Raw genomic sequence first — 110,704 nt, forward strand, 5'->3', positions numbered from 1 at the left:
CGGCCCCCCCCCTCCCCACATCCCGGGGGGGGCGCCCGGGGCCCGGGGCCCCCCGCCCGCGCGGGGGGGGGGCGGGGGGGGGGGGGGGGGGGGGGGGGGGCGGGGGCGCCCGGGCCCCCCCCCCCGACGCGCCTTTCCGGCCACCCGGGCGTAACCTGAGCTTCCGCCACGTGTCGATCAGGAGGGGTGGCCGCATGACCGCCGTCTGGGAGAACCTGACCGTCGACGCCCGGGACCCGTCCCGGCTCGCCCGCTGGTGGGCCGAGGCGCTCGGCTACCAGGTGATCACCGACAAGCCGGACGAGGTGGAGATCCGCCGCACCCCCGACACGCGCCCCGGCCTGGTCTTCGTCCCGGTCTCCGGCCCGAAGCAGGGGAAGAACCGGCTGCACGTCGACCTGCGCCCGACCGACCTGGAGGCCGAGGTGGAACGACTGGTCGACATGGGCGCGCGGCACGTCGACGTCGGGCAGGGAGAGGCGGGGTGGACGGTGCTGGCCGATCCCGAGGGCAACGAGTTCTGCGTTCTCCGGGAGCGCGAGGAGTGAGCCGGTCTTGCGAGCCCCGCAGTCGCGACCTCCGGCTGCTGCCACCGCGTTGACCGACGACGCGGCGCGGCTGGTCGCCGAGGCGCCGAAGGACACCGGGTACGGGCGGTCGCCGTTCGAGCGCGACCGGGCCCGGGTGCTGCACTGCGCGGCGTTCCGCCGGCTCGCCGCGAAGACCCAGGTGCACGCCGCCGGCACCGACGACTTCCTGCGTACCCGGCTGACCCACTCGCTGGAGGTGGCGCAGATCGCCCGCGAGATGGGCGCCCGGCTCGGCTGCGACCCGGACGTGGTGGACACCGCCGGGCTGGCCCACGACCTGGGTCACCCGCCGTTCGGGCACAACGGCGAGTACGCGCTGGACGAGCTGGCCGCCGCGGCCGGCGGCTTCGAGGGCAACGCGCAGACGCTGCGGGTGCTCACCCGGCTGGAGGCGAAGGTGCTCACCCCGGACGGGCGGTCCGCCGGGCTGAACCTGACCCGGGCCGCGCTCGACGCGGTCGGCAAGTACCCGTGGCCGCGCCGCCCCGGCGAGCGCAAGTTCGGCGTGTACGCCGACGACCGGCCGGTCTTCGACTGGCTGCGCGCCGGCGCCCCGCCCGGCGACCGGCGCTGCCTGGAGGCCCAGGTGATGGACTGGGCCGACGACGTGGCCTACTCGGTGCACGACGTCGAGGACGGCATCCACGGCGGGTACGTCGACCTGCGCCCGCTGCTGGCCGACGAGGGCGAGCGGCGGGCGCTCTGCGCCGACGTGGCGGCCGCCTATTCCGGGGAGGCCCCCGAGGACCTGGGCGAGGTGCTGGCCGACCTGCTCGCCGATCCGGTGCTCGCCCCGCTCGCCGCGTACGACGGCAGCCATCGGGCGCTCGCCGCGCTGAAGGCCACCACCAGCGTGCTCACCGGCCGGTTCGTGTCGAGCGTGGTGGCCGCCACCGAGGCACGCCACGGCCCCGGCCCGCACCGCCGCTACGCCGCCGACCTGGTGGTGCCGCGCCGGATCAAAGCGCAGTGCGCGCTGCTCAAGGGCATCGCGTTGCGTTACGTGATGCGCCGGCCCGGTGCCAGTGGCCGCTACGACCGGCAGCGGGAACTCCTCACCGAGCTGGTCGCCGCGCTGCTCGACCGGGCGCCGGACGCGCTCGACGAGGTCTTCGCCCCGCTCTGGCGGGACGCCCCGGACGACGCCGCGCGGCTGCGCGTGGTGATCGACCAGGTCGCCTCGCTCACCGACCCGGCCGCGCTGGCCTGGCACGCCCGGCTGGTGTCGTCGAGCTGACCGCCCGGCCGACCCGGCCGGGAAGTGAGGGTAGCCTAAGCGGCATGACGGATCGCCCGAAGACGCTCACCGCCGCCACGGTCGTCCGGACCTCGCGGCCCACCCCGCACCTGATCCGGCTCGTGCTGGGCGGCGACGAGCTGACCGGCCTGCCGGTGGGCGCGTACACCGACCACTACGTGAAGTTCGTCTTCCCGCCGGCCGGGGTGACCTACCCGCACCCGACCGACCTGGCCACCATCAAGCGCGAGTTCCCGGCGCCGCAGTGGCCGCGGCTGCGCGCGTACACGGTGCGGGCGTTCGACCCGGTGGCCGGCGAGCTGACGGTGGACGTGGTCCACCACGGCGAGGAGGGGCTGGCCGGCCCGTGGGCGGCCGCCCTGCGCCCCGGCGACCGGGTGCTGTTCACCCGGCCCGGCGGCGCGTACGCGCCGGACCCGACCGCCGACTGGCACCTGCTGGCCGGCGACGAGAGCGCGCTGCCGGCGATCGCTGTCGCGTTGGAACGGCTGCCGGCCGGCGCCCCGGCCCGGGTGTACGTCGAGGTCGAGGGGCCGGCCGACGAGCTGCCGCTGCCCAGCGCCGGGGCGGTCGAGCTGCGCTGGCTGCACCGGGCCGGCCGACCGGCCGGGGAGGCGTTGGTCGAGGCGGTCCGGGCGCTGGCGTTCCCGCCCGGTCGGGTGCACGCGTTCGTGCACGGCGAGGCCGGCGCGGTCAAGGAACTGCGCCGGCTGCTGCGGGTCGAGCGCGGTGTGCCCCGGGCCGACCTGTCCATCTCCGGCTACTGGCGACGCGGCCTGGACGACGAGGGCTGGCGCTCCACCAAGCCGGCCTGGAACGCCGAGGTCGAGGCCGAGGAGGCCGCCGTCCCGGCCTGACCCGGCTCCTGAGGCGTTCCGCCCCGCCGTGGCGGCCGGGCCGCCCAGGATGGGGGCATGGCGGAACAGGTGGGCGAGCGGCCCGCGACGGAGCCGGCCGACCGGGTGGTGCTCGGGCTCGGCGTGGCCGGCGTGCTGGCGGTGGTGGCCTGGGGCGTGTTCGCCCGCGGTTCCCTGGCGTCGTTCGGCGCGACCGGGCTGAACTGGACGATCGACACGTTCGGCTGGTTCTTCGTGGTCGCGGCCGACGCGTTCCTGGTGCTGGCGGTGGTGGTCGCCGCGTCCCGGTTCGGCCGGATCCGGCTGGGCGCCGACGACGACGAGCCGGAGTTCAACGGGCTGGCCTGGATCGCCATGATGTTCAGCGCCGGCATGGGCATCGGCCTGGTCTTCTTCGCCGTCGCCGAGCCGATCCAGCACTACGCGGCGCCGCCGCCGGCCTCCGGCGTCGAGCCGCAGACCGGTGCCGCCGCCGCCACGGCCATGCAGTACACGCTGTTCCACTGGACGCTGCACCCGTGGGGCATCTACGCGATCGCGGCGCTGGCGCTGGCGTACTCGACGTTCCGCAAGGGGCGGGGAAACCGGATCTCGTCGGCGTTCGTGCCGCTGCTCGGGGCCCGGGCGTACGGCCCGGCCGGGCGCGCGATCGACCTGCTGGCGGTCTTCGCCACCGTGTTCGGCTCGGCGACCAGCCTGGGGCTCGGCGCGCTCCAGGTGGCGGCCGGCCTGGACCTGGTCAGCGGCGTGCGGGACAGCCGGACGGTCGAGTTGGTCATCATCGGCGCGCTCACCCTGGCGTTCGTGCTGTCGGCCTTCTCCGGCCTGCACCGGGGCGTCAAGTGGCTGTCCACCACCAACGTGCTGATCGCCGTCGCGTTGATGCTGTTCGTGTTCGTGGTCGGCCCGACCGTCTACACGCTGGAGGTGCTGCCGGCCGCGGTCGGCGACTACCTGAGCGGCCTGGTGCGGATGTCGACCCGTACCGGCGCGTTCTCCGACCCGGCCTGGCTGGGCTCCTGGACGATCTTCTACTGGGCGTGGTGGATCTCCTGGGCGCCGTTCGTGGGCACGTTCATCGCCCGCATCTCGCGCGGGCGGACGGTCCGGCAGTTCCTGATCGGGGTGCTGCTGGTGCCCAGCGGCGCGAGCGCGGTCTGGTTCGCGGTGATGGGCGGGACCGCGTTGCGGACCCAGGCCACCGGCACCCGGGACCTGGTGGCCGACGTGGGCGCCGGTTCGGAGCAGGCGCTGTTCGGCCTGCTGGATGCGCTGCCGCTGGCCACGGTGACCAGCGTGCTCGCCATGGTGCTGATCGCGCTCTACTTCGTCACCAGCGCCGACTCGGCGTCGCTGGTGCTCGGCTCGCTGAGTTCACGAGGCGCGCTGCGCCCGCACCGGGGCGTGGTGGTGCTGTGGGGCGTGCTCATCGGCGCGGTCGCGGCGGCGCTGCTGCTGGTCGGTGGCCTGGACGCGTTGCAGCAGGCCACCATCCTGGTCGCGTTGCCGTTCGTGGTGGTGATGCTGGGCCTGGCGGTGTCGCTGGTCCGGGAGATGTCCGCCGACCCGGTGCTGCGCGCCGGGGCCCGCCCGCGCCGGTCCGGCCTGGCCGCCGCCGTGCGCGCGGCCCGGTCGTACGAGGAGGAGGACCCGCCGCCGGTGACCCGCTGGCTCCACCGACCCCGCGAGTGAGTGCGTCTACCTCGATTTGTAGCAGGAGTGCTACATTCCGAGGCATGACTGCGGTCGAACTTCCGGGGGCGGTCGCGGCCCCCCGGCCTCCCGACGAGGATCTGGTCCTCGACGTCCGCGACCTGCGCATGCGCTACGGCGCCGTCGACGTGCTGCACGGCGTCGACCTCACCGCCCGGCGCGGTGAGGTGGTCGCGCTGCTCGGGCCCAACGGCGCCGGCAAGACCACCACCATCGAGATCCTGGAGGGCTTCCGGCTGCCCTCCGCCGGCACGGTCCGGGTGCTCGGCGTCGACCCGGCCCGCGGCGACGAGCGCTGGCGCGCCCGGCTCGGCGTGGTGCTCCAGTCCTGGCGCGACCACGGCAAGTGGCGGGTCCGGGAGCTGCTCGCCCACCTCGGCGACTTCTACGCGCCATACGCGACCGACCGCTTCCCGCGCCCCTGGCCGGTCGACGACCTGCTGGCCACCGTGGGGCTGACCGCGCACGCCGGCACCCGGGTGGCCCGGCTCTCCGGCGGGCAGCGCCGCCGGCTCGACGTGGCGGTCGGCATCGTGGGCCGGCCGGAGCTGCTCTTCCTGGACGAGCCGACGGTCGGCTTCGACCCGGCGGCCCGCCGCGAGTTCCACGAGCTGGTGCACCGCCTCACCGACACCGACGACACCACCATCGTGCTGACCACGCACGACCTGGCCGAGGCGGAGAAGCTGGCCGACCGCATCCTGATCCTGGCCGGCGGCCGGATCGTCGCCGAAGGCTCGCCGGACCAGTTGGCCCGCCGCGTCGCCTCCGACGTCGAGGTCCGCTGGACCCGCGACGGCGAGCGCTACGTGCACGCCACCGCCGACGCCACCGGCTTCCTGCGTGACCTGCTCCGCGAGCACGGCGACCGGGTGCAGGAGCTGGAGGTGCGCCGGGCCAGCCTGGAGGACGCGTACCTGGCGCTGGTGCACGAGGAGGAGACCGGCATCCGCACCGGGCGGGCCGAACGGGTGTGGCAGCAGGAGGCGACGCGATGAGCCCGACCACCACCGCCCTGCGGGCCGGGCTGCGACGCGGCCTGATCGAGCTGCGCGCCACGTTCACCAACGGCCAGGACCTGTGGAACTACTTCTTCCCCACGGCGGTGCTGCTGGTCGCCATGTTCTTCATGCGCGGCTCGACGGTGCCCGGCACCGACTTCTCGCTGGGCGCCCGGACGCTGCCCAGCGCGCTCGGCATGGGCCTGCTCTTCGGCGGCCTGCTCGGGCTGGCCCAGCAGCTCATCGTCGACCGGGAGGACGGCACGCTGCTGCGGGCCAAGGCGATCCCCAACGGCATGCTCGGCTACCTGGTCGGCAAGCTGGTGCTGATCTCGGCGATCTCGCTGATCGGGGTGACCATCCAGCTCGTCCCCGGCCTGTTCTTCCTGGACGGGCTGCGACTCGGCGACCCGGGCGCCTGGCTCACGCTGGCCTGGGTGGTGCCGCTCGGGCTGGTGGCGACGCTGCCGCTGGGCGCGGTGATCGGCTCGGTGATCGAGAACCCGCGCAACATGGGCCTGGTGGTCCTGCCGATCTTCGGCCTGATCGCGCTCTCCGGCATCTTCTACCCGATCAACGGCCTGCCCGGCTGGCTCCAGGGCGTCGCCCAGGTCTTCCCGCTCTACTGGCTAGGCTTGGGCATGCGCTCGGCGCTGCTCCCGGCCGACCTGGCGGCGGTCGAGCTGGGCGGCTCCTGGCGGCACCTGGAGACGCTGGGCGTGCTCGGCGCCTGGGCGGTGCTCGGGCTGGTGCTGGCCCCGGTGGTGCTGCGCCGGATGGCCCGCCGGGAGTCCGGCTCCCGGGTCGCGGCCCGGCGGGAGCGGGCCATGCAGCGGGTCGGATGAGAGGGCGTCGATGAGCGAGACCGTGCACAACCGGATCGCGGTGCTGCGCGCCGAGCGGGGCGTCTCCCGCCGGCAGCTCGCCGACGCGCTCGGGGTGCACTACCAGACCGTCGGCTACCTGGAACGCGGCGAGTTCCGGCCCAGCCTGCACCTGGCGCTGCGCATCGCGGCCTACTTCGAGGTGCCGGTCGAGGTGGTCTTCTCCATCGAGCCGTTCCCGCGCATCGGCGACCCCGCGGCGGCCCGCTCGGCCTGAGCCGGCGAGGGCGGGCGTGGTCCGCCACACGCCCGTCCCCCCGGCCGCCGGATCGTCGGTCCGGCAGGGCAGGATGTACGCCGAGGGGGTGGCGGTCATGGCGGGGCGGATCCGGGACGAGGACATCGCGTTGGTCCGCGAGCGCACCGCCATCGCGGACGTGATCTCCGAGGTGGTGACGCTCAAGTCGGCCGGAGGCGGCAACCTCAAGGGGCTCTGCCCGTTCCACGACGAGAAGAGCCCCTCGTTCAACGTGTCGCCCGCCCGCAACGTGTTCTACTGCTTCGGCTGCGGGGTCGGCGGCGACGCGATCAAGTTCCTGATGGACGCCGAGCACCTCGGTTTCGTCGAGTCGGTCGAGAGCCTCGCCGCCCGCGCCGGCATCCAGCTGCGCTACGTCGAGGACGACCGCTCGACGCCGCGCGCCCGGCCGCAGCAGGGGCAGCGGCAGCGCCTGGTGGCCGCGCACGCCGCCGCCGTCGAGTTCTACCGGGCCCAGCTCACCACCGCCGGCGCCCGCCCGGCCCGGGAGTTCCTGGCCCGCCGGGGCTTCGACCGGGCCGCCGCCGAGCGCTACGGCTGCGGCTTCGCCCCCGACGGGTGGGACCTGCTCACCAAGCACCTGCGCCAGCAGGGTTTCAGCCACGACGAGCTGGTCACCGGCGGCCTGTCCCGGCCGGCCCGGTCGGGCTCGCTGATCGACCGGTTCCGCCGCCGCCTGATGTGGCCGATCCGGGACATCACCGGCGACGTGATCGGATTCGGCGCCCGCAAGCTGTTCGACGACGACGACGGCCCGAAATACCTCAACACCCCCGAGACGCCGATCTACAAGAAGTCGCACGTCCTCTACGGCATCGACCAGGCCAAGCGGGAGATCGCCAAGCAGGGCAAGGTGGTGGTGGTCGAGGGCTACACCGACGTGATGGCCTGCCACCTCGCCGACGTCCCGACCGCGGTGGCGACCTGCGGCACCGCGTTCGGCGGCGACCACATCTCGGTGCTGCGCCGGGTGCTCTTCGACAGCGACGAGCGGGCCGGGGAGATCATCTTCACGTTCGACGGCGACGCCGCCGGCCAGAAGGCCGCGCTGCGCGCGTTCGAGGACGACCAGCGCTTCGTCGGGCGTACGTTCATCGCGGTCAGCCCCGACAACATGGACCCGTGCGACCTGCGGCTGGCCAAGGGCGACCTGGCCGTCCGCGACCTGGTGGCCCGCCGCGAGCCGCTCGTCGACTTCGCGCTCCGGCACGTCATCAACCGGTTCGACCTCGACACCGTCGACGGCCGGGTCGAGGCGATGCGCCGCGCCGCGCCGCTGGTCGCGCAGATCAAGGACCGGGAGAAGCGCCCGGAGTACGTCCGCAAGCTCGCCGGCGACCTCGGCATGGAGATCGAGCCGGTGCAGCGCGCCGTGCTGGCCGCCGGCAACGGGCAGCCGGCCAACGGTCGGCCCGCGCCGACGCGCCCCGGCCCCGCCACGCCCGCCGTGGACAGTCCCCGCTCCATGGTGGAGCGGGAGGCGCTGAAGCTGGCGTTGCAGGAGCCGGTGCTGGCCGGTCCGATGTTCGACGCCGTCGAGGCCGCCGACTACCAACACCCGGTGCACGCCGCGGTGCGGCTCGCCGTCGCCGCGGCCGGCGGGGCGGCCGGCGCCACCGGCGGCGCGGTCTGGATCGAGCGGGTCCGTGACGCCTGCGGCGACCTGGCCGCCCAGGCCCTGGTGGGAGAGTTGGCGGTGGAGCCGTTGCGCATCGACGGCGAACCCGACCCGAGGTACGTCTCGGTCACCATGGCCCGGTTGCAGTGGAGTTCGGTCACCGGCCGGATCCGGGATCTCAAGTCGAAGATCCAGCGGATCAACCCGGTGAGCAACAAGGACGAATACTTCGCCCTGTTCGGGGAGTTGCTCTCGCTGGAACAACACGCGCGGGCGCTGCGCGAGCAGGCCGCCGGGGGACTGTGATGGGACTCTTCCGCCGCCGCCCGAAGCTGCCACCGGCCGATCGCCCGCCGCTGGCCGCCGACGAGCGGGTGCTCGCCTGGGCCGCCGCCGGCAACGGCGAGGGCGACGGCGTGGTGGTCGCCAGCAACCGTGGGCTCTGGCTGCCCGGCCGCGGCGAGCGCCTCGGGTGGCACGACGTCCTCAAGGCGGTCTGGTCCGGCCGGGAACTCGCCGTCACACCGGCCGAGCCGGTCGCCGAGCGGGACGGCTACCTGGTGGTCGCCGACGCCCCGGCCGAGACCTATCTGCTGCTCGACCCGGGCGAGCTGCCGCACCAGGTGCGGACCCGGGTCACCGGCTCGGTGGCGTACACCGCGCACCACCCGGTGCCCGGCGGCGGTGGGCGGATCGCGGCCCGGCGGGTGCCCGGGGTCGATGGTCTGACCTGGACGGTCCGCTACGACCCGGGCACGCCGGCCGACGACGAGGCGGTGGCCGCCGAGACCGGCCGCCTGGTGGCCGAGGCCCGCGCCGCCACCACACCCGCGGACGTCTGACCGAGACCGGCGCGGGGTGGGCCCCCTCAGCGGCGTTGAGCGACATCCTGCCGATAGGTGGTTGGGCGGCCCTTGCCGCCGTCTTGGTGTACGAGGCCACGATTGCGCAGACCCCGGAGCGCCTTGCGAATGTTGGGGCCGGTCAGGTTGAGCGTGGCTTCGAGTTGAGCGACAGTCATCGGTCCGGGTGCGAGCGCGTCGTAGATTCGCAGCTCGGTGGCGTTGAGGGTCTTGCCCATCGGGGTGGCTGCGGGGCTGCGTAGCAGCACGGTGAACCTGATGTTGGTGTCGATGTACTGCGCCGGTGGCAGGGAATGACCCGACAGCTCGTGCGCGATGGTAGGGATGCCACTGGCGAGGGCCTCGATGACGCGGCCACCGGTGGCGGCTGAGCGGACGTGTTGGCAGACGGACACGAGAAGACCGTTGCGGGCAGAGGTGACGGCGTCGTGGCCGAGCCGGTCGACGGTGATGCCGTACAGACCACCAGGGTTGGTGATGACGAGACGGTCGCGGCGCAGCCGCACCTCAATGGCGAAGGCTTGCGACCAGTGGTCGAGGTCGCGGTGGATGAGGGCATTTGCGATAATCTCCCGGAATGCGACCAGGGGGTACGCGGGGCGATCGGCGACGCTGCCATCGGGGTTGGCGACGATGACCGTGTCGAACGCGCGTCGGGCCCAGTCCAACGCGGTGTCGAGCATACGGGGAATGGGGCCGGTGATCGTGATCTGGTTACGCGCTCGCGCTGCGGGCGGATCATGAGGCAAGGGCTCTGCGGCTGCCTGAATGACGTAACGGGGAAAAAATTGCTGTGGATGGACGCCGAGGGCTAGCAATCCGGCCGTAGTGGGTTGTCCCCCATGCACGATGACGCCGGCTCGACGGAGCAACTCGTCGTCGCTGGTGAAGCGTCCCAGCCCGGTGGCATCCCGCTCGCGTACCGTTGCGAGGTACGAGGCGACCAGTTCCGGGTCGAGGTCGTCGAAGGTGGCACCGTCGACGGGGCGTCGGTCGAACAGCGGCGGTCGCCGGGCGGCAAGGAACCCCTGCGTTTCCAGGTCGGACAGCGGAAAGTCGCCGTCGTAGCTGCGAAGGTAGGCGGTGCCGGTAGCAGTGACCCGGCATGGCTTCGCCGATGGGTCGCATTCGTGAACCCGAGCCACGACCACCGGTTGCCCGTCGACGGTGCCGTCATCGATGGAGAGCCGCACGGGTGGGGTGTACGCCCGGGCCTTCGTAGCGAGCCCTTGCTTGAGGACTTGCGGATCGGCCAGCGTGACCGGGCGAAAGCCGGTGCGTTCGTCTAGGCCCAGGATGATCGTTCCCCCGCCGGGGAGATTCGCCAGGGCGCTCAGCGAGGCGGTCAGCGAGGCGGGTAACCCCCCTGCGGCGGCCTTGACCTCGACGTTGGTCGTATCCCCGCCCGACGCGCGGAGCGTCCGTATCAGCTCGTCCAAGCCATCGATCATGGCGTGGAATGTAACCGGAGGTGAGTTACATTTCAAGCTCATGGGTTACATTTCTGCGTCGCGGCGGCCGGTTGCGCGTCGAGAACGATCATGCTCCAGTGCCTCCAGCGACAGCCCTGTCGAGCGGGGCGTCATCGCGTCACCTCTCGGCTGACCGGAGAGTCTTGTGCACCTGCGGCCTCGCAATTCAGTCGTGTGGTTCGATGCCGGCTGTTAGCGTCGCGGGATGTTCGCCACCGACCGGGTCCGGTTGCGCCCGCCCACGCCTGACGACGCGCCGAGCTTGTTCCGGCTGCGCAGTGATCCGGAGCAGCACCTGCTCACCGACGACGAGCCGTTCCTGCCGCACCACGTCGGGCAGGAACGAGCCCGGCTGGAGAAGCAGGTCACCGATCCGCCCGACGGACGCACCTGGGTGTCCTTCCTGGCCGAGACCGTGGCCGACGGCACGTTCCTCGGTGGATGCACGCTGTGGGGGATCAACACGTTCGAGCGGTACGCCCATCTCGGCATCTCGCTGGTGCCCGAGGCGCGTGGCCAGGGCTACGGGACCGAGGTGGTCCGGCTGCTTTGCCGGTACGGCTTTCGCAGCCGGAACCTCCGCCGGCTGGAGCTCGAGACGTTGGCCGGCAACACGGCCATGCGGCGGACCGCCGAGACGTGCGGCTTCGTCCACGAGGGCACCCAGCGGGAGCGCGCCTACGACGGCGACGGCTTCGCGGACCTGGCGATCTACGGCCTGCTCCGGCGCGACTGGACGCCGTAGCCCAGCGACGTCGACGGCCTCACCGGCATGCCCGAACGCGCTACCGCACCGTCGCACGACCTGTTTAGCTGGCTCGATCCGTCAGAGCCCTGAGCCCGCTCGCCGGAGCGGCAGCGGCGGGCCGCCTCACCGGAACTCGCTGCGGTAGGTCGAGGCCAGCTCGGCGGCACGGCGGCGACGCTCGGCGAGTTCGTCCGGGGAGAGCTGTGGCGGCGGTACGTCCCGGCCCGCGACGACGTCGCCGATGCGGGCGAAGTACTCGTCCTGCCCGGCCGGGGTGCACATGCACAGCATGTGGGCCGGTGCACCGGAGACGTTCCGGAAGTGGTGCGGCGCGTTGGCCGGGATGTTCACCGTGGACCCGGCCCGGACGACGTGTTTCCCACCGCGGAAGGTGAACTCGATCTCGCCGTCGAGGATGGTGAACATCTCCTCGAAGTCGTGCCGGTGCGGCGGTGGGCCGCCACCGTCAGGGACGCGCATGTCGATCAGGCAGTACGCGCCGTTGGTCTGCTCGCCCGTGATCAACATTCCGTAGGTGTTGCCCACCAGGGAGATGTAGGTCGTGTCGGGATCGTCGGGGTTCGCCACGGTCAGCGAGCGAGCGGGGTCGTCGTCGGGAATCATCATGATCATCTCCTGGGTGTGCGACTGGTCCGGGTGGATCGTCCGAGCGGCCCGGGACTGTTACGGCCGCGGTTCCTGCGCCTCGGCTACCTGCACACATCGGCGCAGGGCAGCCGCCATGTACCGGCGCCACAGGGGGGCGAAGGGACCGGCGAGGAAGGGGCGCCGACCCGGGAGCGGCTTGAACTCGTAGGTCCAACGGATGAGGGTGCCGTTCCCGTCGGGGTTGAAGTTGAATTCGCCCCGCACTCCGGCTGCAAGGCGCGAGAGGACGTTCGTGAACCCGGTCAGCTGGTACGCGAAGATCGAACCCTCGGTGTACTCGGTCAACTGCTCGTTGGCCTGTGACCCGTCCTCGAACTGCGGGTTACGGGTGGGGCCGACGTGATCCCAGGCCTCCGTCTGGTTGGCCACGCCCCGAACGCCCGGGAACGGCCCGACCCGGTGAAAGACGCTCGGCAGGTCGATCGGCGCGATCACCCGGAACGCGGTGGCGGGCGCCACCCGGGTGCGCTGCTGGACCGTGATCGAGACCGTGCGATCGGTCGGGCCGATGAGCAGCGGTACGGGTGGAGTGCCTGACGGGTTCGTGCGGCTGTCGGTCATCGGTTTCCCATCCTCGGGTGATGGTCGGTCGGCCTGGACGGGTATCAAGCGGTGGGCGCGAGGACGACGGTCTTGCCGGGCAGTTCACCCGCGCCGGCCCGGGCGTGGAGCGCGGGCAGGTCGGCCAGCGCCACCCGCTCGGCGACGTCGACCCGCAGCTCGCCGGTGCCGATCCGGGCGGCCAGGTCGGCGAGTTGGTCGGCGTCGCTGCGGACGAACAGGTCGATGCCACGCACGCCGCGCCCCTCGTCGGCGGGGGCCGGCATCCAGACGGTGGTGTTGACCAAGGCGCCGCCGTCGCGGATCAGCGTGACCAGCGCGGCGAGCTGTTCCGGGGCGACGGGTGCGAGGTTGAGGACGAGGTCGACCGGCTCGGTCACCGCAGCGGTCACGTCGATGCTGGTGTGGTCGATCACCTCGTCGGCACCGTTGGCCTGGACACGCTCGGCGCTGCGCGGGCTGGCCGTGGCGATCACGTGGGCGCCGACCTCCTTGGCGAGCTGGACCGCGTATCCGCCGACCGCTCCGCCGGCGCCGTTGATCAGCACCCGCTGACCGGCGGTCAGCTTGCCGTGGTCGAACAGCGCCTGCCACGCGGTGAGGCCCACCAGCGGGAACGCCGCCGCGTCAGCCAACGGGATGTTTCGGGGCGCACCGGTCAGGATCTCCGCCGGCGCGATCACGTACTCCGCCGCCGCCCCGGTGCCCGTCATCGGCAGGAAGCCGACGACCTGGTCGCCCACCGCGACGTCGGTCACGCCGGCACCGAGCGCGTCGACCGTGCCGGCGACGTCGAGGCCGGGGGTGTGCGGCAGCTCGACCGGGATCGGGCCCTGCATGAAGCCGGCGCGGATGTTGCCGTCGACACCGTTGAACGACGTCGCCGCGACGCGGATCCGGACCTGACCGGCACCGGGGGCGGGCTGCTCCACGTCCTCGTAGCGCAGGACCTCGGGACCGCCGAACTCGTGGAAACGCACTGCCTTCATCGCTGAACCTGCCTTCGTGGGCCGATGTGCCTCCGCGGTTGCCGGAGACGTCACCCAACTTCGCAGGATCCGGCGCGGTTAGCCTGGGCCGGGTTGGCCCACCCTGATGACGGCCGGTTCCCCGGCGACCGCGACGATCTCGGCCAGACGCGCCGCGTCGGCCGAGCCCGGCGCCGCGGTGAGCATCAGAGCCGACAGATCGTCGCCCGGGACGGAGAGCAGGCTGCCGACGAGCGTGACCGCGCCGACGTCCGGATGGATGAAGGCGGCGCTGCTCTCGTACGCCGCCACCGGTCGCGGCGCGCGCCACAGCGTGTCGAAGAGGCGGCTTCGGCTGCGCATCTCGTCCACCAGCGCGGCGAGCCGCGCATCGGCGGGGTAGCGCAACAGTGCGCTCCCGAGCTGGGCGGCGAGGATCGCCTCATGGTCGGTCGCGTCGTCCGCGGACTGCTTGAAGTCGTTGAACGGAGCGCAGAACGTGCGCCAGGCGATGTTCCACTCCCACGGGTCTCCGGTGAGATCCCAGTGCCCCAGGGCCAGGAACGCGCTGTTCACGGCCACCAGGTTCATCGCCGCGTCGGAGACGAACATCGGAGTGTCGGTGAACCGTTCCAGCAGCCGCGTCGCGCCCGGACCGACCTCGTTCGGCACCCGCCCGTCCGCGGCGGCGTACCCGGCCAGCGCGCAGAGCCGCTCGTAGTCCGCCCGCCCGGTCCGCAACGCACGGGCGATGGCGTTGACCACCCCGGCCGACGGATGGCTGCGGCCCTGCTCCAACCGGCGTACGTAGTCCGCCGACATGCCCGCGAGATCGCCAAGTTCCTCCCGCCGCAACCCCTGCGTCCGCCGCCGGCCGACCGGCAGCCCGACGGCCTCGGGTGCCGTGTTCTCCCGCAACTGGCGCACGGCGGCACCGAACTCGTGACGTTCCACGGCCCAATTGTGCCCGGTCAGCGTGGCGACGCCGGCACGGATGCCGGCCGCTCAGCGGTCTTCGGCGGCCGTCCCCTGCCAGGGATCGACGACCTCGATGCCGGTGTCGGCGAAGTCCTTGGTGTTCCGGGTGGCCAGTGCGGCGACCTGAGTGCGGCAGATGGCCGCGATCTGGGCGTCGAAGCCGTCGATGGGCCGGCCGAGCCTGTCCCGGCCGGCCACCACGTCGGCGTAGGCGCCGGCTGCTGCGAGATCGAAGGGCAGCACCTGGCGAGGGAACGCGGCGACGCCGGAGCCACGCCAGCACCACCGGCGCGGGCTCAGCCCGCATGAGTTCGGAGACGACGTTGGTGTCGAGAACGATCATCACTCGGGCAGGCTCGCCGCGCGGGGTCGAGTGGAACGGGCAGGTAGGTCCAGCTCGACGCCACCGAGCCCGGTGAACCGGGCGGTGAGCGCGCTGAACAGGTCGGTTCCCGGTGCGTCCTCGGCAACGGCCGCGGTGAGGATGTCCCGGATCTCGGCTTCCATGGACTTGCCGTGTTGCGCGGCGCGGATTCGCAGCTTTTCGCGGACCGCATCATCAAGATCTCTGATGCTGAGGGCTGCCACCATTTTCCTCCTATCGGAGCCGATGAGAGCAATGCTGGCACTTCGGGGCGCGCGGTTGAGCGGCTGTTCGTGAATAGAAAAGGTCGGCGACGACCAGGGCGAGCTGCTCGACCGGCTGTCGAGGTGATTCGGGGCCGCCGGCTGATCGGCCGCGGGTCCCGTCGGCCCGGCCGCGCATTCGGTTGCCGACGCAGGCCGGCGCGGAGTCGCCGTTCAGACCTCCGTTGTCAGGACGTTTGGCAGGTCGCCGAAGCGTGCTTTGGCGTCCCGGCTCAGGACGATCCGTCCGGTTTCGGCCGCGTGGGCGGCAATGATCAGGTCGTGGGCGCCGCGCGGTGTCCCGGCGCGGCGTACGTGCGCGACGAGTCGGGCGTGGTGGGCGGCGGTCGCCTCGGTGAAGTCGAGGACGTCGACCGCGCTGACGATCGCCGCCAGCGCTCGCGCCCGGTCCGCCGGGCGGGCGACCGTGTCGGCCAGTTCGATGCCGACCCGGTATTCGACGACGGTGACGGCGGCGATCGCCAGCTCGTCCTCATCGAGGGAGGCGCGGTCGAGCGTGCCGCGTTCGTAGGCGATGAGGACGTTGGTGTCGAGGATCAGGCGCGCACCGGCACCTGCATCTCGGTCACCCACCGGTCGAGGTCGTCCGGTGGGCAGTCCAGGTAGACCTCGCGAGCGAAGCCCGGCTCGACCGCCCGGTGGCCGTTGTCGTCGATCCAGGTGGCGATCTTCTGCCCGGTGCGGAACGCCTCCGACATCGGGCCGTGGTGCAGCGCGGTCGCCGCGTACGCGATGGGGGGAAGCGTGACCACCTCGAAGCCGGCGGCGGCGGACACCTCGGCCGATCCGACCGGGAAGGCCGCGTGCACCCGGATCGTCTCGTCGCCCGGCTCGGCCGGCGCCGGCTCGTACCAGGCGATCGGCGCACCGGTGATGTCCACCCGGTGCCGCTCCAGCAGCTCCATCAGCCGGGGATAGAGCGGGCTGAGGTTCTCGGTGATCGACGTCGGGTGGTCGTAGCCGGCGGCGGTGCCGGACAGTTGCGCCACCCGGATCGCCGGGATGCTCTTCAGGACGACGTCTCCGGTGTCCATGTGTCCCTCGCTCTCGATCATGCGGAGTCGCGCGTCGACCTGGGCCAGGCGGGCGGTGTCCTGCCGCATGCGCGTGGCCAGCTCGGCCCGGCGCAGGCGCAGCATGCCGCGCAGCTCGGCGGCATCCACCTTCTCGTCGAGCAGCGTCTGCACCTGCTGGAGGCTGAAGCCCAGGTCCTTCAGGGCGGTCACCCGGTTGAGCAGGCGTAGTTGCGCGGCGGTGTAGAAGCGGTAGCCGCTGTGCGGGTCGACGTGGGCGGGACGCAACAGGCCGATGGCGTCGTAGTGGCGCAGCATGCGCACCGACACCCGGCCCAGGCCGGCGAACTCTCCGATACTGAACATGGTCCACCCAGCTTCGGCCCTGACACGGTGTGAGGGTCAAGCGCTCACTCGTAGTGGTAGCGGCACTGCGCGATCTGTACGGTGTCATCCGTGATCCGGTAGACCAGGCGATGCTCCTGATCGATACGCCGTGACCAGAACCCCGCCCAGTTACCCCGAAGCTGTTCCGGCTTGCCGATGCCCTGGTGGCCATTGCGCCGGATGTCCTCGATCAGCGTGTTCACCCGCTTGAGCATCTGGCGATCCCGTTGCCAGGTTAGGTAGTCCTCCCAGCCACGGCCGGCGAACTCGACCTTCACGCCGCCGACGCTCCGTCCGAACCGGCGTCGGGGTCGATCAGGTCGTGGGTCTCCCCGCCCCCGCTGCGCAGTTCCTCGACAGCTTCGTTGAGCCGACGCGCGTTGGCGGGGCTGGCCATCAGGTACGCCGTCTCCTTCAACGACTCGTATTCGCGCAAGGAGATGATGACGGCGGCCTCATGGCCGGAGCGGGTGACCACGATTTCCTCGGCATCGTCGACGACATGGTCGAGCATCTTGGCCAGGTTCTGTCGGACTTCCGAGTAGGGCACGGTACGCATGACGCCTCCCAGGCTAACGTACAATAAATTGTACAACTAGCGCTCATGCGCTGCGATAGAACCGCCGCGCGCCGGGATGCAGCGGGATCGGTTCGGCCAGCGACGCGACTCACCGGGCGCGGGCCCACATGATGAAGCGTTCGGCCAGGCCCTGCGGGGTGGCGCCGTCCCGCCCGGCGGTCAGGTCGGCGGTGGCCTCGCACAGCAGCGTGCCGAGATGGATCAGCAGCGCGACCCGGTCCTCGCGGTACTCACCGAGCAGCGCCAGCCGGGCCGGGGAGCAGGGCCACGCCGCGCCGCAGATCCGGCAGCGCCAGGACGGGCGTGCCGCGACGTGCGGACGGTACCGGGGCATGGGCGTACCTCCGTCGCAGTGGGAGGGGGCGTCGACGGACCTCGTCGTGCGCCGACGCCCCCGGCGTGGTTCCGCCCGCCGTCCGATCCCGTGAGCGGTCCCGCTGCGTGACAGTCTGGTGACGTTCCGACTACGGTGGGGCGTCCGGCACGGCGACGACCAGCGCGTCAGACGGCCGGCTCCCGGGTGTGTCGAGGATGTACGGAGGCTGTCCGTGGAACTGTCGTCCATGCTGGAGCACTTCGCGGAGGAGCTGCGGCTGGCCCGCGCGGCCAACGGCATGTCGCAGGCGGCGTTGGCCGAGGCGCTCACCTACTCCGGTGCGCTGGTGGCCAAGGTGGAGACCTGTGAGCGCCGCCCGAGCCTGGACTTCGCCCGCCGCTGCGACACGGTGTTCGGCACCGACGGGCGCTTCGAGCGCATCCAGCGGCGCATCGGCCGGGAGGCCGTGGTGCCGTGGTTCCGCGACTGGCCCGGCATCGAGGCGGAGGCCACCGCGCTGCGCTGGTTCGAGCCGATCTGCGTGCCGGGCCTGCTCCAGACCGAGGGCTACGCCCGCGCGCTGCTCGCCGGCGGCCGGCTGTTCGCGCCGGACGAGGTGGAGCAGCAGGTGACGACGCGGCTGGACCGGCAGGCGTTGCTGACCCGCGACCGGCCGCCGCTGCTCACGTTCGTCGTCGACGAGCACGTGCTGCGCCGGAGCGTCGGCGGGCCCGAGGTGATGCGCGAGCAGGCTCGCCACCTGGTGAAGGTCGGCTCGGGGCTGCCCCGGGTGCGGATCCACGTTGTGCCGCTCACCGTCGGTGCCTACGCTGGCGTCAGCGGCCCGTTCGTGATCGCCACCCCACCGCACGGCGAGGACGTCGTCTTCCAGGAGGGGCAGCTCCACGGCCAGGTGATCGACCGCGCCGACCACGTGCGGCGGATGGTCGAGGTGTGGGAGTCGGTCCGCGGTGAGGCGCTGTCGCACCAGCAGTCAGTCGATTTCATGACGGAGGTGGCGGAGACATGGACCTGAGCAGTGCCCGGTGGCGCAAGAGCAGCCGCAGCAATGCCGCAGGCGGAGCCTGCGTGGAGGTGGCGGACGCCCGGCCCGGCGGGGTCGCGGTGCGCGACTCCAAGGACCCGGCCGGCCCGGTGCTGGCCTTCGCGCCCGACGCCTGGCGCGCGTTCGTCGACCGGCTCGCCGCCCGCTGACCGACGCCGGGGCGGCGGTGTCGAGGTGACCCGCCCGCTGACCGACGCCGGGCGGCGGTGTCGAGGTGTCCCGCCACCGCCGCCCGTCGGCTCGGTCCCTGATCATGCGGCACCGGCCGGTCCCGGGTTTCCTGGGAAGTGGCTGGTTACCCGACCCGACCTCGGGGCAAGTCGTGCAGGACGGCACGACGACGAGGGAGGTGCGATGGCCAGCGACGAGTCTTCCGCCCGTGAGGGGCGCGAGCACACCGGGCCGGTGGGGCCGGACGACGGTCCGGACAGCCCGACCGACCTGCCGGGTCCGGGCTGGGTGGCGACGCTCAAGCGGACCGTCCGGGAGTTCTCGGACGACAACTTGACCGACTGGGCCGCCGCGCTCACCTACTACGGCGTGCTCTCCATCTTCCCGGGCGTGCTGGTGCTGATCTCCGTGCTCGGCCTGCTCGGCGAGCGGGCCACCAACGGGGTCCGGGACACGGTCGGCCAAGCGGTGCCGGAGCCGAACATCCGACAGATCATCGAGAGCGCGATCGACCAGGCCGGCCAGTCCGGCGGGCTGGCGAGCATCGCGGCGGTGATCGGTCTGGTCGCCGCGTTCTGGTCGGCCTCCGGTTACGTCGCCGCCTTCATGCGCGCCTCGAACAGCATCTACGACGTGCCGGAGGGCCGGCCGATCTGGAAGACGCTGCCGATCCGGCTCGGCGTGACCGCGGTGATCGGCGTGCTGCTGCTGGTCAGCGCCGTGATCGTGGTGTTCACCGGTGGGCTGGCCGAGCAGGCCGGCAACGCGATCGGGCTCGGCTCCACCACGGTCACGGTGTGGAACATCGCCAAGTGGCCGGTGCTGTTGCTCCTGGTCAGCCTGATGTTCGCGATCCTCTACTGGGCCTCGCCGAACGCCCGGCACGGCGGCTTCCGCTGGGTCAGCCCCGGCGGGATCCTCGCCGTGGTGCTCTGGCTGGTGGTGTCCGGCCTGTTCGCGCTCTACGTGAGCAACTTTGGCTCGTACAACAAGACGTACGGCGCGGTGGCCGGCGTGATCATCTTCCTGGTCTGGCTCTGGCTGAGCAACGTGGCCATCCTGCTCGGCGCGGAGTTCGACGCCGAGTTGGAGCGCAGCCGCGCCATCGCCGCCGGGCTGCCCGAGGACGAGGAGCCCTACGTCGAGCTGCGCGACGATCGCAAGCTGCGGAAGAAGCGGAACGCGCCCGCGCCGCGCTGACCTCGCACGTCGCCGCCCTGCCCGGAGAACCGGGCGGGGCGGCGCGTTTTCATGATCCGAAAGGAGCTTTTGTTCATACGGACAGAAGTTTTCGCTGAATGAGCCGAAGCTATGGACACGTGACCCGGAAGGCTCCTACTGTGTCGGACACGACACCTCGGCATTGCGTCGATGTGCACGACTCCGATGCGGAGGTGACTGCCGGTGCGGACGGTCGATCCCCTGCACGTACGGCTCCTGCGGCTGCTCCGGGACCAGGGCGCGATCTCCCGCGCCGAGCTCGGTGACCGCCTCCAGATGCCCCGCCCCCGGCTGCTCGCCGAGCTGGAACGGCTGGTCTCCCTCGGCTACGTGGCCGAGGCCGGGTTGGCCGCCTCCCGCGGCGGGCGCCGCTCCACCCTGGTCGAGCTGAGCCCGCGCCTGCGCTTCGCCGCGGTCGACCTGGGCGCCAGCTCGATCGACGTCGAGGTGGTCAACGGCCGGCTGGAGCCGGTGACCGCGTACACCGAACCGGCCGACATCCGCTCCGGCCCCAAGGTGACCCTGCAACGGGTCAACGACCTGCTGCACAAGGCCAAGGCGGACGGCGCGTACGAGCGGCTCGACGCGATCGGCATCGGCGTGCCCGGCCCGGTGAGCTTCCGCGACGGGGTGCCGGTCTCCCCGCCGATCATGCCGGGCTGGGACCGCTTCCCGGTCCGCGAGCTGCTGACCCGAGAGCACGGCTGCCCGGCCGTGGTCGACAACGACGTCAACATCATGGCGATCGGCGAACGGCACGGCGGCGTCGCCCACTCGGTCGACGACTTCCTCTTCATCAAGATCGGCACCGGCATCGGCTGCGGCATCTACCTGCACGGCGAGGTCTACCGGGGCACCGACGGCTGCGCCGGCGACATCGGCCACATCCAGGTCGACCCGAACGGCCCGATGTGTTCCTGCGGCAACCTCGGCTGCCTGGAGGCGGTGTTCAGCGGCGCGGCGCTGGCCCGGGAGGCGACCGCCGCGGCCCGCGCCGAGGTCTCGCCGGCCCTGGTCGAGCGGCTCGCCGCCCGGGGCGCGGTGACCGCGCTCGACGTGGCGCAGGGCGCGGTCGAGGGCGACGTCACCTGCATCCAGCTCATCCGCGACGGCGGCCGGCGGGTCGGCAGCGTGCTGGCCGGGCTGGTCAGCTTCACCAACCCGTCGATGATCGTCATCGGTGGCGGGCTCGCGCAACTCGGCCACATCCTGCTCGCCGAGATCCGCAGCGTGGTCTACCGCCGCTCACTGCCGCTGGCCACCGGCAACCTGCCGGTCGTCCTCTCCGAGCTGGGCCCGCGCGCCGGCGTCGCCGGCGCGGCCGTGCTGGCCAGCGACCTCGCGTTCGGGGAAGCCGCATGAAGGGGGTGGAGATGACCGGGAAGGAGCCACTCGTCGAGGCGCCCGCCGACGCCGTCGCGGGCGAGGTGGTGCTGCGCCTCACCGACGTGGTCAAGACGTTCCCCGGGGTACGCGCGCTGGACGGCGTGCGGCTGGAGGTGCGCGCCGGTGAGGTGCACTGCCTGCTCGGGCAGAACGGCGCCGGCAAGTCCACCCTGATCAAGGTGCTCGCCGGCGTGCACCGGCCGGATTCCGGCGCTGTGGTGTGGCGCGGCGAGCCGGCCGCGTTCGCCAACCCGCAGGCCGCGATGCGCGCCGGCATCGCCACCATCTACCAGGAACTCGACCTGGTCGACGACCTGTCGGTGGCGGAGAACGCGTTCCTCGGCCACGAGCCGCGCCGGCTCGGCTTCGTCCGGCGCGGGCAGATGGCCCGGCGTACCCGGCAGATCCTGGCCCGGCTCGGCCACCCGGAGATCCCGCCCGGGCGGCTGGTCCGGCACCTGCCGGCGGCCGGCAAGCAGATCGTCAGCATGGCCCGGGCGCTGTCCCACGAGGCGCGCCTGATCATCATGGACGAGCCGAGCGCGGTGCTGGCCCACGACGAGGTGGGCAACCTGTTCCGGATCATCCGGGAACTCACCGCGCAGGGCATCGCGGTCATCTACATCTCGCACCGGATGGAGGAGATCCGCGAGATCGGCGACCGGGTCACCGTACTCAAGGACGGCCGGACCACGGCGGCGAGCCTGCCGGCGCGCGACACCCCGACCCGCGACCTGGTCGCCCGGATGACCGGGCGGACCATCGAGTACGTCTTCCCGCCGCGCCCGGCCGACGACGGCGCCGGCGCGGAGCTGCTGCGGGTGGACGGGCTGACCCGGCACGGCGAGTTCGCCGACGTGTCGCTCGGCGTGCGGGCCGGGGAGATCGTCGGGATCGCCGGGCTGGTCGGCTCCGGCCGCTCCGAGCTGCTGGAGACCATCTTCGGGGCCCGCCGGGCGCACGCCGGGACGGTCCGGCTGGCCGGGAAGGCGTTGCGCCCGGGCAGCGTGGGCGCGGCGGTCCGGGCCGGCATGGGCATGGCGCCCGAGGAGCGCAAGAGTCAGGCGTTGCTGCTCGGCGAACCGATCTACCGCAACGTCACGCTGGCCACCTTCGGCCGGTACGCCCGCCTGGGCTTCACCGACACCGGGCGGGAACGGGCCGAGGCGGACCGGATCGCCGCCGCGCTGGAGCTGCGCCCCCGGGACGTACGCCGGCCGGTGCGCACGCTCTCCGGCGGCAACCAGCAGAAGGTGGTGGTCGGCCGGTGGCTGCTCGGGGACACCCGGCTGCTGCTGCTCGACGAGCCGACCCGGGGCGTGGACGTGGGCGCCCGCGCCGAGCTGTACCAGGTGATCCGGGACCTGGCCGCCCGGGGCGTCGGGGTGCTGCTGGTCTCCAGCGAGGTGCCCGAGGTGCTGGGCCTGGCCGACCGGGTGCTGGTGATGCGGGAGGGCCGGGTGGTCCGCGAGGCCCCGGCCGGCGAACTCGACGAGAACACCGTGCTCGACCTCGTGATGGCGGGGTCCCTCATGGAAGGCACCCCGGCATGAGCGATACCCACACCACGCTCCCCGCGCAGTCGCCGCCGGTGGACCGGGCGGAGACCGCCAAGGTCGACGCGCCGGCCCGGCTCTCCTGGTGGCGCGGCGACGGCGGGGAGGGCGCCAAGCGCAACCTCGGCCTGCTGGCCACGCTGGTGGTGCTGGTGGTCATCGGCATCCTGACCCGCCCCGACCTCTACGGCGACCCGAACTGGGTGTGGGGCAACACGCTCACCATCCTCAAGCTCGCCTCGGTGGTCGGCGTGGTCACCGTCGGCATGACCTTCGTGATCATCGGCGGCGGCATCGACCTGTCGGTCGGTGCGATCGTGGCGCTGGCCGGCGTCTGGTGCACCACTGTCGCCACCCAGAGCTACGGCGCCGGCGGCATGATCTTCAGCGCGCTGACCGTCGGGCTGGCCGTCGGCGTGGTCAACGGGCTGCTCATCTCGTACGGGCGGCTGGTGCCGTTCATCGCCACGCTGGCCATGCTGGTCGCCGCCCGAGGGCTGGCGGCGGAGATCTCCGACAAGCAGACCCAGGTCTCCACCAGCTCGTTCATCAACGGCATCGCCACCACGAACGTGCTCGGCATCCCGCTGCTGGTCTACCTCCTGATCGCGGTGGTGGCGGCCGGCTGGGTGCTGCTCAACCGGACCACGTTCGGCCGTCGCACCGTGGCGGTCGGCGGCAACCCGGAGGCGGCCCGGCTCGCCGGCATCAACGTGCGCCGGCACACCGTGCTGCTCTACGCGCTCTCCGGCCTCTGCTGCGGCATCGCCGCGGTGATGCTGACCGCGCAGGCCACCTCCGCCCAGGCGGCCATGGCCAACCTCTACGAGCTGGACGCGATCGCCGCCGCGATCATCGGCGGCACGCTGCTCAGCGGCGGGCGGGGCACCATCATCGGCTCCCTGCTCGGGGTGATCATCTTCTCCACGATCACCAACCTGTTCGCCATCAACAACCTCTCCGCCGAGGCCCAGAACATGGTCAAGGGCGGCATCATCGTCGCCGCCGTTCTGGTCCAGCAGGTGCAGTTCCGCAGCCTGACCCAGTTCCTCGCCCGCAACCGGGCCACCACCACCTGACCCCACCGCACCGCCCGGCCGCCGTCGAGCAGACGGTGGCCCGACCCACCGCACCCGAAACCACCCCACCACCTCATCAGGGAGCCGTCATGACAAGGGACCTGTCACGCCGCCGGTTGCTCTTCGGCGGGGCCGCCGTCTCCGCCGGGGTGCTGCTCGCCGGCTGCACGAGCAACGAGCAGTCCCCGACCGAGGCGCAGACCAAGGCCGCCGCGACCGGCGCCGCCGCCGAGCCGGGCAAGAAGGTGACCATCGGCTTCTCCGCCCCGGCCGCCGACCACGGCTGGATCGCCGCCATCACCAACAACGCCAAGGCGCAGGCCGGGGCGTACGCCGACGTGGAGCTGAAGTCGGTGGAGGCCGGCGCGGACGCGGCGGCCCAGCGGGCGGCGCTGTCCACGCTGATCTCGCAGAAGCCGGACGTGATCGTGCTGCTGCCGCACGACGGCAAGGAACTCAACGCGTTCGGCCTGGAGGCGATGAAGGCCGGCATCCCGGTGGTCAACCTGGACCGGGCGTTCCCCGACGCGCGGGCCTACCGGCTCCAGATCAAGGGCGACAACTACGGCATGGGGGTGGCCGCCGCCACCTACATCGCCGAGCAGCTCAAGGCGAAGGGCGTGAGCAACCCGGTGATCGGGGAGATCCCCGGCATCGATTCGCTGGAGCTGACCCAGGAACGCTCCAAGGGCTTCGCTGACACGCTCGCCTCGTACGGGCTGAAGGTGGCCAACCGCCGCCCGGCCGGGTTCACCGTGGACTCCGGCCAGCAGGCCGCCACCGGCCTGTTCCAGGCGCTGCCGAAGATCGACGCGCTCTGGAACCACGACGACGACCAGGGCATCGGTGTGCTCGCCGCCGTCACTCAGGCCAACCGCAAGGAGTTCTTCATGGTCGGCGGCGCCGGCTCGAAGAAGGCCATGGAGGACATCGCCGCCGACAACACGGTGCTGAAGGCCACCGTCACGTACAGCCCGTCGATGGCCTCCTCGGCCATCTCCCTGGCCCGGCTCATCGGGCAGGGCAAGGGCATGTCCGACCTGGTGGAACTCCAGGTACCGAAGGAGATCGTGCTCTCCTCCGAGACGATCACCAAGGAGAACTCGGGCGACTACCTGAAGCTCGGGTTCTGACACACACGGGGGGAGACCCAGCTTGTCCAGTCACGACAGCATCCTGCGGGTCGGCATGGTCGGCTACGCGTTCATGGGCGCCGCGCACTCGCAGGCGTGGCGCACCGTGAACCGGGTGTTCGACCTGCCGGCGCGGGTGCGGATGGCGCTCGTCTGCGGCCGGGACGAACCGAAGGTGGCCGAGGCCGCCGACCGGCTCGGCTGGGACGGGTACACCACCGACTGGCGGCGACTCGTCGAGTCCGACGAGATCGACGTGGTGGACATCTGCACGCCCGGGGACAGCCACCGCGAGATCGCCCTCGCCGCGTTGGCCGCGGGCAAGCACGTGCTGTGCGAGAAGCCGCTGGCCAACACCGTCGCCGAGGCCCGGGAGATGACCGCCGCCGCAGCCCGCGCCCGGGAGTCCGGGGTACGCGCCATGTGCGGCTTCAACTACCGGCGGGTGCCCGCGGTCGCGCTGATGCGGCAACTCGTCGCGGACGGGCGGCTCGGCGAGATCCGGCACGTCCGGGCGGTCTACCTCCAGGACTGGATCGTCGACCCGCAGTTCCCCCTGGTGTGGCGGTTGCAGAAGGACCGGGCCGGCTCCGGCGCGCTGGGCGACATCGGCGCGCACATCATCGACCTGACCCAGTTCGTCACCGGGCAGCTCGTCACCGGGGTCAGCGCGCTCACCGAGACGTTCGTCAGGCAGCGGCCGTTGCCGGCCGGGTCGAGCGGCCTGGCCGCGCAGGCCGACGGCAACGGCCGGGGCACCGGCGAGGTCACCGTGGACGACGCGGCGGTCTTCGTGGCCCGGCTCGACGGCGGCGCGCTCGCCACGTACGAGGCCACCCGGTTCGCCACCGGCCGCAAGAACGCGCTGCGGGTCGAGATCAACGGCTCGCGCGGCAGCGTGGTGTTCGACCTGGAACGCCTCAACGAACTGGAGTTCCTGGACGCCACCCGACCCGCCGCCGAGCAGGGCTTCAGCCGGATCCTGGTGACCGAGCCGGAACACCCGTACCTGGCGGCGTGGTGGCCGCCCGGCCACCTCATCGGCTACGAGCACTCCTTCACGCACCAGATGCGCGACTTCGTCGAGGCGGTCGCCACCGGCGCCGACCCGACCCCGTCGTTCGCCGACGCGTTGCAGGTGCAGCTCGTGCTGGACGCGGTGACCCGGTCCGCCGCCGACGCCGCCTGGGTCGAGGTGGCGAAGGAGGGGGCCCCGCTTAACGCATTCGGTAGAGGAAGGGGCCCCGCTTAACACCCCGCGCGGCGTGTGAGCGCCGCCGACACCCTTCCGGCGCCGGCCGGCGAGGGCCCGCCGCGGTTGCGCCCCGTGGCGGGAACGAGGCCGGCGTCGGGGAGCGTGCCGCCGCCGGAACCCTCCGGCCGGCACGACCAGCACGGCCCTCCGGTGTGGCCGGACCGGGATTCCCCGGCCGCACCGGAGGGCCGACTTTTGTCGTTCACAGTCAAAAGTTTACGACGATAGATCGAAAGCTATGGACACGCTGATCGAAAGGTCTTACTGTCGTGGCCAGCACAACGCTTCCCCCTTCGGCATCCGGCGCGACGCGCGCCCGGTCCTGGCTGCGCGCGTCAGGAAGGACAGCACGGCATGTCCAGCCACCCCCATCACCACCCCCACGCCCGACGACGACTCGCCGCCGGCGCGGCGCTGCTGCTCGCGATCACCGCCGGCACGGTCACAGTGGCCACGACGCCCGTCCCGGCGTCCGCCCACCCCATCCCGGCGAGCGACTTCCAGCAGGTCGAACTCGCCCGCGGCGTCGCCGAGACCGGCGAACCGATGTCCCTCGCGGTGCTGCCCGACCGGTCGGTCCTGCACACCGCCCGCAACGGCACGCTGCGCCGCACCGACGCGGCCGGCGTCACCACCGTCATCGGCACGCTGCCGGTCTACACCCACGACGAGGAAGGGTTGCAGGGCGTCGGCGTCGACCCCGGCTTTCCCACCAACCGGCACATCTACCTCTACTACGCGCCCCCGCTGTCCACCCCGGCCGGGGACGCGCCGGCCACCGGCACCGACTTCTCCGCCTGGCAGGGCGTCAACCGGCTGTCCCGGTTCACGCTCAACGCCGACTTCACGCTCAACCAGGCCAGCAAGGTCGACGTCCTCGACGTGCCGGCCGACCGGGGACTCTGCTGTCACGTCGGGGGCGACATCGACTTCGACGCGGCCGGCAACCTCTACCTCTCCACCGGCGACGACACGAACCCGTTCGACTCCGCCGGCTACGCCCCGATCGACGAGCGGACCAACCGCAACCCCGGGTACGACGCGCAGCGCAGCGCCGGCAACACCAACGACCTGCGCGGCAAGATCCTCCGCATCAAGGTCAACGCCAACGGCACGTACGCGATCCCGAGCGGCAACCTCTTCGCGCCCGGCACCGCGAGGACCCGCCCGGAGATCTACGCCATGGGCTTCCGCAACCCGTTCCGGATGAGCGTCGACAAGGCCACCGGCATCGTCTACGTCGGCGACTACGGGCCGGACGCCGGCACCACCTCGGCGCGCGGCCCGTCCGGGCAGGTCGAGTTCGACCGGGTCACCGGGCCGGGCAACTACGGCTGGCCGTACTGCACCGGCACCAACACGGCGGCCGAGACGTACGCCGAGTGGGACTTCGCCACCGGCACCGCCGGCGCGAAGTTCGCCTGCGCGAGCGGCCCGACCAACAACTCGTTCCGCAACACCGGCCTGGCCACGCTGCCGGCGGCCAAGCCGGCCTGGATCCGCTACGCCGGCGACGCCGGCAGCCCGCCCGAGTTCGGCGGCGGCTCCGAGTCGCCGATGGGCGGCCCGGTCTACCGGTACGACGCGGCCAACCCGTCCACCACCAAGTTCCCGCAGTCCTTCGACGGGCAGTTCTTCGCCACCGAGTTCGGCCGGGGCTGGATCAAGCCGATCCACGTCGACGCCGACGGCTCACCCGGCGCCATCGACGCGTTCCCGTGGACCGGCAAGCAGGTGATGGACTCCGCGTTCGGCCCGGACGGCGCCTACTACGTGCTCGACTACGGCACCGGCTACTTCAACGGGGACGCCAACTCGGCGCTCTACCGCTTCGACTACCTGGGCGGCGGCAACCGCGCCCCGGTGGCCCGCGCCACCGCCGACAAGACCTCCGGCACCGCCCCGTTGACCGTGGCGTTCTCCTCGGCCGGCTCGTCCGACCCGGAGAGCGGCGCGCTGACGTACGCCTGGGCGTTCGGTGACGGTGGCACCTCCACCGCGGCCAACCCGTCGCACACCTACACCGCGAACGGCCGCTACACCGCCACGCTGACCGTGCGGGACCCGCAGGGCGCCACCGGCACCGCCAGCGTCACCATCACCGTGGGCAACACCGCGCCGACGGTGGTCATCGAGACGCCCGGCAACGGCAAACTGTTCGCCTTCGGCGACACCGTGCCGTTCCGGATCACCGTCACCGACCCCGAGGACGGCACGATCGACTGCACCAAGGTCAGGATGACCTACGTGCTCGGCCACGACCAGCACGGCCACCAGATCACCTCGGCGACCGGCTGCACCGGCACCATCGCGATCCCGGTCGACGGCGAGCACGACGACGCGGCGAACATCTTCGCCATCTTCGACGCCGAGTACACCGACGCCGGCGGCCTCACCACGCACACCCAGCACACGCTCCAGCCCCGGCACCGGCAGGCCGAGCACTTCAAGACCTCGTCCGGGATCAACACGTTCGACAAGGGCACCGCCGAGGGCGGCAAGACCGTCGGCGACATCAACAACGGCGACTGGATCGCGTTCCAGCCGTACCTGCTCGCCGACGCGACCGGGTTCACCGCCCGGGTCTCCTCGGCCGGCGCGGGCGGCACGCTCCAGGTGCGGGCCGGCTCCGCCACCGGCACCGTGCTCGGCTCGGCCACCGTCCCGGTCACCGGCGCCTGGGACTCGTTCACCACGGTCACCGGCACGATCACCAACCCGCCGGCCGGCACCACCACGCTCTACCTCACGTTCGCCGGCGGCACCGGCGCGCTCTACGACCTGGACGCGTTCACGTTCACCACGTCGAGCGTGCGCACCGGCCCGGTGAAGGGCCTGGCCGGCAAGTGCCTGGACGTGCGCAACGCGGCCACCGCCGACGGCACGCAGATCCAGCTCTACACCTGCAACGGCACCGCGGCGCAGTCCTGGACCGTCACCCCGAACTCGACGGTCAAGGCGTACGGCAAGTGCCTGGACGTCTCCGGCGGCGCCAGCGCGGACGGCACGAAGATCCAGCTCTACACGTGCAACGGCAGCGGCGCGCAGAACTGGGCGGCGCAGGCCGACGGCACCGTCCGCAACCCGCAGTCCGGCAAGTGCCTGGACGTGTCCGGCAACAACTCGGCCGACAGCACGCCGGTGCACCTGTGGACCTGCACGGGCGCGGCCAACCAGAAGTGGACGCTGCCGTGAGGCGGGAAGGGAGAACGCCGATGAGACTCCTCCGAATCGCGCTGGTGGCGGTGACCGCCGTGGCCGCCACCAGCGCCGCCACCCCGGCGAGCGCCGCCGACGCCCCGTACGACGTGCTGGTCTTCTCCAAGACGGCCGGCTTCCGGCACGACTCCATCGCGGTCGGCACGCAGGCCGTCCGGGACCTGGGCGCGGCGAACAACTTCACCGTCACCGCCACCGAGGACGCCGCCCAGTTCACCACCGCCAACCTGGCCCGCTTCGAGGCGGTGATCTTCCTCAACACCACCGGCGACGTGCTGAACGCGACCCAGCAGTCGGCGTTCGAGGCGTACATCGGCGGTGGCGGCGGGTACGTCGGCGTGCACTCCGCCGCGGACACCGAGTACGACTGGCCGTTCTACGGCAACCTGGTCGGCGCCTGGTTCGCGTCCCACCCGGCGATCCAGCCGGCCACCGTCAAGGTGGAGGACCGGGCGCACGCCGCCACCGCGCACCTGCCGCAGCGGTGGAACCGCACCGACGAGTGGTACGACTACCGCACCAACGCGCGCTCCACCGCGCACGTGCTGGCCAGCCTCGACGAGTCCACGTACTCCGGGGGCGCGATGGGCGGCGACCACCCGCACGCCTGGTGCAAGACGTACAGCGGCGGCCGGTCGTTCTACACCGGCGGCGGGCACACCCAGGCGTCGTACGCCGACGCGGCGTTCCGGGCGCACCTGCTCGGCGGCATCCGCTACGCCGCCGGCCGCACGACTGCCGACTGCCGGCCGGAGACCGGCTACACCGCCCTCTACGACGGCGGCACCACCGGCTGGTCGCAGGCCGGGCCGGGCAGCTTCACCAACGCCGACGCCACGCTCACCTCGGTCGGCGGCATGGGCCTCTACTGGTACAGCGCGAAGCAGTTCACCAACTACTCGCTCAAGCTGAACTGGCGGCTGGCCGGCGACGACAACTCCGGGGTGTTCGTCGGCTTCCCGCCGTCGAGCGACCCGAACTCGGCGGTGAACAACGGCTACGAGGTGCAGATCGACCCCACCGACGCGGCGGACAAGACCACCGGCGCGATCTACGGCTTCAAGTCCGCCGACCTGGCCGCCCGGGACGCGGCGCTGAACCCGGCGGGGGAGTGGAACACCTACGAGATCCTGGTCGAGGGCGAACGGCTCCAGGTCTTCCTCAACGGCGTGCGCGTCAACGACTTCACCAACACCGACCCGGTCCGCTCGCTCGCCGGGCACGTCGGCATCCAGAACCACGGCACCGGCGACGACGCGTCGTTCCGCAACATCCGGATCAAGGAGCTGGGCGGCACCCCGCCGCCGGGCGGCACCACCACCGTCCAGGCCGAGGCGTTCAGCGCGGCCAGCGGCGTCAGCGCGTTCGCCAAGGCCGGCGCCAACGGCGGGCAGACCCTGGGGTACGTCGACCCGGGCGACTGGGCCGCGTACCAGAACCTGGACCTGACCGGGGTGACGTCGCTGCGGGCCCGGGTGGTCTCCGGCGGCCCGGGCGGCGCCATCCAGGTGCGCACCGGCTCGCCGACCGGCCCGGTGCTCGGCCAGGTGGCGGTGCCGAACACCGGCGGCTGGACCACTTTCGCCGACGTCAGCACCACGCTGAGCGGGGTGCCGTCGGGGACGCAGACGGTCCACCTGACGTTCACCGGCAGCGGTTCCGGGCTGTTCGACGTCGACGACTTCACGCTGGTGCGGGGCGGCGGCACCGGCGGCACCGGCCCGGTGCGGGGCCTGGCCGGCAAGTGTCTGGACGTGCGCAACGCGGCCACCGCCGACGGTACGCAGATCCAGCTCTACACCTGCAACTCCTCGACGGCACAGTCCTGGACGGTGACCCCGAACGGGCCGGTGAAGGCCCTGGGGAAGTGTCTGGACGTCTCCGGCGGCGCCAGCGCGGACGGCACGAAGATCCAGCTCTACACGTGCAACGGCAGCGGCGCGCAGAACTGGGCGGCGCGGGCCGACGGCACCCTGCGCAACCCGCAGTCGGGCAAGTGCCTGGACGTGTCCGGCAACAACTCGGCCGACGGCACGCCGGTGCACCTGTGGACCTGCACCGGGGCCGCCAACCAGCGCTGGACCCTGCCGTGAGGTAGGCCATAGAGTGGGGACGGCGACCGCGAGGTGGCCGGTGACCCGTCGGGAGGCGCAACCCGCCGGGCGCAGACGCTCTACGCGTCCACCGGTGCCGGGCCGTCGCCGTCCCCGGTCGCCCTCGCCCCGGCCCGCACCCGGAATCCCCCATCACGACAGGGGAGAACGACAATGGCGCGACCCATCACGCTCTTCACCGGCCAGTGGGCCGACCTTCCGTTCGACGAGGTCTGCCGGCTCGCCGCCGAGTGGGGCTACGACGGGCTGGAGATCGCCTGCTGGGGTGACCACTTCGAGGTCGACAAGGCGCTCGCCGACGACTCGTACGTCGAGCGGAAGCGGGAGACGCTGGCCAAGCACCACCTTCAGGTGTTCACCATCTCCAACCACTTGGTCGGGCAGGCGGTCTGCGACCACCCGATCGACGAGCGGCACCAGGACATCCTGCCGGGGCGGATCTGGGGCGACGGCGAGCCGGAAGGGGTGCGCCGCCGCGCCGCCGAGGAGATGAAGGACACCGCGCGGGCGGCGGCGAAGCTCGGCGTACGGACCGTGGTCGGCTTCACCGGCTCGTCCATCTGGCACACGCTGGCGATGTTCCCGCCGGTGCCGCCCGCCATGATCGAGCGCGGCTACCAGGACTTCGCCGACCGGTGGAACCCGATCCTGGACGTCTTCGACGCCGAGGGCGTGCGCTTCGCGCACGAGGTGCACCCCAGCGAGATCGCGTACGACTACTGGACCACGAAGCGGACGCTGGAGGCGATCGGCCACCGGCCGGCGTTCGGGCTCAACTGGGATCCGTCGCACTTCGTCTGGCAGGAGCTGGACCCGGTCAACTTCATCTTCGACTTCGCCGACCGGATCTACCACGTGGACTGCAAGGACGCGAAGGTGCGCACCGGGGACGGCCGGCGTGGCCGGCTCGCCTCCCACCTGCCCTGGGCCGACCTGCGGCGCGGCTGGGACTTCGTCTCCACCGGCCATGGCGACGTGCCGTGGGAGGACTGCTTCCGCGCGTTGAACGCGATCGGCTACGACGGCCCGATCTCGATCGAGTGGGAGGACGCCGGCATGGATCGCCTGGTCGGCGCACCCGAGGCGCTCCAGTTCGTCCGCCGCCTGGCCTTCGACGCCCCCACCGCCGCCTTCGACGCCGCCTTCAGCACCACCCGCTGACCCCCTTCCCGCCCTGCCCATTTGCGCGATCTTGCAGTTGCGGCCCTCCGATAAGGGGTCAACCCCGGCATATTGTGGGCCGAAACTGCAAGATCGCGCGGGGTGGGGGCGGGTCAGCGAGGGGTGAAGGTCTGGTCGCTGATCAGGCGGGCGGCGCCGATCAGGGCGGCGCGGTCGTCGAGGTCGGACAGGACGATCGGCATGCTGCCGGTGGCCAGCGGCGTGGAACGCCGGTAGACCACGCCCCGGATCTCGGCCAGCAGGACCGGCCCGATGCCGGGCGCCGCACCGCCGATGATCACGATGGCCGGGTTGACGAAGCTGACCAGTCCGACCAGCACCTGCCCGAGCCGGCGGGCGGCGTCCCGGACCAGTGTCTGCGCCGCCGGATCGCCAGCGGTCGCCACCGCGGCCACGTCGGCCATCGTCAGCGCGCCGGCCGCCGCAAGCCGCTCCGCCAGCGCCGCCGAGCGCCCGGCCCGCGCGGCCGTCACCGCGTCCCGCGCCAGGGCGGCATCCCCGCAGTACGCCTCGACGCAGCCGGTGTTGCCGCATCCGCAGAGCGGTCCGTCCTCGGCCAGTTGGAGGTGCCCGATGTCGCCGGCGCCGCTGGCCGCGCCCCGGTAGAGCGAGCCGTCGAGCACCAGCCCGCAGCCGACGGCGTCGCCGAGCTTGACGTAGAGGAAGTCGTCGAACGGGCGGCCGGTGCCGGCGTGCGACTCGCCGAGCGCCATCGCGTTCGCGTCGTTGTCCACGTGCACCGGGCAGCCCAACTCGGCGGCGAGCGTGTCACGTACCGGGAACCGGTGCCAGCCGGGCAGCGCGGGCGGGGAGACGGGCGTGCCGTCGCGGACCGCTACCGGCGCGGGCAGCGCCACCCCGACGCCGGTCAGCCGGGCCAGCCCGGCCTCGGCCCGCAGCTTGCCGAGCAGTTCGGCGGTCCGGCCGACCACCGCCTCGGGGCCGTGCCGCACGTCGACGGGCTCGTCGATCCGGGTGATCGGGTTCAGCTCACCGTCGGTGAGCGCGACTCGCAGCCGGCCGTCGCCGACGAGCACCGCGCCGAAGCGCACCTGCGCGCCGATCCGCAGCAGCGACGAGCGGCGACCACCCCGGGACGCGGCCGGCCCCGCGGTCTCCACCAGGCCCTGCGCGGCCAACCGGTCCGCCTCGGCGGCGAACCGCGCCCGGGGCAGCCCGAGGACGTCGACCAGTTCGACCCGGGACCGGGGGCCGTCGTCGCGCAGCAGTCGCAGCAACCGCGCCTGATCCGCGGTCTCCGGTCCGACCATCGTCATGCGATCGTCCACCTCCCCTTGCGGAGAATGTGCCACACCGGCGTCACGGCGACGTGACGTGAGGGGAGGGGCGGACACACAGGAGCGGGCCGGTCACCCGAGGGTGAGTCGGCCCGCTGTCCGTGCGTATCAGAGGGTGCTGCTCGTGCCGTTCGGCTTGGTGCTCGTGCCGGTCGTGGTCGAACCGGTCACGCCGGTCGAGCCCGTACCGCTGGTGCCGGCCTTGCTGCCCACCGCGGCCGGCGTGCCGGCGAACGGCTTGTCGGCCTCGCTCAGCCCCGGCGTGCTGCCGTTGCCGGTCGAGATCTTCTCGCCGAGCTTGGTCTGGCCGAGCTTGTCCTTGCCCTCGGAGTAGAGCCGGGTCGCCTGAGCCTGCGCGACGCCGGCCGCCTCCTGGACGGTCGGGTGGTCGAGCACCTTGCGCCCGCGCACCACCAGCTCCTCGTACTTCTCCCGGCCGGCACGGGCGCCCAGGACGAATCCCGCTGCCAGCCCGCCAAGAAACATGATCTTTCCGCGCATGGCGGCTCCTTCCGTCCCTGAACTCTGTTGACGCCTAACTACCCATCCTGCTCGCCGCTCATGCCTCCCTGTGCCGAGATGACGATTTATCCCGATTCTGCGCCGCCGGCAAACCCCCTGGCGCGCCACCCCCCGATGTCCTGTATTCTTTTCCCGTCGCACGGCGCGGGGAGATCCGAGCCGAGCGGTGCACGGTCCCCTGTAGCTCAATTGGCAGAGCAGCCGGCTGTTAACCGGCAGGTTATTGGTTCGAGTCCAATCGGGGGAGCTTCGCTCCACCTCACGCCCGTCGGCCACGCCGACGGGCGTTTCTCGTCGCCGATCCCCGTGCGCCCGCCCGGTTTCCGCCCGCGAACGCCGCTTCGGACGGCAGGATGGTCGGGGTCGACTTAGACTCCCGCTGCGTCGATTGTTGCGTCGATCCGAGGGTGGTGGAGATGGCCGCAGGACGCAGCCGCTGGACCGCGACGCTGATCGCGGTGGCGGTGGTGCTCGGTTGGCTGATCGTCGGCGGGGTCGCCGGCCCGTACGCCGGCAAGCTCGGCGACGTCGCCACCAACGACAACGCCTCCTTCCTCCCGACCGACGCCGAGGCCACCCGCGCCCAGGACCTCGCCGCCGGCTTCGTCGACCGGGAGACCACGCCGGCCCTCGTGGTCTACGAGCGCGCCAGCGGCATCACCGCTGCCGACCAGCAGCGGATCCAGGCCGACGCGGCCCGCTTCGCCCAGGTGCCCGGCGTGGTCGGCCCGCTGCCGCCGCCGGTCGTCAGCCAGGACAAGCAGGCCGCCCAGGTGATCGTCCCGATCGACAGCGCCGAGGGCGAACAGATCCGCAGCGTGGTCGACCAGCTGCGCGCCATCACCGGCCCCGACCGGGACGGGCTCACCGTCGACGTGGCCGGCCCGGCCGGCCTGCTCGGCGACCTGATCGAGGTGTTCTCCGCCATCGACGGGCCCCTGCTGCTGGTCACCCTGGTCGTGGTGCTGATCATCCTGCTGATCGTCTACCGCAGCCCGGTGCTCTGGATCTTCCCGCTGCTGGCCGCCGGGATGTCGTACTCGCTGGCCGCCGTCTTCGTCTACCTGCTCGCGAAGCACGACGTGGTGAAGCTCAACGGGCAGGCGCAGGGCATCCTCACCGTGCTCGTCTTCGGCGCCGGCACCGACTACGCGCTGCTGCTCATCGCCCGCTACCGGGAGGAACTGCACCGGCACGAACGCCCCTGGGACGCGATGAAGGCCGCCTGGAAGGGCGCCGCCCCGGCCATCATCGCGTCCGGCGCCACCGTCATCGTCAGCCTGCTCTGCCTGCTGCTGTCCAGCCTCAACTCCAACCGGGCGCTCGGCCCGGTCAGCGCCGTCGGCATCGCCGCCACGCTGCTGGTGATGCTCACGTTCCTGCCCGCCCTGCTGGTGCTCGGCGGCCGGTGGGCGTTCTGGCCCCGGCGACCCCGGCACGACGACGCCGACCCGCGCACCGAGCACGGCCTCTGGGGGCGGATCGCCGGCTTCGTGGCACGCCGCGCGCGTACCGTCTGGATCGTCACCGCCGTGGTGCTGGCCGCCCTCGCGATCGGGGTGAGCCAGCTCGGCGCCACCACGCTCGGTCAGTCCCAGCTCTTCACCCAGCGCACCGACTCGGTGGCCGGCCAGGAGGTCATCGACCGGCACTTCCCGGCCGGCACCGGCAGCCCCGCCACCATCTTCACCGAGCAGGCCGCCGCGCAGCGGGTCGCCCAGGTGGCCCAGGGCGTCAAGGGCGTCGCCTCGGTGCTGCCGCTCGGTCAGCAGGGCCAGAACGCGCCGCCCGACCCCAACGCGCCGCCGAAGGTGGTCGACGGCCGGGTGCAGCTCAACGTGACGCTCGCCGACCCGCCCGACAGCAACGGCGCCGAACAGACCATCCGCGACCTGCGCGAGGCGGTGCACGCGGTGCCCGGCGCGGACGCCGTGGTCGGCGGCTTCACCGCCATCAACGTGGACACCGCCGACGCCTCCGTCCGCGACCGCAACGTGATCATCCCGGTGGTGCTGCTGGTCATCGCGATCATCCTGGCGCTGCTGCTGCGTGCCCTGGTCGCCCCGCTGCTGCTGATCGCCACCGTGGTGCTGTCGTTCCTGGCCACGCTCGGCCTCTGCGCGCTGCTGTTCAAGCACGTCTTCGACTTCCCCGGCGTCGACCAGTCCTTCCCGCTGTTCGCGTTCGTGTTCCTGGTCGCGCTCGGCATCGACTACAACATCTTCCTGATGAGCCGCGTCCGCGAGGAGTCGGTGCGACGCGGCACCCGGGCCGGCGTGCTCGCCGGCCTGGCGGTCACCGGTGGCGTCATCACCTCCGCCGGCATCGTGCTCGCCGCCACGTTCTCCGCGCTCGCCGTGCTGCCGCTGGTGGTGCTGGTGGAGCTGGGCGTGGCGGTCGCGGCCGGGGTGCTGCTCGACACCATCGTGGTCCGCTCGCTGCTGGTGCCCGCGCTCGCGTACGACATCGGGCCGAAAGTGTGGTGGCCCAGCCGGCTGTCCCGGTCGCACCGCGACGGCGACCGTGCCGGAGCGGGGGTGGACCGTGCCTGACACCGACGTGGTGATCGTCGGGGGCGGCCTCGCCGGCCTCGCCGCCGCCCGCCGGCTGCACCGCGCCGGCGTGTCGTGGCGGCTGCTGGAGGCCGGCGACCGGCTCGGCGGCCGGGTCGCCACCGACGAGGTCGACGGGTTCCGGCTGGATCGGGGCTTCCAGGTGCTCAACGCCGCCTACCCCCGGCTCGGCACGCTGCTCGACCTCGACACGCTCGACCTGGGCTGGTTCACCTCCGGCGTGCTGGTGCGCCGCGGCGACCGGCTGGAACGGCTGGTCAACCCGCTGCGCGAGCCCACCGGCGCGCCCGGCGCGCTGACCGCCGCCGTCGGCTCGCTGCGCGACCGGCTGCGCCTGGCCGCGCTCGCCACCGGCTGCGCCACCCTGCCCGTCGGACGGCTGCTCACCGCACCGGAGACCAGCACCGAGGCCGCGCTACGCCGGGCCGGGCTCTCCGACGCGATCATCGAGGAGCTGATCCGGCCGTTCCTCTCCGGCGTGCTGCTCGACCGCGAGCTGGCCACCTCCAGCCACGTGTTCGCGGTCATCCTGCGGTCCTTCGCGCGGGGCCGGATCGGCCTGCCCGCGCACGGCATGGGCGCGCTGCCCCGGGCCGTCGCCGCGCCGCTGCCCGCCGAGCAGATCACCCTGCGGACGCCGGTCACCGCTGTCGCGCCCGGTCGCGTCCGCACCGAGGCCGGCGAGATCACCTGCCGCGCCGTCGTGGTCGCCGCCGACCCGCCGGCGGCGGCCACGCTGCTGCCGAAAATCGATCGGGTACGCATGCACGCGTACACCACCTACTACCACCGCACCGACGCACCACCGCTGGACGAGCCGATCCTGTTGCTCGACGGCGACCGTCGGGAGCTGATCGCCAACACGGTGGTGATCAGCAACGCCGTGCCCACGTACGCGCCGGCCGGCCAGCACCTGGTGGCCACGTCCGTGGTCGGCCCGCAGGCCCCGCCCGAGCCGGTGATCCGGCGCGAGCTGGACCGCCTCTACGGCCGGTCCACCGCCGACTGGACGCACCTCACCACCGTCTCGGTGCCGGACGCGCTGCCGGCCGCCCCGCCGCCGCAGGGCCGGCTGCGCAAGCCGGTGGCGCTCGGCGACGGCCTCTACGTGGCCGGCGACCACCGGGACAGCCCGTCCATCCAGGGCGCGTTGGCCAGTGGCTGGCGGACCGCAGGCGCGGTGCTCGACGAGATGCGGGGCTGAGTCAGCGCGTCACTGCTCGCTGTTATCCTCGCGTTGCCCATCGTGCTGACGCGGCGGCGTACGTCGCCGGGTCGGTGGTGGCCGGTGATCGATCGGCGGGTTACGATCCGGCGCGGTGACGGGGCGGTAGCTCAGCGGGTTAGAGCAGGGGACTCATAATCCCTCGGTCGCGGGTTCGAACCCCGCCCGCCCCACCACGCCGAACGCCCGAGTCAATCGCGCTGATCGCGCCCGGCCCACGACGTGTCGGGCCGGGCGCGTCGCGCGAGCTATGCCACGAAGCGGGAGCGGCGCCGGCGCCCGATCACGTAGCCGACGCCACCGAGGACCAGGAGCACGCCGCCGATGCCGGCGACGGTGGCGGTGTCGGAACCGGTCACCGGCAGCCCGCCACCCTCGCCGCCCTCGCCACCGGGAGCGCCCGGGCTGACGGAGGGGGCAGCGGTCGGCACGACCGTCGTCGAGGCGCTGGGCGTGACGCTCGCCGTCGGCGTGGGCTGAACCGTCGGGGTTGCCGTCGCCGTCGGCGTCGGCTGAGCCGCGCAGTCGAGCGCACGGGCGTCGTACAGGCCGGTGTTCAGGTAGGCCAGGAGGACGTCGGTGGACCCGTCGTCGAGTGCCTTCTGCGCCGCGGCCCGCACGTTGGGGCCGGCGCCGGTCATGGTCTGGCCCGTCTTGACCCGCAGGTCCGTCTGCCAGCGGTCCTGCACGCCCGACTTGAGGAACGCGCGCAGATCGTCCGCAGTGCCGTTCAGCCGCTTCTCGAGGTCATCGGGTAGAACGTGCAACGATTCGGCTTGCGCCTCGGCCAGGAGCCGGTAGGCCAACAACCGCACCTCGGCATTGTTGGCGGTGTCCAGGTCGATGGTGATGAGCTCGCGGAAGTCCTTGTAGACCTTGCGCTCGACCGTCTGGCAGGCCGGGTCCAAGCCGGGCACCTGAGCCTGAGCCGCCGCTGGCGCCGCCGGAATCAGAAAAGCCAGCGCTATCACGACACCGGCCGACAACTTCCATCGCATGTGGATGGTCCTCCCCGTAGCAGGCAAAAACATGGAGATGCTACCGGCAGCGGGCGGACCGCACTGCCCCGCTCGAAGTCTCCATTTGCCCGTGGGCCCTGTGCTGGCGGCCCGCCCGGTAACGTCGTCGACCATGCAACGGTTGGCGCTCTTCGATCTCGACAACACGCTCGTGGATCGCTCGGAGGCATTCCGGCGCTGGGCGGTCGAGTTCTGCGCCGACCACGAACTGCCGGACGACGCGCGGGAATGGCTGATCGACACGGATCAGGACGGGTCCGTCTCCCGTGACTGGTTCTTCGGCGAAGTGACCGAGCACTTCGGACTAACCGCCCCGGCTGGCGAGACCTGGCGGCAGTACCGACGCCGGATGCCCGAGTTGGTGAGCTGTCCCCAGGAGGTGTTGGAGGCGCTGACGCTGCTGCGCGAGGACGGCTGGACGGTCGCGATCGTGACCAACGGCCAGGCCGACAACCAGTTGGGGAAGATCCGGCGTACCGGGCTGGACCGGTGCGTCGATGCCTGGGCGGTCTCCGGCGAACTGGGCATCCGGAAACCGGCACGCGAGATCTTCGAGGCGGCAGCCCGTGGGTGCGGTCGCGATCTGCGGGGCGGCGGCTGGGCGATCGGGGACAGCCCGCTCCTCGATGTCGAGGGTGGCCGCGCGGCAGGGCTCGCCACCCTGTGGATCAGCAGCGGAAAGGACTGGCCGACGACGCTCGCACCGCCCGACCGCGCCGTCACCGACGTCGTTGCTGCTGTCCGCCTCCTGCGGGGGACAGACGTCAGCGGTCAGCCGGACGGGAGCGCTCAGGCTCGGCACGTCGTCCCGGATCCTCCGCCGGCGGCAGTGGCACCATGCGTTCCTCGTACACCTGGATCTCGGCCCGGAAACGATGCGCGGCCGGATGCCAGATCTCCTCGAACGGCCCCATGACGTTGTCGCCGACACCCCGGCGACGGACCCGTGCCGCCAGCCATGCGAGAGACCCCAGGATGGCCGCCAGGACACCGACGACCAGCGCGATCGCCAGCAGCTCAGCCATCGACCCACCCTAGCCCCGCTCCTCGGTGCCAGGGCTGCGCAGCCAGGGGCGGATGCCGCATGCTGTCCGCCATGGCGATCTTCGACCCGAAGGCGGACCTGCTCGACTACCTGCGCGGGGCGCGCAGCGTGATGGTGTGGAAACTCGACGGGCTGAGCGAGTACGACGTCCGCCGCCCGCTGACGCCCACCGGCACGAACCTGCTGGGCCTGGTCAAGCACCTGGCCCGAGGCGAGTTCGGCTACTTCGGCGAGACCTTCGGTCGGCCGGGTGACGCCGTGCCGCGGTGGCCCGAGGGCGAGGAGACGTGGGAGGCGTGGGCCCTGCCGACGGAGTCGCGGGAGTCCGTCATCGAGCTGTACCGGCGGTCCTGGGCACACGCGGACGCGACGATCGAGGCGTTGCCGCTGGACGCGGTCGGTCGGGTGCCGTGGTGGGGCGACGGCGGCGAGGTGACGCTGCACCACGTCCTGGTGCACATGACCGCCGAGACGCAGCGCCATGCCGGTCACGCCGACATCGTCCGCGAGTTGATCGACGGCGCGGTCGGTCTGCTCCCCACCATGACGAACGTGCCGGCCCTGGACCCGGCGGCCATGGCTGAGCATCGGGACATGGTGGAGCGAAACGCGCGGGAGGCCGCCGGGCGCTGAGGTCTGCTCGGGCCAGCCGCCATCTCGTCCCTGACCGTGGCGACCGGGACCAGTCGTATGCGGCAGCAGGTCATCTCCGGCTACGTCCAGCGGCATCGAGCGACTTGCCCAGCCGGTACCGCAACGCGCGCACCTGACCGATCGACAACGCCACCTGGGCGCCTCCTGTGTCGTCGGTCGCGCTCAGCACCACCACTGGTTCCGCAGCGGCATGACCGGCCTGCACCAGCGCCACGGTGACTAGGTACGCCTCCGGCCGGCTGGTGTTGATCTCTGACGACCGTGACCGGTGCTCTCCCCGCTGGGCGCAGTCGCGCCGGTCGCACCACCGGGGATGCCGGTCGTCTGCCCCCAACATGCCGGTGGGAAAAAGGTGAACGTGTCCGCATATCCGCGCCACGCCGGGCGGCAGGTCCCATGACATGGACGCGGTCAAGCCGGCCGCCGTGATGGCGCGCGCCGCCGCCTCCGAGTGGGTGCGACAGACGTAGGCGACGCCGTCCAGCGACTCGGTGAGGAGGTCACTGTAGATCTCGATTCGACCAACCGCCGATGCTCCACAATCGGCAAGCCTGAACGGTAGGTCGCGCATGGGGCATACCTCCGATGCGATCAAGGCCACGACCAGCGTCCCGACGCGAGCCGAGGGCGACTCTCCAAAGCCAAGCCGACTCTACGGGATTTAGGCCCAGTTATGCCATAACTCATTTGGCCTAACTTATGCCCCGCAGCAGTTGGCCCAAAGGGGTGCCGGCGAAGATGGCCTAGTGGATCTCGATGGGGCCATGCGTGCACTGCGGGACGCCGAAGAGGCGCTACCCGGTGCGGACGAGCGTGCCGCGCAGGCCGCCCGGCAGATCAAGGCCGAGGCGCGCGCCCGGGTTGAGGCGGCCCGCGTCGAGCTGCATCGCGTCATGGTGGCGGAGTACCGGGCCGGTGCCCGCCAGGTAGATCTCATTCGCCGCACCGGCTACAGCCGCGAGCGGGTCCGGCAGATCCTGCGGGCCGCCGGCATCGAGGGGGACTGACTCAGGGGTGCAAGGGCGTGCGGCGGGGGGTCACCCTCCGGTGCGCGATCCGCCACCCGGCAACCTCGCGGCGGACGACGTCCTCGTACACGACGCTGCCGACCGACCCGTCGGCGTGGACGCCGATTCCCTTCGACACCGCTCGGACCGTGCCGTCCGCGTCCTCGGTCACGTGGACGTTGGTGACGTGGTGCCCGACCGGATTCCGGCTCCCCAGAGCGAGGGCCGCGCTCCTGATCGCCTCGTGGCCGTACAACTCGCCGAATCCGAAGGCCGCCACGTCGTAGACCACGTCCACAGCGAACAGCTCGTCCATCCGGTCGAGTTCGCCGGCGTCCATGAGATGCCCGTGCAGGGCCAGCAACTCGTGGATCGCCAGCCTGTCCGCCACCGACAACGTCATCGTTCGGCCCTCTCGTCGCGCAATCTCTTGATGTTATCAAGAGTTGACGTTACAAAGAGATCGTGACTGACGAGACGTCCGAGGATGCCTTCTTCCGGGAGCTGGGCGGCGCCTGCACCGAGCTGCGGCAGGCGTTCGCCCGACACGTGGGCATGAGACCGCAGCGCGTGCAGATGCTGGTCCGGCTGCGACGGGCGGGGGAGACCAGCCACCGCGACCTGCGCCGAGTGTTGGGCATCGACGGCGCGAGCGTCACCCGGCTGGTCAAGGAGTTCGAGGCCGAAGGGCTGGTCGGCCGCCGTCTCGACCCGGCGGACAACCGCTACACCCTGGCCGCGCTGACCCCCACCGGCGTACGCGTCGCCGACGACCTGGTGCGGGCCCACCAGGCGTACCAGGAGCGGCTGCTCGACGGCGTCACCGCACGCGACCGGCAGACCGTGCGGCGCGTCCTGCAACGCGTCCGCGCCAACGCGACCGAACCGGACGGCCGGTGACCGACGACGGGCGCGCCGTGGCCCGGCGCATGTACGCGGCGTTCAACAATCGTGACTTCGACGCCGTGCCAGGGATTTTCGCGACGGACTTCCGCAGTCATCCGCTGGGGACCATCGGGCCGGAGCCCGTGGCGCAGGCCTGGCGGCGATTCCACGAGGCGGTCCCCGACGTTCGGGTCGTCGTCGAGGACATGGTCGTCGAGGGCGACCGGGTCGCGGTCCGCACCAGCGTGCACGGCGTGCCCGGGCAGCCGCCGTCGACCATGCTGGAGTTCCTCCGGGTACGCGACGGACGCATCGCCGAACTCTGGGGCCTGTCGGCCCTCACCCGCGAACGCTGACCAGCCTCGTCGAGACGGGACCCGGCCGGCTCGGGCGTCACGCCTCCCGGACGCTCGCGGTGGCCCGACGGTGGCGGGGCGTCTCGATCTCGTCGAGCAGCGCGATCGCGAAGTCCGGGTAGCTGATCCGGCTGGCCGGGTCGCCGTGCTCGGCGAACTCGTAGCGGCCGGTGCGGACGCCGTCGTGGTCGAAGTCGCCGGCCGGCGCCACGTAGGACCAGTCGAGGTCGCAGTGTCGCAGCTCGGCGAGGCCCGCCGCGTGGCCGAGGAAGAACGAGCGGTACTCGTTCGGGTAGCCGGGCTCGTCCATCAGGGGAGCGCCGGACGGCCCGGGCAGGACCGGTGCGAGGCCGACCACCACCAGGCGGCGTACGCCCGCCTCGGTGAGCCCGGCGGCGAGGGCGCGGGACGCCGCGGGGAAGAACTCGTGCGGAGGCACGGTCAGGTCCGCCGCCGCGCTGACCGCCGCGTCCTGCCCGGCGGCCGCCCGGGCCACGCTCGCCGGGTCGGTGACGTCACCGGCCACCACCCGCGCGTCGATCGGGTCGCGGAGGCCGGCGGGGTCGCGTACCACCGCCGTGACCTGGTGGCCGCGCCGCCGCGCCTCGGCCACGGCCCGGCGTCCGGCGCGACCGCCGGCGCCGAAGACCACGATGTCCATGAGGAACGCCTCTCACCAGGGCCGGAGCCCGTGTGCCCGGCCGGTGCGCTGACGTTATCGACGGGCGTGGTTACCTCGGGGATACCAGCTATCGTGAGCCGCATGAGGCCACCGTTGCCCGCCGACATGTTCGACGAGCTGTGCCCGTCCTCGCTCAACCCGATCCGGTTCGGTGACAAGTGGGCGGCGCTCATCATCCGCTGCCTCGACGGCGGCCCCCGGCGCTTCTCCGAGCTGCGGGTGCCGCTGCGGCGCGTCACGCCGAAGGTGCTCACCCAGTCGTTGCGCGCCCTCGAACGCGACGGCCTGGTCAGGCGCACCGTCCACGCCGGACGCGCCGCGCACGTCGAGTACGAGCTGACGCCGGTGGGCCGCAGCATGCTCGAACCGATCGCGGTGGCGTGCGCCTGGACCGAGCGGCACTGGGACGCGCTGCTCGACGCCCGTGAGTCCTACGACAACGCCACCCGGCACCACCGGTGAGCCGGCCTACCGCGTTCCGGGCAGCGCCGCGGTCACGTCCAGTTCGACCAACTGCCCGGTGAAGCCCAGTTGGGCCACCCCGAGCAGGGTGCTGGCGGTAGTGAACGCGGCGGCGAGGGGCGAGGCCAGGAACCGACGCCACACCTGCGCGAGGACGGCCTGGTCGGCGCTGACGACGTAGATGACGGTCCGTACGACGTGCTCCGGGCCGGCGTCGACCGACCGGAGAGCGGCCAGCGCGTTCGCCGCGACCCGGTCGACCTGGGCATCGACGTCGCCGGGGCCGACCAGGGACCCCTGCGCGTCCAGCGGGCACTGGCCGGCCAGGTAGGCGATGCGTCCGGCGGGAGCGATCGTGACATGGTGGTACCCGGGGGTCGAGTGCACACCCTCGGGATTGGCGCGAGTGATGGTCATGGCGTGCAGCATTCCGGATCCCCGGTTCGCCCGCACCGGGGAATCCAGCACGCTCCTCGGGGACGGTGGGGAGGACGGCGAGGTCGATCACCGGCGTTGCGCCCACGGCATGGTGACGGACGACCGGGTCGCGTAAAGTCACCACTCGTGAACACCGGACCGGCCCGACGCCATGCACGGATTGGTGATCCGGTGGAGGTCTGACCGCCCCGCGGGTGCGCCCCGGGCGCCCGCCAGGTCGGGCCCGCGGACCTCCCCACCGCTCGCGCACCGATGGTTCCCATTCGTGTCGAGCACCGCGAGGTCAACCGCATGACCGTTTCGTTCAACCACACCATCGTCGCCGCCCGGGACCGCCACGCGTCGGCCCGGTTCTTCCGGGAGCTGCTGGAGCTGCCCGAGGCGCCGTCCTGGGGTCCGTTCACCAATGTGCAGCTTCCCGACGGCGTGCTGATCCAGTTCGCCGAGCCGCCGGTGGAGATCCAGATGCAGCACTACGCGTTCCTGATCGACGACGACCTGTTCGATCGGGCGTACCAGCGGCTGTGCGACCAGGGCGTCGAACACTGGGCCGATCCGCAGATGCGTCGCCCCGGTGAGATCAACAACGAGCACGGCGGCCGGGGTGTCTACTTCAAGGACCCCGGGGGCCACGCCATCGAGCTGATCACCCGCCCGTACCTATAGTCGGGACGGTGTGCCGGCCGGGCGCCGAAACCGGCGTCCGGCCGGCACGTCAGGCACCTCGGGGCGGCGGGTGCCGGTGCACGTAGTCGCGGGCGCGGGGGATCGGGTCCCGCCAGTATTCGTGCGGCATCCGGTGGTGGTGCGCCGAGCAGAAGTCGGCCAGGTCGTCGGTGAGCGCGATGCGTTCCAGCGGCCGGCTCTCGACGTCACGGTTGGCCGCGAGCAGATCTGGCTCCGGGTTCCACCCCGAGTGGTCGAACGCCCAGCCCGCCCAGGTCGCGTACACGTGGCAGACCTGCCGGTCGCCGACGAAACGCAACCCGGCCAGCCGGATCACCCGGTCCGGGTGGGCGTCCCGGCACACCCAGGCCAGGATGTGACACGCGCCGGCCGCGAAGAACGCCTGGTCCGTGCGCTGCCAAGCGATGCGCTGGTCCGACCGCTCGAGGGCGGTCCGCCGGAAGACCCCGGCCGCCACGGCTGCCACCCCCGAACGGTAACCGACGTGGGCGGCGCGGCGCCCGGCCCTGTGGGACGCTGGCGGGGTGGCTCGACAGTCGACGGCATGGTCCCGGATGTCCACCCGGCAGCGTGGCGTGGTCGGGCTCGCGCTCGGCCTGGCCGTCGGCGGCGTCGTACTGGCGCTGGCGGTCGATCCGGCGCTCGGGGCGATGATCATCTCGGCCGCGTCGCTGGTCGCCATCTTCACCGTGGTGTTCACCCCGCCGGCCTGAGACGGCGTCCACGTCGTCAGCGAGTCGATTCGACGTACGCGGCCAGGTTGGCCAGCGAGGACGCGATGCCCTCCTCGTGCACCGCCTGGTCGATGCCGGGTGGCACGCCGGTCGCGGTGACGGTCACCTCGGTCGCGTCGCCGGCCGCGGCCAGGTGCCAGGTCATCGTCATGACGCCGGCGTACGCCGGGTCGTCGGCCTGGAACACCGCCGTCTGCACCATCAGCTCCGGCCGGACCAGGTCGGCGAACCCGACGTCGACGACGTCCGTCGCGTCCGACGTCTTGCCCGGGCTGCCGGTGGGGTCGAGGTAGGTGAGCGCCATCCGGAAGCCGCCACCGGGGCGGGGATCCCACCGCTCGATCCGCCCGCGCATGCCGTCCGGCGGCAGCCACGCCTCCAGCGCGTCCCGGTGCAGAAGCGCGTCGTAGACCGTCGCCGGCGCCGCGGCTATCGTCCTGCTCGCCCGATCGATCCTGCTCACCACTCGATTCTAGGAGCCGGTCGAGTGGAGGATGGGCGGGTGAGGTTTCCACTTTCGACACCGCCCGCCATCCCCGCCGGCACCCTCGCGGCCGGTCCGCAGCCGACGCTCACCGCCGCCGACGACCTCGTCCTGCGGCCCTGGCAGGCGTCCGACGCCTCGACGTTCCTGGCCGCGTACCAGGATCCGGAGATCCGGCGCTGGCACACCCGCCGTCCCGACTCCGAGGAGCAGGTGCGCGAGTGGTTCGCGTTCTACCACCAGGCGTGGCGGCAGGAGACGGCGGCGAGCTGGGCGATGACGTACGGCGGCGGTGAGCCGCTGGGGCGCATGGTGCTGGGCGCGATGGACCTCGGGGACGGGGTGGCGGTGTGCGCGTACTGGGTGGTGCCAGCCGCTCGCGGCGCGGGCGTGGCCTCCCGGTCGTTGCGGGCGGTGAGTGACTGGGCGCTCGGCGCGGGTTTCCACCGTCTCGAACTCGACCACTCGACCCGCAACCACGCCTCCTGCCGGGTCGCCGTCAAGGCCGGCTTCCATCCCGAGGGCACCAGACGCAACGCCGCCGTCCACCCGGACGGACGGCACGACATGCACCTGCACGCCCGCGTCCGCGACGACGCATGACGCCCGCGTGCGTGGGTCGTACCCGACGCGGCCATGCTGCCGAAGGCGCCCGGTTGTGGCAGCGCCCCGCCTTGCGGTCGATCAGATCTTGAGGATGTCAACATCGTATTGGGCGATCGAGCCGTCGCGCGAAGCCAACGTCATGTGCTCGGTGACCGCTTGGGCCACCAACATGCGGTCGAAGGGGTCGCGGTGATGTGGTGGCAGCCGTCCGGCGCAGATCGCGTGGGCATGGGTCACAGGCAGCTCCTGGAAACCCATGTCCCGGATCCGTTCGGCGAGGTCAGGCGGTCCGGCGAGCTTGCCCAAGCCCTGCTTGACGGTGATCTCCCACAGGCTGACCGGGGACAGGAAGACGTCGGGGTCGTGGCGTAACCGGTCGAGGAATTCGGTGTCGAGCGTCGGCTCCCCAGCGATGGCCCAGAGTGCGACGTGGGTGTCCAGCAGGAGGCTCATGCCCCGACGCCGAAATCAGCCGCGATCTCGGCGTTGGTTTGCGGCGAGTCCCAATCGTCGGTGAGGTCGATCTGCCCCGCGAGAGACCCGATAGCGGTGCGGTTGGTCCGTCGGATCAAGGGCACGACCTTGGCAACTGGCGTCCCCGCCCGGTCGATGAAGATCTCCTCGCCGCGTTCTACCCGCTCGATGATCCGCGAGAGGTGGGTCTTGGCGTCATGCATGTTGTAGTGAACCTCGGCAGACATAACCACCCTTTCGGTTAGCTAGGAGCTTAGTCCAGCTGGACGGCGGCTGCCACGGGCACGCCGCGCTCGGCTGGTCGCGTGGATGAGAGAGTGGCGGCGTGGGCCGGTACGCGCGGGCCGCCGAGCTGCTCGGCACGTCCGACTCGCTGCGCGGCTGGCCGGACCGGTCCAACCCGGACGCGCAGCGGCTCGCCGAGCGGCTGCGGGCCGAGCTGGGCGACGACGGGTACGCCGCCGCGTACGCCCGGGGGCGCGGCCTGAGCCGGGCCGACGCCCTCGCGTTCGTGGGCGGCGACCCGGCTCGGTGAGACGGCCGCCGCCCCGGCGTTCGCGGGGCGGCGACCCGGCTCGGTGCGGCCGGTCAGGCGCGGCGGCGGTAGGCCCGCACGGCCAGTGGCGCGCAGACCGCGATGATCGCCACGGTCCAGATCGGCGACCGGGTCACCGGCCCGGCGACCGGCCCGGGCGTCGCGGCCGCTCAGGTCGAGCAGCCGGCCGATCAGCACCAGGTTCTGGGTGCCGGTCAGGTCCTCGTCGACCGAGGCGTACTGCCCGGTCAGGCCGATCAGCCGGCGTACCTTCCCGGCGTCGGCGACCACGTCGTGGCCACCGACCGTGGCCCGGCCCTCGTCCGGGCGTAGCAGGGTGGCGAGGATCCGCACCGCGGTGGTCTTGCCGGCGCCGTTCGGCCCCAGCACGCCCAGCACGGTCCCCCGTCGTGCGGCGAGGTCGATCCCGGCCAGCGCGGTCGTCGAACCGAACCGCTTGACCAGGCCCTCCGCCTCGAATGCGTAACTCATGGCGCCGACCATGGCCGGTGCCGCTGGCAGCGCCCGCACCCCGCGCTGGCACCGGCACGCACCGGGGGAGGACCCCGAAGCCCGAGACGGTGTACGACGCGCGACGTGTGGATCAGCGACTGGCGCTGACGGGCCCGGCCCCGGGGCCGGTGAGCAGGGCGCCGTGCTCGGCCCAGAGCCAGCGCAGATAGTCGCGCAGCCGGTCCGGCGTGGCGATCCAGCCCTGGTCGGGATAGTGGAGCAGGCGCCCGACCTCGCCGGCCACCAGGTCGTAGCCGGACGCCCCGGTCTCCGGGACCGGGGCATCCGGGGCGACCGCCACCGGGAGCGGGACCATCGGGACCCGCAGACCGGCCTCGTCGCAGGCCCGCAGCACCGTGAGATAGGCCCGGACCAGGTGGTACGGGGAGACGACGAGCGCCATGCTGCCAATGCCCAGGGCGCCGACCCGATCGGCGATCCAGGCGGCCTGCCGGCCGGTGTCGGTGGCCGGCTCGGCCTGGAGCACGACGCCGTCGACCCGGCGCAGGCCGAGACTCCGCAGCCGGTCCAGCGTGAGCGGCCGGTAGGTCCGCTCGGCCCGGTTGGTGCTCGCCACCAGCAGGTGGCGCAGCGCCGGGCCGGCCTCCCAGGCGCGGATCGCGTCGGTGAGCCGCCAGTCCTCGCCCTGCCCGGTGGGGACGACCAGCGCGTCCACCCGCTCGGCGGCGCGACCGGGGAGGGTGAGGACCATCGTGACCGCCTCCAGCACCGCCAGGAACCGGCCGGGCGGTACGTCCGCGAACGCCTCCGCCGGCACGATCCGCGGCAGCGCGCCGTACGGGCGGGACACACTCGTCATGGAAGTGATCTTGCCACCGCTGGCTCGACGGTGTCTTCCGTCCGCCCGTGTCGGACGCCCGGGTGGCGCCGGGCGCTCGCCTAGGATGGCGGCATGAGCGCTGAGGCCGTCGGCATGCACATGCCCGCCGTCGTGACGCTCGACGACGTGGCGACGATGAACGCGACCGACCCGAACGGTCACCGCTACGAGACCAGCCCCGAGTGGGTCCTGTCGGTCATGCCGCCGCCTGACTCGGAGCACGCGATCATCGCGAGCCGCCTCTTCGCCTGGCTGATCATGGCCGGCTGGCCCGCCGAGCAGGTGCTCCAGGCGGTCGGCGTACGCGTTCCCGGGCCCAACGGCGACGGTGGCCGGATCCCCGACCTCACCGTGTGGCGGAAGCCGCCGGCGCGGGGCGTCTGGTCGGCGGTGGTCGACCTCGCTCTCGTGGTCGAGATCGTCTCACCCGGCACCGAGGCGATGGACTCCGTCACCAAGGTCCGGGAGTACGCCTCGGCCGAAATCCCGCGCTACTGGGTGGTCGAGCGGGACGGCGCGCAGACCGTCACGCTCCATGAGCTGACCGGCGACGGTCGGTACGCCGAACACGCGCGGATGCCGCTGGCCTGGCTGTTGCAGACCGCACCCGCCGACCACCTCGACCGGTAGGGCGACCGAGGGGCGGTGGCGCCGATGCTGGCCGCACTGCGCGCCGGCTCCCGCGACCACCATGCTGCGGTGGAGCGCCGGCTGGCCCTGCCCGATCGGATCCGTACCCGGCCCGAGGTTTCAGGGATTGTCCAGGCGTTCGGCGTACGCGTCGCGCAGCGCCGTCCACTCGAACTCCTTCGCCTCCGCGCCCCGGATCGGGCCGACCGGTTCGCCGTCGAGCAGGTGGCCGGCGACGTCCAGGCAGAGGTGCCAGCCGGCGGCCACCATCGGGGCCAGGTCGGGCTGGTCGATCCGGTGCCGCAACGTGAGCCTGGTGCCGGCGCCGGCCGGGGCCAGCTCCCAGCGGAGCAGGGCGCTGCCCCAGGTGTACTCCAGCACGCTCGGGCGGTCCGCCCGCAGGATCGTGGCCGGTGTCGGGTGCGCCTGGTCGCCGTCGACCGTGCGGAGCGTGGTGTCGCCCGGGCTGCCCAGGTCGCGGTCGGCCAGGAACGGGGCCCACTCGGCGAGTTGCGCCGGGTCGGTCAGCGCGGTCCACACCCGCTCGGGCGGGTGTCGCAGGTCCCGGACGAGGACCAGGTCCCACCGGTCGTCGACCGGAACCCGGTCCACGTCGGCGAGCGGGCCGGGGCGGAAGCTGTCACGCGGCATCGTCACTCCTGACGGTCGAGATGGCGTTCCAGGGCGTCGAGGCGCTCGGTCCACATCAGCCGGTACGGCCCGAGCCAGTCGTCCACGGCCCGTAACGGCGCGGTGTCGACCCGGTAGATCCGCCGTTGGGCGGCGGTCCGGCAGGTGACCAGGCCGGCCTCGCGGAGCACCCGGAGGTGTTTGGAGACGGTCGGCTGGCTCATGCCCAGCGCGTCCACCAGCTCGCCGACGCTGCTCTCCGCCCGGCGCAGCCGGTCGAGGATGTGGCGGCGGGCGGGCTCGGCCAGCACGGCGAAGGTGTCCACGGGCACCCACCCAATATGCCACACCGGTTATATGCCGGCAAAGGCATGGAGGCTGTCCCTATGCTCGGGGCATGGAACTGCGGATCTTCACCGAACCCCAGCAGGGGGCCAGCTACGACCAGTTGCTCGCCGTGGCGCGCCGCGCGGAGGAGACGGGCTTCGCCGCGTTCTTCCGCTCCGACCACTACCTGAAGATGGGCTCGGTGAGCGGCGACCCCGGCCCGACCGACGCGTGGACCACACTCGCCGGCCTCGCCCGGGACACCACCAGGATCCGGCTCGGCACGCTGATGAGCGCCGCCACGTTCCGACTGCCCGGCCCGCTCGCCATCACCGTGGCGCAGGTCGACCAGATGAGCGGCGGCCGGGTCGAGCTGGGCATCGGCACCGGCTGGTACGCCGAGGAGCACGCCGCGTACGGCATCCCGTTCCCGCCGCTGGGCGAGCGGTTCGCCCGGCTGGAGGAGCAGCTCGCGGTCATCACCGGGCTCTGGTCCACCCCGGCCGGGTCCACGTTCGACTTCCCCGGCACGTACTACCCGGTCACCGACTCACCGGCGCTGCCCAAGCCGGTGCAGCGGCCACGCCCGCCGATCCTGCTCGGCGGCATGGGCCCGAAGCGCACGCCCCGCCTGGCCGCCCGCTACGCCGACGAGTTCAACCTGCCGTTCGCCTCGGTCGACGACACGACGGCCCAGTTCCGGCGGGTGCGGGACGCCTGCGCCGAGATCGACCGGGACCCGGCCACGATGACCTGGTCCAACGCGCTGGTGCTCTGCTGCGGCCGGGACGACGCCGAGGTGGCCCGGCGGGCCGAGGCGATCGGCCGGGAACCCGCCGAACTGCGCGCGAACGGCGCCGCCGGCACGCCCGCCGAGGTGGTCGACACGCTCGGCCGGTACGCCGAGGCGGGCAGCGGCCGGGTCTACCTCCAGGTGCTCGACCTGGCCGACCTGGACCACCTGGAACTGGTCGCCGCCGAGGTGATGCCGCAGCTCTGAGCGCGCGCCCCAGCGCGGCTCGGCCCGGGCCTGGCCGGTGCCGGCAGCTTCGGGGCTGCCCCGCCGGGTTCCGGAACAGAAGGCGTCGGTCAAAGGCGGTATACCGCAGAGTCATAAATATGACCAGGAGGTATATCGGCTTCCCGCAAAGTGCCGTCACCGGCCACCACGGAGGGTGACGGGCGGAGCGGGGCCGGAGGAAGCGGCGCGATCCGCACCGGCAGCCAGGCCGGGCGGCCCCGAGTCGGTCGGCGGCGAGCGGCGGTCGGTGGCAGCGTCCAGGCCGGCGGCGGTCAGCCCGCCGTCGCGCGCCGGATCGTGTCGAGCCGGCCGTCGCGGTCGCTGTCCAGGTACGTCAGGTCCGGGACGCCGTCGCCGTCCAGGTCGACCTGCACCACGTCGGCCACGCCGTCGCCGTCCAGGTCGGTCACCACCTCGACGGAACCGTCCAGGTGCCGGGTCACGATCGACCGGCCCGGCCCCTCGCGGGGCGGCGGCCCCGGCCGGGGCACCGGGTCCGGCTCGGGTTCCGGCGTCGGCGCCGGCACCGGCGCGGTCAGGTCGGGGCCGACGCCGGTGGGATCGATCTCCTCCTCCGACGGGTACACGTCGCCGCGGAGGCTCGGGTCGCGGTAGCTGCTCATCCGTACCGGATTCCCGCTGCGACCCCGGAGCAACCCTGCCCGCGCCGGATGGCGGATGATGCAGCGCATGACCGACACCAACTGGGCCGGCAACGTCCGCTGGTCGGCTCGGGAACGGCACCGGCCGGCCTCCCTCGACGAGCTGCGCCGGCTGGTCGCCGGCGCGGACCGGGTGCGGGCCGTCGGCACCGGCCACTCGTTCAACCGGCTCGGCGACACCAGCGGCATCCAGCTCGCGCTCGGCGGGTTGCCACCCACCGTCGCGCTCGACCCCGACCGCGGCACCGTCACGGTCGCCGCCGGCCTGCGCTACGGCGACCTGGCCACCGCGCTGCACACCCAGGGGTACGCGTTGGCGAACCTCGCCTCGCTGCCGCACATCTCGGTGGCCGGCTCGGTCGCCACCGCCACCCACGGCTCCGGCGTCGCCAACCGCAACCTGGCCGCCGCCGTCGCCGTCCTGGAACTGGTCACCGCCGACGGCGACCTGCTCACCGTCGACCGGACCGATCCCCGCTTCGCCGGGCTGGTGGTCAACCTCGGCGCGCTGGGCGTGGTCACCCGGCTCACGCTCGACGTCGTCCCCACGTTCACGGTGCGGCAGTACGTCCGGCTCGGCCTGCCCCGGGCCGCGCTCGACGAGGCGCTCGACGCCGCGTACAGCGTCAGCGTGTTCACCGGCTGGCGGTCGGCGCGCTTCGACCAGGTGTGGATCAAGCAGCGGGCCGACCAGGCGCCGCCGCCGGCCGATTGGCTGGACACCGTCGCCGCCGAGACGCCGCAGCACCCGGTGCCGGGCATGTCACCGGAGCATTGCACCGCCCAGTTCGGCGAGCCCGGGCCGTGGCACGAGCGACTGCCGCACTTCCGGCTCGGCTTCACCCCGAGCAGCGGCGACGAGTTGCAGTCCGAGTGGCACGTGGCCCGCGCCGACGCCGCGGCGGCGCTCGCCGCGCTCGACCCGGTCGCCGAGCGGATCGCCGCCGTGCTCCAGGTCTGCGAGCTGCGTACGGTGGCCGCCGACGAGCTGTGGCTCAGCCCGAACCACCGGCGCGACACGCTGGCGCTGCACTTCACCTGGATCGGCGACCCGACGGCGGTGGCGCCGGTGCTGGCCGAGGTGGAGCAACGGCTCGCCCCGTTCGCGCCGCGCCCGCACTGGGGCAAGCTGTTCGACCGCGACCCGGCCGCCGCGTACCCCCGGCACGCCGACTTCGCGGCGCTGCTGCGCGAGTTCGACCCGACCGGGAAGTTCCGCACCGCGGAGCTGGACCGCTACTTCCCCCGCGACTGAGCTCAGCGGCCGGCGGACGTCTGCTGACGCAGGCTGCCGCGCTGCACCGCGCGGCTGATGTCGCTGGGCGAGACGATCCCGACCAACTGGTCGTCGATCACCACCAGCGCCCGGCCGTCGGTGCACTCGTTGAGCCGGGGGAGCAGGTCGGTGAGCTGTTCCTCCGGGCGGGCGAGCACCAACTCGTCGGCCCGGCAGGACACCTCGGCCAGCGTGGTGGACGGGCGGCGGTCCGGTGCGATGCCGCGTACCCGATCGAGCGTGACCAGGCCGACCGGCCGGCCGTCGGCGGTCAGCGGCAGCGCCGAGTGCCGGTACGCGAACAGGTAGTGGTCGACGAAGTCGGCCACGGTCAGGTCGCCGGACGCGGTCTGCGGCTGCGGCGTCATGACGTCGCCGACCCGGATGCCGCGCAGCGCGTCGCCCATTCGCGCCTGGCGCTCCTCCTGGCCGGCCGCGCCGATCAGGAACCAGCCGATCAGCGCCAGCCAGAGCCCACCGAACCCGGCGCCGCTGAGGAACCGCCACAGCCCGAGGCCGATCAGCACGATGCCCAGCACCCGGCCGGCGCCGGCGGCCACCACCGAGGCCCGGGTCCGGTCGCCGGTCGCCTTCCACACCGCCGCCCGCAGCAACCGGCCACCGTCCAGCGGTGCGGCCGGCAGCACGTTGAAGAGCGCCAGCAGCACGTTGATGCCGGCCAGCCAGGACAGCGCGCCGAGCAGCAGGCCGTGCCCGCCGGCCACCGCGACGGCCACCGCGATCGCGCCGAACACCACGCCGATGATCAGGCTGACCAGCGGCCCGACGCCGGCGATCCGCAGCTCGGCGCCGGGGTCCTTCGCCTCGCCCTTCAGCTCGGCGACGCCGCCGAAGAGCCAGAGCGTGATGCCCTCGACCTCGATGCCGTTGCGCTTGGCCACCACCGCGTGCGACACCTCGTGGGCGAGCAGCCCGAGGAAGAAGACCACCGCGGCGGCCAGGCCGGCGGCGACGTAGGCCACCGGCGAGTGGCCCGGGTACGAGCGCGGGAACAGGCTGGCCGACAACGTCCAGGCGATCAGCACGAAGATGACCAGGACACTCCAGTTGACGCCGACGGGTACGCCCGCGACCCGGCCGAGCCGGAAACTCGCCCTCATCGCTCCGTCATACCCGCCCCACTCACGCCCACACCAGTCCCGAACGGCCCAGCGCGCCGCGCTCGCCACGAAGCAGGCACCCACGATGCTGGGAGCATGACGCGGCGGATCACGATCAGCCTGCCCGACGACGTTGCCGATGACGTCGAGCGCTCAGCCGGCAGGATGTCTGGCTTCATCGCGGACGCCCTGCGACGGAAGATGCGGGCGGACGGGCTACGGGCCCGGTGGGCCGAGCGCGGTTACCTGGTGACCGACGAGGACTGCAGGCGCGCCTCGCGAGATCAGCCAGAGCTTTACGGAGAGCCTTGCCTGGGATGACTATGCGTCGAAGGGCTCGTGCCAGGAGGGTGGGCACCGGCAGGTGCCTAGCTCCGATGACAGACCGCCTCCAGGTTGATGCCGTGCGGATCTAGCACGAAGGCGCCGTAGTAGTCGTCGTGGTATTCGGGGTGCATCGCGGGCACCAGCAGTGAGGTGGCGCCGGCGTCGAGCGCGGCACGGTAGAACGTGGTGACGTCGTCGCGGGTGTCGACGGTGAAGGCCAGGTGCATGTTCGTGCCGACCGTGCCGCCGTCGATCAGCCAGAAGTACGGCTTCACCCCGGCCAGCCCGAAGCCGGTCATGGCCGTCGGCTGGTTCGGGGTCGCGTTCGGCGGGATCTCCAGCATCTTGCTGATGCCGATGCTGGCCAGCACGGGCTCGTAGAAGGCCACGGCGGTGGCGAGGTCGGGCACGGCGACGTTGAGGTGGTCGATCCTGGACCCGGAGCGATCAAGATTCATGGCCTGAGCCTGCCCGGGGTGGCGGTCAACCGGTGACCGCTACCCGGCCCGGTTGCGTCGGGGCGCCGCGCTGACCACGGTCGGGGAGAACTCGTTCGCCGCCTCGACCGCCCACTCCAGCGCGAAGTCGGCCTCCTCCTCCCAGCCCGGCTCGCCGCCGAAGAAGTGCGACCGGCCGGGGAACTCCCGATAGCTGGTCACCGCCGTCGAGCTGCGGTAGAGATTGGCCAGGCTGGTGGCGAGCGAGGGCGGGACCACGTGGTCCTCGCCGCCGGCGGTGATCAGCAGCGGCGCCCGGTCGGCGCGCTTCCTGTCGATCTCGGTGGCCGAGTCCGGGTCAAGGTTGGCGAACGAGCCCTCGAACAGCACGTGGCCGGCGCCGGGCACGGCGTACCGCTCCCAGGCGGCGTCGGACTCCGCCCGGGTGAGCGTGTTGCCGAAGGCGTACCGGAAGTCCTCGGCGGTGAACGGGACGGCCCGGTGCCGGTTGGCCGGGTTGTGCAGGATCGAGAACCCGGAGCGCAGCGTGCTCAGCGGAAGCTTGAGCACGCCCTTGACCGGCGCGGGGTGCACGCCGACGACGGCGGCGCCGAGCCGGCGGTCCAGCAGCAGTTGGGCGACCAGGCCGCCGAACGAGTGCCCCATGACGATCGGCGGCCGGGGCAGCTCCCGGATGATCGCCGCGTAGTGGTCGACGATGTCGGCGATCCGCTGGCCGGCGATCGGTGTGGGATCGGCCCGCAGCGCCGCCGGCTCGCGGTCCATGCCGGGCCAGGCCGGGGCGAGCACCCGGAAGCCGCGCGCCGCGTAGCGCTCGGCCCAGCGTTCCCAGCTGCGCGGGGTCATCCAGAGCCCGTGGATGAGCACTATCGTGTCGACGCGTCCGGTCGGTACGCCCATGGCGCGGCTTACCCGGCCCGGCGGCCCTCACTCCCGGCCTGTAAGCAAGGAAGGGCCCCCTGTTAACGGATCCGGTAGAGGAGGGGGCCCCGCTTAACTGGTTCGGTTCGCGCTGGCGAGATCTAAGCAGGGTCTTTGCCGGGTGGCCGTTCTGACGCGGCGGGGGAGACATCGGTGAGGTCGGGGAGGCCACCGCTCTTGAGCCACGCGGCGAATTCGCGGCGCATCTCCAACGCTTTCACGGCCTGGACCACACTGGCCGCCGTGTCGTGCCCGGCTGCCTGAGTCGGCTGGGTGTGTGGTTCGTCGTTCGAGTCGAACTCGGTGGAAGTCATGAGCTGACCCTTCGCTCACCACACCGGATGCGAATCAATCGTCTGTGTGCTCCCGCTGGAAACCGCGAAGGAAGCTCCGCCACGCCTGCCCGTCGAAGAGGAGGACCGGGCCGCTCGCGTCCTTGCTGTCCCGCACGCCGACCCGGCCGGAGAGGTGGCCCGCGACCTCGACGCAGTCGCCGGAGCCGTTGCTGCGGGTGCTCTTCCGCCAGGTCACCGCGGCCTTGTTGGTCTCGCCCACCCGGTCTCGTCCCCTCAGAGCTGGTTGATCGCCCCCCGGATCAGGTCGCGTGACTCGCGGGCGCCGGTCGCCGTGGCGACCAGGTGCTCGAAGACGCGGGAGTATTCCCTGACCTGTTGGCCCTCCAGATAGAGGCTACCCGCGCGGGTCTCGACGTAGACGATGCCCGGGTCGGCCGGCTCCGGGAAGGCGAGCAGGCTGAAGGCGCTGCCCATCGAGCCGTACTCGCCGGACGCGAACGGCAGGATCTGCACGGTGTTGCCGGGACGGTCGGCTTCCTCGGTAAGCCGCTGCAACTGCGCCTTGAACGTCTCCGCTCCGCCGATCGGCCGTCGCAGCGCGGCCTCGTCCAGCACCACCCACAGTTTCGGCGAAGATTCGTTGCCTTGGCGGCGCATCCGCAACTCGACGCGACGTTCGACCTCATTGTCGGGTGCGTCCGGGTGCTCGGCCCGGACGACCGCGCGGGCATAGTCGGCGGTCTGAACCAAGCCGGGCACCAGTTGAGGCTCGAACGCCCGGATCTCCGATGCCTCGGCCTCCAGTCCGACGTAGACCTCGAACCAGTCCGGCAGGACGTCGTCATACGCCTGCCACCAGCCGCGCTTGCGGGCGTCCCGCGCCACCTGCACGAGCGCGTCGACCTCATCGCCCTCGACGCCGTAGAGGTGGAGAAGAGCCCGCGCGACCGGCGGCATCACGGACACCTGGGCGTTCTCGATGCGGCTGACCGCCGACTTGGAGATGCCGATCTCCTTCGCCGCCTGGTCAGCCGTCATGCCGGTCTGTTCACGAAGTCGGCGGAGGGCGGCGGCGAGTCGCTGGCGACGGACGGTCGGACTTCCAGTCATGGGGACCAGTGTGGGTCTTCTGCGACCGTCGAGTGGCGGGCGCGCAGCGCTGTCGGCTCCGGCCCGACCACGACGGCGCGTGCGCACGTCGATTCCGGGTGCGGTGACTGCTGTCGGTACGCCATAGCGGCGCACCTGACAAATGTCACGGGCGGAAGGTGACGGCCGCTCCGGGGACCCCGATCCCGCACGCCGGAGCATTCTTGGCATGACCGACACCGCACCGGCCGTCGAACTGGCCGGGCTCACCAAGACCTTCGGCCCGGTGACCGCCGTCGACGGGCTCAGCCTGCGGATCACCCCCGGCGAGGTGGTGGCCTTCCTCGGCCCCAACGGCGCCGGCAAGACCACCACCGTCGACATGCTGCTCGGCCTCGCCCGCCCGGACGCCGGCACGGTCCGGCTCTTCGGCGGCAGCCCCGCCGACGCCGTCCGGCTCGGCCGGGTCGCCGCCGTGATGCAGACCGGTGGCCTGCTCAAGGACCTCACCGTCGCCGAGACGGTACGGATGACCGCGCACTTCTACGGCCACACCCGCCCGGTGACCGAGGTGCTGGAGCGCGCCGGCATCGCCGAGATCGCCGACCGGCCGGTGGGCAGGTGTTCCGGCGGCCAGCAGCAGCGGCTGCGGTTCGCCCTGGCATTGCTGCCCGACCCGGACCTGATGGTGCTGGACGAGCCGACCACCGGCATGGACGTTGAGGGCCGACGCGACTTCTGGCAGGCGATCCGGACCGACGCCCGTTCCGGCCGGACCGTCCTGTTCGCCACCCACTACCTGGATGAGGCCGACGCGTACGCGGACCGGATCGTGCTGGTCCGGGCCGGTCGGGTGGTCGCCGACGGCACCACCGCCGAGATCAAGAACCTGGCCGCCGGCCGGGTGGTGCGGGCCACGCTGCCCGGCGCCGACCAGGCCGCGCTCGCCGCGCTGCCGGGCGTCCGCTCGGTCGAGGTACGCGGCGACGCGATCCTCGTGCACAGCGAGGACTCCGACGTCGTCGCCCGGCACCTGCTGACCCGGACCGACGCCCGGGACCTGGAGATCACCTCGCGCAACCTCGAGGACGCGTTCCTCGCCCTGACCGCCGCTGCCTGACCCACTTGCCCGGGAGCCCTGCCATGACCGCCACGTCCTCACCCGCCACCGTCGACACGCGCCGGACCGACCGCCGGCCCCCGTCCCTCGGGGGCTTCTCGGCCGCCGTGCTCGGCATCGAGATCCGCCGGGTACTGCGTAACCGCCGCACGCTGATGTTCATCCTGGTCATGCCGGCGGTCTTCTTCCTGCTGTTCGGGCTGCCCTCGCGCGGGGAAAAGCTCGACAACGGCCTGCCGGTCACCGGCTGGATCATGATCAGCCTGGCCGTGTACGCGGCCATGGTGGCCACCACCAGCGCCGGCGCGGCCGTCGCCACCGAGCGGGCGCTGGGCTGGAGCCGGCAGTTGCGGCTGACCCCGCTGCGCCCGGCCGCGTACGTGGCGACGAAGGTGGCCACCGCGATGGTGCTCGGCCTGCTCGGCGTGCTCGTCGAGTTCGGCGTCGGCGCCGCCTCCGGCGTCCGGCTGCCGGCGCACGTCTGGCTGGAGTCCGGCCTGACCGCCTGGCTCGGCTCGCTGGTCTTCGCCGCGTTCGGCCTCTTCGTCGGCTACCTCGCCCCGGCCGAGAACGTCATGCAGTTCATGGGCCCGGCGTTGGCCATCCTGGCCATGCTGGGCGGCCTGTTCGTCCCGCTGAGTCTGCTGCCCGACGTGATGCAGCAGGTCGCCAAGTTCACCCCGGTGTACGGGGTCGGTCAGCTCGCTCGCGCGCCGCTGACCGGCACCGGGGTGGACTGGGCGGCGGTCGGCAACGTGGCCGCCTGGACCGCGTTCTTCGGCCTCGGCGCGGCCCGGCTGTTCCGCCGGGACACCACGCGGGTCTGAGCGGGGACTAGCGTGATCGGCGTGAAGCTGCTGCCCGAGGACCCGCACCCGGTGAGCCGTCGCTGGCGGCTCACCGGGTGGCTGCTGGCGGCGGTCTGGCTGGTCTTCCTCAACGTCGCCCTGGACACCGCCCTGCACCAGGAGCAGGTGTGGCGGCGGGTGCTGGGGGTGGGCACGCTGGTCGCCTTCGGGCTCGGCTACGTGCTGGCGTTCGAGTGGGGCCGGTTGATGCGCCGGTCCCGGCGGCAGATCCCGCCGCGCCGGGCATGGGTGATCCTCGGTGGACTGCTCGCCCTCGGCCTGGCCGGGATCCCGGGCACCGGGGGCGAGTGGATGGCCACCCTGGTCTTCGTGGCGGCCGCGGCGATCTTCCTGCTGCCGACCCGGCCGGCCGTCGTGGTGGTGCTGCTCGCCGCGTTCACCCCGGTGGTGCTGGGCCGGTTGGTATCCGGCTGGCAGGCCGAGCAGACCATCGTCTTCGCCGTCGTCCTCGCCTCGTTCGCCATGTTCGGGGTGAGTCGGCTGGCCCAGCGCAACGGCGAACTCCAGGCCGCGCAGCAGGAGATCCGGCGGCTCGCGGTGGCCGAGGAACGCGCCCGCACCGCCCGGGACCTGCACGACATCCTCGGGCACTCGCTGACCGTGGTGGCGGTGAAGGCGGAGCTGGCCGGTCGGCTGCTGGAGCTGGACCCGGCGCGCGCGGCGGTCGAGATCGCCGACGTGGAGCGGCTGGCCCGGGAGGCGCTGGCCGACGTGCGGGGCACCGTCGGGGCGTACCGCGGGGTGGATCTGGCGTCCGAACTGGCCGGCGCCCGGTCGGCGCTGGCCGCCGCGGGCGTCGTCGCGGAGCTGCCGGAGACGGTGCCGGAGCTGCCGGCGGACCGGGACGAGTTGTTCGGCTGGGCGGTCCGGGAGGGGGTGACCAACGTGGTGCGGCACAGCGGCGCGCGGCGCTGCGTGATCCGGGTCGACCCGGCGGCGGTGGAGGTACGCGACGACGGTCGGGGGCCGGCCGCCGGGTCGCCGGCGACCGGGCACGGGCTGGTCGGGCTGCGGGAGCGGGCCGACCTGCTGGACGCGACCGTGACGGTGGCCCGGCCGCCCGGCGGGCGCGGGTTCCTGCTCCGGGTCGCGGTGCCGGACCCCAATGGAAGGACACCCGGATGACCGCGTCGATCAGACTGCTGCTCGCCGACGACCAGGCGCTGGTCCGGGGCGCGCTGGCCGCGTTGTTGTCGCTGGAACCCGACCTCTCCGTGGTGGCGGAGGTGAGCCGCGGTGACGAGGTGGTGCCGGCGGCGCTGCGCACCCATCCGGACGTGGCGCTGCTCGACGTGGAGATGCCCGGCCTGGACGGGGTGGCCGCCACGGCGGCGCTCCGGGCCGCGCTGCCCGGCTGCCGGGTGCTGGTGGTGACCACGTTCGGCCGGCCCGGCTATCTGCGGCGGGCGATGGAGGCGGGCGCGAACGGCTTCGTGGTCAAGGACACCCCGGCCCGTCAGCTCGCCGACGCGGTCCGCCGGGTGCACGCCGGCCTGCGGGTGGTCGACCCGACGCTGGCCGCCGAGACGCTGGCCACCGGCGCGAGCCCGCTCACCGAGCGGGAGACCGAGGTGCTGCGGACGGCCCGGGGCGGAGGCACGGTGGCCGAGCTGGCGGCGACGCTGCACCTGTCCGAGGGCACGGTCCGCAACCATCTCTCGTCGGCGATCGGCAAGACCGGCGCCCGCAACCGCGCCGACGCGGTGCGGGTCGCGGAGGCCAACGGCTGGTTGCTGGGGTGAAAGGCGGGGGCCCCGCTTAACGCATTCGGTAGAGGCGCGGGCCCCGCTTAACACCCACGTGTTAAGCGGGGCCCCCGCCCAACAAGCGGGCGGCGGGGCGGTCAGGGGAGGCGGTCGACGACCACGAAGCCGGTGCCGGGCGCCAACTCGGCGAGGAGTTGGCGTTGGGCGGCGCGGGTCAGCCGGATGCAGCCGTTGGTGACGTTCTTGCCGAGCGTGTCGTCGTCGTACCAGGTGTGCAGCCCGATGTGGGCGCCGCGCAGGCCGGTCGGCACCGCGTCCGGGTCGTCGGGGACCGCGCCGAGCGCGAAGATGTCGACGCCGCCGTAGACGTCCTGCGGCGGTGGCGTGCGACCCAGGATGAAGGTGCGCCCGAGCGGGGTGAGCTGGCCGCGCATGCCGAGGCTGACCGGCCAGGTGTGGACCGCGCGCCCGTCCCGCAGCCAGGTGAGCCGGTGCGTGCGGCGTTCCACCACGATCTGGTCGCGCAGCGCGACAGTGGTCCAGCCGCCCTCCGGCAACCAGGCGATGGTGCGGTTCGCGGAGGGGAGCAGCACCGCGGTCCACCCGCTGCGGCGCTCGACGATCGGCATGGTCAGCGGGACGTCGCTGATCGTCGGCGCGAGGAAGGCCCGGGGCCGGCCGCCGGGCGCGTCGTACGCGGCGATCCTGCGGTTGGGCCGCGCCCCCTCGCGGAGCTGCCGGGTGTCGGCCGGCGCCGGGTCGGCGGGGAAGCCGCGGGGCGCCGGGTCGTAGGTGACCACCGGCAGGCCGGCCGGCGCGGGCGCGGCGGGCGGCACGGACTCCACCGGCGACGGTCGCGGTGAGGCCGGCGGCGTGGTGGCGGGCCCGGCGCCGGCCGGCACGGGCGCCGGCGTGCCGGTGAGCGCGTGACCGACCAGCAGCGCGGTGGCCAACAGCAGCGGTACGCCGAGCGCGGCGAACAGCCAGCCGGGTATCCGCCGCCCGGTGATTCGGTCGAAAGGCACGAAAACGACTGTAACCGACCGGAGGCCCCCGTGCCGCCAACTGCGACACGGGGGCCTCCGGACCAGGTCAGCTCACCTTCGCTCCGACGTGGATGGCGATGGCGTCGTGCGCGTTGACCGTCGCGGCGAACCAGCCCGACGAGTCCACGGTGATCACCGGGCCGCTGCACGACCCGTTGCTGAACGTGCCGTGGATGACGTCGCAGTAGCGGCCGGCCGGCAGTCCGGTGTAGTAGGAGCGGCCGCTCACCGCGGCGTCCTCGTCGTTGATCGTCAGGTAGCCCTTGCCGGCCCGGCTGAACGCGATGTGCTGGTAGCCGTTGTCGTACCAGTTGGCGACCGCGGCGCCCTCGGTGGCGTTGCGGAAGCCGACCATGTTGGCGATGGCCGCCCAGCGGTGCTCGCACTCCCAGCCGGAGTAGCAGGTGGTGTTGGTGATCCTGTTGCTGCCGTCCGAGGGCGGCCCCTGGTCCTTGCCGCTGAACGTGAAGCTCGACATCACCGCCGGGGTGCCGTACGGCCAGGCCAGCATGAACGCGTTGGCCAGCGCGTACGTGCCGCGGTCGCGGTAGGTGAGCACGCCGCCGTCGCGCTGGGTGTCGTGGTTGTCGGTGAAGACCACCGCCGAACCGCCCGGCAGGTAACCCCAGGACTCGCCGAAGTTCTTCAGGTACGCCAGCCGCTCGTTGTTGAACATCCGGGCCAGGTCCTTGCCGTACCGGAACTCGTGCACGTCGCCGTTGCCGGTGTACTCGGTCGGCTGGACCGGCTCACCCGCGCCGTAGATGACCTCCTGCACCAGGTAGGCCGGACGGGACAGCTTCGCCTTGATCGCCGCGATGTCGGCGGCCGGCATGTGCTTGCTGCCGTCCAGCCGGAACCCGTCCACGCCGAGCGAGAGCAGGTCGTTGAGGTAGGTGGCGAGCCGGGTGCGGACGTAGTCCGACTCGGTCTTGAGGTCGGCCAGGTTGACCAGCTCGCAGTTCTGCACCTCGTACCGGTCGTTGTAGTTGGCGATGTCGTTGGTGCCGTTGCGGCCGCAGTAGTGGAAGTCCGCCGCCGAGTAGGTGCCCGGGTAGTTGTAGTGGCCGTAGGACGTGCCGGCCCAGCCGGTGCCGCCGTTGTCCTGCCCGGACATGTGGTTGACCACCGCGTCGACGATCACCTTGACGCCGGCGTTGTGGCAGGTGTTCACCATGGACTGGAACTGGGCGCGGGTGCCCTTGCGGGACTCGATCCGGTAGCTGACCGGCTGGTAGGACACCCACCACGGGCTGCTGTTGACGTGCTCCTGCGGCGGGGACACCTGGACGTAGCCGTAGCCCTTGGGGCCGAGCGTGCTGGTGCACTCGCTGGCCACCGAGGTCCAGTTCCACTCGAAGAGCTGGACGATGACCTTCTTGCCGCCAGGCGTGGCGGCGGCGGCCGGGGGTGCCGCCACTGTGGTCGGGACGAGCAGGCTCGCGGCCACGGTCAGCGCGAGCGCCGCGGCGCGGCATCGGCGTCGATGCATCAGGACTCCTCGGGGGTGCGGGGGAGTGAGGGAGTGGAGCCTGGGGAGGGCTTCAGTGCCGGCTTCTTGCAGCCGGTGCTGAAATTTTCCGCAAGGTTACGAGCATGTTGCAAGAAATGTCAACGCATGGGCATCCGTCGTTGCGTGCAGCGCTACACGCGCGTCCGGCCGGCACGGTTCGAGGAACGGGTCGAGAAATTCGCCACCGGAGGTGATCCGTCCGGGCCGTCGCTCCGTACCTGAGTGGGGAGCAGGGTCGGCCGGTGGGGGCGCCGCCGCGAGACGATCGAGGAGCAGATGGGCCGGGCACAGCAGAACGAGAAGGCGACGACCGTCCGGACCACCACCTCCAGCCGTGGTGTCCGGACCATGTCGAAGTCCGCGATGGTGGCACTCACCGCCTCCGCGCTCGGCCTCGCGTGGGCGGGTGTGGAGCTCGCCGGCGCCGGCGGCGCCATGTACGCGTACGGATTCTTCTTCACCGAGTTCTTCGCCGGGGTGGTCACCCTGGTCTCGCTCAGCCTCACCGTGATGCTGGGACTGCTCGCCACCGACCGGCTGGTGCTGCTCATCCGGCACCGGGTGCTGCTCCAGTCGGCGCACCGCGCCACCGGCGTGCTCGGCGTGGTCGGGCTGGTCTTCCACGTCATCACCAAGATCGCGATCGGCCGGGCCGGGCCGACCGACGCGGTGGTGCCGTTCATCGGCGGCAGCGGCCTCTACGTCGGGCTGGGCACCGTCGCCGCGCTGCTCATGGTGGGCGTGCTCTGGACCGGGCTGATCCGGGTCCGGTTCGCCGGCGTCGGTCCCAAGTGGTTCTGGCGCGCGCTGCACTCGATGGCGTACGTCTCCTGGCCGTTCGCGCTGTTCCACGGCCTCAACGCCGGCCGTGCGGCGGCGAGTTGGGTGGTGGTCAGCTACCTCGCCTGCGTGCTGCTCGTGGTGATGGCGCTGCTGGTGCGCCTCTCCGTCCACCTCGGCAAGCGCAGCCGCGAGCAGCACCAGGCCGCCGCCCTGAACAAGGCGATGGCCGGCAAGGGCGAGGAGCGTACCGGCGTGTTCGCCGCGCTGGGCCGCAAGAAGACCACGGAGAAGGAGGAGAAGGCCGCCGGCCGGGGTCGTGGCGGCCGCTGGGCCGAGGCCACCGCCACCTGGACCGCGCCGGCCGGCACCGCCCGGCAGCGGGATCCCGAGCGGTTCGCCGTACCGGTGGTGCCGGAACCCGGATCGCTGCGGGAGCCGGTCCGCGCGGCCGCCGCCCGGCGGCGCGCCGAGGAGCCGGCCGAGCCGACGCGGCGCGCCCGGACGCAGGAGGTGCCGGCCGAGCGGCGGTCCACCCGGAGCCGGGACACCGAGCGGGTGACCACCCGGGTACGCGACGACGAGCGCGAGTCGGTGCGCCCGAGCCGCGACGAGGAACTGGAGCCGGTCGCCGGCCGGCGCGACGGGGAACGGTCCCGCCGACGTCGCCGGGACACCGAGGAGCGGGTCAGCCGTCGGGCCCGGGCCGCCGAGGAGGCCGCCGCGCAGTACTCCGCCCCGCCGGAGAGCGGCGGTCGGCACTCCGCCCCGCCGGACACCGGTGGCCGGCACTCCGCCCCGCCGGACAGCAGCCGGTACGCCACCCCCGCCGAGGTGGCCCGCTACTCGGCCCCGCCCCGCCCGACCGACGAGGCCGAGGAGCCGTGGGACAGCCCTCGCCGCTGGGCGAGCGAGCCGATCTCGGCCGGCCCGATCTCGGCCGGCCCGATCTCCGGTACCCCGATCTCGGCGGAGCCGCGCAGCGGGACCGGTCGGCGCTACCGGGACGAGGAGGACGTGCCGGAGGAGCCGGACTACTGGCGCCCGCCGGCCCGCTACACCGCCGACGACGCGTTCGTCGACGACACCCCGACGCTCGTCGACCTCGCCTCCCGCCGCGCGCTGCGGGCCACCAAGGACAGCCGTCCCAGCCGCCGCCGGAAGGCCGACGCGGACGCGGTCGACGGGGCCTACTGGGCCGGGCTGCGGGGTGAGGCCCGGTGAAGCGGACCGCCGTCCCCCCGGTCGCCTGCGTCGGGGAACCCCGCCTCACCGCCGGGTTCGCCGAGTTCGGCCGGCTCGACCTGCTCGCCCACGAGGAGGTGCGCGGCCCGATCGGCCCGATGGAGCCGGCCGCGTTGCTCCGGCTCGCCGAGGCGATCGACCTCAAGGGCAAGGGCGGGGCGGGCTTCCCGTTCGCCCGCAAGCTGCGCGCCGTGCTGGAATCCTGCGAACGGCAGGACCTCGCCGCCGTGGTGGTGGTCAACGCCACCGAGGGGGAGCCGGCGAGCTGGAAGGACAAGGTGCTGCTCACCCGGGCCCCGCACCTCGTCCTGGACGGCGCCGCGCTGGCCGCGTTCGCGCTGGACGCCGAGGAGATCGTGATCGGGGTGGCCGACGACGACCTGGGCCGGCCCTCGCTGACCGAGGCGTTGCAGGAACGGCGGATGCCGGTGCCGACCACCATCGTCACCGTGCCGCACCGGTTCATCTCCGGCGAGGGCGGCGCGCTGGTCAACGGCATCAACGGCCTGCCGCACATCCCACCCGGCACCAAGAAGCGGTCCAGCGACTCCGGCGTCAACGGGCTGCCCACCCTGCTCTCCAACGCCGAGACGTACGCCCAGCTCGCCGTCGCCGCCCGGATCGGCCCGTACGAGTACGCGGCGCTCGGCACCGACGACGAGCCGGGCACCGTGCTGCTCACCGTCACCGGGTCGGCGAAGCGCCCGGCCGTGGTCGAGTGCGCCGCCGGCACCCCGCTGCGCGAGATCCTCGACCTGTGCGAGGTGCCGCCCGGGCCGGGCATCCTGATGGGCGGCTACCACGGCAAGTGGATCACCGCCGAGGCGGCGGAACGGGCCGAGGTCTCCCGCAAGGGGCTCGCCGCGGTCGGCGGCACGCTCGGCGCCGGCATCATCGTGCCGCTCGGCACCGACACCTGTCCGCTCGGCGAGGCCGCCCAGGTGGTCCGCTACCTGGCCGGCGAGTCCGCCGGCCAGTGCGGCCCGTGCAAGATGGGCCTGCCCGACCTGGCCCGCTCCGTCGACCTCGCGGTCTCCGGCAGCGCGCCGATCGAGCTGGTCCGCGCCGCGGCCGGCGACGTGAAGGGACGCGGCGCGTGCAGCCACCCGGACGGCACCGCCCGGTTCGCGCTGTCCGCCATGGAGGTGTTCGCCGACGACCTGCGGCTGCACGCCACCGGGGAGGGCTGCGGCAAACGGGTCAAGGGCACCATGGGTCTGCCCGGGGCGCCCGACGGCAACCCGCAGAAACTCACCCTGGACTGGTCCCGCTGCGACGGGCACGGGCTCTGCGCGCACGTGGTGCCGGATTTCATCCGGCTCGACGGCAACGGATATCCGGCCTTCCCGCCCACCCCGGTCCCGACCTGGCTGCGCGAGGGCGCGCTCAAGGCGGTCAAGGTCTGCCCCGAACTCGCGCTCCGGCTGGTCAAGGCCGAGTAGCCGTCCCGCCCAGGAGGCGCCGATGCCATCCCGTACCGTCCACCGCCTCGGCGCCGCCGCCGTGCTGGCCGCGACGCTCGCCGGCACCGCGGCCTGCGCGGTCGGCCCCGAGCGGACCACGCCGGCCGGCGCGGCGCCCGCCGGGTCCACCGCCGCCCCGACCGCGACCGCCCCGACCGCGTCCACCGGTACGCCGTCGGCGCCGCCGGCCCGGGTGCCGACGACGCTGGCGTTCACCGCGAGGACGCTCGACGGTACGGCGTTCTCCGCCGCCGCCCTCGCCGGACGCCCGGTCGTGCTGTGGTTCTGGGCGCCCTGGTGCGCCACCTGCGCCAGCCAGGCGTGGACCGTCGCCGAGATCGCCCCGACCTATCGGGACACCGTGCCCATCGTCGGCGTCGCCGGCCTCGGCCAGCAGCGGGCGATGAAGGACTTCGTCACCGAGTTCGACCTGGCCGGCACGCCACAGCTCGACGACCGCGCCGGCACGCTGTGGCGCCGGTTCAAGGTGGCCGAGCAGAGCACGTTCGTCATCGTCGACCGGGACGGAAAGGTGGTCCACCAGGGCTTCCTCGACGGCGAAGCACTGACCCGGCAGGTCGAGACGCTGGCCCGGGGATGACCGGCGCGCTGCTGCTCGCGCTCACCGCCGGCATGCTCGGCGCGGTCAACCCGTGCGGCTTCGCGATGCTGCCCGCGTACCTGTCGTTGCTGGTGGCCGGCCCCGGCGACGGGCGCGGCGCGGTCGGCCGCGCGCTCACCGCGACGGCCGGGCTGACGCTCGGGTACGCGCTGGTCTTCGGCGCGTTCGGGCTGGCCGTGGCGCCGGCGGCGGACTGGCTGCGCCCCCGGCTGCCCTGGCTGACCGTGACGCTCGGCGTGCTGCTGGCAGTGGCCGGCCTGTGGCTGCTCGCCGGCCGGCGGCTGCCCGCGCCCCGCCCATTGCGCACCGCGCCCCGGCTCATCCGCACCTGGCCGTCCATGGCGCTGTTCGGCGCGGCGTACGCGCTGACGTCGCTGACCTGCGCGATCGCGCCGTTCCTGGCGATCGTGGTGACCAGCCTGCGGGTCGGCTCGCCGCTGCGCGGGCTGGCGCTGTTCGGCGCGTACGCGCTGGGGATGGCGCTGGTGGTGGGCGTGGCCGCGCTCGCCGTGGCGCTGCTGCGCGGGCGGGTGGTGGCCGGGCTGCGCGGCGCCGGCGCGTGGGTGCCCCGGCTGAGCGGCCTGGTGCTGCTGGTCGCCGGCGGCTACGTCGCCTGGTACGGCTGGTACGAGGTGCGGCTGGCCCTGGGCCGCCACGACGCGTTCGGTGACCCGGTGGTGCGCGCCGCCGCCCAGCTCCAGCAGCCCCTGGTGCGCACCCTGGACACCGCCGGCCCCGTCCTCCTCGCCGCGCTCGCCCTAGCCCTGCTCGCGGTGGGGTTGGTGGTAAGGCGGGGCCCCCGCTTAACGCATTCGGTAGAGGCGGGGGCCCCGCTTAACGCCGAGGCCCCCGCGAGCAGCGCGGCCCCTGTGCGTGGAGCGGTCAGCGAGTCGGGGTGAGGCGGTCGGTGCCGAGCTTGTCGCGCAGGACCTCGGGCACCACCACCGAGCCGTCGGGCTGCTGGCACTGCTCCAGGATGGCCGGGAACAGCCGGCTGGTGGCCAGCGCCGACCCGTTGAGCGTGTGCACGAAGCGGGTCTGCTTGCCGCCCGGCTCGCGGTAGCGGATGGCCGCCCGGCGGGCCTGGTAGTCGCCGGCCCAGGAGACCGACGACACCTCCTTGTACTTACCGGTGCTCGGCATCCACACCTCGATGTCGAGCGTCTTCTTCATCGAGGCGCTGGCGTCGCCGGCGGCGAGCAGGCTGGTCTGGAAGTGCAGGCCGAGCTGCTCGACCAGGCCCTCGACGTGGCCCACCATCGCCTGGAGCGCGGCGTCGGCCTGCTCCGGCAGCGTGAACTGGAAGATCTCCACCTTGTTGAACTGGTGGCCGCGCACCGTGCCGCGCTCGTCGGAGTGCGAGCCGGCCGCCTCGCGCCGGTAGCACGGCGTGTAGGCGAACGCCTTCAGCGGCAGCTTCCCGGTCTCCAGGATCTCGTCCTGGTAGGCCCCCAGGATCGCCGTCTCCGACGTGGGCAGCAGGAACTGGCCGCGCGGGGCGGACTGCCGGTCGAGGTGGTAGACGTCGTCGTAGAACTTGGGGAACTGCCCGGCGGCGAAGCCGGCGGTGTCCAGCAGCAGGTGCGGCGGGAGCAGGAACTCGTAGCCGGCCTCGATGTTCCGCTCGATCAGCCAGTTGAGCAGCGCCCACTCCAGCCGGGCGCCCAGGCCGGTGTACATCCAGAAGCCGGAGCCGCCGAGCTTCACGCCCCGCTCGTGGTCGACCAGACCGAGCGCGCGGCTCAGCTCCACGTGGTCGCGCACCTTCTCGATGGCCGGGGCCTCGCCGAACGTCCGCACCACCCGGTTGGCCTCCTTGCCGCCGGCGACCACGTCGTCGGCGGGCAGGTTGGGCAGCTCGCTCATCGCCGAGCGCAGCCGGGACTGCACCTCGTCGAGCTGGGACTCCAGCTCCGCGAGCTGCTTGCGCTCGGCCTCCGGCGCGGCCGGCTGCGGCGTGGCGCCGGACCGCTTCGCCTCCGCGTACGCGCGTGCCTCGGCCTTGCGGCGCTGCCGCTCGGCGTCGATCTCCGTGATCAGGGCACGCCGCTCCTGGTCGAGCCGCTGGATGTCGTCCAGCGCCCGGGTGACCTCGGCGGGATCCAGACGCTTCGCCAGCGCGGTCGCCACCGCCTCGCGATCCTTCCGGATCAACTCCATGTCGAGCATGCTGCTCGTACGCCTCCGTCCAGGCCGTCAGGTGGGACCCACCGATGCTACCGTCGCGGCCCCGCCGGCTCGGGGCCGCCCGCCGCTACAGGCGTACCGGCATGAGGATGGAGAACGCGCGCGCGTCGTCGGCCCGGCGCACCGCCAGCGGGGTGATCGGGCCGTCCAGCTCCAGCACGAGCTGGCTGCCGCCGGCGTCCAGCGCGTCGAGCAGGTACTCCCGGTTCAACCCGACCCGCAGCCCGCCGCCCGCGTCCCCAACGGCGGCCGGATCGACCAGCCGCACCTCGCCACCGCCGCCCAGGCCGAGTGCGACCACCGGGTGCTCGACACCGTCGTGCGTCCGGTGGCACACCCGCACGTCGTCGGCGGTGAGCGCCGCGCGCAGCGCCGCGCCGTCCACCGGGATCCGGTACGCGGGCGCGGCACCGAGCTGCGCGCCCAGCAGCCGGCGGTGGTCCGGGAAGTCGTACGGCAGCGGGGCGGCGGTCAGCGTGCGCCCGGCGACCGAGCACGTGACCCGGTCCGCGGCGACGACCACCTCCGCGGTCGTCCCGTCGTGGTCGAGCAGCGCACGCAGCTCGTCGACCGCGGCCACCGGCAGCAGCGTGCGCACGGACGGCCCGTCGACCGTGGCGTCGACCCGGGCCACCGCCATCCGGTGCCGGTCGGTGGCGACCAGGTGTACGCCGTCCGGCTCGACCTCCAACAGCACGCCGGACAGGACCGGCAGCTCCGGGTCGGCGCCGACGGCGAACCGTACGGCGTCCACGGCGGCGGCGAGGTCGGCGCGGGACAGCACGAGGCGGGTGGACATGATGGTCTCCTCCGGGTCGATCAGGCTGCGGATCCGGGAGAGTTCGCGGCGCGCGTCGGCGAGGCCGTCCTCCAGCCGGCGCAGGTGCGCGTCCAGCAGGCGGTGCACCTCGGCCGGGTGGCGGCGGTGCCGCAGCGCCTCGGCGATGCCGGCCAACGGCATGCCCACCCGGCGCAGGCCGGCGACCAGGCGGGCCGGGCCCACCTGGTCGTCGGCATACCAGCGGTAGCCGGTCACCGGGTCCACCCGGGCCGGCGGCAGCACGCCGGAACGGTCGTAGAACCGCAGCGCGCTGACCGTCAACCCGCTGGCCCGGGCCAGCTCACCGATGCTGCGAAGGTCGCTCTCCACGGCCGTCATCCTGTCCCCTGCACCAGGTCGAGGGTCAACGTCCCGAGTGTTAAAAGGGGGCCCCGCCTCTACCGAAGGCGTTAAGAAGGGGCCCCGCCTTACGCCGACAGCGTGCGGAACGTGATGCCGGCGCGCACCAGGCGGTCCAGCAGCGCGTCGCCCATCGCGGCCACCGGGGTGAGCTGGCCGGCGGTCCCCGGCAGCTCGTCGAAGGCCAGGCAGAGCGCCGACTCGGCGAGCATCTTGGCGGTCTCGTCGTAGCCGGGGTCGCCGCCGGCCACCTCGGTCACCACCCGCCGGCCACCGCCGGTGCCCACGAACCGCACCCGGAACCAGGACTTCGCCCGCTGCTCGGCGCTCGGCCCCTGGCCGGACGCGAGCCGGCCGAGCAGCCAGCGCCGGGTCGGCGGCAGCTTCACCAGCCCGACCACGCCGGCCAGGCCCACGCCGGCGACCAGCACGGTGGGCAGCCGCTTCAGCGCGGCGAAGTGCCGGTACCGGAAGTCCGGGCCGTACTCCGGGCGGGCCGCCGCCGACCGGCGGACGACCTGTGGGTCGATGGTGGGCAGCGGCACCGCCCACTGGCCGAACTCGCGGACCCGCCCGACCCGGCCGGGCACCGCCCGCACCCGCCGCCCCTCCGGCCGTGGCTCGACCGCCCGCCGGGCCTTCGCCGCCCGGCTCGTCTCGCCGGTGCGGGAGAACGCGGTCAGCGCCGAGTGGTACGTCCCGGCGGAGAACCGGCCGCCGGCGCGCACGTAGCCGTCCACGGTGACCGGCCCGTCCGTGGCGAGCTGCTTGACCGTGTACCAGACGCCGAGGTCGTGCGGGATCGAGTCGAAGCCGCACGCGTGCACCAGGCGCGCCCCGGTGCGTACCGCCTCGGCGTGGTGTCGCACGTACATCAGGTCGACGAACTCCGGCTCCCCGGTGATGTCCAGGTAGTCGGTGCCGGCGGCGGCGCACGCGGCCACCAGCGGCTCGCCGTGGTGCACGTACGGGCCGACGGTGGAGGCGACCACCCGGGCGCTGTCCGCCACGGCACGCAGCGACGCGGCGTCGGTGACGTCGGCGGTGAGCAGGGGCAGCTCGGCCAGGTCGCTGTCGATGGCGGCCAGCCGGTCGCGGACGGCCGCCAGCTTGGCCGGGTTGCGGCCGGCGAGCGCCCAGCGCAGCCGGTCCGGCGCGTGCCGGGCCAGGTACTCGGCGGTGAGGCCGCCGGTGAAGCCGGTGGCGCCGAACAGGACGAGGTCGTACGCGCGGTCTGCGGGCATCCGCCGAGTGTGCCACCCGCCGGCCGGACTCACGGCGTGAAGACCGCCCGTACGCAGCCGTCGGACCGGTCCCGGAACAACGCGTACCCCTCGACGCCCCGGTCCAGCGGCAGCCGGTGGGTGGCGAGGTGCTCGGTGACCAGCTCGCCCCGGGCCATCCGGTCCAGCAGCGCCGGGATGGCGCGCGAGCCCGCCCGGGCGCCGCCGCGTACGGCCAGCCCCTTCTCGGTCACCGCGCCGAGCGGGAACCGGTCCACGAACGTCGTCCCGCCGGCGAGCGCCACCACCGTGCCGCCCTTGCGGCAGGCGTGCACCGCCTCGCGCAGCGCCACCCCGGCGTCCGGTTCGGCGGCCGGCCACCGCGCCGGCCCGGCCGGCGGACCGGCCGCGTCCACGCACACGTCCGGCCCCCGACCGCCGCTGCGTTCCCGCAGCTCGGCGAGGACGTCGACGGACCGGTGGTCGAGCGGCTCGGCGCCGGTGTGCCGGGCGGCCATCCGCAGCCGGTCGTCGTGCTCGTCCACCATGATCACCCGGGCCGCCCCGCGGGCCACGGCCGCCGCCGCGGTGAGCTGTCCCACCGCGCCCGCGCCCCAGACCGCCACCACGTCACCCGGGGCGACGCCTCCCAGCTCGGCCCCGTGCCAGCCGGCCGGCGCGGCGTCCGCGGCGAAGACCGCCCGGTCGTCGTCGACCCCGTCCGGTACGGCGAACGCGCCCACGTCGGCGTACGGCACCCGGACGAACTCGGCGTGGCCGCCGGCGAAGCCGCCGAGGCGGGCCGGCCGGCCGTAGCACCCGGCGGCCGGCGGTCCCCACTCCGGCTCGGCGGCCACGTCGCTGGTCCCGTTGTCGCAGTAGGCCAGCAGCCCCTGGCGGCAGAACCAGCAGGCCCCGCAGGCGACCGCCGCACCGACCACCACCCGGTCCGCGACCCGGTGCCGGCGTACGTCCGGACCGACCTCGACCACCTCGCCGACGAACTCGTGCCCGAGCACCTCGCCGGTGGCCGCCTCGGGCACCCGCCCGGCCAGCAGCGGCAGGTCGCCGCCGCAGGTGGCGCTGCGCCGCACCCGGACGATCATGTCCTGGGCGTTGCGCAGCTCCGGGTCGGGGACCTGGCGCACCGCGAGCGCGTCGGCGCCCTCCCAGCACAGCGCCCTCACCCGGCCGCCCCCGGTCCGGGTCGGCGCGTTCCGGAACGGTCCGGCGGTGCGCGGTCCGCCCGCAGCACCTCCCCGGTCTCCAGGAGCTGCCGGGTCTGCCGGAGCACCTGCCGCAGGTAGCGGCCGGGATCGTCGCCGACGAGGTGCGCGGCGAACCCGGCCAGCGCCGGCGTCCCGCCCAGCGGGCGTACCGCCAGCTCGGTGCCGCGCCCGCCGGGCGCCGGGCGGGCCCAGACCTCCACCGCGCCGTCGAGCCGGCGCAGCGGCTCGGGCCACCGCCCGCCCGGGAGCACCTGTTCGGGCCGCCCGGTCACGGTCACCACCTGCCAGCGCCCGGGCCGGGGGTCGGTCGCGGTCCGCGGTGGCCGTCGGCGTACGAGCGCCCGTGCGCGGGCCGCCAGCGCGCGTGCGCCGTCGGTCAGCCGTCCGGTCCCGGTCACCTGCCCTCCCCGAGGTCGCGGGTCACCGGGCGGCCGGCGGTGCTGCGGCCGGCCGCCCACGTGTCCCCAGCGTGGCGGCGGCCCGGGTGACGCGGGTTCGCCCGGAAGGGGTGAACCGGCGCGGTCCGGGTAACCGCCCCCCGCACCGACGGGGGAGGGGACGCATGCCGGAGGAGGCCGACCGGGTCGGGTTCGCCGCCGCGCCGACCGTGGCCGGTGGCGTGCCGTTGCTGGCGTCCCGGCTGGCGCCGCCCGCGCTGCCCGAGCCGCTGCTGCGGCGTCCTCGGCTGCTGGACCGGGTGGAGCAGGGCGCGGCGGGACCGGTCACGCTGCTCCTCGCGCCGGCCGGCTGGGGCAAGACGACGGTGCTGTCCGGGTGGGCGCGGGCGGACCGGGCGGGTCCGGCGCCGGCCTGGGTAACAGTGGCGGAGGGGGACACCAGCGGGCGGCTCTGGGCGTACCTGGCCGCGGCGCTGCGCACCGCCGTCGCCGGTGACCCGGGCGAGGAGCCGCCGCCGGTGCCGGCCGGCCCGCCCCGGCCGGAGCAGCTCGAGGCGCTCGCCGCCGCGCTCGCCGCCCGGGAGCGCCCGCTGCTGCTGGTCCTGGACGACCTGCACCGGGTGACCGACCCGGAGGCGCTGGCCGGGCTGGAGTTCCTGCTCCGCCACGGCGACGGTCGACTACGGCTGGTGGCCGGCGCGCGGCGGGAACCGCCGCTGGCCCTGCACCGGTGGCGGTTGGCCGGCGAGCTGACCGTGCTCGGCCCGGACGAGCTGGCGTTCACCACCGACGAGGTGGCCGACCTGCTGGTGGCGTACGGCGTGCCGGTGCCGGCCGAGGCGGTGCCCCGGCTCGCCGAGCGGACCGCCGGTTGGCCGGCCGGGCTGCGCCTGGCCACGCTGGCGCTGGGCGCCGGCACCGACCCGGCGCGGGCCGTGGAGCAGGTGACCGGCGACCAGCCGGACGTCGCCGCGTACCTGCGGGACGAGGTGCTGGCGCCGCTGGACCCGGCGGCGCGCGACGTCCTGCGTCGCGGCGCGGTGGCGGTCGCGGTCTGCGCCGACCTGGCCGTCGCGGTGACCGGACGGCCCGACGCCGGACGCCTGCTGGCCGAGGCGGCCCGGGAGGGCGGCTTCGTCCAGCAGGACGGGGGCAGCCCGCCCTGGTACCGCCCGCATCCGCTGCTGGCCGACCTGCTCCGCGACGAGGTGGCCCGGCTGCCCGCCGACGAGCTGGTCGAGCTGCACCGGCGGGCGGCCGGCTGGTTCGCCGCGCACGACCGGCCGGCCGAGGCGCTGCGGCACGCGCTGGCGGCCGGCGAGTGGACCGACGCCACCGGGTTGCTGGTCGCCCGCTGGCCGGAACTGGCCCCGGACGAGCCGGCCCGGCCGGTCCCGCCCGCGCCGCCCGAGCCGCCGGCCGAGGCGGTACGCCGGGACCCGGAGCTGGCCCTGGCCGCGGCTGCCGAACGGGCATACGCCGGGGACCCGGCCGCCGCCGACGCGCAGGTGCGGCGCGCGGTCGCGCACGCGGCGGACCTGCCGGCGCCGCGCCGCGACCGGCTCCGCCGGCTGGTCACCGCGGTCGAGCTGAGCCTGGCCCGGCTCGCCGGAAACCACGCGGAGGTACGCCGGGCCGCCGACCGCCTGCTCGCCACCGTCCCGGCGCCGCACGACGACACCGCCGGGTCGGGCGGCGGGCTCGACGTCGCCGGGGCCGACGGGCGAGCTGCGGGCGACGGGCGAGCCGGGGTCGACGGGCGAGCCGGGGCCGATCCCCGCGCCGGGGGCGGTGACGTCGACGACGTGCGGGCGGTGGCCGGGGCCGCGCGGGGGCTGGTCGCGCTCGCCGAGGGCGACCTGCGGGAGGCGGACGGGCGGTTCGGGGCGGCGCTCGGCGCGGCGCGTCGGGCCGGCCGGCCGCGCACCGAGCTGCTCTGCGCCAGCCGCTCGGCGCTGCTGGCGGCGGCCCGGGGCGCGCTGCGTACCGCCGAGGAGCACGCCCGGGCGGCCCTGTCGATGCCGCCCTGCCGGGGCTGGTCGTCGCGGCTGGACTGCGGCTACGCGTACCTGGCGTTGGCGTTGGTGGCCTGGCACCGGGACCGGCCCGCGGAGGCCGTGGCCCCCTTGGCGCTCGCCGGTCCGGCCGGCGCGGAGCCGGGCGGGGCGGCGCTGGTGGCGCTCTGCCGGGCCGGGCTGCTGGCCGACGGCGGGGAGCCGGCCGCCGCGCTGCACACGCTCGCCGCGGCCCGCGCGGCGGCGCCCGGGCCCGAGCTGGGCGCGTGGCTCACCGCCGGTGAGGCCCAGCTCCGCGCCGCGGTCGGCGACCCGGGCGGGGCCCGCGCGCTGCTGGACGCGGCCGACGGCGACCCGCCCGACCCGGCGCTGGCGCTGGTCTCGGCCCGCCTGTGGCTGCGGGCCGGCGACGCCCGGGCGGCCGAGCGGGCGCTGCCCGACTGGACCGGGCCCGACGCGGAGCGCTGGCCGCTGCCGGTACGACTGGGCGCGGGCCTGCTCGACGCGGCGCTGGCCGGGGCGGCCGGCGACGCCCGCCGGGCCGGTCGGCTGCTGGAGGAGACGCTGGCGCTGGCCGAGCCGGACGGCTGCCGGCGCGTGTTCACCCGGGCCGAGCCGGGGGTACGCGATCTGCTGGCCAGCCACCTGGACTCCGGCACCGCCTACTGGGCGACCGTCAGCGAGCTGGTCCGTGGTGTCGACGCGTCAGGGGTCGACGGGGTGCCGGACGGGCCGGCACGCGCGCTGGACGAGCCGCTCACCGAGCGGGAGCTGACCATCCTGCGCTACCTGCAGAGCATCCTGACCAACGTGGAGATCGCCGCCGAGCTGTCGCTCTCGGTGAACACGGTGAAGACGCACGTGCGCAACGTCTACCGCAAGCTCGACGCGACCCGCCGGCGGGAGGCGGTACGGCGGGCGCGCGAGCTGCGGTTGATCTGACCGGTCGGGTCGGGTCGGCCCGGTCAGGTGGTCGCGGCGGCGTCCACCACGGCCAGCAGCTCGGCCAGGTCGTAGCCGCCGTCGTGGCGGATGTCGTTGACGAAGAGCGTCGGCGTGCCGTTGACGCCGCTGCGGATGCCGCCCACGAAGTCCTGCCGGACCCGGTCGGCGTAGGTCTGCCGCCCCACCTCCGCGTCCAGCTCGTCGGGGGGCAGCCCGATCTGCTCGACGCCGAGCGACAGGTGCACCGGGTCGAGCTGGTCCTGGTGCTCGTAGAGCCAGTCGTGCATCTCCCAGAACCGGCCCCGCGCGCCGGCCGCCTCGGCGGTCTCCGCCGCGTGCTCCGCGTACGGGTGGACGTTGGTGATCGGGAAGTGGCGGTACGCCAACCGCACCACGTCGGCCCGCTGGCGCAGCACCTCGGCCAGGTTCGGGTAGGCGGCGCCGCAGAACCGGCACTGGAAGTCGCCGTACTCGACGACGGTGACCGGGGCGTCGGCCGGGCCGCGGACGTGGTCCCGGTCGCCGACCGGGACCCGCAGCCGGGCGGTGGTGACCTGCAACGGCGTGGTCATCGCGCGCTCACCCGCCGATCCGTGCCGAGCTGGTCCAGGGCGTCGAGGATGCCGTCCACGCCCGGGTTCACCTCGGGCGGGGAGAGGTGGCTCCAGGCCACCCGGCCGTCGGTGTCGATCACCACGAGCGCCCGGTCCGACTGCCCACGCGGGGCGTACGCGCCGTAGCGGCGGGACACCTCGCCCTTGGGCTCGAAGTCGGCCAGCAGCGGGAACCGGATGCCCCGGCTCTGCGCGAACGCCCGGTGCGAGTCGACGCTGTCCACCGAGATGCCCAGCAGCACCGCGCCGTACCGTTCCAGCTCGGGCAGGGCGGCCTGGTAGAGCGCCATCTGGTCGCCGCACACCGGGGTCCAGTCGGCCGGGTAGAAGGCCAGCACGACCGGCCGGCCCGGGAACTGCCCGGGGCCCACCTCCCGCGCGTCCGGCGACGCGGGCAGCGTGAACCCGGGCGCGGCCTGCCCGGGCGTGATCAGCCCGTTCGGATCACTCATACCGCCCAGCCTGCGCCGCGTCGGGGTGAGCCGGGCTCACCCGGGCCGGGTGGTTCGCCGGTCACTGTCGCACCGTGAGCCCGTTGCTCAGGCCGCGTACGCCGGTGAGCCGGGCGACCGACCGCTCGGCGGCCCGCCGCTGGTACTCCCACCCGACCTCGCCGCGCAGCGTGACCCAGCCGTCGGCGACGGTCACCCGCAGCGCCTCGACCGGCAGGAACGCCTCCCACGCGAGCGCGCGGACGACCGCGACGGCGAGCCCCGGGTCGTCCGGGCCGGCGGCGGGGACGGTCGGGACGGTCGGGACGGCGAGGTCGTCGGCGACCGCGCGGACCCGGGCGACCCGGTGCGTGGCCCGCTCGGCGGCCCACCTGGCGGCGGCGTCGTCCACCGGGCCGGTCAGCGTCACCACGCCGGCGGTGACTGTCACCCCGATCCCGTCGAGGCCCACCCGGGTCAGCTCGTCGCATACCGCGGCCCGGATCTCCCGGTCGGTACGCGTCGTCGTCTCGGTGGTCATCCGGCGCTCCCTCCGGTCGGTCGTCGGCGCGGGGGCGGTCCCGCACCCTGCGATCCTGCGCGGGACCGGGTGATCCGCCCCCATCCGGAACGGGTGATCTGGGAGCGCTTCCATGGCGCGGTCGGGCGGCGTACGCTGAGGGTCCCTCGGCTGCGGGAGCCAGCACGCCGACGGGGAGCCCGGGCAGCTCCCCCTCACGAAGCGCCACCCCCTGCTCCCGTTCCCCCACCTCAGGGCAACCGAGAGGACCCGCCCCATGCGCAGAAGTCTCGCCGGCCTGGCCGCCGTCGCGCTGGCCGCCACCGTGGCGACCGTCGTCGTGCCGCTCGTCGCCACCGGCGTACCCCCGGCCGCCGCCGCGGCCGCCGAGCCGTACACCTGGAAGAACGTCCGGATCGACGGCGGTGGCTTCGTCCCCGGCATCGTCTTCAACCCGACCGAGAAGAACCTGATCTACGCGCGGACCGACATCGGCGGGGCGTACCGCTGGGAGCAGGCCACCCGGTCGTGGACGCCGCTGCTGGACTGGGTCGGCGCGGACCGGTGGGGCTGGAACGGGGTGGTCAGCCTCGCCACCGACCCGGTGCAGACCAACCGGGTGTACGCCGCGGTCGGCATGTACACCAACGACTGGGACCCGAACCACGGGGCGATCCTGCGCTCGACCGACAAGGGCGCCACCTGGCAGGCCACCGAGCTGCCGTTCAAGAACGGCGGCAACATGCCCGGCCGGGGCATGGGGGAGCGGCTGGCGGTCGACCCGAACCGCAACAGCGTGCTCTACTACGGCGCCGAGGGCGGCAACGGCCTGTGGCGCAGCACCGACTTCGGGGCGACCTGGGCCAAGGTCGCCAACTTCCCGAACGTGGGCAACTACCGGGCCGACCCCAACGACAGCAGCGGCTACCAGAGCCAGAACCAGGGCCTGACCTGGGTCAGCTTCGACAAGAGCACCGGTACGGCCGGCGTCGCCACGAAGACCATCTACGTCGGCGTGGCGGACAAGCAGAACCCGGTCTACCGCAGCACCGACGCCGGCGCGACCTGGGAGCGGATCCCCGGCCAGCCCACCGGCTACCTCGCGCACAAGGGCGTGGTGGACCCGGTCGGCGGCTTCCTCTACCTCGCGACCAGCGACACCGGCGGCCCGTACGACGGCGGCAAGGGCGACGTGTGGAAGTTCAACCGGGCCACCGGCGCGTGGACGCAGATCAGCCCGGTGCCGTCGTCCAGCGCTGATGCCTACTTCGGCTACTCCGGGCTGACCATCGACCGCCAGCACCCGAACACGCTCATGGTGGCCAGCCAGATCTCCTGGTGGCCGGACGCGATCTTCTGGCGCAGCACCGACGGCGGCGCGACCTGGACCCGGATCTGGGAGTTCACCAGCTATCCGAACCGGAGCAAGAAGTACACGATGGACGTCAGCTCGGTGCCGTGGCTGACGTTCGGCACCAACCCGGCGCCGCCGGAGGAGTCCCCGAAGCTGGGCTGGATGAACGAGTCGCTGGAGATCGACCCGTTCGACAGCGACCGGATGATGTACGGCACCGGCGCGACGATCTACGGCACCACCGGCCTGACGAAGTGGGACACCGGCGGCACCTTCACCATCACGCCGATGGTCAAGGGGCTGGAGGAGACCGCCGTGCTCGACCTGGTCAGCCCGCCGTCGGGCGCACCGCTGGTCAGCGGCCTCGGTGACATCGGCGGCTTCCGCCACACCGACCTCGCGGCGGTGCCGCCGATGATGTTCACCCAGCCGGGCTTCACGAGCACCACCAGCCTCGACTACGCGGAGACCAAGCCGGCGGTGATGGTCCGGGCCGGCAACTTCACCGACTCCGACCGGCCCAACGACAGCCACGTGGCGTTCTCCACCGACGGTGGCGCGAACTGGTTCCAGGGCACCGAACCGGGCGGGATCAACAACGGCGGCACGGTGGCCGCGTCCGCCGACGGCAGCCAGTTCGTCTGGGCCCCCGCCGACGCCGGGCAGCAGGTGGTCCGTTCGGTCGGCTTCGGCAACTCGTGGACCGCCGCCACCGGCATCCCGGCCAACGCGACTGTCGAGTCCGACCGGGTCAACCCGAACAAGTTCTACGGCGTCAGCGCCGGGAAGTTCTACGTCAGCACCAACGGCGGGGCGGCGTTCACCGCCACCGCGGCGACCGGCCTGCCCACCACCGGCGTCAAGTTCAAGGCGCTACCCGGCGTCGAGGGTGACATCTGGCTGGCCGGTGAGGGTGGTCTCTGGCACTCCACCAACTCCGGCGCGAGCTTCACGAAGGTGACCGGCGTGTCCACGGCGGTGAACGTCGGCTTCGGCAAGGCGGCGCCCGGGAAGACGTACCCGGCGTTGTTCACCGTCGGCACGGTCGACGGCACGCACGGGGTCTACCGTTCCGACGACGCGGGCGCGACCTGGGTGCGGATCAACGACGACCAGCACCAGTACGGCAACGCGGGCGAGGCGCTCACCGGCGACCCGCGCGTCTACGGCCGGGTCTACCTGGGCACGAACGGCCGGGGCATCCTGGTCGCGGACCGCCTCGGCGGCACGCCCACGCCCACCCCGACGTCGGCGAGCCCGACCCCGACCAGCCCGACCCCGTCGCCGACGAGCCCGACGCCGTCGCCGACGAGTCCGACCCCGACGCCGACGGGCCCGTCGCCGTCGCCGACGTCACCGACCCCGGCGCCGACCGGACGCGGCTGCGCCGCCGCGTACGCGGTGACGAACTCCTGGCCGGGCGGCTTCCAGGGCGAGGTGACGGTCCGCAACTCCGGCACCACGCCGATCGCCGGCTGGACGCTGACCTGGACGTTCCCCGACGGGCAGCGGATCGCCCAGCTCTGGAGCGGGACGTACACCCAGACCGGCTCCGCCGTCACGGTCACCGACGCCGGCTGGAACGGCGCCCTCGGCGTGGGCGCGTCGACCACTGTCGGCTTCACCGGCACCGCGACCGGCGGCAACCGCGCGCCGACCGTCTCCTGCGCCGCACGCTGACCATCCCCCGCGGACCGCGCGCCGATCGCCTCCCGATCGGCGCGCGGTCCGCGTGTGACGCCACTCACTGACCACGAGGTTGACCGCCCAGGACACCCCCGCCCTGGACGTGATCAAGGGTTTTGTGTCGGAGTCGATCTCGGGGGTGACGTGAACTCCTTGATCACCCGCTCACTCCTACCGGTCGGGCTGTTGGGCGCGAGCGGGTGGGCGAGCATTGGTCGCACGGGGAAGCGCTCCGTCAGCCGTCACCCTGTCCGGCGGACGGTTACTCATGAGGGCTTGCGGGGTGCGCTGCGGAGTTTCGGGAGCGCCTCCTCAGCGGGCGTCCGGCAGACGGGTGGAACGCCATGGGTGTCTACCGGGCCGTGACACACCCATACCGTTCCACTCACGGGCAGGGTGAAGCACGGGTGGAACGCCATGGGTGTCTACCGGGCCGTGACACACCCATACCGTTCCAGTCACAGGCAGGGTGAAGCACGGGTGGAACGGTATGGGTGTCTACCGCGACCTGACACCTGAGGCGTTCCACCGCCGGGCGGGCGGGGCAGGCCCGACGGACCGGATGATCATGAAGTTGGCTGCCCCGGAAAGCGCTCTCCGGGCCGTCAACCTCATGATCACCGAGGTTCGGACAGGGTGACGGTGGCCGTCCCGTTGCCGGGAGGGCCACCGTCGGTCGTGCGGGGTGGGGGTGTGCGGTCAGCCGTCCAGGCCGGCGGGGGAGTTGGGGCGGTCGACGTCCACGAACTCGATCTCGTCGGCGCCGCGCTCCCGGCTGCCGGCGGCGCGGGCGGCGGTGCCGGCGGCCCAGCCGATGGCCGCGCCGGCCAGGGCCGCCGCGATCAGCAGCGTCCACGGCAGTGCGGGGCGCCGGCCGGCGAGCGCGTCGAAGGCGAGGCCGGCCCGGCGGCGTGCCTCGTCGGCGGCGGAGCCGACCAGGTCGGTGGCGTCGTCGGCCAGGCCGGAGGAGTTGCGGCGGGCGACGCGGGTGGCGTCCCGCACGCTGTCACCGGCGGACCCGACCGCGGAGAGCAGGTGCTGCCATGCTTGGTCCGCGACCCGCTCGGGCTTGCTGCGGCGGTCCAACAGGCTGGATCCGAACATCGTTCTACCTCCTCGGGTGCCGAAGCCCGGCGGCCAGGTCGGACTCCGGTGTTCATCCGGCGCGTCACGGTTCACTCCCCGGGGGCAGTGCCCCGACCGCTCCCGCGCCAAACCCCCTCCCGTGCCGCTTGCCATGCGAACGGCACCGTGCCGGGATCCGGCGGTGTCGGCGCGGGAAAGGGACGGGGTGGGCGGAATCACCCGTACGCGCCGGGGACCGGGTACCCCGGCGGGGTGTGCGGGCCCGCTACCCTGGGTCGGCGGATCGGCCGACCCGGTCCGGTCGTTCGGCCGGTCACTGGTCCGTGTCGAAGGGAAATCGGAACCCGGAGGTCCGGATTGGGCTCGCCCAGGTGTGCCCAGTCCGCGAATTGCTCATCCCGGGGGGTGGCGACCGGGGCCGTTGGAGGAATACTCTCGGTCGCGGCCCGCGTACTGATGAGGCGCCCGTTGGGGCGAGTGGAGGTGCTCGCGTGAGCCTGTCGATCGTGAAATCGGTGCGTCCGGGTGGTGTCGTCCAGATCGCGCCCCGTGGGGAGATCGACGTCGACACCGCGTACGAGGTGCGGGAAGCGATCGCCGAGGTGCTCGCGAAGGCGCGTCCCGCCCGGATCGAGCTCAACATGCGGCTCGTCACGTTCATCGACTCGGTCGGCATCAGCGCCATGGTCGCCGGCTTCCAGACCTGCGAGGTCAGCGGCGTCAAGCTGGTGGTCACCGAGCCGAGCCGGTTCGTGCACCGACAGCTCTGGGTGACCGGCCTGCTCGGTCTCTTCGGCGCGCCGGAGCCCTGGTTCGCCGACGACGCCCCCGAGGTGCTCCCCGGCGCCTGAGCGTCACCCGGCGCCACCGAACCCTGCTCCCGGCCACCGCCGACCGGGGGACCTTCGACCCGTTGCCAGGCCGCCCCCGGTACGGGACGATCGTCCGGACCCACGACGGCGAGGGGGACGGGTTGCAGAGCAGCGACAGCTTCAGCTACACCGTGCAGGCCCGGTGCAGCCGGGCGGACGCGGTGGCCCTGCTCGGCGACCTGAGCCGGCAGGGCGAGCTGCATCCGTTGATCGTGCGGGTCCGGCAGTTGCCGCCCCGTCCGGGCGCGTTGGCCAGCTTCGCGATCACCGACCGGCTGGAGCTGGGTCCGCTGCACTTCCCGGTGACCTACCAGGCGGACGTGCTGATCGCCACCGAGGACGAGGTGGTCACCGTGGCCCGGCAGCAGCCGGCGACGACGGTCCGCAACCACACCCGGCTGCGCGACGAGCCCGACGGCGTGGTGCGGATCGACGTGGAGATCACGCTCACCGCGCCGGCGCCGCTGTTCGGTTACGCGTTCCGCCAGGCGCGGGCCGCTCACCTGGGCCTCGCCGCCCGCCTGGGCGCGACCCTGGAGGGCCGACCGGCCTGACCGGGCCCCGCCCGTGCCGGCTCGCGTGCGACGGCACCCGGCGTGTGACCGGGTGCCGTCGCGACGGTCAGTACACCGACAGGTGCACGTGGTTGGTGTGGTCGCTGGACGGGTCGCCGTTGCCCCCGCTGTACGACTTCCAGCCACTGCTGGGCAGCCAGATCTGCTTGAACCAGATCACGTAGAGCACCGCGAGCGGGTCGGCGTTGCGCACGAAGTACGCGGCCAGGTTGTTGCCGTACGTCCGGTCGCCGCCGCTGGCCACGCCACCGAAGCCGCTCTTCTGCGCCGCGAAGTCGCAGGCCCGACCCTTCGGGTGCTCGCCGGAGCCGCTGGGCCGGTGGCAGGAGACGTACCGGGTGAAGCCGGCGGCCTTGGCCTGTTGCAGGGCGTGCAGCGTACGCGGGGTGATGCAGCCGCTGGCCGGCGTCGGGTCGTTCACGCTGCACGACTCCGCCGGCCAGGAGCCGTCCGAGTTGCGCTTGGCCGGCTTCGCGTTCGCCGTGGAGGTGCCCCGGCTTCCGCTGCCGTCGCTGCTGCTGCCGCTGCTGCTGGCGGACGGCCGGTTGTTGGCCTCCTCCAGCGCCTGCTCGGCCTGCTCCTTGCGCTTGGCCATCACCGTGACCTGCTTGCGCTGTTCGCGGACCTCGCCGTCGAGCGCGGTACGGGTGCGGATCGCCTCGTCGCGGGTGGTGATCAACTCCCGCAGTGTCCGGTCCTCGTGCGCGGCGACCGTCTCCAGGGCGGCGGCCCGGTCCATGAAGCCTTCCGGGCTGGTGCTGCCGAGCAGTGCCGCGGCGGTGCCCATCCGGCCGGTGCGGTACGCCACCTCGGCGATCTCACCGACCTTGGCGTTGCGTTCGGTCAGCTCCGCGTCGATCGTCACGAGTCGTTCGTTGAGCTGCTTCTGCCGGGTCACCGACCGGTTCAGCGCGGCCTTGGCCTCCAGCCAGCCCTTGCTGGCGGCGTCGAGCTTGGCGCGCAGCGCCGGCGTGCCGCCCTCGTCGTCGTCGCCGGGCGCGGCGGCGAGCCGGCCGGTCGCGGGTGCCGCCGAGGCGGGGGAGACCGGCGCCGTCGCGAGGCCGAGGGTCAGCATCGCGACGAGCAGGGCCGCCATCCGGGCGGCCGTTCGTCGTACGGGTGCCACTGGGGGCATTCACGTGTCCTTCCGTCAACCGCCGACCGGGTTAGCTGACGGGTTCGGGACGGAAGATCCCTACCGCTGACGCGGATGCACCCCACGTACGTGGTTCCCCGGCTCGCCCCGCGGGCGATTAGGCGACGGCCGCTCCGCCGACGCCGGATGACGCCTGCGGGGTGGCCGCGACCGAGCCTACCGGCGTTGCCCGGTTCCGGCGCCGTCACCCGGCGTCGAGAACCGGGCAAAACCGGCATAAGTCAACAATAGCCACTCAGATTTAAGGCTGTCCTCATTACCAGCCGGTCGGCCCGCAGGCACCGGTGGACGCTCCGGGTTCGATCTGCAACGTGGCGTGATCGATCGAGAAGTCCTCGTGCAGCGCGGCCCGGGCGGCGGCCAGCACGGTGGCGACCTCGGCGCCCGGGTCGGTGGTCAGGTGCGCCGAGGCCACGTCCATGCCGGAGGTGAGCGTCCAGACGTGCAGGTCGTGCACCTCCGCCACGCCGGGCACGGCGGTCAGCCGGTCGTGCACGGCGGTCACCTGGAGGTGTTCCGGCGCGGCCTGCACCAGGATGCGTACCGCGGCCCGGCCGAGCCGCCAGGTGCGCGGCAGGATGAACAGGCCGATCGCCACCGCGACCAGCGGGTCGGCCCACCACCAGTCGGTGACCGCGATGACCAGCGCGGCGCCGATCACGCCGAGCGAGCCGAGCAGGTCGCCGAGCACCTCCAGGTACGCCCCGCGCAGGTTGATGCTCTCCTGCGCGCCGGAGCGCAGCAGCGCGAACGCGGCGATGTTGGCGAGCAGGCCGAGCACGGCCACCACCAGCATCGGGCCGGCGAGAACCTCCGGCGGCTCGCCGAACCGGCGTACCGCCTCGATCAGGACGTAGACCGCGACGGCGCCGAGCAGCACCGCGTTGGCCAGCGCGGCGAGCACCTCGAGCCGGTAGAGCCCGAACGTGCGCTGCGGGTCGGTCCCGGCGCGACGGGTGGCGGTGATCGCCGCGAGCGCCATGCCGATCCCGAGCACGTCGGTGAACATGTGCCCGGCGTCGGAGAGCAGCGCCAGCGAACCGGTCGTCACGGCGGCCACCGCCTCGACCAGCATCAGCACGGCGAGCAGCGCGAACGCCGCCCAGAGTCGGCCCCGGTGCCGGTGCGCCGCGTTGGTCACCGCACCGCTGTGGTCATGGCCTGCGCCCACGCACACACCCTCCCGTCCCGCGCCCCGGACGGGCCCAATCTATGCTCACATCGCTATGTGTGCAAGTGACTGCGGTGTCACCCCACCGGATCGAGCGTGGTCAGGCGCTGGGTGGCCCGGGACAGCGCGACGTAGAGCGTGCGGACCCCCGAACCCGGGTCGGCCCGGATCTCGCTCGGCGCGACCAGCACCACCCCGTCGTACTCCATGCCCTTGGCCTGGAGGCTGGTGACCACCTGGAGCCGGCCGGCGCCCAGCTCGCCCAGCCAACCCGCCACCTCGTCCCGGCGCGGCACCGGCGTGATCACGCCGACCGTGCCCTCGACCTCGGTCAGCAGCACCCGGGCCGCCTCGACAGTGGCCGCCGGCAGCTCGGCCGCGGCCACGGTCCGCTCCACCGGCGGCACACCGGTGGACCGCACCGCGTCGGGCAGCGCCAGATCCGGGTACAGCCGGCGGATCTCCGCCGCCGCCACCGCGAAGATCTCCGCCGAGTTGCGGTAGTTGGTGGTCAGCTCGTAGCGGCGCCGGGGACGCCGCCCCAGCGCCTGGTCACGGGCCCGGTCCAGCTCCTGCGGATCGCCGGTCCAGGCGGTCTGCGCCGGATCGCCGACCACGGTCCAGGACGCCAGCCGGCCGCGCCGCCCGACCATCCGCCACTGCATCGGCGAGACGTCCTGCGACTCGTCCACCACCACGTGGGCGTAGTCGCGGTAGTCCACCGGGCGCTCCCGGGCGGCCGCCCGCGCCGCGCGCTGCCGGTCCGCGTACGTGCTCAGCTCGCGCACGCCACCGGCCAACTGGTACGGGTCCCGCTTCGGCTTCGCCCGCCGCACCGGCGTGCCGAGCAGCGCGTCCAGCTCGTCCAGCAGCGCGATGTCGGCGACGGTCAGCCCGTCCGTGTCCAGCGTCCGGTACGCGTCGGTGAGCAGCCGGATCTCGGCCGAGGAGAGGACCCCGCCGGCGTAGCGACGCAGCCGCTCGGGCCGGGCCAGCCAGCCCAGCACGTGGCGCGGGTGCAGCCGGGGCCACCACGACTTGAGGAACTCGCGGAACTCCGGCCGCTCGATGATCTCGTCCTCGAACGCGGGCTGCTCCGGCAGCCGGCCCACCCGCAGCGTCCGGGCCTGCGCGTAGAGCGCGGCGAGCACCGCGTCGAACGCGGCCCGGCGCACCTCGTTGCGGCGCGCGCCCCGGGTCAGCGTGCGGTCCCGCACCCCGTCCAGCGCCGGCCGGTCCAGCCGCAGCAGCTCACCGCGGTAGAGCAGGCGCAGCTCCGCCGGCGAGTCCGGCACCGCGTCCCGCGCGGCACGCTCCAGCACCCGGCGCATCCGCAGCGAACCCTTCACGGCCGCCACCTCCGGCGGGTCGGTCCGGGTCGCCGACAGGCCCGGGAACAGCGAGCCGAGCGAGCGCAGCGTGGCGGTCTCCTCGCCGAGCGAGGGCAGCACCGACGCGATGTACTCGACGAACACGCCGGACGGACCGACCACCAGGATGCCGCCGCCGGCATACCGGGCCCGGTCGGAATAGAGCAGGTACGCGGCCCGGTGCAGCGCCACCGCCGTCTTGCCGGTGCCCGGGCCGCCGGAGACGATCGTGACGCCGGCGCCGGGGGAGCGGATCGCCTCGTCCTGCTCCCGCTGGATGGTGGCGACGATGTCCCGCATGCCGCGACCGGTGGCCCGGGACAGCGTGGCCAGCAGCGCGCCGTCGCCGACCACCGCCATGTCCGCCGGCGCGGCGTCCGGATCCAGCAGGTCGTCCTCGATCCGGGTGACCTTCTCGGCGGCCGACTGGATGGTGCGCCGGCGCACCACGCCGCGCGGCTCGGCGGGCGTGGCCCGGTAGAACGCGGCGGCGGCGGGGGCCCGCCAGTCGACCACCAGCGTCTCCGCGTCGTCGGCCCGCACCCCGAGCCGACCCACGTGCAGCACCTGCCCGGTGTGCAGGTCCAGCCGTCCGAAGACCAACCCCTCGTGCTCGGCGTCCAGCACGTGCCGGCGCTGGGCGGCGTGGAAGACCATCGCGTCCCGCTCGACCAGCGCGCCGAACGTGCCGACCCGGGCCAGCCGGTAGCCCTCCCGCTCGGCGTCGGCCGCGGACCGGCGCAGTTCGGCCAGCCGGGCGTACACCCGGTCGAGATGCCGCTGCTCGGCGGCGATCTCCCGGTCCAGCGTGGTCTGGTCGGTCAACGCGGTGCTCCTGTGGTCGGACGGCACGACGGGCTGAATGAGGGTACGGGCCGCCGGCAAGGTGGATGTCAGGGCCATGCCGTCGACCGGCCCGGGCCGGTGCCGGTACCGCCGTCAGGCCGCGGCCGGGCTCGGGGTCCCCGTGCCGGCCAACACCCGACGCAGCACCCCGGCCACGGCGGCGTTGACCACGTCGGGCCGTTCCATCATCAGCATGTGGCCGGCGCCGGGGCAGACGGTCAGCTCCGCGGTGGGCAGCGCCGCCGCGATCGACTCGGCGCACGGCGGCGGGGTGAGCCGGTCCCGGTCGCCGACCAGCGCGGCGGCCGGCAACCCACCAAGCGCGGCCAACGTCTCCAGCCGGTGCTGGGCGCCGATCGACGCGCGGAACCCGCCGATCGAGCGCAGCGTGGCGTGCGCCACCGCCGAGGTGACCAGCCGGATGTCCGCCGGGTCGCAACGGTCGCCGAAGAGCATCCAGCGGATGCTCGGACGCAGCGCGCGCAGCAACGCGTACGGCGGACGCCAGCCGCCGCAACGGGCCAGCACCCCGGCGCCGGTGGTCTCGGCGAGGCGGATCAGCCGGGTGATGCGGGGCGAGAGCCCGTAGGCGGTGTGCGTGTGCCCCTCGGCAGTGGTCGAGACGAAGACCAGGCCGGCGGTGCGGGCGGCGAACCGGTCGGGGTGGCGGTGCGCGTACTCCATCACGGTCATCCCGCCCATCGAGTGCCCGACCAGCACGACCGGGCCGGACGGGGCGAACTCGTCGACCACCGCGGCCAGGTCGTCGCCGAGCTGGGCCAGGGTCGCGTCGCGCAGCGTCAGGCAGCTCGACCGGCCGTGGCCGCGCGCGTCGTAGGCGACCACCCGCACCCGGTTGCCGAAGCGGTCCCGCAGGTCGGTGAGCTGGCGGTGCCAGCTCCGCCCGTCCAGCGTCCAGCCGTGCAGCATGATCACGGTGACCTCGGCGTCGGCCGGCCCCGTCACGGTGACGTGCAGGCGTACGTCGTCGGGAAGCCGCAGCTCCATGGTCCACCTCCCCGGGCCGTCAGCGCGCCCACCGGAGTGACCCGGCGGTGACACCGGCGTTACCCGCCATGACATCACGGCAACCGGGGCGGGGAGAAGATTCCCGGTCCGCCCGCGTCGGGTCGGATCGCCGACCAGGCTGGGGGCATGCCGTCCCCGCCCGCCGCCCGCAGCCCCCGGGGCGCCCTGGCCGAGCTGCTCACCGGCAACCGCCGCTTCGTCAGCGGCCAGCCGCTGCACGGGCACGACGTGACCGCCGCCGCGGCGGTGGCCTCCGGCGACCAGCAGCCGTACGCGGTGGTGCTGGGCTGCATCGACTCCCGGGTACCGCTGGAGGCGATCTTCGACCAGACGTTCGGCTCGATCTGCGTGATCCGCACCGGCGCGCACGTGCTGGACCGCGCGGTGTGCGGCTCGATCGAGTACGTGGTGGGCCAGCTCGGCGTACGGCTGGTGATGGTGCTGGGCCACGAACGCTGCGGCGCGGTCGGCTCGGCGGTCGACGCGGTGCGCACCGGGCGGCGGCCCGGCGGCGCGCTGGGGTACGTGGTGGACCGGATCGCCCCGGCGGTGGTCGAGGTCGGCGTGACCGACCCGGCCGTCCACCCGCTGGCGGTCCGTCGCCACGTCCGGCGGACGGTGACCGCGCTGCGCGCCGACGACCTGCTCGCCGGCCCGGTGGCGGCCGGGGAGCTGGCCGTGGTGGGCGCGCTCTACGAGCTGGCCACCGGCGAGGTCACGCTGCTGCCGGAGGAGGGGACGCACGACCGCCCGCCGGGGTGATCCCCGACGGGCGGTTCGCGGTGGTGCGGGTGAGGGCGCTCAGCCCTCGAAGACGCCGGCCTCGACGAGACGCTTCTCGGTCGCGTCCCAGCCGTGGTCCGGGTAGGACGCGGCCAGGCCGTTGATCTCGGCGCGGATCTTGGCGGCGTGGCCGGCGGCGGCCAGCACGCGGATCTCCTCGACGAAGGCGTCGGAGTCGGTGCGCAGGTGCGCGGTCTTGCCGTTGGTCAGGTTGCGCACGTAGGCGTGCTTGCCGCCGTTGAGCGGGATCAGGTACTTGAACTCGCCCAGCACGCTGAGGGCGCCACCCTGGCCAGCCTGGCCGGCCCGGACTGACGCGCGCGCGGTCTTAGAGGTGTTGCTCGCCACGGAGGTACTCCTTGCAGACGTACGGTGGGGACGGGAACCGTCCGGGGGCTGTGCGAGTGACGCCCGGGGTGAGCGCCGGCCCGCGAAGACGTGCGGCGGCACAGAACCGCCCAGAGAACTGTACACGAACGCGACGCCTGGCTGGTGGTCGCGCCGTCACCGGGACACAACCGGGTCCGCCACCCGGGTATTTCCGGCCGCCCGACCCCGGCGAATTTTCCGATTCGCTGGCGCACCACCTGTCACAGCGGTCATCATGTGTGCCAGAGGCCACTCGGGTGACGAGGTCGTAGGGGAAGACGCACCTCGGCTCACCGGGAGGTCACCGTGCCAACGCGTGGCGTCGTATACGTCCACTCGACCCCGCTCGCCGTGTGCTCGCACGTCGAGTGGGCGATCGCGCGCGTCCTCGCCGCGCCGGTCAACCTGCACTGGACGGGTCAGCCCGTCGACCCCGGCGCGCGGCGCGCCGAGTGCGGCTGGACCGGCAGCCCGGGGACGGGCGCCGAGCTGGCCGCTGCCCTCCGGCAGTGGCCCATGATCCGTTTCGAGGTCACCGAGGAGCCCAGTCCCGGCGCCGACGGCGAGCGCTTCATGTACGTCCCCGGCCGGGGCCTGTTCCGGGCCACCGTCGGCGCGGCCGGCGACATCCAGCTCGGCGAGGACCGGCTGCGTACCCTGATGGCCGCCGCCCGCGCCCCGGAGGCGCTCGCGCACGCGCTCGACAAGGCGCTCGGCACCGCCTGGGACGCCGAGCTGGAGCCCTACCGGTACGCCGGTGACGGCGCGCCGGTGACGCTGCTCACCCGGGTGGGGTGACGCCGGGCGAGTTGCCCCGATACGGTGGGGCCCGTGTCGATTCCCCGGCGACGCTCCGCCGTCGCGCTCGCCGCCCTGACCGCGCTGGTCCTCACCGGCTGCTCCGACCGGCCGGACCGGCCCCGCCCGACGCCGTCGACAGCGGCGCCGACGTCGGGCGCGAGCGCGCCGGCGTCCACCGACCCGGCCGCCGCCGATCCCGCCGCCCGGGCCGCCGCGCTGGTCGCCACGCTCTCCGACGAGGACCTGGTCGGCCAGGTGCTGATGCCGTACGCGTACGGCAGCTCGGCCACCGAGGTCTCCGCCGGCTCGGCCGCCGGCAACCGGGCGCTGGCCGGCGTCGACACGCCCGCCGAGATGGTGGCGAAGTACCGCCTCGGCGGCGTGATCCTGGTCGGCTTCAGCGCCGACGACCCGACCTCGGGCAACCAGGCGACCACCAACGTCGACAACCCGAAGCAGGTTCGCGCGCTGACCGACGGGCTGCGCGCCGCCGCCGGCAAGCTGCCGGCCGGCGCCGCGCCGTTCCTCGTCGGCACCGACCAGGAGTACGGCGTGGTCACCCGGATCACCGACGGGGTGACCCAGCTCCCCAGCCCGCTCGCCGCCGGCGCGGCCGGCAACCCGGCGTTGACCGAGGCCGCCTGGCGGGCCGCCGGGGCCGAGCTGGCCGCGATGGGGATCAACCTGGACTTCGCCCCGGTCGCCGACGTGCTGGCCACCCGCAGCACGGTGATCGGCTCCCGCTCCTTCGGCGCCACCCCGGCCACCGCGTCGCCCCAGGTGGCCGGCGCGGTCCGCGGCCTGCAGGCCGAGGGCGTCGGCGCGGCGGTCAAGCACTTCCCCGGGCACGGCCTGAGCGCCGCCGACTCGCACACCGAACTGCCGGTGGTCGGGCAGTCCCGGGCCGTGCTGGACCGCACCGCGTTCCCGCCGTTCCGCGCCGGGATCGACGCCGGCGCGATGGCGGTGATGTCCGCCCACCTGGACGTGAAGGCGGTCGACCCGGGCACCCCGGCCACGTTCTCCCGCAAGCTGCTCACCGACGTGCTCCGCGGCCAGCTCGGCTTCCAGGGCGTGGTGATCACCGACGGGATGAACATGGCGCCGGCGAAGAAGTGGTCGCCGGGCGAGGCGGCGGTCCGCGCGCTCAACGCCGGCAACGACCTCATCCTGATGACCCCGAACGTGGGCCAGGCGTACGACGGGCTGCGCGCCGCGCTCAAGGACGGCTCGCTGTCGCGGGCCCGGCTGGTCGAGGCGGTCACCCGGGTGCTGACCATGAAGTTCCGGCTGGCCGGGCACCCGCAGCCGGAGCTGTCGACGCTGGACGGCGCCGACCACCGCAAGGCCGCCGCCGACCTGGCCGCCGCCGCGGTGACGGTGCTGCGCGGCACGTGCGGCGGCGCGGTGGCCGGCCCGGTCCGGGTGACCTCCTCCGGCGGCCGGGACCGCACCCGCACCCTGCTGACCGAGGCGCTCACCGCCGCCGGGGTGAAGGTGGTGTCCTCCGGCGGCACCGTGGTGCACCTCGTCGGCTACGGCGACGGCACGAAGGACCTGCGCGCCGACGCGGCCGTGACGGTGGCCATGGACACCCCGTACGTGCTGGCCGGGGCGAAGTCGCCGACGGTGCTGGCGACCTACTCGTCCACCCGGGCCTCGATGACCGCGCTGGCCGCGGTGCTCGCCGGCAAGGCCCGCCCCACGGGCCGCGCCCCGGTCCCGGTCCCCGGCCTGCCGGCCACCACCTGCTCGTAAGGAAGGGCCCCCGCTTAACGCTTCCGGTATAGGAAGGGCCCCTTCTTAACACTCACGTGTCAAGAAGGGGCCCTTCCTTGCAGCACGGCTCAGGGGCGGGTGAAGACCAGCGCCACGTTGTGCCCGCCGAAGCCGAACGCGTTGTTCAGCGCGGCCGGGATCTCCAGGTGACGGGCCTTGTGCGCGGCCACGTCCAGGCTGAGGCCGTCGTCCGGGTCGTCCAGGTTGATCGTGGGCGGCACGACCCCGTCCCGGATGGAGAGGATGGTGGCGATCGACTCCAGCGCGCCGGCCGCGCCGAGCAGGTGCCCGGTCATCGACTTGGTGGCGGTGAGCAGCGGGTGGTCGCCGACCGCCTGGCGCAGCGCGCCGATCTCCAGCATGTCGCCGACCGGCGTGGAGGTGGCGTGCGCGTTGACGTGCACGATGTCCGTGCCGGTCACGTCCGCGTCGGCGAGCGCCCGGACGATGGCCCGGATCGCGCCCTCGCCCTCCGCGTGCGGCTGCACCATGTCGTACGCGTCGGAGGTGATCCCGGCGCCGGCCAGGCGCGCGTAGACGCGGGCGCCCCGGGCGGCGGCGTGGTCGGCGCGCTCCAGCACCAGCACGCCCGCGCCCTCGCCGAGGACGAAGCCGTCCCGGGCCTTGTCCCACGGCCGGGACGCCTTCTCCGGCTCGTCGTTGCGGGTGGACATGGCCCGCATCGAGGCGAAGCCGGCGATCGGCAGCGGGTGGATGACCGCCTCGGTGCCACCGACCACCACCACGTCGGCCCGGCCGGCGCGGATGATGTCCAGCCCCAGCGAGATCGCCTCGGCGCCGGTCGCGCAGGCGCTGGCCACCGAGTGCACCCCGGCCTTCGCGCCCAGCTCCAGCCCGACCCAGGCGGCCGGGCCGTTCGGCATCAGCATCGGCACCGTGTGCGGGGAGACCCGGCGCGGGCCGGACGCCTCCAGGATGTCGTCCTGGGCGAGCAGGGTGGTGGCGCCGCCGATGCCCGAGCCGACGCTGACCGCCAGCCGTTCCGGGTCCGGCCCGGCATCGGCCAGCCCGGCGTCCGCCCAGGCCTCCCGCGCGGCGATCAGGGCGATCGCCTGCGAGCGGTCCAGCCGGCGCAACTTCACCCGGTCCAGCACCTCGGCCGGGTCGACCGCCAGTTGGGCGGCGATCCGGACGGGCAGTTGCCCGGCCCACTCCTGGGTGAGCGCACTCACCCCGGAGCGGCCGGCGAGCATGGCGTCCCAGGTCGACGCGACGTCCCCGCCGAGCGGGGTCGTCGCGCCGAGCCCGGTGACGACGACGTCGGGGCGACTCATGATCAGGACTGCGCCTCGATGAAGCTGACCGCGTCCCCGACGGTCTTCAGGTTCTGCACCTCGTTGTCCGGGATCTTGACGCCGAACTTCTCCTCGGCCGCCACCACGACCTCCACCATGGAGAGCGAGTCGACGTCGAGGTCGTCGGTGAAGGACTTCCCCTCGGCCACCTCGTCCGGGTTCACCCCGGCAACCTCTTCGAGGATCTCGGCGAGGCCGGCGGTGATCTCGTCACGGGTCATTGCGGTTGGTTCCTCTCATTGGGGTTTCCCGGTGGCCGGCGACGCCGGCCACCGCACCTGGAGCGCCTTCGCGCCCGAGGGGGTCATCAGGGGCAGCGGACGACCTGACCGGCGTAGGTCAGGCCGCCGCCGAAGCCGAACAGCAGCACCGGGGCGCCGGCGGGCACCTCGCGCCGCTCGACCAGCTTCGACAGGGCCAGGGGGATGCTGGCCGCCGAGGTGTTGCCGGACTCGACGATGTCCTTGGCGATGATCGCATTCGGGATGTTCAGCCGCTTGACGATGCCGTCGATGATCCGGGCGTTGGCCTGGTGCGGCACGAAAGCGGCCAGCTCCGACGGGTCCACCCCGGCCCGCTCGCAGGCCTGGAGCGCCAGCGGGGCCAGCGCGGTGGTGGCCCAGCGGAACACCGACTGACCCTCCTGCGCGATGTACGGCCGCCAGCCCTCGATCCGGACCGCGTCGCTCTTCTCCGGCGCGGAGCCCCACACCACCGGCCCGATTCCGACCGGCTCGTCGTCGGCGGTCGCGGTGACCACCGCCGCGCCGGCGCCGTCGCCGAAGATGATGCAGGTCGACCGGTCGGTCCAGTCGGTGAAGTCGGAGAGCTTCTCCGCGCCGATGACGATCGCGTTGCGCGCCGCGCCGGCCCGGACCGCGTGGTCCACCGTGCCCAGCGCGTACGCGAAGCCGGAGCAGGCGGTGTTGAGGTCGTACGCCGCCGGCGCGTTGATGCCCAGCTTGGCCGCGACCCGGCAGGCCACGTTCGGGCTGCGGTCGATGGACGTGCAGGTCGCCACCACGACGAGGTCGATGTCGGCGGCGGTGAGGCCGGAGTTGGCGAGCGCCTTGCCGGCGGCGGCGGTGGCCATGTCGGCGACCGTCTCCTCGCCGGCGATCCGCCGGGTGGCGATGCCGACCCGGTCCCGGATCCACTCGTCGTTGGTGTCGACCATCTGCGCGAGTTCGTCGTTGGTGACGACACGGGTGGGCTGGTAGTGCCCCATTGCGGCGATCCGGCTGCCGGCCATTTAGTGCGATCCTCCGATGCGGACGAGGGGCTGGCCCGGGGCGACCGGGTCGTCGTGGTGCGCGAGCCACTCGGTGAGCAGTCCGCTGTCGTGCGCGGTCACCTCGACCTGCCCCTGCCGGGCGGTGACGTGGCCGACGACCTGGCCGGCGCGCAGGCCGGTGCCCTCGGTCAGCTCGACCATCGGCGTGAAGACGCCGGCGGCGGGGGAGACCACCACCCGGAAGCCGGATGCCGGCGGGCGGGCGGCGCCGCCGCCGTGCCGGGCGATCAGCCGCCGCGCGGCGGGCAGGTCGTCGGGCGTGTTCAGGGTGACGATCTCCGGCGCGTGATCGCCCTTCAGCTCCCGCTTGACCAGGCCGGCCAGGGTGCCGGCCGGCGGCAGCTCGACCACGCCGGTGACGCCGAGGTCGGCCAGGGCGCGCATGCACAGGTCCCAGCGGACCGGGGCGGTCACCTGCCGGACCAGCCGCTGCACCGCCTCCCGGCCGTACCCGACCGGCGTGCCGTCCAGGTTGGACAGCAGGATGCGGGCCGGGTCGGCCACGGTGACGCCGGCGGCCACGCCGGCCAGCGCGGTCTCGGCCGGAGCCATGTACGGGGTGTGGAACGCGCCGGCCACCTTGAGCCGGATGACCCGGGCCCGGGCGGGCGGCTCGGCGGCGAGCTTCTCCAGCCCGGCGATGGCGCCGGCGGCGACGATCTGGCCGGCGCCGTTGCGGTTGGCCGGCTGCAGCCCGTGCGCCTCCAGCGCGGCGAGCACCTCGTCCGGGTCGCCGCCGAGCACGGCGGCCATCCCGGTCGGCTCCAGCGCGCACGCGGCGGCCATCTCCCGGCCGCGTACGCCGGCGAGCGTCACGGCCGCCTCGGCGGGCAGCACCCCGGCCAGGGCGGCGGCGCCCAGCTCGCCGACGCTGTGCCCGGCGACCAGCCGGACGTCGTGCATCGGCAGGTGCTCGGCGGCGAGCAGCGCGGCGGCGACCAGCAGCGGCTGGGTGCGGGCGGTGTCCTTGATCTCGTCCGCGTCCGCCTCGGTGCCGAGGTGGATCAGGTCGACCCCGGCCAGCGCCGACCACCAGCGCAGGCGCGCCTCGGCGCCGGCGAGGTCGAGCCAGGGGTTCAGGAAACCGGGCTTCTGTGAACCCTGTCCGGGGGAGAGTACGGCGAGCACGTGTACGACTCTGACGGATACTCGCGGGTCGCGCTGTAACGCACGGCACCAAACCGCACTAGAAGCTTTAGAGGAAACCTACAAAGATCGGCGTCGGTCATCGCCGGTCTGGGCAGCTTTCCGACCGCCTGGGCTCGCTGTCTGGTTCGGGACCGGTGCGACGGCCGGGACCACCGGGTCGAGCCGGCCGACGGTCAACGCCACCTGCAGCGCGAACGCGTCCCGCGGGGCGAGCGGGGAGAAGCCGGTCACCTCGGCGATCCGCTTCAGCCGGTAGCGCACGGTGTTGGGGTGCACGAACAGCGCCCGCGCCGCGCTCTCCAGCGTGCCGCCGGCGGCGAAGAACGCGTCGAGCGTCTCCAGCAGCTCCCCGCCGCCGGCGCGGGCCAGTGCCGCGTACACGTCGTGGCGCAGCCGGCGGCGGGCCTCGGTGTCGCCGGCCAGCGCCCGCTCCGGCAGCAGCTCGGCGGCAGCGACCGGGCACGGCGCGGTCGGCCAGGCCGGCGCGGCCCGGAACCCGGCGAGCGCGGCCCGCGCGGACTCGGTCGCCTCGTCGAGGCTGGGCACGGCCGGACCGACCACCACCGGCCCGTCGCCGAACGCGGTACGCAGCTTCCCGGTGGCCGCCAGCGGGTCGGCCGCCCCGCCCAGCACGATCACCAGGCGGTCGCCGTGCACGCCACCGATCACCTCGACGCCGATCCGGCGGGCCTGCCGGTAGACGGTGTGCAGCACGGCCGACACCTCGCCGCCGGGCGAGCGGCCCACCGCCACCGCCACCGGCGGCGCGTCCGACCAGCCCAGCGCGGCGGCGCGGCTGGCCAGCACGTCCGGCGAGTCGCCGCGCAGCAGCGCGTCCACCAGCAACGCCTGCAACCGGGCGTCCCAGGAGCCGCGGGTCTCGGCGGCCCGGGCGTAGACCCGCGCGGCGGCGAACGCGATCTCCCGGGAGAAGCGCAGCACCGCCTCCCGCAGCGACTGTTCCTCGCCCGGCACGGCCAGGTCCGACACCTGTTCCTCGACCACCTCGATGGTCACCTTGATCAGCGCCACGGTCTGCTGGAGGCTGATCGACCGGGCGAGCGCCTGCGGCGCGGTGGCGAAGACCTCGTCCGACACCTCCTGCGTGCGGTCGGTCGCGCCGCCGCCCTGGCGCAGCCACTGCACCAGCGACCGCACGCCGGCCTGGGCCACCAGCATCACCCAGGAACGCTGGTCGGCCGGCAGCTCCCGGAACCACAGCAGGCTCTCGTCCATCCGGGCCACGCTGGCGGTGGCCAGGCTGCCCGCGGCCCGCTCGATGCGGCGCAGCGTGGCCGACGTCTCGGTACCGCCCGGTTCGCTCACCGCACCAGCCTGACATGGGCTGACCAGCGGATCCACTCCGAGCTGCCGGCGGCGCCGTCGGCGGACGATCTCCACCGGTACGCGCTGACGATCTCGTCGGGCCGGGCCAGTACGGTGTCAGGGCGCGTCGGGGCGTTCCGCCCGACGGGCGATGGCGAAGGGTGAGGGGGACCGGGATGGCGCACGGGGAGGCCGAGCACGGCTGCGCCCAGCACGAGCACTGCCGGCCGGGCCACGACCAGCCACGCCGGGCGGGTCTGAGCCACTCGGGCGAGCCCGCTGCCGGGCGGTCGCCGGAGCGTGCCGACGACGAGCCGGCGGTGCCGCGTCAGCGGGTCGTCGAGCCGGCTGGTCCCGCGGCCGAGCCGGCGCCGGCCCAGGGCTGCCGCAGCGACCAGGGCGGCTGGGCGGGCGGCCACCGGCACGGCGCGGTGCGTCCGGGCAACCGCACGAGCCGCCGGGAGCGGCCGCCGCGCCGCTGGTGCTGACCACGCGAGGCCCGTCCGGCGGTTAGCGTGGGTGGGTGAAGGCGATGGCGATCGACGAGTACGGCCCGGCCGACCGGCTCACCGCGCGTGAGCTGCCCACACCGCCGGTCGGGCCGGACACGGTCCTGGTCCGGGTGCGGGCCGCCGGGGTCAACCCGGTCGACTGGAAGGTCCGGGCGGGGCACCTGGCCGGTGCGTTCCCGAGTCACTTTCCGCTGGTGCCCGGGTGGGACGCCGCCGGGGTGGTCGAGGCGGTCGGCCCGGCGGTGTCCGGGTTCGCCGTCGGCGACGAGGTGATCGGCTACGTCCGTCGGGACGACGTGCAGCACGGCACGTACGCGGAACTGGTCCCCGCGCCGGAACGCTGCCTGGCCGACAAGCCGGTGCGGGCGTCCTGGCCGGAGGCGGCCGGCCTGCCGCTGGCCGGGCTCACCGCCTACCAGGCGTTGCAACTGGCCCGCACCGGCGCCGGTGACACCGTGCTGGTGCACGGCGCGTCCGGCGGGGTGGGGCACCTCGCGGTGCAGGTGGCCCGCGCCCTCGGCGCCGACCGGGTGATCGGCACGGCGAGCGAGGCGAACCACGACTTCGTCCGGTCGCTGGGCGCGGAGCCGGTCAGCTACGGTGACGGCCTGCCGGACCGGGTCCGCGCGGTCGCGCCGGACGGCGTCGACGTGGTGCTGGACCTGTTCGGGGGCGACGCGCTGGACGCCTCCGCCGAGCTGATCGGCCGGCCGGGCCGGCTGGTCTCCACCGCCGACCCGGAGCACGTGACCCGCCTCGGCGGCGCGTACGTCTTCGTCAAGCCGTCGACGGCCGACCTGGGCGTGCTCGCCGGGCTGGTCGACGCCGGCCGGCTCACCGTGCACGTGGCCCGGACGTTCCCGCTCGCCGAGGCCGCCGAGGCGCAGCGGCTGGTGGAGGCGGGACACGTCCGGGGCAAGGTCGTGCTGACGCTTTGAGCCCGGGGCTCAGCGGGTGCGGCGGCGCACCAGGAGCGCGATGCCGGCCAGCCCGACGGTGATGACCAGCACCACGCCGACGTTGAGCAGCAGCAGCCGCTGCAACTCGCCGAGCGCGGTGTCGAGGCCCTCCGCCGGGTCGAGCCCGTCCTCCGGCAGGACGCGCTCGCCGCCGCCGATGCCGCCGGAGAGCGTGTCGAACCGGGGCGCCAGCGGCACGCCGACGGCGCGCAGCGTCTCGGACATGTTGAGGCGACCGAAGAACCAGCCGGCCCGGGGGTGGCTCAGGTCGGGCTGCTTGGCCGGCCGGTAGACCCGGGGACCCCCCTTGGCCAGCGGGAAGAGGTCGTAGGTGTGCTGCGGGCTGCCGGCGGCGAGCACCACCACCGTGTACTTCGGACCGAGGTCCTTGGCCGCCGGGCCGCGTAGCTGCCCGGTCGTCCCCAGCCACTTGACCTGGTCGACGACCATCGTGACCTCGGCCGGGTGGGTGTCGGCCCGCAGCTGCAACGGCTGGTCGAGCTGGTCGCCGGTGATGTCCACCCCGGCCGGGGCGAGCTTCGGCTTCGGCGCGGCCTGGGCCGCCGTCGTGCCGGTGAGGGCCAGCGCGCACGCCAGCACCGCCGCCCCGGCCACGACGGTCAGCAGCCGCCTCACCTTCCGGACCATCGCCGCCTCCTCGCCCCGTTCGATGGCTGGCCTCCGCTGCCGGTCACACTGGACCTGCCCACCCCAAAGACTCCGCAGAACGTCGCGGGGTTGCAGTAGGTGGAAGAGTATTTGGAACTATCTGCGAGCTGAGACCGACCAATGAGCGGTCGACGATCAGCGGCCGGATCTTACCCGGACGGAGGGGCTCATGGGGGGCAGGGTTGCCCGTAGGACACGCACCTGGTTGGCGGTGCTCGGGCTGGCGGCGGGGGTGTCGCTGCTGCTGCCGGCCGCGCCGGCTGCCGCGCACAACTCGTTGACCGGCAGCGATCCGCGGAACGGGGCCCGGGTGGCCGCCGCGCCGAAGCGGATCGAGTTGCGGTTCCTGGCCACCCCGAAGGAGGCCGGCACGACGGTCACGGTCACCGGGCCGGACAACGTGGCCGCCGCGGGCGGACCGCCGACCTTCTCCGGCAAGCGGGTGAGCGTGCCGTTCAAGCCCGCCGCGGCCGGGCTCTACATCGTGGCGTACCAACTCGCGTCCGACGACGGTCACCCGATCAAGGGGGAGATCCGGTTCACGCTGACCACCGGCACCCCGGCGGAGACGCCCTCGACGGCCACCGGCGCCGCGCCGACCACCGCGACACCCCCCACCAGCGCCGCGCCGTCGCCGGTGAGCCCGACCCCCGCGGCCGCCGCCGCGGACGACGACGGGGGTACGGGTTGGCTCTGGGCGGCCGGCGCGGTAGTGGTGCTGGCCGCGTTGGGCGGCGGCCTGCTGCTGCGTCGCCGCGCCGGTCGCCGCTGACCGGGCCGGGCGCTGTCCCTGGCGGTCCGGCGTGGGTGGTGGGTTGTCGGGCAGTGCCGGCCCGGACCAGGCGGTGGGTCGTCGGGCGCGACGAGGCCGCGCGCTCGGGACATGCCGGGCCACCGAAGGGGAGTCTGCTCGCCCGGTCACCTTGCGTGACGGTGAGGGACAGACCTCTGCCGTGGCACGTTATGCCTCCTGGTCATAAATATGACCAGGAGGCATGACGCTCGAAGGGCATTCGTTTCCGGCGCGCGACACGCCGAGGCGTCAACCGCCCGCCACGGCGACCCGCCGAAGCCTCACCGCGGGCTCAGACCAGGCGTACCCGGGCGGCGCGCAGCCGGGTCAGCGTACGGTCGCGGCCGAGCACCTCGAGGGACTCGAACAGCGGCAGCCCGACGGTGCGGCCGGTGACCGCGACCCGGACCGGCGCCTGCGCCTTGCCCAGCTTCAGCCCGCGCTCCGCGCCGACCGCCTCCAGCGTGGCCTTCAGCGACTCGGCGTCCCAGGTCTCCAGCGCGTCGAACGCGTCGATCGCGGCGTCCAGCAGCTCGGCGGCGCCCTCCTTCATCGCCTTCGCCCAGGCCGCCTCGTCGATCAGCGGGTCGGCGAGGAAGAGGAAGTCGACGTTCGGCACGATCTCGCTGAGCACCGCGATCCGGGTCTGCGCCAGCGGGGCCACCGCCGCGAACGCGGCCCTGTCGAACTCGGCCGGCTGCCACGGCGGCGGGGCGATGGTGTCGGTGCCGGTGAGCCATGGCTGGCACGCGGCGACGAAGTCCTCGACCGGCAGGGCCCGGATGTACTCGCCGTTGAAGGCGCGCAGCTTCTTCTCGTCGAAGAAGGCCGGGGACGGGTTGACCTCGTCGAGGCGGAACTCGTCCTCGATGACCGACCAGGGCACGATCTCCCGGTCGCCCGACGGCGCCCAGCCGAGCAGCATCAGGTAGTTGCGCATCGCGTCGGCGAGGTAGCCCTCGTCCCGGTACGCCTCCAGGGCGACCTTGTCGCGCCGCTTGGACAGCTTCTGCCGCTTCTCGTTGACCACCACCGGCACGTGCGCCCAGATCGGCGGCTTGACCCCGAGCGCGTCCCAGAGGAGCTGCTGCTTCGGGGTGTTGGGCAGGTGCTCCTCGGCCCGGATCACGTGGGTGATCCCCATGGTCATGTCGTCGACCACGTTGGCCAGCAGGAAGACCGGGGAGCCGTCGCCCCGGGCGATGACGAAGTCCTCGATCAGCTTGTTCTCGAACGTCGGCTCGCCGCGGATCAGGTCGACCACCACTGTCTCGCCCTCGTCCGGGGTGCGGAAGCGCAGCGCCCGGCCCTCGCCGGCCGGCAGGCCCCGGTCGCGGCAGAAGCCGTCGTAGCCGCGGTGCTGCGAGCCGGTGCGGGCCTGCACGTCGTCGCGGGTGCAGTCGCAGTAGTACGCCCGGCCGCCCTCGTACAGCCGCTGCGCGGCGGCGCGGTGCTCGCCCGCGTACGAGGACTGGAAGTAGGGGCCCTCGTAGCTGCCCCGGGCGATGCCGATCCAGTCGAGCGCGGAGAGGATGCCCTCGGTCCACTCCGGCCGGTTGCGGGCCGCGTCGGTGTCCTCGACGCGGAGCACGAACACCCCGCCCTGCTGCTTGGCGAAGATCCAGTTCTGCAGCGCCGAGCGGGCGCCGCCGACGTGGAACATTCCGGTCGGGGAGGGGGCGAAGCGTACACGTACCGTCACGTCCCCCAGCCTACGGCGGACCGCTACCGCTTTCCGGCAGGGGGCCCGGTCAGGGCACCGCCCTGATCTTCACGACCAGGGCGCTGCCGAGCAGCGTGACGGCCGCGGTGACCGCGTAGAGCGCCGGGTAGCCGCCCAGGTGCACCACGATCGGGGCGGAGAGCGCCGGCCCCAGCACCTGCGGCGCGGAGTTGGCGATGTTGATCACGCCGAGGTCCTTGGCCCGGTCCGTGGCGGCCGGCAGCACCTGGGTGATCAACGCGGCGTCCACCGCCAGGTAGACGCCGTAACCGGCGCCGAGCAGCAGCGCGGCGACGATCGCCATCGACCAGACCGGCGCGACCGCGAGCAGCGTCGCCGCCACCGCCATGATCAGCCCGGACACGATCACGAAGACCTTGCGCCGGCCCGAGCGGTCGGAGAGCCGCCCGGCCACCACGGCGGTGAGCATCATGCCCACGGTGTAGAGCAGGATCAGCACCAGCAGCGAGCCCTCGGGGTCGGCCACCCGCACCCCGTCGGTGAGGAAGTAGAGCAGGTAGAGCGTGCCGAGCGCGTTGCCGAGCTGCACCAGGAACCGGGTGAACCAGGCCCAGGCGAAGTCCGGGTGGCGGCGCGGGCTGATCCACATCGAGGCGACCAGCGCGCGCGCCCGCAGCGGCGGCCGGTGCTCCCGGGGCAGCGGGTCGTCCTGGGTGAGCAGCGCGAACGGCAGCGACAGCAGCAGCACGGCGAGCGCGATGGCGGCGTACCCGGCGGCGTTGCCGGTGACCACGGCGGTGACCAGCACCGCGCCGAGCACCAGGCCCAGCGCCTGCGGGATGCCCACCCAGCCGGAGACGCCGCCGCGCTGCGCCACCGGCACCCGGTCCGGGATCGCGGCGGTGAGGCTGGCCAGCATGGCGTTGAAGCAGACCTGCGCGGCCACCCAGGCCACCGCCACCCCGGCGATGCTGTCCTGCCGGGCCAGCAGCAGCAGGGCGAGCGCGCCGACCACCGCGCCGGTCGCGGTCCAGACGTGCCGGCGGCCGAGGTGCCGGTTCGCCAACCGCAGCGAGGTACGGTCCGACAGCGCCCCGGCCAGCGGATTGGCCAGCACCGCGGCGAGCGCGCCGAGGCCGGTGACCACCGCCAGCATGGCCTCCTTGTCGCCCGGCGCGATGCGTTCCACCTGCTGCGGCAGCAGCACCTGGATCGGCGTGAAGAACGCCATCCAGACGCCCAGGTTGGCCGCGAAGATCAGCGCGATCCAGCTCCGCCGCACCGGCACCGTCGGTTCGGCGAGCGCCGCCGGCAGCGAGGCCGGCGTCGGGTTCACCGTGGTCATCGCCGGGCCAGGTCCCGGAACCAGGCGTACGACGACTTCGGGGTACGCCGTTGCGTGGGGTAGTCGACGTGCACCAGGCCGAACCGTTTGGTGAACCCCTCGGCCCACTCCCAGTTGTCCAGCAGCGACCAGACGAAGTACCCGGTCACCGGCACGCCCGCGGTGATCGCCTCGTGCACCGCGCGCACGTGCCCGTCCAGGTAGGCGATCCGCTCCGGGTCGTCCACCCGGCCGTGCGCGTCCGGCGCGTCGTCGTACGCGCAGCCGCTCTCGGTGACCTGGATCGGCGGCAGCGCGTCGCCGTACCGGTCGTGGAGCTGGAGCAGCAGCTCGCGCAGCCCGTCCGGGGCGACCGGCCAGTCGAACGCGGTGCGCGGGTAGCCGTCCAGCGGCACCATCTCGAACGGCAGCGGCGAGCCCTCCTCGGGTGCCCGGATGCCGGTCGGGTTGTAGTAGTTGACGCCGAGCACGTCGATCGGCGCGGCCAGCACGTCCAGGTCGCCGTCGCGGACCACGGCCGGGTCGAGGCCGGGCGCGTCGGGGTAGCCGCGGCCGAGCAGCGGGTCGGTGAAGAGCCGGTTGTGCAGCGCGTCGTACGCCTCGGCGGCGGCCCGGTCGGCGTCGGTGTCGCCGACCTGCCGCACCGGCGAGTAGTTGTTGGCGATCGCCACCGGGCTCGCGGTGCGGGCGCGCAGCGCGGCGACCGCGAGACCGTGCCCGAGGAGCTGGTGGTGGGCCACCGGGAAGGCGTCGAAGAGCAGCATCCGGCCGGGCGCGTGCGTGCCGATGCCGTGCCCGAGGCTCATGTGGATGAACGGTTCGTTGAGCGTGATCCACAGCTTCACCCGGTCGCCGAGGCGGGCCGCGGTCAGGTCGGCGTACTCGGCGAAACGGGCGGCGGTGTCCCGGTTCAGCCAGCCGCCGGCGTCCTCCAGCGCCTGCGGCAGGTCCCAGTGGAAGAGCGTGGCGACCGGGTCGACGCCGGCGGCGAGCAGGCCGTCCACCAGCCGGTCGTAGAAGCCCAGCCCGGCCGCGTGCGCCGGGCCGGCGCCGGTGGGCTGGACGCGGGGCCAGGCGATCGAGAACCGGTACGCGGACACGCCCAGCCCGGCCAGCAGCGCGGTGTCCTCGGCGTGCCGGTGGTAGTGGTCGCACGCCTCGTCGCCGGTGCTGCCGTCGACGATCCGGCCCGGGTCGTGGGCGAACGTGTCCCAGATGGACGGTCCCCGGCCGTCGACAGTGGTCGCGCCCTCGATCTGGTACGCGGAGGTGGACACCCCCCAGCGGAAGCCGGCGGGGAAGTCGGGCATCGGCACTGTCGTCAATTCGCCCTCCCAATACGTGAAGCGTGTTCGCGACTCTAGGGCGCGGGGGATCGCCGCGCCATAGGCCGGGAAGTCGGGCGACACAAGGGCTTTCGGCGTGTCTTCTGCAATCCCGTCCATTTAAGTCCGATTTACACATAGAGTGCTGAATGTCGCGGATGTAGTTTAAGTGGGGGAAAGACGCTCATGATCCTCGTGGAACGCAGCGCACACGTGGCGGCGCCGGTGGAAATGGTCTGGGACGTCGTGCAGCGCGCCGAGCAGCTGCCGGCCTGGCTGGCGGGGGTCCGCGCGGCCGAGGTCCTCTCCGGGGAGGGGTTCGGCCGGCGGCAACTGGTCCAGGCCGGACGCGGCGCCGCGCACGAGGCCGAGGTGATCGCCTATCAGGAGCCGACGCTCATCGGCTGGCGCGAACGGGCCAAGGGCGCCGGCGCCCGGGCCGAGGCGCGTACCGAGATCTACGTCCAGCTCACCGCGGACGAGGAGGCCGGCGGCACCGTGGTCCGGCTGATCGTCGTGCGCTGGCCCGCAGGGCCGGTCAAGGCCGCACTGCTGCGGCTCGGCCTGCGCCGGGTGGGCGCCGACCTGGAGGACTCGCTGGCCCGGCTGACCGACCTGGCCGCCGTCGGCTGACCGAGTCGAAGTCCCGGCGTCGCCCGCAACGACGATGGTCCGGCATCCCAACCAGGGACGCCGGACCATCGTCGTCGGCGGTGAGAAGGGGCCCCTTCTCTGCCGGAGGCGTTAAGCAGGGGCCCTTCCTTTCACCTTCTAGCTGTCGCCGCCGGTCTCACCGACCGGGGCGGCGGTGACGTCGTCCAGCGCGTACTTGCGGGCGGCGTCGGCCGGCACGTGCGCCGGTACGACGCCCCGCAGCGCGAGCTGCCGCAACGTGGCGACCGCGATCGACTCGGCGTCCACGTGGAAGTGGCGGCGCAGCGCGTGCCGGGTGTCCGACATGCCGAAGCCGTCGGTGCCGAGCGAGGTGTAGTCGCCCGGTACCCAGCGCGCGATCAGGTCCGGCACCGCGCGCATCCAGTCGCTGACCGCGACCTTCGGGCCGTCGGCGTCGGCCAGCTTGCGCTGGATGTACGGCACCCGCTGCTCCTCACCCGGGTTGAGCAGGTTGTGCTCCTCGCACTCCACCGCGTCGCGGCGCAGCTCGGTCCAGGACGTCACCGACCACACGTCGGCGGCCACGCCCCAGTCCTCGGCGAGCAACTGCTGGGCCTTCAGCGCCCACTGCATGCCGGTGCCCGAGGCGAGCACGTTCGCCTTCGGCGCGTCCGCGCCCACCTGCGGCGCGGGCGAGTAGCGGTAGATCCCCCTGAGGATGCCCTCGGTGTCCACGCCCTCCGGCTCGGCCGGCTGGAAGATCGGCTCGTTGTAGACGGTGAGGTAGTAGAAGACGTTCTCCTGCGCCTCGCCGTACATCCGGTGCAGGCCGTTCTCCAGGATGTGCGCCAGCTCGAAGGCGAACGCCGCGTCGTACGCGACCACCGCCGGGTTGGTGGCGGCGAGCAGCAGCGAGTGGCCGTCCTCGTGCTGGAGGCCCTCACCGTTGAGCGTGGTCCGGCCGGCGGTGGCGCCGAGCACGAAGCCGCGCGCCATCTGGTCGGCCGCGGCCCAGAACCCGTCGCCGGTGCGCTGGAACCCGAACATCGAGTAGAAGATGTACATCGGGATCATCGGCTCGCCGTGCGTGGCGTACGACGTGCCGGCGGCGGTGAACGAGGCCACCGACCCGGCCTCGTTGATGCCCTCGTGCAGGATCTGCCCGGTCGTCGACTCCTTGTACGACAGGAACAGCTCCCGGTCGACCGAGGTGTAGCGCTGGCCGTGCGGCGAGTAGATCTTCTGGGTCGGGAAGAGCGAGTCCATGCCGAACGTGCGCGCCTCGTCCGGGATGATCGGCACCCAGCGCTTGCCGAACTCCTTGTCCTTCATGACGTCCTTGAGCAGGCGGACGAAGGCCATCGTGGTGGCCACCTTCTGCTTGCCCGACCCGCGCTTGACGTCGGCGAACCGCTCGCTGCCCGGGATCGCCAGCGTCTTGTGCGCGGTGTTGCGCGACGGCAGGAAGCCGCCGAGCTGGCGACGCCGCTCCTTGAGGTATTCCATCTCGTCGGACTTCTCGTCCGGCGTGTAGTACGGCGGGAGGTAGGGGTTCTCCTCCAGCTGCTTGTCCGGGATGTCCAGGTAGAGCCGGTCGCGGAACAGCTTCAGGTCGTCCAGCGTCAGCTTCTTCATCTGGTGCGTGGCGTTGCGGCCCTCGAAGTGGGAGCCCAGCGTCCAGCCCTTGATGGTCTTGGCGAGGATCACCGTCGGCTGGCCGGTGTGCTCCATCGCCGCCTTGTAGGCCGCGTAGAGCTTGCGGTAGTCGTGGCCACCCCGCTTGAGGTTCCAGATCTCGTCGTCGCTCAGGTGCTCGACCATCCGACGGGTCCGCGGGTCGCGGCCGAAGAAGTGCTCCCGGACGTACGCCCCGGACTCCGCCTTGTAGGTCTGGTAGTCACCGTCGGGCGTGGTGTTCATCAGGTTGACCAGCGCGCCGTCGGTGTCCGCCGCGAGCAGCGGGTCCCACTCCCGGCCCCAGACCACCTTGATGACGTTCCAGCCGGCGCCCCGGAAGAACGCCTCCAGCTCCTGCATGACCTTGCCGTTGCCGCGGACCGGGCCGTCCAGGCGCTGGAGGTTGCAGTTGATCACGAAGGTGAGGTTGTCCAGCTCCTCACGGGCGGCCACGCCGATCGCGCCGAGCGACTCGACCTCGTCCATCTCGCCGTCACCCAGGAACGCCCAGACGTGCTGCTGGGAGGTGTCCTTGATGCCCCGGTGGTGCAGGTAGCGGTTGAACCGGGCCTGGTAGATGGCGTTCAGCGGGCCGAGGCCCATGGAGACGGTGGGGAACTCCCAGAAGTCCGGCATCAGCCGCGGGTGCGGGTAGGACGGGAGCGCGCCCCCGGGGTGCGACAGCTCCTGCCGGAAACCGTCGAGCTGGTCGGCGCTGAGCCGGCCCTCCAGGAACGCCCGCGCGTACATGCCGGGGGAGGCGTGACCCTGGTAGTAGATGTGGTCGCCGCCGCCCGGGTGGTCCTTGCCGCGGAAGAAGTGGTTGAAGCCCACCTCGTAGAGCGACGCCGAGCTGGCGAACGTGGAGATGTGGCCGCCCACGCCGATCTCCGGGCGCTGCGCCCGGTGCACCAGCATGGCGGCGTTCCACCGGATGTACGCGCGCAGCCGACGCTCGATGTGCTCGTCACCGGGGAACCACGGTTCCCGCTCCGGAGTGATGGTGTTGATGTAGTCGGTGGTGGTCAGCGACGGCACCCCGACCTGGCGTTCGCGGGCCCGCTCCAGCAGGCTCAGCATGACGTACCGGGCGCGCTTGGTTCCGCGCTCGTCGATGACACCGTCGAGCGACTCGACCCATTCGCTGGTCTCTTCAGGGTCGATGTCCGGAAGCTGGCTCGGCAGACCAGCGGTGATCACCGGGCGCTTGCGTTCCGTAGCCACAGGCGTTCCCTCGGTTCTGTGTGGGATAGGTCTCTAGCGCCATCCTGCCCCCTCGTGGCGCTCGTCGTCACGTCTGGCTCCCCCAGACGCGACGCTGAACACAGGTACCCGCCGGTAACTTTGCGCGATCACCGGCCCCGCCGTCCGGCCTGGCGGTTGGCGGCGTCCGATTACCCTGCCGGCATGCGGGGACGGGCGGGCCAGGTGCTGGTGGCGGTGGGCGCGCTGGTGGTGGCGGGCTCGGCGGTCGGGCTGGCGCGGGAGATCGCG

At 73.3% G+C, this 110,704-nt stretch carries 115 protein-coding genes, 2 tRNA genes, 1 pseudogene and 1 riboswitch (1 of these 119 only partly in view); of the genes and pseudogenes, 58 read left to right on the forward strand and 60 right to left on the reverse strand.

Going from position 1 to position 110,704, the window contains the following annotated elements:
• The first annotated feature begins 194 nt into the window (after positions 1-194).
• From ACH495_RS22355 to ACH495_RS22395, 9 genes are all read left to right on the forward strand, one after another.
• Positions 195-548: a VOC family protein gene (locus ACH495_RS22355; RefSeq protein WP_396859644.1), complete on the forward strand. Its 354-nt coding sequence runs from the start codon at positions 195-197 to the stop codon at positions 546-548.
• A 49-nt stretch (positions 549-597) separates the two neighbouring features.
• Positions 598-1,827 (forward strand): deoxyguanosinetriphosphate triphosphohydrolase, encoded by a 1,230-nt coding sequence (locus ACH495_RS22360; RefSeq protein WP_396859837.1) that lies wholly within the window; start codon positions 598-600, stop codon positions 1,825-1,827.
• 44 nt (positions 1,828-1,871) lie between these two features.
• On the forward strand, positions 1,872-2,705 hold the full coding sequence (locus ACH495_RS22365) for a siderophore-interacting protein (protein WP_396859645.1): 834 nt from the start codon (positions 1,872-1,874) through the stop codon (positions 2,703-2,705).
• Between the two features lie 57 nt (positions 2,706-2,762).
• Complete coding sequence (locus tag ACH495_RS22370; RefSeq protein WP_396859646.1) at positions 2,763-4,397, forward strand: BCCT family transporter; 1,635 nt, start codon at positions 2,763-2,765, stop codon at positions 4,395-4,397.
• Between the two features lie 44 nt (positions 4,398-4,441).
• Positions 4,442-5,416: an ABC transporter ATP-binding protein gene (locus ACH495_RS22375; protein WP_396859647.1), complete on the forward strand. Its 975-nt coding sequence runs from the start codon at positions 4,442-4,444 to the stop codon at positions 5,414-5,416.
• Positions 5,413-6,264 carry an ABC transporter permease gene (locus tag ACH495_RS22380; protein WP_396859648.1) on the forward strand — a complete coding sequence of 284 codons (852 nt, stop codon included), beginning with the start codon at positions 5,413-5,415 and terminating at the stop codon, positions 6,262-6,264. Before ACH495_RS22375 ends, ACH495_RS22380 begins: the two co-directional genes overlap by 4 nt.
• A 10-nt stretch (positions 6,265-6,274) precedes the next feature.
• The gene (locus ACH495_RS22385) at positions 6,275-6,520 is read left to right on the forward strand and encodes a helix-turn-helix transcriptional regulator (RefSeq protein ID WP_357388648.1); all 246 of its coding nucleotides are present in this window, start codon (positions 6,275-6,277) and stop codon (positions 6,518-6,520) included.
• Between the two features lie 73 nt (positions 6,521-6,593).
• Positions 6,594-8,486, forward strand: a complete 1,893-nt coding sequence (gene dnaG / locus ACH495_RS22390; protein ID WP_396859649.1) for a DNA primase — start codon at positions 6,594-6,596, stop codon at positions 8,484-8,486.
• Positions 8,486-9,022 carry a hypothetical protein gene (locus ACH495_RS22395; RefSeq protein WP_396859650.1) on the forward strand — a complete coding sequence of 179 codons (537 nt, stop codon included), beginning with the start codon at positions 8,486-8,488 and terminating at the stop codon, positions 9,020-9,022. Before dnaG ends, ACH495_RS22395 begins: the two co-directional genes overlap by 1 nt.
• A gap of 26 nt (positions 9,023-9,048) precedes the next feature.
• Here the strand turns inward: ACH495_RS22395 and ACH495_RS22400 are convergent, their stop codons facing one another.
• A complete protein-coding gene (locus tag ACH495_RS22400) occupies positions 9,049-10,494 on the reverse strand; it encodes an ATP-binding protein (protein WP_396859651.1) in 1,446 nt (481 codons plus the stop codon).
• A 226-nt stretch (positions 10,495-10,720) separates the two neighbouring features.
• On the opposite strand from ACH495_RS22400, the gene ACH495_RS22405 reads away from it, so the two are divergent.
• On the forward strand, positions 10,721-11,260 hold the full coding sequence (locus tag ACH495_RS22405; RefSeq protein WP_396859652.1) for a GNAT family N-acetyltransferase: 540 nt from the start codon (positions 10,721-10,723) through the stop codon (positions 11,258-11,260).
• Between the two features lie 126 nt (positions 11,261-11,386).
• On the opposite strand, the gene ACH495_RS22410 is transcribed toward ACH495_RS22405, so the two are convergent.
• From ACH495_RS22410 to ACH495_RS22460, 11 genes are all read right to left on the reverse strand, one after another.
• Positions 11,387-11,890, reverse strand: coding sequence for a cupin domain-containing protein (locus ACH495_RS22410; protein ID WP_396859653.1), 504 nt, complete (start codon positions 11,888-11,890; stop codon positions 11,387-11,389).
• A 57-nt stretch (positions 11,891-11,947) separates the two neighbouring features.
• The gene (locus ACH495_RS22415; RefSeq protein ID WP_396859654.1) at positions 11,948-12,493 is read right to left on the reverse strand and encodes an SRPBCC family protein; all 546 of its coding nucleotides are present in this window, start codon (positions 12,491-12,493) and stop codon (positions 11,948-11,950) included.
• Positions 12,494-12,537: 44 nt separating this feature from the next.
• Positions 12,538-13,482: an NADP-dependent oxidoreductase gene (locus ACH495_RS22420; RefSeq protein WP_396859655.1), complete on the reverse strand. Its 945-nt coding sequence runs from the start codon at positions 13,480-13,482 to the stop codon at positions 12,538-12,540.
• Positions 13,483-13,560: 78 nt separating this feature from the next.
• On the reverse strand, positions 13,561-14,415 hold the full coding sequence (locus ACH495_RS22425; RefSeq protein ID WP_396859656.1) for a helix-turn-helix domain-containing protein: 855 nt from the start codon (positions 14,413-14,415) through the stop codon (positions 13,561-13,563).
• A 51-nt stretch (positions 14,416-14,466) separates the two neighbouring features.
• On the reverse strand, positions 14,467-14,682 hold the full coding sequence (locus ACH495_RS22430; RefSeq protein ID WP_396859657.1) for a hypothetical protein: 216 nt from the start codon (positions 14,680-14,682) through the stop codon (positions 14,467-14,469).
• A gap of 99 nt (positions 14,683-14,781) precedes the next feature.
• Entirely contained in the window at positions 14,782-15,027 is a 246-nt protein-coding gene (locus ACH495_RS22435) for a FitA-like ribbon-helix-helix domain-containing protein (RefSeq protein WP_396859658.1), read from the reverse strand.
• A 213-nt stretch (positions 15,028-15,240) separates the two neighbouring features.
• Entirely contained in the window at positions 15,241-15,660 is a 420-nt protein-coding gene (locus tag ACH495_RS22440) for a PIN domain-containing protein (protein ID WP_396859659.1), read from the reverse strand.
• Positions 15,624-16,466 carry a MerR family transcriptional regulator gene (locus tag ACH495_RS22445; RefSeq protein ID WP_396859660.1) on the reverse strand — a complete coding sequence of 281 codons (843 nt, stop codon included), beginning with the start codon at positions 16,464-16,466 and terminating at the stop codon, positions 15,624-15,626. Before ACH495_RS22445 ends, ACH495_RS22440 begins: the two co-directional genes overlap by 37 nt.
• Positions 16,467-16,510: 44 nt before the next feature.
• A complete protein-coding gene (locus tag ACH495_RS22450) occupies positions 16,511-16,765 on the reverse strand; it encodes a Txe/YoeB family addiction module toxin (protein WP_396859661.1) in 255 nt (84 codons plus the stop codon).
• Complete coding sequence (locus tag ACH495_RS22455; RefSeq protein ID WP_396859662.1) at positions 16,762-17,046, reverse strand: type II toxin-antitoxin system Phd/YefM family antitoxin; 285 nt, start codon at positions 17,044-17,046, stop codon at positions 16,762-16,764. The genes ACH495_RS22450 and ACH495_RS22455 overlap by 4 nt, the downstream gene beginning before the upstream one ends.
• Positions 17,047-17,155: 109 nt before the next feature.
• Entirely contained in the window at positions 17,156-17,401 is a 246-nt protein-coding gene (locus tag ACH495_RS22460; protein ID WP_396859663.1) for a flavin reductase, read from the reverse strand.
• A 214-nt stretch (positions 17,402-17,615) separates the two neighbouring features.
• Between ACH495_RS22460 and ACH495_RS22465 the strand changes: the two genes are divergently transcribed.
• The 11 genes from ACH495_RS22465 (at position 17,616) to ACH495_RS22515 (ending at position 32,744) form a co-directional block, all read left to right on the forward strand.
• On the forward strand, positions 17,616-18,419 hold the full coding sequence (locus ACH495_RS22465; RefSeq protein ID WP_396859664.1) for a Scr1 family TA system antitoxin-like transcriptional regulator: 804 nt from the start codon (positions 17,616-17,618) through the stop codon (positions 18,417-18,419).
• Complete coding sequence (locus ACH495_RS22470; protein ID WP_396859665.1) at positions 18,410-18,598, forward strand: DUF397 domain-containing protein; 189 nt, start codon at positions 18,410-18,412, stop codon at positions 18,596-18,598. The genes ACH495_RS22465 and ACH495_RS22470 overlap by 10 nt, the downstream gene beginning before the upstream one ends.
• A 205-nt stretch (positions 18,599-18,803) precedes the next feature.
• Complete coding sequence (locus ACH495_RS22475) at positions 18,804-19,820, forward strand: YihY/virulence factor BrkB family protein (RefSeq protein ID WP_396859666.1); 1,017 nt, start codon at positions 18,804-18,806, stop codon at positions 19,818-19,820.
• A gap of 204 nt (positions 19,821-20,024) precedes the next feature.
• The gene (locus tag ACH495_RS22480; RefSeq protein ID WP_396859667.1) at positions 20,025-21,203 is read left to right on the forward strand and encodes an ROK family protein; all 1,179 of its coding nucleotides are present in this window, start codon (positions 20,025-20,027) and stop codon (positions 21,201-21,203) included.
• A gap of 11 nt (positions 21,204-21,214) precedes the next feature.
• On the forward strand, positions 21,215-22,780 hold the full coding sequence (locus tag ACH495_RS22485) for a sugar ABC transporter ATP-binding protein (RefSeq protein WP_396859668.1): 1,566 nt from the start codon (positions 21,215-21,217) through the stop codon (positions 22,778-22,780).
• Positions 22,777-23,862 (forward strand): ABC transporter permease, encoded by a 1,086-nt coding sequence (locus ACH495_RS22490; protein ID WP_396859669.1) that lies wholly within the window; start codon positions 22,777-22,779, stop codon positions 23,860-23,862. The genes ACH495_RS22485 and ACH495_RS22490 overlap by 4 nt, the downstream gene beginning before the upstream one ends.
• An 89-nt stretch (positions 23,863-23,951) precedes the next feature.
• Positions 23,952-24,995 (forward strand): substrate-binding domain-containing protein, encoded by a 1,044-nt coding sequence (locus ACH495_RS22495; protein ID WP_396859670.1) that lies wholly within the window; start codon positions 23,952-23,954, stop codon positions 24,993-24,995.
• 55 nt (positions 24,996-25,050) lie between these two features.
• On the forward strand, positions 25,051-26,247 hold the full coding sequence (locus tag ACH495_RS22500) for a Gfo/Idh/MocA family protein (protein WP_396859838.1): 1,197 nt from the start codon (positions 25,051-25,053) through the stop codon (positions 26,245-26,247).
• A 357-nt stretch (positions 26,248-26,604) separates the two neighbouring features.
• Positions 26,605-29,445, forward strand: coding sequence for an RICIN domain-containing protein (locus tag ACH495_RS22505; protein WP_396859671.1), 2,841 nt, complete (start codon positions 26,605-26,607; stop codon positions 29,443-29,445).
• A 20-nt stretch (positions 29,446-29,465) separates the two neighbouring features.
• Positions 29,466-31,562 (forward strand): ThuA domain-containing protein, encoded by a 2,097-nt coding sequence (locus tag ACH495_RS22510; RefSeq protein WP_396859672.1) that lies wholly within the window; start codon positions 29,466-29,468, stop codon positions 31,560-31,562.
• A gap of 174 nt (positions 31,563-31,736) precedes the next feature.
• Entirely contained in the window at positions 31,737-32,744 is a 1,008-nt protein-coding gene (locus ACH495_RS22515) for a sugar phosphate isomerase/epimerase family protein (protein WP_396859673.1), read from the forward strand.
• A gap of 113 nt (positions 32,745-32,857) precedes the next feature.
• Here the strand turns inward: ACH495_RS22515 and ACH495_RS22520 are convergent, their stop codons facing one another.
• Together ACH495_RS22520 and ACH495_RS22525 are read right to left on the reverse strand one after the other, a co-directional pair.
• Entirely contained in the window at positions 32,858-34,042 is a 1,185-nt protein-coding gene (locus ACH495_RS22520; RefSeq protein WP_396859674.1) for an ROK family transcriptional regulator, read from the reverse strand.
• A 129-nt stretch (positions 34,043-34,171) separates the two neighbouring features.
• Complete coding sequence (locus ACH495_RS22525; RefSeq protein ID WP_396859675.1) at positions 34,172-34,564, reverse strand: hypothetical protein; 393 nt, start codon at positions 34,562-34,564, stop codon at positions 34,172-34,174.
• 195 nt (positions 34,565-34,759) lie between these two features.
• Here ACH495_RS22525 and ACH495_RS22530 point away from each other — a divergent pair.
• The 4 genes from ACH495_RS22530 to ACH495_RS22545 all read left to right on the forward strand — a co-directional run bounded on the left by ACH495_RS22530 (position 34,760) and on the right by ACH495_RS22545 (position 38,559).
• A tRNA-Asn gene (locus ACH495_RS22530) sits at positions 34,760-34,832 on the forward strand.
• A gap of 169 nt (positions 34,833-35,001) precedes the next feature.
• Complete coding sequence (locus ACH495_RS22535; protein WP_396859676.1) at positions 35,002-37,137, forward strand: MMPL family transporter; 2,136 nt, start codon at positions 35,002-35,004, stop codon at positions 37,135-37,137.
• A complete protein-coding gene (locus ACH495_RS22540; protein ID WP_396859677.1) occupies positions 37,130-38,362 on the forward strand; it encodes an FAD-dependent oxidoreductase in 1,233 nt (410 codons plus the stop codon). Before ACH495_RS22535 ends, ACH495_RS22540 begins: the two co-directional genes overlap by 8 nt.
• Before the next feature lie 120 nt (positions 38,363-38,482).
• Positions 38,483-38,559: transfer RNA gene (locus ACH495_RS22545), tRNA-Ile, on the forward strand.
• Positions 38,560-38,631: 72 nt separating this feature from the next.
• On the opposite strand, the gene ACH495_RS22550 is transcribed toward ACH495_RS22545, so the two are convergent.
• Positions 38,632-39,381, reverse strand: a complete 750-nt coding sequence (locus tag ACH495_RS22550; protein ID WP_396859678.1) for an ALF repeat-containing protein — start codon at positions 39,379-39,381, stop codon at positions 38,632-38,634.
• Positions 39,382-39,514: 133 nt separating this feature from the next.
• Here ACH495_RS22550 and ACH495_RS22555 point away from each other — a divergent pair, with 133 nt between their 5' ends.
• Positions 39,515-40,318, forward strand: a complete 804-nt coding sequence (locus ACH495_RS22555; RefSeq protein ID WP_396859679.1) for an HAD family hydrolase — start codon at positions 39,515-39,517, stop codon at positions 40,316-40,318.
• A gap of 180 nt (positions 40,319-40,498) precedes the next feature.
• Positions 40,499-41,080, forward strand: coding sequence for a DinB family protein (locus tag ACH495_RS22560; protein ID WP_396859680.1), 582 nt, complete (start codon positions 40,499-40,501; stop codon positions 41,078-41,080).
• A 70-nt stretch (positions 41,081-41,150) separates the two neighbouring features.
• On the opposite strand, the gene ACH495_RS22565 is transcribed toward ACH495_RS22560, so the two are convergent.
• Positions 41,151-41,672 carry a hypothetical protein gene (locus tag ACH495_RS22565; RefSeq protein WP_396859681.1) on the reverse strand — a complete coding sequence of 174 codons (522 nt, stop codon included), beginning with the start codon at positions 41,670-41,672 and terminating at the stop codon, positions 41,151-41,153.
• A 193-nt stretch (positions 41,673-41,865) separates the two neighbouring features.
• Here ACH495_RS22565 and ACH495_RS22570 point away from each other — a divergent pair, with 193 nt between their 5' ends.
• The gene (locus tag ACH495_RS22570) at positions 41,866-42,108 is read left to right on the forward strand and encodes a hypothetical protein (RefSeq protein WP_396859682.1); all 243 of its coding nucleotides are present in this window, start codon (positions 41,866-41,868) and stop codon (positions 42,106-42,108) included.
• A 1-nt stretch (position 42,109) separates the two neighbouring features.
• Here the strand turns inward: ACH495_RS22570 and ACH495_RS22575 are convergent, their stop codons facing one another.
• Entirely contained in the window at positions 42,110-42,511 is a 402-nt protein-coding gene (locus ACH495_RS22575) for a nuclear transport factor 2 family protein (protein WP_396859683.1), read from the reverse strand.
• Between the two features lie 62 nt (positions 42,512-42,573).
• Between ACH495_RS22575 and ACH495_RS22580 the strand changes: the two genes are divergently transcribed.
• A complete protein-coding gene (locus ACH495_RS22580) occupies positions 42,574-43,008 on the forward strand; it encodes a MarR family winged helix-turn-helix transcriptional regulator (RefSeq protein ID WP_396859684.1) in 435 nt (144 codons plus the stop codon).
• On the forward strand, positions 43,005-43,349 hold the full coding sequence (locus tag ACH495_RS22585) for an ester cyclase (RefSeq protein WP_396859685.1): 345 nt from the start codon (positions 43,005-43,007) through the stop codon (positions 43,347-43,349). The genes ACH495_RS22580 and ACH495_RS22585 overlap by 4 nt, the downstream gene beginning before the upstream one ends.
• 37 nt (positions 43,350-43,386) lie before the next feature.
• On the opposite strand, the gene ACH495_RS22590 is transcribed toward ACH495_RS22585, so the two are convergent.
• Positions 43,387-44,010 (reverse strand): NAD(P)-dependent oxidoreductase, encoded by a 624-nt coding sequence (locus tag ACH495_RS22590; RefSeq protein WP_396859686.1) that lies wholly within the window; start codon positions 44,008-44,010, stop codon positions 43,387-43,389.
• Positions 44,011-44,112: 102 nt separating this feature from the next.
• On the opposite strand from ACH495_RS22590, the gene ACH495_RS22595 reads away from it, so the two are divergent.
• Positions 44,113-44,493 carry a winged helix-turn-helix transcriptional regulator gene (locus tag ACH495_RS22595; protein ID WP_396859687.1) on the forward strand — a complete coding sequence of 127 codons (381 nt, stop codon included), beginning with the start codon at positions 44,113-44,115 and terminating at the stop codon, positions 44,491-44,493.
• Between the two features lie 6 nt (positions 44,494-44,499).
• Here ACH495_RS22595 and ACH495_RS22600 read toward each other — a convergent pair whose 3' ends face one another.
• Positions 44,500-44,910, reverse strand: coding sequence for a RidA family protein (locus ACH495_RS22600; protein WP_396859688.1), 411 nt, complete (start codon positions 44,908-44,910; stop codon positions 44,500-44,502).
• Between the two features lie 312 nt (positions 44,911-45,222).
• Between ACH495_RS22600 and ACH495_RS22605 the strand changes: the two genes are divergently transcribed.
• Positions 45,223-45,597, forward strand: a complete 375-nt coding sequence (locus ACH495_RS22605) for a VOC family protein (RefSeq protein ID WP_396859689.1) — start codon at positions 45,223-45,225, stop codon at positions 45,595-45,597.
• 49 nt (positions 45,598-45,646) lie between these two features.
• Here ACH495_RS22605 and ACH495_RS22610 read toward each other — a convergent pair whose 3' ends face one another.
• Positions 45,647-46,084 carry a hypothetical protein gene (locus ACH495_RS22610; RefSeq protein ID WP_396859690.1) on the reverse strand — a complete coding sequence of 146 codons (438 nt, stop codon included), beginning with the start codon at positions 46,082-46,084 and terminating at the stop codon, positions 45,647-45,649.
• Positions 46,085-46,142: 58 nt separating this feature from the next.
• Between ACH495_RS22610 and ACH495_RS22615 the strand changes: the two genes are divergently transcribed.
• Positions 46,143-46,331: a hypothetical protein gene (locus ACH495_RS22615; RefSeq protein WP_396859691.1), complete on the forward strand. Its 189-nt coding sequence runs from the start codon at positions 46,143-46,145 to the stop codon at positions 46,329-46,331.
• Positions 46,332-46,347: 16 nt separating this feature from the next.
• On the opposite strand, the gene ACH495_RS22620 is transcribed toward ACH495_RS22615, so the two are convergent.
• Positions 46,348-46,815: an SRPBCC family protein gene (locus tag ACH495_RS22620; RefSeq protein ID WP_396859692.1), complete on the reverse strand. Its 468-nt coding sequence runs from the start codon at positions 46,813-46,815 to the stop codon at positions 46,348-46,350.
• Between the two features lie 39 nt (positions 46,816-46,854).
• On the opposite strand from ACH495_RS22620, the gene ACH495_RS22625 reads away from it, so the two are divergent.
• Complete coding sequence (locus ACH495_RS22625) at positions 46,855-47,439, forward strand: GNAT family N-acetyltransferase (protein WP_396859693.1); 585 nt, start codon at positions 46,855-46,857, stop codon at positions 47,437-47,439.
• Positions 47,440-47,520: 81 nt separating this feature from the next.
• Here ACH495_RS22625 and ACH495_RS22630 read toward each other — a convergent pair whose 3' ends face one another.
• The 4 genes from ACH495_RS22630 to ACH495_RS22645 form a co-directional block, all read right to left on the reverse strand.
• A complete protein-coding gene (locus tag ACH495_RS22630; RefSeq protein ID WP_396859694.1) occupies positions 47,521-47,895 on the reverse strand; it encodes a type II toxin-antitoxin system VapC family toxin in 375 nt (124 codons plus the stop codon).
• Positions 47,892-48,143 (reverse strand): type II toxin-antitoxin system Phd/YefM family antitoxin, encoded by a 252-nt coding sequence (locus ACH495_RS22635; RefSeq protein ID WP_396859695.1) that lies wholly within the window; start codon positions 48,141-48,143, stop codon positions 47,892-47,894. Before ACH495_RS22635 ends, ACH495_RS22630 begins: the two co-directional genes overlap by 4 nt.
• A 26-nt stretch (positions 48,144-48,169) precedes the next feature.
• Positions 48,170-48,943, reverse strand: a complete 774-nt coding sequence (locus ACH495_RS22640) for an ATP-binding cassette domain-containing protein (protein ID WP_396859696.1) — start codon at positions 48,941-48,943, stop codon at positions 48,170-48,172.
• 112 nt (positions 48,944-49,055) lie between these two features.
• Positions 49,056-49,784, reverse strand: coding sequence for an ElyC/SanA/YdcF family protein (locus tag ACH495_RS22645; protein ID WP_396859697.1), 729 nt, complete (start codon positions 49,782-49,784; stop codon positions 49,056-49,058).
• Positions 49,785-49,877: 93 nt separating this feature from the next.
• Here ACH495_RS22645 and ACH495_RS22650 point away from each other — a divergent pair, with 93 nt between their 5' ends.
• A complete protein-coding gene (locus tag ACH495_RS22650; protein ID WP_396859698.1) occupies positions 49,878-50,435 on the forward strand; it encodes a Uma2 family endonuclease in 558 nt (185 codons plus the stop codon).
• 120 nt (positions 50,436-50,555) lie between these two features.
• Here the strand turns inward: ACH495_RS22650 and ACH495_RS22655 are convergent, their stop codons facing one another.
• Together ACH495_RS22655 and ACH495_RS22660 are read right to left on the reverse strand one after the other, a co-directional pair.
• Complete coding sequence (locus ACH495_RS22655) at positions 50,556-51,086, reverse strand: SRPBCC family protein (protein WP_396859699.1); 531 nt, start codon at positions 51,084-51,086, stop codon at positions 50,556-50,558.
• Positions 51,087-51,088: 2 nt separating this feature from the next.
• Positions 51,089-51,397, reverse strand: coding sequence for an ArsR/SmtB family transcription factor (locus ACH495_RS22660; protein WP_396859700.1), 309 nt, complete (start codon positions 51,395-51,397; stop codon positions 51,089-51,091).
• Between the two features lie 65 nt (positions 51,398-51,462).
• On the opposite strand from ACH495_RS22660, the gene ACH495_RS22665 reads away from it, so the two are divergent.
• Complete coding sequence (locus tag ACH495_RS22665) at positions 51,463-52,392, forward strand: LLM class F420-dependent oxidoreductase (protein WP_396859701.1); 930 nt, start codon at positions 51,463-51,465, stop codon at positions 52,390-52,392.
• Between the two features lie 293 nt (positions 52,393-52,685).
• On the opposite strand, the gene ACH495_RS22670 is transcribed toward ACH495_RS22665, so the two are convergent.
• On the reverse strand, positions 52,686-53,036 hold the full coding sequence (locus ACH495_RS22670) for a hypothetical protein (RefSeq protein ID WP_396859702.1): 351 nt from the start codon (positions 53,034-53,036) through the stop codon (positions 52,686-52,688).
• Between the two features lie 67 nt (positions 53,037-53,103).
• Between ACH495_RS22670 and ACH495_RS22675 the strand changes: the two genes are divergently transcribed.
• Positions 53,104-54,330: an FAD-binding protein gene (locus ACH495_RS22675; protein ID WP_396859703.1), complete on the forward strand. Its 1,227-nt coding sequence runs from the start codon at positions 53,104-53,106 to the stop codon at positions 54,328-54,330.
• 2 nt (positions 54,331-54,332) lie between these two features.
• Here ACH495_RS22675 and ACH495_RS22680 read toward each other — a convergent pair whose 3' ends face one another.
• Positions 54,333-55,472 (reverse strand): site-2 protease family protein, encoded by a 1,140-nt coding sequence (locus ACH495_RS22680; RefSeq protein WP_396859704.1) that lies wholly within the window; start codon positions 55,470-55,472, stop codon positions 54,333-54,335.
• A 96-nt stretch (positions 55,473-55,568) separates the two neighbouring features.
• Between ACH495_RS22680 and ACH495_RS22685 the strand changes: the two genes are divergently transcribed.
• Complete coding sequence (locus tag ACH495_RS22685; protein ID WP_396859705.1) at positions 55,569-55,793, forward strand: hypothetical protein; 225 nt, start codon at positions 55,569-55,571, stop codon at positions 55,791-55,793.
• A gap of 47 nt (positions 55,794-55,840) precedes the next feature.
• Here ACH495_RS22685 and ACH495_RS22690 read toward each other — a convergent pair whose 3' ends face one another.
• The 5 genes from ACH495_RS22690 to ACH495_RS22710 form a co-directional block, all read right to left on the reverse strand.
• Entirely contained in the window at positions 55,841-56,257 is a 417-nt protein-coding gene (locus ACH495_RS22690; protein WP_396859706.1) for a VOC family protein, read from the reverse strand.
• A gap of 39 nt (positions 56,258-56,296) precedes the next feature.
• Positions 56,297-57,157, reverse strand: coding sequence for an alpha/beta hydrolase (locus tag ACH495_RS22695; protein WP_396859707.1), 861 nt, complete (start codon positions 57,155-57,157; stop codon positions 56,297-56,299).
• 122 nt (positions 57,158-57,279) lie between these two features.
• Positions 57,280-57,492, reverse strand: coding sequence for a type II toxin-antitoxin system VapB family antitoxin (locus ACH495_RS22700; protein ID WP_396859708.1), 213 nt, complete (start codon positions 57,490-57,492; stop codon positions 57,280-57,282).
• Positions 57,493-57,526: 34 nt separating this feature from the next.
• A complete protein-coding gene (locus tag ACH495_RS22705; RefSeq protein WP_396859709.1) occupies positions 57,527-57,733 on the reverse strand; it encodes a DUF397 domain-containing protein in 207 nt (68 codons plus the stop codon).
• A 14-nt stretch (positions 57,734-57,747) separates the two neighbouring features.
• On the reverse strand, positions 57,748-58,584 hold the full coding sequence (locus tag ACH495_RS22710; protein ID WP_396859710.1) for a helix-turn-helix domain-containing protein: 837 nt from the start codon (positions 58,582-58,584) through the stop codon (positions 57,748-57,750).
• A 208-nt stretch (positions 58,585-58,792) separates the two neighbouring features.
• On the opposite strand from ACH495_RS22710, the gene ACH495_RS22715 reads away from it, so the two are divergent.
• From ACH495_RS22715 to ACH495_RS22730, 4 genes are read left to right on the forward strand one after another with little or no spacing between them, the layout of a single operon-like run.
• A complete protein-coding gene (locus tag ACH495_RS22715; RefSeq protein WP_396859711.1) occupies positions 58,793-59,683 on the forward strand; it encodes an ABC transporter ATP-binding protein in 891 nt (296 codons plus the stop codon).
• Between the two features lie 23 nt (positions 59,684-59,706).
• The gene (locus tag ACH495_RS22720; RefSeq protein ID WP_396859712.1) at positions 59,707-60,510 is read left to right on the forward strand and encodes an ABC transporter permease; all 804 of its coding nucleotides are present in this window, start codon (positions 59,707-59,709) and stop codon (positions 60,508-60,510) included.
• Between the two features lie 21 nt (positions 60,511-60,531).
• Entirely contained in the window at positions 60,532-61,677 is a 1,146-nt protein-coding gene (locus ACH495_RS22725; protein WP_396859713.1) for a sensor histidine kinase, read from the forward strand.
• The gene (locus tag ACH495_RS22730) at positions 61,674-62,294 is read left to right on the forward strand and encodes a response regulator (RefSeq protein ID WP_396859714.1); all 621 of its coding nucleotides are present in this window, start codon (positions 61,674-61,676) and stop codon (positions 62,292-62,294) included. Before ACH495_RS22725 ends, ACH495_RS22730 begins: the two co-directional genes overlap by 4 nt.
• Before the next feature lie 101 nt (positions 62,295-62,395).
• Here the strand turns inward: ACH495_RS22730 and ACH495_RS22735 are convergent, their stop codons facing one another.
• Positions 62,396-63,283 (reverse strand): L,D-transpeptidase family protein, encoded by an 888-nt coding sequence (locus ACH495_RS22735; RefSeq protein WP_396859715.1) that lies wholly within the window; start codon positions 63,281-63,283, stop codon positions 62,396-62,398.
• A gap of 67 nt (positions 63,284-63,350) precedes the next feature.
• Positions 63,351-64,796 (reverse strand): alpha-amylase family glycosyl hydrolase, encoded by a 1,446-nt coding sequence (locus ACH495_RS22740; RefSeq protein WP_396859716.1) that lies wholly within the window; start codon positions 64,794-64,796, stop codon positions 63,351-63,353.
• Positions 64,797-65,039: 243 nt separating this feature from the next.
• Between ACH495_RS22740 and ACH495_RS22745 the strand changes: the two genes are divergently transcribed.
• Genes ACH495_RS22745 through ACH495_RS22760 form a run of 4 tightly spaced genes read left to right on the forward strand, consistent with a single transcriptional unit; the run spans position 65,040 to position 69,826 of the window.
• Positions 65,040-66,821: a hypothetical protein gene (locus ACH495_RS22745; RefSeq protein ID WP_396859717.1), complete on the forward strand. Its 1,782-nt coding sequence runs from the start codon at positions 65,040-65,042 to the stop codon at positions 66,819-66,821.
• Positions 66,818-68,284 carry an NADH-ubiquinone oxidoreductase-F iron-sulfur binding region domain-containing protein gene (locus ACH495_RS22750; protein WP_396859718.1) on the forward strand — a complete coding sequence of 489 codons (1,467 nt, stop codon included), beginning with the start codon at positions 66,818-66,820 and terminating at the stop codon, positions 68,282-68,284. The genes ACH495_RS22745 and ACH495_RS22750 overlap by 4 nt, the downstream gene beginning before the upstream one ends.
• 22 nt (positions 68,285-68,306) lie before the next feature.
• Entirely contained in the window at positions 68,307-68,906 is a 600-nt protein-coding gene (locus ACH495_RS22755) for a TlpA family protein disulfide reductase (protein WP_396859719.1), read from the forward strand.
• Complete coding sequence (locus tag ACH495_RS22760; RefSeq protein WP_396859720.1) at positions 68,903-69,826, forward strand: cytochrome c biogenesis CcdA family protein; 924 nt, start codon at positions 68,903-68,905, stop codon at positions 69,824-69,826. Before ACH495_RS22755 ends, ACH495_RS22760 begins: the two co-directional genes overlap by 4 nt.
• Here ACH495_RS22760 and serS read toward each other — a convergent pair.
• The 5 genes from serS to ACH495_RS22785 form a co-directional block, all read right to left on the reverse strand.
• Positions 69,810-71,096, reverse strand: coding sequence for a serine--tRNA ligase (gene serS / locus ACH495_RS22765; protein WP_396859721.1), 1,287 nt, complete (start codon positions 71,094-71,096; stop codon positions 69,810-69,812). The genes ACH495_RS22760 and serS overlap by 17 nt on opposite strands.
• An 85-nt stretch (positions 71,097-71,181) precedes the next feature.
• On the reverse strand, positions 71,182-72,273 hold the full coding sequence (locus tag ACH495_RS22770; protein ID WP_396859722.1) for a MerR family transcriptional regulator: 1,092 nt from the start codon (positions 72,271-72,273) through the stop codon (positions 71,182-71,184).
• Between the two features lie 89 nt (positions 72,274-72,362).
• The gene (locus tag ACH495_RS22775; protein WP_396859723.1) at positions 72,363-73,538 is read right to left on the reverse strand and encodes a saccharopine dehydrogenase family protein; all 1,176 of its coding nucleotides are present in this window, start codon (positions 73,536-73,538) and stop codon (positions 72,363-72,365) included.
• Between the two features lie 29 nt (positions 73,539-73,567).
• Complete coding sequence (locus ACH495_RS22780; protein WP_396859724.1) at positions 73,568-74,704, reverse strand: alcohol dehydrogenase catalytic domain-containing protein; 1,137 nt, start codon at positions 74,702-74,704, stop codon at positions 73,568-73,570.
• Complete coding sequence (locus ACH495_RS22785) at positions 74,701-75,144, reverse strand: hypothetical protein (RefSeq protein ID WP_396859725.1); 444 nt, start codon at positions 75,142-75,144, stop codon at positions 74,701-74,703. The genes ACH495_RS22780 and ACH495_RS22785 overlap by 4 nt, the downstream gene beginning before the upstream one ends.
• 164 nt (positions 75,145-75,308) lie before the next feature.
• On the opposite strand from ACH495_RS22785, the gene ACH495_RS22790 reads away from it, so the two are divergent.
• On the forward strand, positions 75,309-78,101 hold the full coding sequence (locus ACH495_RS22790; protein WP_396859726.1) for a LuxR C-terminal-related transcriptional regulator: 2,793 nt from the start codon (positions 75,309-75,311) through the stop codon (positions 78,099-78,101).
• Positions 78,102-78,124: 23 nt separating this feature from the next.
• Here the strand turns inward: ACH495_RS22790 and ACH495_RS22795 are convergent, their stop codons facing one another.
• The 3 genes and pseudogenes from ACH495_RS22795 to ACH495_RS22805 form a co-directional block, all read right to left on the reverse strand.
• Entirely contained in the window at positions 78,125-78,676 is a 552-nt protein-coding gene (locus tag ACH495_RS22795) for a DsbA family protein (RefSeq protein WP_396859727.1), read from the reverse strand.
• The gene (locus tag ACH495_RS22800; RefSeq protein ID WP_396859728.1) at positions 78,673-79,170 is read right to left on the reverse strand and encodes a redoxin domain-containing protein; all 498 of its coding nucleotides are present in this window, start codon (positions 79,168-79,170) and stop codon (positions 78,673-78,675) included. The genes ACH495_RS22795 and ACH495_RS22800 overlap by 4 nt, the downstream gene beginning before the upstream one ends.
• 67 nt (positions 79,171-79,237) lie before the next feature.
• A pseudogene (locus ACH495_RS22805) lies at positions 79,238-79,690 on the reverse strand (BON domain-containing protein); the annotation flags it as partial.
• Positions 79,691-79,946: 256 nt separating this feature from the next.
• Here ACH495_RS22805 and ACH495_RS22810 point away from each other — a divergent pair.
• Positions 79,947-82,703 carry a cellulose binding domain-containing protein gene (locus ACH495_RS22810; RefSeq protein ID WP_396859729.1) on the forward strand — a complete coding sequence of 919 codons (2,757 nt, stop codon included), beginning with the start codon at positions 79,947-79,949 and terminating at the stop codon, positions 82,701-82,703.
• 705 nt (positions 82,704-83,408) lie between these two features.
• Here ACH495_RS22810 and ACH495_RS22815 read toward each other — a convergent pair.
• Positions 83,409-83,813, reverse strand: coding sequence for a hypothetical protein (locus ACH495_RS22815; protein ID WP_396859730.1), 405 nt, complete (start codon positions 83,811-83,813; stop codon positions 83,409-83,411).
• A gap of 473 nt (positions 83,814-84,286) precedes the next feature.
• Here ACH495_RS22815 and ACH495_RS22820 point away from each other — a divergent pair, with 473 nt between their 5' ends.
• Together ACH495_RS22820 and ACH495_RS22825 are read left to right on the forward strand one after the other, a co-directional pair.
• The gene (locus tag ACH495_RS22820) at positions 84,287-84,646 is read left to right on the forward strand and encodes an STAS domain-containing protein (RefSeq protein ID WP_091572519.1); all 360 of its coding nucleotides are present in this window, start codon (positions 84,287-84,289) and stop codon (positions 84,644-84,646) included.
• Between the two features lie 62 nt (positions 84,647-84,708).
• The gene (locus ACH495_RS22825; RefSeq protein ID WP_396859731.1) at positions 84,709-85,221 is read left to right on the forward strand and encodes an SRPBCC family protein; all 513 of its coding nucleotides are present in this window, start codon (positions 84,709-84,711) and stop codon (positions 85,219-85,221) included.
• A gap of 67 nt (positions 85,222-85,288) precedes the next feature.
• On the opposite strand, the gene ACH495_RS22830 is transcribed toward ACH495_RS22825, so the two are convergent.
• The 4 genes from ACH495_RS22830 to ACH495_RS22845 all read right to left on the reverse strand — a co-directional run bounded on the left by ACH495_RS22830 (position 85,289) and on the right by ACH495_RS22845 (position 90,793).
• Positions 85,289-86,377 carry a coiled-coil domain-containing protein gene (locus ACH495_RS22830; protein ID WP_396859732.1) on the reverse strand — a complete coding sequence of 363 codons (1,089 nt, stop codon included), beginning with the start codon at positions 86,375-86,377 and terminating at the stop codon, positions 85,289-85,291.
• A 4-nt stretch (positions 86,378-86,381) separates the two neighbouring features.
• A riboswitch (cyclic di-AMP (ydaO/yuaA leader) is annotated at positions 86,382-86,512 on the reverse strand.
• A gap of 142 nt (positions 86,513-86,654) precedes the next feature.
• Positions 86,655-87,569: a cation diffusion facilitator family transporter gene (locus ACH495_RS22835; protein ID WP_396859733.1), complete on the reverse strand. Its 915-nt coding sequence runs from the start codon at positions 87,567-87,569 to the stop codon at positions 86,655-86,657.
• Between the two features lie 77 nt (positions 87,570-87,646).
• On the reverse strand, positions 87,647-89,764 hold the full coding sequence (locus ACH495_RS22840) for a HelD family protein (RefSeq protein WP_396859734.1): 2,118 nt from the start codon (positions 89,762-89,764) through the stop codon (positions 87,647-87,649).
• A 114-nt stretch (positions 89,765-89,878) separates the two neighbouring features.
• A complete protein-coding gene (locus ACH495_RS22845) occupies positions 89,879-90,793 on the reverse strand; it encodes an alpha/beta fold hydrolase (RefSeq protein WP_396859735.1) in 915 nt (304 codons plus the stop codon).
• A gap of 147 nt (positions 90,794-90,940) precedes the next feature.
• On the opposite strand from ACH495_RS22845, the gene ACH495_RS22850 reads away from it, so the two are divergent.
• The gene (locus ACH495_RS22850) at positions 90,941-91,576 is read left to right on the forward strand and encodes a carbonic anhydrase (RefSeq protein ID WP_396859736.1); all 636 of its coding nucleotides are present in this window, start codon (positions 90,941-90,943) and stop codon (positions 91,574-91,576) included.
• Between the two features lie 39 nt (positions 91,577-91,615).
• Here ACH495_RS22850 and ACH495_RS22855 read toward each other — a convergent pair whose 3' ends face one another.
• A complete protein-coding gene (locus ACH495_RS22855; RefSeq protein ID WP_013287842.1) occupies positions 91,616-91,945 on the reverse strand; it encodes a hypothetical protein in 330 nt (109 codons plus the stop codon).
• 327 nt (positions 91,946-92,272) lie between these two features.
• On the opposite strand from ACH495_RS22855, the gene ACH495_RS22860 reads away from it, so the two are divergent.
• Entirely contained in the window at positions 92,273-92,764 is a 492-nt protein-coding gene (locus ACH495_RS22860) for a DUF3145 domain-containing protein (RefSeq protein WP_107155828.1), read from the forward strand.
• 24 nt (positions 92,765-92,788) lie between these two features.
• Complete coding sequence (locus ACH495_RS22865; protein WP_396859737.1) at positions 92,789-94,525, forward strand: glycoside hydrolase family 3 protein; 1,737 nt, start codon at positions 92,789-92,791, stop codon at positions 94,523-94,525.
• Positions 94,526-94,614: 89 nt separating this feature from the next.
• On the opposite strand, the gene fabF is transcribed toward ACH495_RS22865, so the two are convergent.
• The 5 genes from fabF to ACH495_RS22890 all read right to left on the reverse strand — a co-directional run bounded on the left by fabF (position 94,615) and on the right by ACH495_RS22890 (position 99,667).
• Positions 94,615-95,841 (reverse strand): beta-ketoacyl-ACP synthase II, encoded by a 1,227-nt coding sequence (gene fabF / locus ACH495_RS22870; protein WP_396859738.1) that lies wholly within the window; start codon positions 95,839-95,841, stop codon positions 94,615-94,617.
• 2 nt (positions 95,842-95,843) lie between these two features.
• The gene (locus ACH495_RS22875; protein ID WP_396859739.1) at positions 95,844-96,083 is read right to left on the reverse strand and encodes an acyl carrier protein; all 240 of its coding nucleotides are present in this window, start codon (positions 96,081-96,083) and stop codon (positions 95,844-95,846) included.
• Positions 96,084-96,169: 86 nt separating this feature from the next.
• Positions 96,170-97,114 carry a beta-ketoacyl-ACP synthase III gene (locus ACH495_RS22880; protein ID WP_396859740.1) on the reverse strand — a complete coding sequence of 315 codons (945 nt, stop codon included), beginning with the start codon at positions 97,112-97,114 and terminating at the stop codon, positions 96,170-96,172.
• On the reverse strand, positions 97,115-98,284 hold the full coding sequence (locus tag ACH495_RS22885) for an acyltransferase domain-containing protein (protein ID WP_396859741.1): 1,170 nt from the start codon (positions 98,282-98,284) through the stop codon (positions 97,115-97,117). It abuts the gene before it with no gap.
• A 78-nt stretch (positions 98,285-98,362) separates the two neighbouring features.
• Positions 98,363-99,667 (reverse strand): PucR family transcriptional regulator, encoded by a 1,305-nt coding sequence (locus ACH495_RS22890; RefSeq protein ID WP_396859839.1) that lies wholly within the window; start codon positions 99,665-99,667, stop codon positions 98,363-98,365.
• Between the two features lie 140 nt (positions 99,668-99,807).
• Here ACH495_RS22890 and ACH495_RS22895 point away from each other — a divergent pair, with 140 nt between their 5' ends.
• Both ACH495_RS22895 and ACH495_RS22900 read left to right on the forward strand, forming a co-directional pair.
• On the forward strand, positions 99,808-100,119 hold the full coding sequence (locus tag ACH495_RS22895) for a hypothetical protein (protein WP_396859742.1): 312 nt from the start codon (positions 99,808-99,810) through the stop codon (positions 100,117-100,119).
• Positions 100,120-100,163: 44 nt separating this feature from the next.
• Positions 100,164-101,081, forward strand: a complete 918-nt coding sequence (locus tag ACH495_RS22900; RefSeq protein ID WP_396859840.1) for an NADP-dependent oxidoreductase — start codon at positions 100,164-100,166, stop codon at positions 101,079-101,081.
• 9 nt (positions 101,082-101,090) lie between these two features.
• On the opposite strand, the gene ACH495_RS22905 is transcribed toward ACH495_RS22900, so the two are convergent.
• On the reverse strand, positions 101,091-101,750 hold the full coding sequence (locus ACH495_RS22905; RefSeq protein ID WP_396859743.1) for a hypothetical protein: 660 nt from the start codon (positions 101,748-101,750) through the stop codon (positions 101,091-101,093).
• Between the two features lie 190 nt (positions 101,751-101,940).
• Here ACH495_RS22905 and ACH495_RS22910 point away from each other — a divergent pair, with 190 nt between their 5' ends.
• Complete coding sequence (locus ACH495_RS22910) at positions 101,941-102,543, forward strand: copper resistance CopC family protein (protein ID WP_396859744.1); 603 nt, start codon at positions 101,941-101,943, stop codon at positions 102,541-102,543.
• 313 nt (positions 102,544-102,856) lie between these two features.
• Here ACH495_RS22910 and gltX read toward each other — a convergent pair whose 3' ends face one another.
• The 3 genes from gltX to ACH495_RS22925 are packed head-to-tail and all read right to left on the reverse strand — an operon-like array spanning position 102,857 to position 106,903.
• Complete coding sequence (gltX, locus tag ACH495_RS22915; protein WP_396859745.1) at positions 102,857-104,266, reverse strand: glutamate--tRNA ligase; 1,410 nt, start codon at positions 104,264-104,266, stop codon at positions 102,857-102,859.
• 49 nt (positions 104,267-104,315) lie between these two features.
• Entirely contained in the window at positions 104,316-105,593 is a 1,278-nt protein-coding gene (locus ACH495_RS22920) for an MFS transporter (RefSeq protein ID WP_396859746.1), read from the reverse strand.
• Positions 105,590-106,903 (reverse strand): GH1 family beta-glucosidase, encoded by a 1,314-nt coding sequence (locus tag ACH495_RS22925; protein WP_396859841.1) that lies wholly within the window; start codon positions 106,901-106,903, stop codon positions 105,590-105,592. Before ACH495_RS22925 ends, ACH495_RS22920 begins: the two co-directional genes overlap by 4 nt.
• A 201-nt stretch (positions 106,904-107,104) precedes the next feature.
• Here ACH495_RS22925 and ACH495_RS22930 point away from each other — a divergent pair, with 201 nt between their 5' ends.
• On the forward strand, positions 107,105-107,551 hold the full coding sequence (locus ACH495_RS22930) for an SRPBCC family protein (protein WP_396859747.1): 447 nt from the start codon (positions 107,105-107,107) through the stop codon (positions 107,549-107,551).
• Between the two features lie 138 nt (positions 107,552-107,689).
• Here the strand turns inward: ACH495_RS22930 and aceE are convergent, their stop codons facing one another.
• A complete protein-coding gene (gene aceE / locus ACH495_RS22935) occupies positions 107,690-110,434 on the reverse strand; it encodes a pyruvate dehydrogenase (acetyl-transferring), homodimeric type (RefSeq protein ID WP_396859748.1) in 2,745 nt (914 codons plus the stop codon).
• A gap of 183 nt (positions 110,435-110,617) precedes the next feature.
• On the opposite strand from aceE, the gene ACH495_RS22940 reads away from it, so the two are divergent.
• Positions 110,618-110,704 carry the start of a hypothetical protein gene (locus ACH495_RS22940; protein WP_396859749.1) on the forward strand. Its footprint extends 246 nt past the window's final position, so 87 of the gene's 333 nt are visible here — the first part of the coding sequence; its start codon is at positions 110,618-110,620; the stop codon falls past the right edge of the window.

The organism is Micromonospora sp. NPDC018662 (assembly GCF_044391475.1).
Taxonomy (GTDB): Bacteria; Actinomycetota; Actinomycetes; order Mycobacteriales; family Micromonosporaceae; genus Micromonospora.

Coding starts and splice junctions, on each gene's coding strand:
- ACH495_RS22355 (WP_396859644.1), top strand. CDS start 195: ATGACCGCCGTCTGGGAGAACCTGACCGTCGACGCCCGGGACCCGTCC.
- ACH495_RS22365 (WP_396859645.1), top strand. CDS start 1,872: ATGACGGATCGCCCGAAGACGCTCACCGCCGCCACGGTCGTCCGGACC.
- ACH495_RS22370 (WP_396859646.1), top strand. CDS start 2,763: ATGGCGGAACAGGTGGGCGAGCGGCCCGCGACGGAGCCGGCCGACCGG.
- ACH495_RS22375 (WP_396859647.1), top strand. CDS start 4,442: ATGACTGCGGTCGAACTTCCGGGGGCGGTCGCGGCCCCCCGGCCTCCC.
- ACH495_RS22380 (WP_396859648.1), top strand. CDS start 5,413: ATGAGCCCGACCACCACCGCCCTGCGGGCCGGGCTGCGACGCGGCCTG.
- ACH495_RS22385 (WP_357388648.1), top strand. CDS start 6,275: ATGAGCGAGACCGTGCACAACCGGATCGCGGTGCTGCGCGCCGAGCGG.
- dnaG (WP_396859649.1), top strand. CDS start 6,594: ATGTACGCCGAGGGGGTGGCGGTCATGGCGGGGCGGATCCGGGACGAG.
- ACH495_RS22395 (WP_396859650.1), top strand. CDS start 8,486: ATGGGACTCTTCCGCCGCCGCCCGAAGCTGCCACCGGCCGATCGCCCG.
- ACH495_RS22400 (WP_396859651.1), bottom strand. CDS start 10,494: ATGATCGATGGCTTGGACGAGCTGATACGGACGCTCCGCGCGTCGGGC.
- ACH495_RS22405 (WP_396859652.1), top strand. CDS start 10,721: ATGTTCGCCACCGACCGGGTCCGGTTGCGCCCGCCCACGCCTGACGAC.
- ACH495_RS22410 (WP_396859653.1), bottom strand. CDS start 11,890: ATGATGATTCCCGACGACGACCCCGCTCGCTCGCTGACCGTGGCGAAC.
- ACH495_RS22415 (WP_396859654.1), bottom strand. CDS start 12,493: ATGACCGACAGCCGCACGAACCCGTCAGGCACTCCACCCGTACCGCTG.
- ACH495_RS22420 (WP_396859655.1), bottom strand. CDS start 13,482: ATGAAGGCAGTGCGTTTCCACGAGTTCGGCGGTCCCGAGGTCCTGCGC.
- ACH495_RS22445 (WP_396859660.1), bottom strand. CDS start 16,466: ATGTTCAGTATCGGAGAGTTCGCCGGCCTGGGCCGGGTGTCGGTGCGC.
- ACH495_RS22455 (WP_396859662.1), bottom strand. CDS start 17,046: ATGCGTACCGTGCCCTACTCGGAAGTCCGACAGAACCTGGCCAAGATG.
- ACH495_RS22460 (WP_396859663.1), bottom strand. CDS start 17,401: ATGCCCCGGTACCGTCCGCACGTCGCGGCACGCCCGTCCTGGCGCTGC.
- ACH495_RS22470 (WP_396859665.1), top strand. CDS start 18,410: ATGGACCTGAGCAGTGCCCGGTGGCGCAAGAGCAGCCGCAGCAATGCC.
- ACH495_RS22475 (WP_396859666.1), top strand. CDS start 18,804: ATGGCCAGCGACGAGTCTTCCGCCCGTGAGGGGCGCGAGCACACCGGG.
- ACH495_RS22485 (WP_396859668.1), top strand. CDS start 21,215: ATGACCGGGAAGGAGCCACTCGTCGAGGCGCCCGCCGACGCCGTCGCG.
- ACH495_RS22490 (WP_396859669.1), top strand. CDS start 22,777: ATGAGCGATACCCACACCACGCTCCCCGCGCAGTCGCCGCCGGTGGAC.
- ACH495_RS22495 (WP_396859670.1), top strand. CDS start 23,952: ATGACAAGGGACCTGTCACGCCGCCGGTTGCTCTTCGGCGGGGCCGCC.
- ACH495_RS22500 (WP_396859838.1), top strand. CDS start 25,051: ATGGTCGGCTACGCGTTCATGGGCGCCGCGCACTCGCAGGCGTGGCGC.
- ACH495_RS22505 (WP_396859671.1), top strand. CDS start 26,605: ATGTCCAGCCACCCCCATCACCACCCCCACGCCCGACGACGACTCGCC.
- ACH495_RS22510 (WP_396859672.1), top strand. CDS start 29,466: ATGAGACTCCTCCGAATCGCGCTGGTGGCGGTGACCGCCGTGGCCGCC.
- ACH495_RS22515 (WP_396859673.1), top strand. CDS start 31,737: ATGGCGCGACCCATCACGCTCTTCACCGGCCAGTGGGCCGACCTTCCG.
- ACH495_RS22520 (WP_396859674.1), bottom strand. CDS start 34,042: ATGACGATGGTCGGACCGGAGACCGCGGATCAGGCGCGGTTGCTGCGA.
- ACH495_RS22525 (WP_396859675.1), bottom strand. CDS start 34,564: ATGCGCGGAAAGATCATGTTTCTTGGCGGGCTGGCAGCGGGATTCGTC.
- ACH495_RS22535 (WP_396859676.1), top strand. CDS start 35,002: ATGGCCGCAGGACGCAGCCGCTGGACCGCGACGCTGATCGCGGTGGCG.
- ACH495_RS22550 (WP_396859678.1), bottom strand. CDS start 39,381: ATGCGATGGAAGTTGTCGGCCGGTGTCGTGATAGCGCTGGCTTTTCTG.
- ACH495_RS22555 (WP_396859679.1), top strand. CDS start 39,515: ATGCAACGGTTGGCGCTCTTCGATCTCGACAACACGCTCGTGGATCGC.
- ACH495_RS22560 (WP_396859680.1), top strand. CDS start 40,499: ATGGCGATCTTCGACCCGAAGGCGGACCTGCTCGACTACCTGCGCGGG.
- ACH495_RS22565 (WP_396859681.1), bottom strand. CDS start 41,672: ATGCGCGACCTACCGTTCAGGCTTGCCGATTGTGGAGCATCGGCGGTT.
- ACH495_RS22570 (WP_396859682.1), top strand. CDS start 41,866: ATGCGTGCACTGCGGGACGCCGAAGAGGCGCTACCCGGTGCGGACGAG.
- ACH495_RS22575 (WP_396859683.1), bottom strand. CDS start 42,511: ATGACGTTGTCGGTGGCGGACAGGCTGGCGATCCACGAGTTGCTGGCC.
- ACH495_RS22590 (WP_396859686.1), bottom strand. CDS start 44,010: ATGGACATCGTGGTCTTCGGCGCCGGCGGTCGCGCCGGACGCCGGGCC.
- ACH495_RS22595 (WP_396859687.1), top strand. CDS start 44,113: ATGAGGCCACCGTTGCCCGCCGACATGTTCGACGAGCTGTGCCCGTCC.
- ACH495_RS22600 (WP_396859688.1), bottom strand. CDS start 44,910: ATGACCATCACTCGCGCCAATCCCGAGGGTGTGCACTCGACCCCCGGG.
- ACH495_RS22605 (WP_396859689.1), top strand. CDS start 45,223: ATGACCGTTTCGTTCAACCACACCATCGTCGCCGCCCGGGACCGCCAC.
- ACH495_RS22630 (WP_396859694.1), bottom strand. CDS start 47,895: ATGAGCCTCCTGCTGGACACCCACGTCGCACTCTGGGCCATCGCTGGG.
- ACH495_RS22635 (WP_396859695.1), bottom strand. CDS start 48,143: ATGTCTGCCGAGGTTCACTACAACATGCATGACGCCAAGACCCACCTC.
- ACH495_RS22640 (WP_396859696.1), bottom strand. CDS start 48,943: ATGAGTTACGCATTCGAGGCGGAGGGCCTGGTCAAGCGGTTCGGTTCG.
- ACH495_RS22645 (WP_396859697.1), bottom strand. CDS start 49,784: ATGACGAGTGTGTCCCGCCCGTACGGCGCGCTGCCGCGGATCGTGCCG.
- ACH495_RS22650 (WP_396859698.1), top strand. CDS start 49,878: ATGAGCGCTGAGGCCGTCGGCATGCACATGCCCGCCGTCGTGACGCTC.
- ACH495_RS22655 (WP_396859699.1), bottom strand. CDS start 51,086: ATGCCGCGTGACAGCTTCCGCCCCGGCCCGCTCGCCGACGTGGACCGG.
- ACH495_RS22665 (WP_396859701.1), top strand. CDS start 51,463: ATGGAACTGCGGATCTTCACCGAACCCCAGCAGGGGGCCAGCTACGAC.
- ACH495_RS22670 (WP_396859702.1), bottom strand. CDS start 53,036: ATGAGCAGCTACCGCGACCCGAGCCTCCGCGGCGACGTGTACCCGTCG.
- ACH495_RS22675 (WP_396859703.1), top strand. CDS start 53,104: ATGACCGACACCAACTGGGCCGGCAACGTCCGCTGGTCGGCTCGGGAA.
- ACH495_RS22680 (WP_396859704.1), bottom strand. CDS start 55,472: ATGAGGGCGAGTTTCCGGCTCGGCCGGGTCGCGGGCGTACCCGTCGGC.
- ACH495_RS22685 (WP_396859705.1), top strand. CDS start 55,569: ATGACGCGGCGGATCACGATCAGCCTGCCCGACGACGTTGCCGATGAC.
- ACH495_RS22690 (WP_396859706.1), bottom strand. CDS start 56,257: ATGAATCTTGATCGCTCCGGGTCCAGGATCGACCACCTCAACGTCGCC.
- ACH495_RS22695 (WP_396859707.1), bottom strand. CDS start 57,157: ATGGGCGTACCGACCGGACGCGTCGACACGATAGTGCTCATCCACGGG.
- ACH495_RS22700 (WP_396859708.1), bottom strand. CDS start 57,492: ATGACTTCCACCGAGTTCGACTCGAACGACGAACCACACACCCAGCCG.
- ACH495_RS22710 (WP_396859710.1), bottom strand. CDS start 58,584: ATGACTGGAAGTCCGACCGTCCGTCGCCAGCGACTCGCCGCCGCCCTC.
- ACH495_RS22715 (WP_396859711.1), top strand. CDS start 58,793: ATGACCGACACCGCACCGGCCGTCGAACTGGCCGGGCTCACCAAGACC.
- ACH495_RS22720 (WP_396859712.1), top strand. CDS start 59,707: ATGACCGCCACGTCCTCACCCGCCACCGTCGACACGCGCCGGACCGAC.
- ACH495_RS22730 (WP_396859714.1), top strand. CDS start 61,674: ATGACCGCGTCGATCAGACTGCTGCTCGCCGACGACCAGGCGCTGGTC.
- ACH495_RS22740 (WP_396859716.1), bottom strand. CDS start 64,796: ATGCATCGACGCCGATGCCGCGCCGCGGCGCTCGCGCTGACCGTGGCC.
- ACH495_RS22755 (WP_396859719.1), top strand. CDS start 68,307: ATGCCATCCCGTACCGTCCACCGCCTCGGCGCCGCCGCCGTGCTGGCC.
- ACH495_RS22760 (WP_396859720.1), top strand. CDS start 68,903: ATGACCGGCGCGCTGCTGCTCGCGCTCACCGCCGGCATGCTCGGCGCG.
- serS (WP_396859721.1), bottom strand. CDS start 71,096: ATGCTCGACATGGAGTTGATCCGGAAGGATCGCGAGGCGGTGGCGACC.
- ACH495_RS22770 (WP_396859722.1), bottom strand. CDS start 72,273: ATGACGGCCGTGGAGAGCGACCTTCGCAGCATCGGTGAGCTGGCCCGG.
- ACH495_RS22775 (WP_396859723.1), bottom strand. CDS start 73,538: ATGCCCGCAGACCGCGCGTACGACCTCGTCCTGTTCGGCGCCACCGGC.
- ACH495_RS22790 (WP_396859726.1), top strand. CDS start 75,309: ATGCCGGAGGAGGCCGACCGGGTCGGGTTCGCCGCCGCGCCGACCGTG.
- ACH495_RS22795 (WP_396859727.1), bottom strand. CDS start 78,676: ATGACCACGCCGTTGCAGGTCACCACCGCCCGGCTGCGGGTCCCGGTC.
- ACH495_RS22800 (WP_396859728.1), bottom strand. CDS start 79,170: ATGAGTGATCCGAACGGGCTGATCACGCCCGGGCAGGCCGCGCCCGGG.
- ACH495_RS22810 (WP_396859729.1), top strand. CDS start 79,947: ATGCGCAGAAGTCTCGCCGGCCTGGCCGCCGTCGCGCTGGCCGCCACC.
- ACH495_RS22815 (WP_396859730.1), bottom strand. CDS start 83,813: ATGTTCGGATCCAGCCTGTTGGACCGCCGCAGCAAGCCCGAGCGGGTC.
- ACH495_RS22830 (WP_396859732.1), bottom strand. CDS start 86,377: ATGCCCCCAGTGGCACCCGTACGACGAACGGCCGCCCGGATGGCGGCC.
- ACH495_RS22845 (WP_396859735.1), bottom strand. CDS start 90,793: ATGGAGCTGCGGCTTCCCGACGACGTACGCCTGCACGTCACCGTGACG.
- ACH495_RS22850 (WP_396859736.1), top strand. CDS start 90,941: ATGCCGTCCCCGCCCGCCGCCCGCAGCCCCCGGGGCGCCCTGGCCGAG.
- fabF (WP_396859738.1), bottom strand. CDS start 95,841: ATGAGTCGCCCCGACGTCGTCGTCACCGGGCTCGGCGCGACGACCCCG.
- ACH495_RS22875 (WP_396859739.1), bottom strand. CDS start 96,083: ATGACCCGTGACGAGATCACCGCCGGCCTCGCCGAGATCCTCGAAGAG.
- ACH495_RS22880 (WP_396859740.1), bottom strand. CDS start 97,114: ATGGCCGGCAGCCGGATCGCCGCAATGGGGCACTACCAGCCCACCCGT.
- ACH495_RS22895 (WP_396859742.1), top strand. CDS start 99,808: ATGGCGCACGGGGAGGCCGAGCACGGCTGCGCCCAGCACGAGCACTGC.
- ACH495_RS22900 (WP_396859840.1), top strand. CDS start 100,164: ATGGCGATCGACGAGTACGGCCCGGCCGACCGGCTCACCGCGCGTGAG.
- ACH495_RS22905 (WP_396859743.1), bottom strand. CDS start 101,750: ATGGTCCGGAAGGTGAGGCGGCTGCTGACCGTCGTGGCCGGGGCGGCG.
- ACH495_RS22910 (WP_396859744.1), top strand. CDS start 101,941: ATGGGGGGCAGGGTTGCCCGTAGGACACGCACCTGGTTGGCGGTGCTC.
- ACH495_RS22920 (WP_396859746.1), bottom strand. CDS start 105,593: ATGACCACGGTGAACCCGACGCCGGCCTCGCTGCCGGCGGCGCTCGCC.
- ACH495_RS22925 (WP_396859841.1), bottom strand. CDS start 106,903: ATGCCCGACTTCCCCGCCGGCTTCCGCTGGGGGGTGTCCACCTCCGCG.
- ACH495_RS22930 (WP_396859747.1), top strand. CDS start 107,105: ATGATCCTCGTGGAACGCAGCGCACACGTGGCGGCGCCGGTGGAAATG.